General features: G+C 59.7%; 114 protein-coding genes and 1 pseudogene (2 of these 115 only partly in view). 67 read left to right on the forward strand and 48 right to left on the reverse strand.

The window, feature by feature from the left end:
* Together D1224_RS13305 and D1224_RS13310 are read right to left on the reverse strand one after the other, a co-directional pair.
* Positions 1-229: the start of an SDR family oxidoreductase gene (locus tag D1224_RS13305; protein ID WP_119380445.1), read on the reverse strand. The gene continues 557 nt to the left of window position 1, outside the view; 229 of the gene's 786 nt are visible here — the first part of the coding sequence; the start codon lies at positions 227-229; its stop codon lies beyond the left edge, outside the window.
* 75 nt (positions 230-304) lie between these two features.
* Positions 305-1,048, reverse strand: a complete 744-nt coding sequence (locus D1224_RS13310) for a VUT family protein (RefSeq protein WP_119380446.1) — start codon at positions 1,046-1,048, stop codon at positions 305-307.
* Between the two features lie 83 nt (positions 1,049-1,131).
* On the opposite strand from D1224_RS13310, the gene D1224_RS13315 reads away from it, so the two are divergent.
* The gene (locus D1224_RS13315; RefSeq protein ID WP_182482298.1) at positions 1,132-1,683 is read left to right on the forward strand and encodes a dihydrofolate reductase; all 552 of its coding nucleotides are present in this window, start codon (positions 1,132-1,134) and stop codon (positions 1,681-1,683) included.
* A gap of 103 nt (positions 1,684-1,786) precedes the next feature.
* Positions 1,787-2,695: an SMP-30/gluconolactonase/LRE family protein gene (locus tag D1224_RS13320; protein ID WP_119380447.1), complete on the forward strand. Its 909-nt coding sequence runs from the start codon at positions 1,787-1,789 to the stop codon at positions 2,693-2,695.
* Positions 2,696-2,698: 3 nt separating this feature from the next.
* On the opposite strand, the gene D1224_RS13325 is transcribed toward D1224_RS13320, so the two are convergent.
* A complete protein-coding gene (locus D1224_RS13325; protein ID WP_119380596.1) occupies positions 2,699-3,043 on the reverse strand; it encodes a DUF3088 domain-containing protein in 345 nt (114 codons plus the stop codon).
* Between the two features lie 5 nt (positions 3,044-3,048).
* Entirely contained in the window at positions 3,049-4,242 is a 1,194-nt protein-coding gene (locus tag D1224_RS13330) for an Mrp/NBP35 family ATP-binding protein (RefSeq protein ID WP_119380448.1), read from the reverse strand.
* A 90-nt stretch (positions 4,243-4,332) separates the two neighbouring features.
* On the opposite strand from D1224_RS13330, the gene hflK reads away from it, so the two are divergent.
* The 6 genes from hflK (at position 4,333) to D1224_RS13360 (ending at position 9,507) form a co-directional block, all read left to right on the forward strand.
* Complete coding sequence (hflK, locus tag D1224_RS13335) at positions 4,333-5,475, forward strand: FtsH protease activity modulator HflK (RefSeq protein ID WP_119380449.1); 1,143 nt, start codon at positions 4,333-4,335, stop codon at positions 5,473-5,475.
* Positions 5,476-5,478: 3 nt separating this feature from the next.
* Positions 5,479-6,375, forward strand: a complete 897-nt coding sequence (hflC, locus tag D1224_RS13340; RefSeq protein ID WP_119380450.1) for a protease modulator HflC — start codon at positions 5,479-5,481, stop codon at positions 6,373-6,375.
* Between the two features lie 39 nt (positions 6,376-6,414).
* Positions 6,415-6,612, forward strand: coding sequence for a DUF2065 domain-containing protein (locus tag D1224_RS13345; protein ID WP_119380451.1), 198 nt, complete (start codon positions 6,415-6,417; stop codon positions 6,610-6,612).
* Positions 6,613-6,684: 72 nt separating this feature from the next.
* Entirely contained in the window at positions 6,685-8,151 is a 1,467-nt protein-coding gene (locus D1224_RS13350) for a Do family serine endopeptidase (protein WP_233350553.1), read from the forward strand.
* Between the two features lie 101 nt (positions 8,152-8,252).
* The gene (locus D1224_RS13355; RefSeq protein ID WP_119380453.1) at positions 8,253-8,642 is read left to right on the forward strand and encodes a MarR family winged helix-turn-helix transcriptional regulator; all 390 of its coding nucleotides are present in this window, start codon (positions 8,253-8,255) and stop codon (positions 8,640-8,642) included.
* A 13-nt stretch (positions 8,643-8,655) separates the two neighbouring features.
* Positions 8,656-9,507 (forward strand): C40 family peptidase, encoded by an 852-nt coding sequence (locus D1224_RS13360; protein WP_119380454.1) that lies wholly within the window; start codon positions 8,656-8,658, stop codon positions 9,505-9,507.
* Between the two features lie 10 nt (positions 9,508-9,517).
* Here D1224_RS13360 and D1224_RS13365 read toward each other — a convergent pair whose 3' ends face one another.
* Positions 9,518-10,324 (reverse strand): c-type cytochrome, encoded by an 807-nt coding sequence (locus tag D1224_RS13365; protein WP_182482299.1) that lies wholly within the window; start codon positions 10,322-10,324, stop codon positions 9,518-9,520.
* 244 nt (positions 10,325-10,568) lie between these two features.
* Between D1224_RS13365 and D1224_RS13370 the strand changes: the two genes are divergently transcribed.
* A complete protein-coding gene (locus tag D1224_RS13370; protein ID WP_407647468.1) occupies positions 10,569-11,414 on the forward strand; it encodes a prephenate dehydratase in 846 nt (281 codons plus the stop codon).
* A 15-nt stretch (positions 11,415-11,429) separates the two neighbouring features.
* Here D1224_RS13370 and serB read toward each other — a convergent pair whose 3' ends face one another.
* The gene (gene serB / locus D1224_RS13375) at positions 11,430-12,359 is read right to left on the reverse strand and encodes a phosphoserine phosphatase SerB (RefSeq protein ID WP_119380457.1); all 930 of its coding nucleotides are present in this window, start codon (positions 12,357-12,359) and stop codon (positions 11,430-11,432) included.
* A 51-nt stretch (positions 12,360-12,410) separates the two neighbouring features.
* On the opposite strand from serB, the gene miaA reads away from it, so the two are divergent.
* From miaA to eda, 11 genes are all read left to right on the forward strand, one after another.
* Positions 12,411-13,340, forward strand: coding sequence for a tRNA (adenosine(37)-N6)-dimethylallyltransferase MiaA (gene miaA / locus D1224_RS13380; protein WP_119380458.1), 930 nt, complete (start codon positions 12,411-12,413; stop codon positions 13,338-13,340).
* A gap of 213 nt (positions 13,341-13,553) precedes the next feature.
* Entirely contained in the window at positions 13,554-15,341 is a 1,788-nt protein-coding gene (locus D1224_RS13385; RefSeq protein ID WP_119380459.1) for an acetolactate synthase 3 large subunit, read from the forward strand.
* A gap of 6 nt (positions 15,342-15,347) precedes the next feature.
* Positions 15,348-15,899 (forward strand): acetolactate synthase small subunit, encoded by a 552-nt coding sequence (gene ilvN, locus D1224_RS13390; protein WP_119380460.1) that lies wholly within the window; start codon positions 15,348-15,350, stop codon positions 15,897-15,899.
* Positions 15,896-16,708: a polysaccharide deacetylase family protein gene (locus D1224_RS13395; protein ID WP_147372397.1), complete on the forward strand. Its 813-nt coding sequence runs from the start codon at positions 15,896-15,898 to the stop codon at positions 16,706-16,708. Before ilvN ends, D1224_RS13395 begins: the two co-directional genes overlap by 4 nt.
* A gap of 6 nt (positions 16,709-16,714) precedes the next feature.
* Positions 16,715-17,734, forward strand: a complete 1,020-nt coding sequence (gene ilvC / locus D1224_RS13400; RefSeq protein WP_119380462.1) for a ketol-acid reductoisomerase — start codon at positions 16,715-16,717, stop codon at positions 17,732-17,734.
* 2 nt (positions 17,735-17,736) lie between these two features.
* Positions 17,737-18,006 carry a hypothetical protein gene (locus tag D1224_RS13405; RefSeq protein WP_119380463.1) on the forward strand — a complete coding sequence of 90 codons (270 nt, stop codon included), beginning with the start codon at positions 17,737-17,739 and terminating at the stop codon, positions 18,004-18,006.
* A gap of 88 nt (positions 18,007-18,094) precedes the next feature.
* A complete protein-coding gene (locus D1224_RS13410; protein WP_119380464.1) occupies positions 18,095-18,517 on the forward strand; it encodes a DUF3617 domain-containing protein in 423 nt (140 codons plus the stop codon).
* A 129-nt stretch (positions 18,518-18,646) separates the two neighbouring features.
* A complete protein-coding gene (zwf, locus tag D1224_RS13415; protein ID WP_119380465.1) occupies positions 18,647-20,116 on the forward strand; it encodes a glucose-6-phosphate dehydrogenase in 1,470 nt (489 codons plus the stop codon).
* A complete protein-coding gene (edd, locus tag D1224_RS13420) occupies positions 20,113-21,957 on the forward strand; it encodes a phosphogluconate dehydratase (RefSeq protein WP_119380466.1) in 1,845 nt (614 codons plus the stop codon). Before zwf ends, edd begins: the two co-directional genes overlap by 4 nt.
* A complete protein-coding gene (locus tag D1224_RS13425; protein WP_182482300.1) occupies positions 21,950-22,930 on the forward strand; it encodes a glucokinase in 981 nt (326 codons plus the stop codon). Before edd ends, D1224_RS13425 begins: the two co-directional genes overlap by 8 nt.
* Positions 22,927-23,568 carry a bifunctional 4-hydroxy-2-oxoglutarate aldolase/2-dehydro-3-deoxy-phosphogluconate aldolase gene (gene eda, locus D1224_RS13430; protein WP_119380468.1) on the forward strand — a complete coding sequence of 214 codons (642 nt, stop codon included), beginning with the start codon at positions 22,927-22,929 and terminating at the stop codon, positions 23,566-23,568. Before D1224_RS13425 ends, eda begins: the two co-directional genes overlap by 4 nt.
* On the opposite strand, the gene D1224_RS13435 is transcribed toward eda, so the two are convergent.
* The 4 genes from D1224_RS13435 to D1224_RS13450 form a co-directional block, all read right to left on the reverse strand.
* Positions 23,569-24,489 (reverse strand): DMT family transporter, encoded by a 921-nt coding sequence (locus D1224_RS13435; protein ID WP_119380469.1) that lies wholly within the window; start codon positions 24,487-24,489, stop codon positions 23,569-23,571.
* Positions 24,490-24,544: 55 nt separating this feature from the next.
* The gene (locus D1224_RS13440; protein WP_119380470.1) at positions 24,545-25,555 is read right to left on the reverse strand and encodes an LLM class flavin-dependent oxidoreductase; all 1,011 of its coding nucleotides are present in this window, start codon (positions 25,553-25,555) and stop codon (positions 24,545-24,547) included.
* Positions 25,556-25,620: 65 nt separating this feature from the next.
* Entirely contained in the window at positions 25,621-26,397 is a 777-nt protein-coding gene (locus D1224_RS13445) for a GGDEF domain-containing protein (protein WP_119380471.1), read from the reverse strand.
* A 93-nt stretch (positions 26,398-26,490) separates the two neighbouring features.
* A complete protein-coding gene (locus D1224_RS13450; protein WP_119380472.1) occupies positions 26,491-27,090 on the reverse strand; it encodes a tetratricopeptide repeat protein in 600 nt (199 codons plus the stop codon).
* Between the two features lie 176 nt (positions 27,091-27,266).
* Here D1224_RS13450 and D1224_RS13455 point away from each other — a divergent pair, with 176 nt between their 5' ends.
* The 9 genes from D1224_RS13455 to D1224_RS13495 all read left to right on the forward strand — a co-directional run bounded on the left by D1224_RS13455 (position 27,267) and on the right by D1224_RS13495 (position 38,187).
* On the forward strand, positions 27,267-28,088 hold the full coding sequence (locus D1224_RS13455) for a class I SAM-dependent methyltransferase (RefSeq protein ID WP_182482301.1): 822 nt from the start codon (positions 27,267-27,269) through the stop codon (positions 28,086-28,088).
* 65 nt (positions 28,089-28,153) lie between these two features.
* Entirely contained in the window at positions 28,154-28,897 is a 744-nt protein-coding gene (locus tag D1224_RS13460) for a TVP38/TMEM64 family protein (protein WP_119380474.1), read from the forward strand.
* A gap of 160 nt (positions 28,898-29,057) precedes the next feature.
* The gene (locus tag D1224_RS13465) at positions 29,058-30,593 is read left to right on the forward strand and encodes a 2-isopropylmalate synthase (protein WP_119380475.1); all 1,536 of its coding nucleotides are present in this window, start codon (positions 29,058-29,060) and stop codon (positions 30,591-30,593) included.
* A gap of 279 nt (positions 30,594-30,872) precedes the next feature.
* Entirely contained in the window at positions 30,873-31,913 is a 1,041-nt protein-coding gene (locus D1224_RS13470; protein ID WP_119380476.1) for a rod shape-determining protein, read from the forward strand.
* Positions 31,914-32,025: 112 nt separating this feature from the next.
* Complete coding sequence (gene mreC / locus D1224_RS13475; RefSeq protein WP_119380477.1) at positions 32,026-32,967, forward strand: rod shape-determining protein MreC; 942 nt, start codon at positions 32,026-32,028, stop codon at positions 32,965-32,967.
* Positions 32,968-32,969: 2 nt separating this feature from the next.
* Positions 32,970-33,530, forward strand: coding sequence for a hypothetical protein (locus D1224_RS13480; protein WP_119380478.1), 561 nt, complete (start codon positions 32,970-32,972; stop codon positions 33,528-33,530).
* Positions 33,527-35,446 (forward strand): penicillin-binding protein 2, encoded by a 1,920-nt coding sequence (gene mrdA, locus D1224_RS13485; RefSeq protein WP_119380479.1) that lies wholly within the window; start codon positions 33,527-33,529, stop codon positions 35,444-35,446. The genes D1224_RS13480 and mrdA overlap by 4 nt, the downstream gene beginning before the upstream one ends.
* Positions 35,446-36,618, forward strand: a complete 1,173-nt coding sequence (rodA, locus tag D1224_RS13490) for a rod shape-determining protein RodA (protein WP_119380480.1) — start codon at positions 35,446-35,448, stop codon at positions 36,616-36,618. The genes mrdA and rodA overlap by 1 nt, the downstream gene beginning before the upstream one ends.
* An 81-nt stretch (positions 36,619-36,699) precedes the next feature.
* A complete protein-coding gene (locus D1224_RS13495) occupies positions 36,700-38,187 on the forward strand; it encodes a sodium-dependent transporter (RefSeq protein WP_119380481.1) in 1,488 nt (495 codons plus the stop codon).
* A gap of 89 nt (positions 38,188-38,276) precedes the next feature.
* Here D1224_RS13495 and pip read toward each other — a convergent pair whose 3' ends face one another.
* A complete protein-coding gene (pip, locus tag D1224_RS13500; protein WP_119380482.1) occupies positions 38,277-39,233 on the reverse strand; it encodes a prolyl aminopeptidase in 957 nt (318 codons plus the stop codon).
* A gap of 129 nt (positions 39,234-39,362) precedes the next feature.
* On the opposite strand from pip, the gene D1224_RS13505 reads away from it, so the two are divergent.
* On the forward strand, positions 39,363-39,980 hold the full coding sequence (locus tag D1224_RS13505) for a hypothetical protein (protein WP_147372398.1): 618 nt from the start codon (positions 39,363-39,365) through the stop codon (positions 39,978-39,980).
* A gap of 24 nt (positions 39,981-40,004) precedes the next feature.
* Here the strand turns inward: D1224_RS13505 and D1224_RS13510 are convergent, their stop codons facing one another.
* Complete coding sequence (locus D1224_RS13510) at positions 40,005-41,666, reverse strand: DUF262 domain-containing protein (RefSeq protein ID WP_119380484.1); 1,662 nt, start codon at positions 41,664-41,666, stop codon at positions 40,005-40,007.
* A 119-nt stretch (positions 41,667-41,785) separates the two neighbouring features.
* Here D1224_RS13510 and D1224_RS13515 point away from each other — a divergent pair, with 119 nt between their 5' ends.
* The 15 genes from D1224_RS13515 (at position 41,786) to D1224_RS13585 (ending at position 59,393) form a co-directional block, all read left to right on the forward strand.
* The gene (locus D1224_RS13515) at positions 41,786-42,640 is read left to right on the forward strand and encodes a fumarylacetoacetate hydrolase family protein (RefSeq protein ID WP_119380485.1); all 855 of its coding nucleotides are present in this window, start codon (positions 41,786-41,788) and stop codon (positions 42,638-42,640) included.
* 6 nt (positions 42,641-42,646) lie between these two features.
* Positions 42,647-43,423: a hypothetical protein gene (locus D1224_RS13520; RefSeq protein WP_119380486.1), complete on the forward strand. Its 777-nt coding sequence runs from the start codon at positions 42,647-42,649 to the stop codon at positions 43,421-43,423.
* Positions 43,424-43,725: 302 nt separating this feature from the next.
* A complete protein-coding gene (locus D1224_RS13525) occupies positions 43,726-44,952 on the forward strand; it encodes an EAL domain-containing protein (protein ID WP_119380487.1) in 1,227 nt (408 codons plus the stop codon).
* A 53-nt stretch (positions 44,953-45,005) separates the two neighbouring features.
* The gene (locus tag D1224_RS13530; RefSeq protein ID WP_119380488.1) at positions 45,006-45,860 is read left to right on the forward strand and encodes a TIGR01459 family HAD-type hydrolase; all 855 of its coding nucleotides are present in this window, start codon (positions 45,006-45,008) and stop codon (positions 45,858-45,860) included.
* 54 nt (positions 45,861-45,914) lie between these two features.
* The gene (locus tag D1224_RS13535; protein WP_119380489.1) at positions 45,915-46,346 is read left to right on the forward strand and encodes a MaoC family dehydratase; all 432 of its coding nucleotides are present in this window, start codon (positions 45,915-45,917) and stop codon (positions 46,344-46,346) included.
* A 9-nt stretch (positions 46,347-46,355) separates the two neighbouring features.
* Positions 46,356-47,282: a riboflavin biosynthesis protein RibF gene (gene ribF / locus D1224_RS13540; RefSeq protein ID WP_119380490.1), complete on the forward strand. Its 927-nt coding sequence runs from the start codon at positions 46,356-46,358 to the stop codon at positions 47,280-47,282.
* Positions 47,283-47,348: 66 nt separating this feature from the next.
* Positions 47,349-47,807, forward strand: coding sequence for a YbjN domain-containing protein (locus tag D1224_RS13545; RefSeq protein ID WP_119380491.1), 459 nt, complete (start codon positions 47,349-47,351; stop codon positions 47,805-47,807).
* A 202-nt stretch (positions 47,808-48,009) separates the two neighbouring features.
* On the forward strand, positions 48,010-50,949 hold the full coding sequence (ileS, locus tag D1224_RS13550; RefSeq protein ID WP_119380492.1) for an isoleucine--tRNA ligase: 2,940 nt from the start codon (positions 48,010-48,012) through the stop codon (positions 50,947-50,949).
* Complete coding sequence (gene lspA / locus D1224_RS13555; RefSeq protein WP_119380493.1) at positions 50,949-51,506, forward strand: signal peptidase II; 558 nt, start codon at positions 50,949-50,951, stop codon at positions 51,504-51,506. The genes ileS and lspA overlap by 1 nt, the downstream gene beginning before the upstream one ends.
* A 21-nt stretch (positions 51,507-51,527) precedes the next feature.
* A complete protein-coding gene (locus tag D1224_RS13560; RefSeq protein ID WP_119380597.1) occupies positions 51,528-52,022 on the forward strand; it encodes a DUF3035 domain-containing protein in 495 nt (164 codons plus the stop codon).
* 45 nt (positions 52,023-52,067) lie between these two features.
* Complete coding sequence (locus tag D1224_RS13565) at positions 52,068-53,459, forward strand: M16 family metallopeptidase (protein WP_233350554.1); 1,392 nt, start codon at positions 52,068-52,070, stop codon at positions 53,457-53,459.
* A complete protein-coding gene (locus D1224_RS13570; RefSeq protein ID WP_119380494.1) occupies positions 53,452-54,945 on the forward strand; it encodes a M16 family metallopeptidase in 1,494 nt (497 codons plus the stop codon). Before D1224_RS13565 ends, D1224_RS13570 begins: the two co-directional genes overlap by 8 nt.
* A gap of 202 nt (positions 54,946-55,147) precedes the next feature.
* On the forward strand, positions 55,148-57,058 hold the full coding sequence (gene mutL, locus D1224_RS13575; RefSeq protein ID WP_119380495.1) for a DNA mismatch repair endonuclease MutL: 1,911 nt from the start codon (positions 55,148-55,150) through the stop codon (positions 57,056-57,058).
* Positions 57,059-57,718, forward strand: coding sequence for an HAD family hydrolase (locus tag D1224_RS13580; protein WP_119380496.1), 660 nt, complete (start codon positions 57,059-57,061; stop codon positions 57,716-57,718).
* 187 nt (positions 57,719-57,905) lie between these two features.
* Positions 57,906-59,393: a hypothetical protein gene (locus tag D1224_RS13585; RefSeq protein WP_119380497.1), complete on the forward strand. Its 1,488-nt coding sequence runs from the start codon at positions 57,906-57,908 to the stop codon at positions 59,391-59,393.
* A 77-nt stretch (positions 59,394-59,470) separates the two neighbouring features.
* On the opposite strand, the gene D1224_RS16535 is transcribed toward D1224_RS13585, so the two are convergent.
* On the reverse strand, positions 59,471-59,635 hold the full coding sequence (locus D1224_RS16535) for a hypothetical protein (protein ID WP_182482302.1): 165 nt from the start codon (positions 59,633-59,635) through the stop codon (positions 59,471-59,473).
* A 155-nt stretch (positions 59,636-59,790) separates the two neighbouring features.
* Between D1224_RS16535 and D1224_RS13590 the strand changes: the two genes are divergently transcribed.
* Both D1224_RS13590 and D1224_RS13595 read left to right on the forward strand, forming a co-directional pair.
* Entirely contained in the window at positions 59,791-60,948 is a 1,158-nt protein-coding gene (locus D1224_RS13590; protein WP_119380498.1) for an alpha-hydroxy acid oxidase, read from the forward strand.
* 24 nt (positions 60,949-60,972) lie between these two features.
* Positions 60,973-61,611, forward strand: a complete 639-nt coding sequence (locus D1224_RS13595) for a class I SAM-dependent methyltransferase (RefSeq protein ID WP_119380499.1) — start codon at positions 60,973-60,975, stop codon at positions 61,609-61,611.
* Here the strand turns inward: D1224_RS13595 and D1224_RS13600 are convergent.
* From D1224_RS13600 to D1224_RS13625, 7 genes are all read right to left on the reverse strand, one after another.
* Positions 61,608-62,066, reverse strand: a complete 459-nt coding sequence (locus D1224_RS13600; protein ID WP_119380500.1) for a YaiI/YqxD family protein — start codon at positions 62,064-62,066, stop codon at positions 61,608-61,610. The genes D1224_RS13595 and D1224_RS13600 overlap by 4 nt on opposite strands.
* Complete coding sequence (locus tag D1224_RS13605; RefSeq protein ID WP_119380501.1) at positions 62,063-64,156, reverse strand: amidohydrolase family protein; 2,094 nt, start codon at positions 64,154-64,156, stop codon at positions 62,063-62,065. The genes D1224_RS13600 and D1224_RS13605 overlap by 4 nt, the downstream gene beginning before the upstream one ends.
* Positions 64,157-64,507: 351 nt before the next feature.
* Entirely contained in the window at positions 64,508-64,864 is a 357-nt protein-coding gene (locus tag D1224_RS13610) for a hypothetical protein (protein WP_119380502.1), read from the reverse strand.
* Between the two features lie 178 nt (positions 64,865-65,042).
* Entirely contained in the window at positions 65,043-65,195 is a 153-nt protein-coding gene (locus D1224_RS16540; RefSeq protein WP_182482303.1) for a hypothetical protein, read from the reverse strand.
* Positions 65,182-65,700, reverse strand: coding sequence for a type II toxin-antitoxin system VapC family toxin (locus tag D1224_RS13615; protein ID WP_182482304.1), 519 nt, complete (start codon positions 65,698-65,700; stop codon positions 65,182-65,184). Before D1224_RS13615 ends, D1224_RS16540 begins: the two co-directional genes overlap by 14 nt.
* Before the next feature lie 31 nt (positions 65,701-65,731).
* The gene (locus D1224_RS13620) at positions 65,732-66,559 is read right to left on the reverse strand and encodes a hypothetical protein (protein WP_119380504.1); all 828 of its coding nucleotides are present in this window, start codon (positions 66,557-66,559) and stop codon (positions 65,732-65,734) included.
* A gap of 65 nt (positions 66,560-66,624) precedes the next feature.
* Complete coding sequence (locus tag D1224_RS13625) at positions 66,625-67,602, reverse strand: IS1595 family transposase (protein ID WP_119380505.1); 978 nt, start codon at positions 67,600-67,602, stop codon at positions 66,625-66,627.
* A 133-nt stretch (positions 67,603-67,735) separates the two neighbouring features.
* On the opposite strand from D1224_RS13625, the gene D1224_RS13630 reads away from it, so the two are divergent.
* From D1224_RS13630 to D1224_RS13650, 5 genes are all read left to right on the forward strand, one after another.
* Entirely contained in the window at positions 67,736-68,155 is a 420-nt protein-coding gene (locus tag D1224_RS13630) for a hypothetical protein (protein ID WP_119380506.1), read from the forward strand.
* A 32-nt stretch (positions 68,156-68,187) separates the two neighbouring features.
* Positions 68,188-68,610 (forward strand): hypothetical protein, encoded by a 423-nt coding sequence (locus D1224_RS13635; RefSeq protein ID WP_119380507.1) that lies wholly within the window; start codon positions 68,188-68,190, stop codon positions 68,608-68,610.
* A 4-nt stretch (positions 68,611-68,614) separates the two neighbouring features.
* Complete coding sequence (locus tag D1224_RS13640; protein ID WP_119380508.1) at positions 68,615-68,833, forward strand: helix-turn-helix transcriptional regulator; 219 nt, start codon at positions 68,615-68,617, stop codon at positions 68,831-68,833.
* Between the two features lie 52 nt (positions 68,834-68,885).
* Complete coding sequence (locus D1224_RS13645; protein WP_182482305.1) at positions 68,886-69,422, forward strand: tetratricopeptide repeat protein; 537 nt, start codon at positions 68,886-68,888, stop codon at positions 69,420-69,422.
* Positions 69,423-69,560: 138 nt separating this feature from the next.
* Entirely contained in the window at positions 69,561-70,271 is a 711-nt protein-coding gene (locus D1224_RS13650; protein ID WP_119380510.1) for a hypothetical protein, read from the forward strand.
* A gap of 18 nt (positions 70,272-70,289) precedes the next feature.
* On the opposite strand, the gene ttcA is transcribed toward D1224_RS13650, so the two are convergent.
* The 4 genes from ttcA to rnhB all read right to left on the reverse strand — a co-directional run bounded on the left by ttcA (position 70,290) and on the right by rnhB (position 74,220).
* Positions 70,290-71,168: a tRNA 2-thiocytidine(32) synthetase TtcA gene (gene ttcA / locus D1224_RS13655; protein ID WP_119380511.1), complete on the reverse strand. Its 879-nt coding sequence runs from the start codon at positions 71,166-71,168 to the stop codon at positions 70,290-70,292.
* Positions 71,169-71,256: 88 nt separating this feature from the next.
* Positions 71,257-71,583, reverse strand: coding sequence for a hypothetical protein (locus D1224_RS13660; RefSeq protein ID WP_147372399.1), 327 nt, complete (start codon positions 71,581-71,583; stop codon positions 71,257-71,259).
* A 326-nt stretch (positions 71,584-71,909) separates the two neighbouring features.
* Positions 71,910-73,541 (reverse strand): acyl-CoA synthetase, encoded by a 1,632-nt coding sequence (locus tag D1224_RS13665; protein ID WP_119380513.1) that lies wholly within the window; start codon positions 73,539-73,541, stop codon positions 71,910-71,912.
* A gap of 97 nt (positions 73,542-73,638) precedes the next feature.
* Entirely contained in the window at positions 73,639-74,220 is a 582-nt protein-coding gene (gene rnhB / locus D1224_RS13670) for a ribonuclease HII (protein WP_233350556.1), read from the reverse strand.
* Between the two features lie 37 nt (positions 74,221-74,257).
* Here rnhB and D1224_RS13675 point away from each other — a divergent pair, with 37 nt between their 5' ends.
* Positions 74,258-75,229, forward strand: a complete 972-nt coding sequence (locus D1224_RS13675) for a quinone oxidoreductase family protein (protein WP_119380599.1) — start codon at positions 74,258-74,260, stop codon at positions 75,227-75,229.
* A 32-nt stretch (positions 75,230-75,261) separates the two neighbouring features.
* On the forward strand, positions 75,262-76,641 hold the full coding sequence (locus D1224_RS13680) for an amidase family protein (protein ID WP_119380600.1): 1,380 nt from the start codon (positions 75,262-75,264) through the stop codon (positions 76,639-76,641).
* A gap of 111 nt (positions 76,642-76,752) precedes the next feature.
* Here D1224_RS13680 and D1224_RS13685 read toward each other — a convergent pair whose 3' ends face one another.
* The 5 genes from D1224_RS13685 to D1224_RS13705 form a co-directional block, all read right to left on the reverse strand.
* Positions 76,753-76,971 (reverse strand): dodecin, encoded by a 219-nt coding sequence (locus tag D1224_RS13685; protein ID WP_119380515.1) that lies wholly within the window; start codon positions 76,969-76,971, stop codon positions 76,753-76,755.
* A gap of 81 nt (positions 76,972-77,052) precedes the next feature.
* Complete coding sequence (locus tag D1224_RS13690) at positions 77,053-77,913, reverse strand: SDR family oxidoreductase (RefSeq protein ID WP_182482306.1); 861 nt, start codon at positions 77,911-77,913, stop codon at positions 77,053-77,055.
* A gap of 10 nt (positions 77,914-77,923) precedes the next feature.
* Complete coding sequence (locus D1224_RS13695) at positions 77,924-78,811, reverse strand: M23 family metallopeptidase (protein WP_119380517.1); 888 nt, start codon at positions 78,809-78,811, stop codon at positions 77,924-77,926.
* Positions 78,808-79,026, reverse strand: a complete 219-nt coding sequence (locus D1224_RS13700; protein WP_119380518.1) for a DUF2093 domain-containing protein — start codon at positions 79,024-79,026, stop codon at positions 78,808-78,810. Before D1224_RS13700 ends, D1224_RS13695 begins: the two co-directional genes overlap by 4 nt.
* Before the next feature lie 70 nt (positions 79,027-79,096).
* Positions 79,097-79,912 (reverse strand): hypothetical protein, encoded by an 816-nt coding sequence (locus D1224_RS13705; RefSeq protein WP_119380519.1) that lies wholly within the window; start codon positions 79,910-79,912, stop codon positions 79,097-79,099.
* Between the two features lie 182 nt (positions 79,913-80,094).
* On the opposite strand from D1224_RS13705, the gene recA reads away from it, so the two are divergent.
* Both recA and alaS read left to right on the forward strand, forming a co-directional pair.
* Complete coding sequence (gene recA, locus D1224_RS13710; RefSeq protein ID WP_119380520.1) at positions 80,095-81,201, forward strand: recombinase RecA; 1,107 nt, start codon at positions 80,095-80,097, stop codon at positions 81,199-81,201.
* Between the two features lie 163 nt (positions 81,202-81,364).
* The gene (gene alaS, locus D1224_RS13715) at positions 81,365-84,016 is read left to right on the forward strand and encodes an alanine--tRNA ligase (RefSeq protein WP_119380521.1); all 2,652 of its coding nucleotides are present in this window, start codon (positions 81,365-81,367) and stop codon (positions 84,014-84,016) included.
* 127 nt (positions 84,017-84,143) lie between these two features.
* Here alaS and D1224_RS13720 read toward each other — a convergent pair whose 3' ends face one another.
* From D1224_RS13720 to D1224_RS13730, 3 genes are all read right to left on the reverse strand, one after another.
* The gene (locus D1224_RS13720; RefSeq protein WP_119380522.1) at positions 84,144-84,803 is read right to left on the reverse strand and encodes a glutathione S-transferase; all 660 of its coding nucleotides are present in this window, start codon (positions 84,801-84,803) and stop codon (positions 84,144-84,146) included.
* Positions 84,800-85,750: an oxygen-dependent tRNA uridine(34) hydroxylase TrhO gene (gene trhO / locus D1224_RS13725; protein WP_119380523.1), complete on the reverse strand. Its 951-nt coding sequence runs from the start codon at positions 85,748-85,750 to the stop codon at positions 84,800-84,802. Before trhO ends, D1224_RS13720 begins: the two co-directional genes overlap by 4 nt.
* An 87-nt stretch (positions 85,751-85,837) precedes the next feature.
* Positions 85,838-85,984 carry an entericidin A/B family lipoprotein gene (locus D1224_RS13730; RefSeq protein ID WP_119380524.1) on the reverse strand — a complete coding sequence of 49 codons (147 nt, stop codon included), beginning with the start codon at positions 85,982-85,984 and terminating at the stop codon, positions 85,838-85,840.
* 124 nt (positions 85,985-86,108) lie between these two features.
* Here D1224_RS13730 and purQ point away from each other — a divergent pair, with 124 nt between their 5' ends.
* Together purQ and D1224_RS13740 are read left to right on the forward strand one after the other, a co-directional pair.
* The gene (gene purQ, locus D1224_RS13735; RefSeq protein ID WP_119380525.1) at positions 86,109-86,771 is read left to right on the forward strand and encodes a phosphoribosylformylglycinamidine synthase subunit PurQ; all 663 of its coding nucleotides are present in this window, start codon (positions 86,109-86,111) and stop codon (positions 86,769-86,771) included.
* 56 nt (positions 86,772-86,827) lie between these two features.
* Positions 86,828-88,015 carry a DUF418 domain-containing protein gene (locus D1224_RS13740; protein ID WP_119380526.1) on the forward strand — a complete coding sequence of 396 codons (1,188 nt, stop codon included), beginning with the start codon at positions 86,828-86,830 and terminating at the stop codon, positions 88,013-88,015.
* On the opposite strand, the gene D1224_RS13745 is transcribed toward D1224_RS13740, so the two are convergent.
* Complete coding sequence (locus D1224_RS13745; protein WP_147372400.1) at positions 87,997-89,115, reverse strand: GNAT family protein; 1,119 nt, start codon at positions 89,113-89,115, stop codon at positions 87,997-87,999. The genes D1224_RS13740 and D1224_RS13745 overlap by 19 nt on opposite strands.
* A 149-nt stretch (positions 89,116-89,264) precedes the next feature.
* On the opposite strand from D1224_RS13745, the gene D1224_RS13750 reads away from it, so the two are divergent.
* Positions 89,265-90,491 carry a DUF3089 domain-containing protein gene (locus D1224_RS13750; RefSeq protein ID WP_119380528.1) on the forward strand — a complete coding sequence of 409 codons (1,227 nt, stop codon included), beginning with the start codon at positions 89,265-89,267 and terminating at the stop codon, positions 90,489-90,491.
* 19 nt (positions 90,492-90,510) lie between these two features.
* On the opposite strand, the gene D1224_RS13755 is transcribed toward D1224_RS13750, so the two are convergent.
* Entirely contained in the window at positions 90,511-91,638 is a 1,128-nt protein-coding gene (locus D1224_RS13755; protein ID WP_119380529.1) for an FAD-dependent oxidoreductase, read from the reverse strand.
* Between the two features lie 149 nt (positions 91,639-91,787).
* Here D1224_RS13755 and D1224_RS13760 point away from each other — a divergent pair, with 149 nt between their 5' ends.
* Positions 91,788-92,012 carry a hypervirulence associated TUDOR domain-containing protein gene (locus D1224_RS13760; RefSeq protein WP_119380601.1) on the forward strand — a complete coding sequence of 75 codons (225 nt, stop codon included), beginning with the start codon at positions 91,788-91,790 and terminating at the stop codon, positions 92,010-92,012.
* Positions 92,009-92,353, forward strand: coding sequence for a hypothetical protein (locus D1224_RS13765; protein ID WP_119380530.1), 345 nt, complete (start codon positions 92,009-92,011; stop codon positions 92,351-92,353). Before D1224_RS13760 ends, D1224_RS13765 begins: the two co-directional genes overlap by 4 nt.
* A gap of 80 nt (positions 92,354-92,433) precedes the next feature.
* Here D1224_RS13765 and D1224_RS13770 read toward each other — a convergent pair whose 3' ends face one another.
* On the reverse strand, positions 92,434-93,051 hold the full coding sequence (locus tag D1224_RS13770) for a hypothetical protein (RefSeq protein ID WP_119380531.1): 618 nt from the start codon (positions 93,049-93,051) through the stop codon (positions 92,434-92,436).
* Positions 93,052-93,188: 137 nt separating this feature from the next.
* On the opposite strand from D1224_RS13770, the gene D1224_RS13775 reads away from it, so the two are divergent.
* The 3 genes from D1224_RS13775 (at position 93,189) to D1224_RS13785 (ending at position 97,957) form a co-directional block, all read left to right on the forward strand.
* On the forward strand, positions 93,189-93,509 hold the full coding sequence (locus D1224_RS13775; RefSeq protein WP_119380532.1) for a hypothetical protein: 321 nt from the start codon (positions 93,189-93,191) through the stop codon (positions 93,507-93,509).
* A complete protein-coding gene (gene purL / locus D1224_RS13780) occupies positions 93,506-95,800 on the forward strand; it encodes a phosphoribosylformylglycinamidine synthase subunit PurL (protein WP_119380533.1) in 2,295 nt (764 codons plus the stop codon). Before D1224_RS13775 ends, purL begins: the two co-directional genes overlap by 4 nt.
* 282 nt (positions 95,801-96,082) lie before the next feature.
* Entirely contained in the window at positions 96,083-97,957 is a 1,875-nt protein-coding gene (locus tag D1224_RS13785) for a M2 family metallopeptidase (RefSeq protein ID WP_119380534.1), read from the forward strand.
* A 77-nt stretch (positions 97,958-98,034) separates the two neighbouring features.
* Here D1224_RS13785 and D1224_RS13790 read toward each other — a convergent pair whose 3' ends face one another.
* Positions 98,035-99,006 carry a M20/M25/M40 family metallo-hydrolase gene (locus D1224_RS13790; RefSeq protein WP_182482307.1) on the reverse strand — a complete coding sequence of 324 codons (972 nt, stop codon included), beginning with the start codon at positions 99,004-99,006 and terminating at the stop codon, positions 98,035-98,037.
* Positions 99,007-99,085: 79 nt separating this feature from the next.
* Between D1224_RS13790 and D1224_RS13795 the strand changes: the two genes are divergently transcribed.
* On the forward strand, positions 99,086-99,319 hold the full coding sequence (locus D1224_RS13795; RefSeq protein ID WP_119380536.1) for a BolA family protein: 234 nt from the start codon (positions 99,086-99,088) through the stop codon (positions 99,317-99,319).
* 6 nt (positions 99,320-99,325) lie between these two features.
* Here D1224_RS13795 and D1224_RS16645 read toward each other — a convergent pair whose 3' ends face one another.
* The gene (locus D1224_RS16645) at positions 99,326-99,538 is read right to left on the reverse strand and encodes a hypothetical protein (RefSeq protein ID WP_147372401.1); all 213 of its coding nucleotides are present in this window, start codon (positions 99,536-99,538) and stop codon (positions 99,326-99,328) included.
* Between the two features lie 136 nt (positions 99,539-99,674).
* Here D1224_RS16645 and D1224_RS16650 point away from each other — a divergent pair, with 136 nt between their 5' ends.
* Positions 99,675-100,064, forward strand: coding sequence for a hypothetical protein (locus tag D1224_RS16650; RefSeq protein WP_119380538.1), 390 nt, complete (start codon positions 99,675-99,677; stop codon positions 100,062-100,064).
* 230 nt (positions 100,065-100,294) lie between these two features.
* Here the strand turns inward: D1224_RS16650 and D1224_RS16880 are convergent.
* From D1224_RS16880 to D1224_RS13815, 3 genes and pseudogenes are all read right to left on the reverse strand, one after another.
* Positions 100,295-100,540, reverse strand: a pseudogene (locus tag D1224_RS16880) (PAN domain-containing protein); the annotation flags it as partial.
* 36 nt (positions 100,541-100,576) lie between these two features.
* Entirely contained in the window at positions 100,577-102,406 is a 1,830-nt protein-coding gene (locus tag D1224_RS16800; RefSeq protein ID WP_119380539.1) for an ABC-F family ATP-binding cassette domain-containing protein, read from the reverse strand.
* 47 nt (positions 102,407-102,453) lie between these two features.
* Entirely contained in the window at positions 102,454-103,293 is an 840-nt protein-coding gene (locus D1224_RS13815; RefSeq protein ID WP_119380540.1) for an ABC transporter permease, read from the reverse strand.
* A gap of 230 nt (positions 103,294-103,523) precedes the next feature.
* Between D1224_RS13815 and D1224_RS13820 the strand changes: the two genes are divergently transcribed.
* A complete protein-coding gene (locus tag D1224_RS13820; RefSeq protein WP_119380541.1) occupies positions 103,524-104,051 on the forward strand; it encodes a GcrA family cell cycle regulator in 528 nt (175 codons plus the stop codon).
* 99 nt (positions 104,052-104,150) lie between these two features.
* Here D1224_RS13820 and D1224_RS13825 read toward each other — a convergent pair whose 3' ends face one another.
* The 8 genes from D1224_RS13825 to D1224_RS13860 all read right to left on the reverse strand — a co-directional run.
* Entirely contained in the window at positions 104,151-105,899 is a 1,749-nt protein-coding gene (locus D1224_RS13825) for a cation:proton antiporter domain-containing protein (RefSeq protein ID WP_182482309.1), read from the reverse strand.
* A 140-nt stretch (positions 105,900-106,039) separates the two neighbouring features.
* On the reverse strand, positions 106,040-106,720 hold the full coding sequence (locus D1224_RS13830) for a TorF family putative porin (protein WP_119380543.1): 681 nt from the start codon (positions 106,718-106,720) through the stop codon (positions 106,040-106,042).
* A 160-nt stretch (positions 106,721-106,880) separates the two neighbouring features.
* Positions 106,881-107,693, reverse strand: a complete 813-nt coding sequence (locus D1224_RS13835; protein ID WP_119380544.1) for an SDR family NAD(P)-dependent oxidoreductase — start codon at positions 107,691-107,693, stop codon at positions 106,881-106,883.
* Between the two features lie 68 nt (positions 107,694-107,761).
* Positions 107,762-108,226 carry a 23S rRNA (pseudouridine(1915)-N(3))-methyltransferase RlmH gene (locus tag D1224_RS13840; RefSeq protein ID WP_119380545.1) on the reverse strand — a complete coding sequence of 155 codons (465 nt, stop codon included), beginning with the start codon at positions 108,224-108,226 and terminating at the stop codon, positions 107,762-107,764.
* A 16-nt stretch (positions 108,227-108,242) separates the two neighbouring features.
* Positions 108,243-108,608 carry a ribosome silencing factor gene (rsfS, locus tag D1224_RS13845; protein WP_119380546.1) on the reverse strand — a complete coding sequence of 122 codons (366 nt, stop codon included), beginning with the start codon at positions 108,606-108,608 and terminating at the stop codon, positions 108,243-108,245.
* An 81-nt stretch (positions 108,609-108,689) separates the two neighbouring features.
* Positions 108,690-109,265, reverse strand: a complete 576-nt coding sequence (nadD, locus tag D1224_RS13850) for a nicotinate (nicotinamide) nucleotide adenylyltransferase (RefSeq protein ID WP_119380602.1) — start codon at positions 109,263-109,265, stop codon at positions 108,690-108,692.
* A 70-nt stretch (positions 109,266-109,335) separates the two neighbouring features.
* A complete protein-coding gene (locus tag D1224_RS13855; protein WP_119380547.1) occupies positions 109,336-110,622 on the reverse strand; it encodes a glutamate-5-semialdehyde dehydrogenase in 1,287 nt (428 codons plus the stop codon).
* Between the two features lie 83 nt (positions 110,623-110,705).
* Positions 110,706-111,675, reverse strand: partial view of a TrkH family potassium uptake protein gene (locus D1224_RS13860; RefSeq protein ID WP_233350557.1) — the 3' portion only. 485 nt of this gene lie beyond the right edge of the window; only the last 970 of its 1,455 coding nucleotides appear in the window; its start codon lies off the right edge, out of view; its stop codon occupies positions 110,706-110,708.

Consider the following 111,675-nt stretch of genomic DNA (forward strand, 5'->3'; position numbering starts at 1 on the left):
CATGCGCGTCGCGTGCCTTCGCAAAGCCGGCCTCGCAGGAAGCTTCGTCCAGAATGTTCACATTGCAGAAGACGCCGCCAATAGCTTTGGTGACTTCCTCGCCTTTCTCTTCCTGAATATCGAAAATGGCGACCTTCACGCCTTGCGCGGCCAGCGCTTCTGCAGTTGCGCGCCCCAGGCCAGATGCGCCGCCGGTCACGACAGCGGGTGTGTTGCTACCAAGTTTCATGAGGACCTCCCTTTGGTCTGACTGTTCTGGTCAAACCATAGCGAAGCAGGAGGCGGTGAAAACACTGTCGTGAGGTCAGGCGTTTGCCGGTTTGTTTTCGGGGGTGAAGCCGTCATCGTCATAAGGGTCTATCAGACCCTGCTTTTCGCGCTGTCGGATATAGTAGGAGATGACAGCAGCACCTGACATCTTTCCGACGATAAAGACGACCCAGTTCGCGAGATGAAGCATGTTTCCCGGCTCATCGCCCAGCTGCATCTGGCGGGCAAGATCAGCGCCATAAAGAAAGATCGTCGTGTCGACGGGGGCCGCGACCGCGCTCGAAAGAAGGATGCGCGTCGACAGGCGGTATTTGGTGAGCGTGAATATGAGCCAGTCTGTGATTTCCGAAATCGCGAAGGCGATACCAGACGCGAGTGCAATCACCGGCCAGGCATAGAAGAATGACCATGCGATCGCGAAGGCCATCACGATCAGGACTTTATGCCCCATTCGCCTTTGCACAAAGTCACGGAATACGAAGACCAGACCGGTGACAACGGTCAGCGGATGAAGCTCGATGCCGCGATCGAAGGCATCTGAAGGTGCCATCAGGGAAATGCTGTCGATGACGCCGAATGACCAGTTCAGGAAAGGGATGGTGGCGAAATAGACAAAGGCCCAGAAGCGCCCGTTTGCGAGCCAGATGATGACAGATGTCACAACGAGGCCGACAAAAACCGGAAATAGTAATGATGGTTGCTGATTGGTCAGCGCGGCAACGATACCGTTCCAGAAAGTCATGATGAAAAACAGCAGTTCCTTAAGCAGGGCCAGCATTGAAGGTTTAAGGAGTCCGCGTAATGACGGCCCGCCGGTACGCAGAGGCGTGGAAAGACCCGCCAGCTTTTGAGAGGTAATCTATGCCCATCTCACAGAATGTGAAGCTTGCCCTTATCGTTGCGCGCGACCGCAATGGTGCCATAGGCAAGGATGGGACGCTCCCCTGGTCGCTTCCAGATGATCTTAAGCTCTTCAAGCAGATAACGCTTGGCAAGCCGATCATCATGGGGCGCAAGACGTGGGAAAGCCTGCCGCGCAAGCCGTTGCCTGGCCGCCAGAACATCGTGCTGACCCGGCACTGGAGCTACGCCGCATGCGGAGCTCGGGTCTATTCAAACATGAACGCGGCTATCGCAGCTGCACGAGCCATGGCGCAGAAGGCCGATATGGACGAGATCTTCGTGATTGGCGGCCAAAGCCTGTTCGAGCGGGCCATGCCGCTTGCCGACCGCCTCTACATCACTGACGTCGATGCTGACGTTGATGGCGATGTCTTCTTTTCGAGCGGAGATTTCGACAGGTTCAAAGAAGTAAGCAGCGCGAGCTATCCGGCTGATGACCGGAACGAATATGCCTTTACCCACCGCGTCTATGAGCGTGTAGCGGATGAAGTGCTCCGGCCGGGCGAATAGCCCGAAACGCTTCCAAATTCAGAACTTCCGCGACGAGTCATCTTGATGCGCCTTGCGCTGCGCGACACTGTCTTCCGCAAAGATAAAATGCGGGAGAAACATCATGGACTATGAAGTGATTGCAGAGGGCCTTCGGTTCCCGGAAGGCCCGGTCGTCATGTCGGACGGCTCGGTTGTCGTCGTGGAGATCGAGAGTAAGCTGATCACGCGTTGTTGGCCGGATGGAAAGCGCGAGACCGTGGCAGAGCCGGGCGGTGGACCGAACGGTCTGGCCATTGGTCCTGACGGAAAGCTCTGGTGCACCAATAATGGCGGCTTCACCTACCATGAACGCGACGGCCTGCTGATCCCCGGCCATTGCCCGCCGGACTATTCAGGCGGGAGGATTGAGCGCATTGATCTAGAGACCGGAAAGGTTGAGGTCGTTGCCGCCGAGTGCGGTGGGCGCCCGTTGAAAGGGCCAAATGATCTCGTCTTCGACAAGGCGGGTAATCTCTATTTCACCGATCTGGGAAAATCCTATCCGACCCATCGCGACACGGGCGGCGTCTATTTCCTGGCGGCGGGGTCCGACAAGGTTCAGGAACTCGACTACAATCACATTTCGCCGAACGGCATCGGCCTCTCACCCGACGAGAAAACGGTCTATTTTGCCGACACGATGACAGCACGCGTCTGGGCCTACGACCTGGAAGGCCCCGGCGTGGCGAAACAGGCTTCACCATTTGCGAAAGGTCGCGTCGTCGCGGGCATGCCAGACCTTCGCTACTTCGACAGCCTTGCAATTTCAGCAGCGGGCAATGTTTGCGTTGCGACCATCCTGCAGGGGGGCATCACAACGGTAGAGCCCGACGGCAATCACGCCCACACCGCCTTACCGGACCCGTTCGTCACCAATATCGCCTTTGGCGGCGAAGACATGAAGGATGCCTACATTACGCTCTCGGGCACCGGGCAGCTCATCAAGTGCCGTTGGCCGGAGGCAGGGCTCAAGCTGAATTTCAACGCCTGACGCTTATGGGTGCGGTTTCGGGAATCCGTGACGTTCAGAAAGCGCTGCGAGGATGTCATCGCGATCATTGATGAATGCGCGTCCCTGATGAGTGCCGGTCTGGTGTTGCGAGGAGGTGCCCTCTTCCAGCAACAGCATGGGAAGTGACTGGTTCTCCTCGCCGACCACAGCAACAACGTCCCTGCGTGGGCGAGGCCAGTCGACCCGGCGCACGTCCAGCTTTGCGGCGAGCTCCGGAAACGAAGCGAGCACACCTTCGACCATTGCACATGGCGGGCAGTAAAACGTCTCGCCCGGATAGGCCGGGTCTTCGCCCGGCGTGAGCAGGTACAGGATATCCTTCGGCATGTTGGTCAATCTTCGAAAATGATGCGGGGAGGGGCCTTGGTTTGCAGGCTATCCAGATTCAGCGCGACCGATCTGGAAAGCTCATGAAACAGCTTTGCCGAAGGTCCGTCGCCGAGGGCGGCTGGTCTGCCCATATCGCCGCCTTCGCGAATTTCGTTGAGGATAGGCAATTCAGCCAGCAGCGGCAGGCCAAGGGCTTCGGCTATGGTTTTACCGCCGCCCTGACCCATAAGGTGGTGGCGGTTGCCGGCAGGGTCTTCGAACCAGCTCATTGTTTCCACGACGCCCAATACAGGCACGGCGGTCTTGGCGAACATGGCTGCGCCGCGGCGCACGTCTGCGAGTGCAACCTCCTGCGGCGTGGTTACCAGGACCGCAGCTGTCACTGGCACTTTCTGCGCGATGGCAAGCTGGGCGTCGCCTGTGCCGGGCGGGGTATCAATGATGAGCAGGTCCAACGGATCTTCAGGTGTGCCCCAGGCCGCATCGTTCAGCATCTGGGTAATCGCCGACATTACAATCGGGCCGCGCCAGATCATCGGGGCGTCCGGGTCTGACAGGTAGCCGATAGACAGTGACCGAATGCCATGAGCTTCGACGGGGATGAGTTTGCCGGCGGCATCCGTCTCAGGCGAAGCATCACCTGTGCCGAGCATGGTCGGCGCGCTGGGACCATAGATGTCTGCGTCGAGGAGGCCGGTCTTCAGGCCGAGCTTTGCGAAAGCAGCGGCAAGGTTTACCGCAACAGTGGACTTGCCCACACCACCCTTGGCGCTCGCCACGACGAGGATGCGTGAAATGCCGGGAATGCGATCGGTCGTCGGTTGGCCGGGCTGGCCCTGGGTGATCGCGTCGTCAGACAGGCGTGCCCCTTTGGAGACCCGGCGGTGCCCAGGCTTTGGCTCGCCGGTCGACGAAGCGGTATGCGTGTGCGCATTTGATTGCGGCGTACTGCCGGCGGCGCGTTCAGCCGTCAGCATGGCACGTACCTCGGTGACGCCCGCGACATTCATGACACGGGCTTCAGCCTCAATGCGGCGCGCCTCAGAGGCCTCAAGGTCTTCGGGGTCGCCATCAAGGATGAGCGTGACACGTTCGTTATCCTGCACGCGGACGCCCTGAAGCCAGTCCGGATTGCCAAGCGCAGCCCGAATTCGGTCTTCGAGACTGCCAGATTGTCGCTGTTTACGCCGAAACATGCGGGCCACTCCTTGATGCACGCGGTCTGGGGTGCACATATTCGTTCAGTGCCTATATGGCCATAGACGGACAGTCGTGAAGGAGGGGCAATGCCCTGGAATGATAATAAGGACGGAGAGGGTTCGTCCAAAGGCAGCAGCCCATGGGGATCCCAGGGCAAGAAGTCTGATTCGCCCTGGTCCCGCCCGGGCGGTTCTGGCGGTGGCAACGGGTCTGGCGGCGGCGGTGGAAACAACCGTCCCGATCTTGAAGAACAGATGCGCCGCATGCAGGAACGCTTTCGTCGTGGTCGCGGTGGAAGTGGCGGCGGCGGACGCGGCGGCGGTGGCCAGAACTTCGGTCCGTTCGGCTTCATCGTCCTCGGTTTCGTAGCGCTGCTCGCCTGGCTTTTCTCCGGCGTGGTCGTCGTTGACGAAGGTGAAACGGCAGCGGTGTTCCGCTTTGGTCAGTGGCAGAAGAATTTCGGCCCGGGCCTGCATGTTCACTTGCCGACGCCGATCGAAACGCATGAGATCATGCCGTCGCAGCAGCAACAGGTCACCCAGATCGGTGCCAATGAAGAAGAGCGCCTTATGCTGACGGGCGACGAGAACATCGTCGACGTTCAGTACCGCGTCTTTTGGTACTATGATCAGGAAGATCCTGAGAACTTCATTCTCAACGTCGAAGATGGCGAAGACCTGGTGAAGGCGGCTGCGGAAAGCGTCATGCGCGAAGTGGTCGGCAAGTCGAACCTCGACGATGTCATCACGACAGGCCGTAACGAACTGCAGAACCAGGTTCGCGAACAGCTTCAGGCCCTTCTCCAGGATTATCGTGCGGGTGCGCAGATCCTGAACGTGGAGATACAGGAAGCACAGGCCCCGGCTGAGGTTCGTGCGGCGTTTATCGACGTGGTCAATGCCGGTCAGGATGCGGAGCGCGCCGTGCAGGTCGCCAACCGTTACGCCAACGACATCATCCCACGTGCACGTGGTGAGGCGCAGCAGATCCTTCAGGATGCAGAAGCTTACCGCGAACAGGTGATCGCCGACGCATCTGGTCAGGCCAATCGCTTCACGCAGATCCTGACGGAGTATCAGCGGGCGCCCCAGGTTACCCGTGAGCGCATGTATCTTGAAACGATGGAGCGTGTCCTCAATCGCAGCGACAAGCTCATCCTCGATAATGACGCCGGCGCAGTACCTTACCTGCCGCTCGACAGCGTCAGTCGCAGAAACTCGGAGAACTAGGTCATGAAATCGATCGGTATTCTCGGGATCGTCGCAGCCGTTCTGGTCGCTATCGTCCTGTTCAACTCGTTCTTCATCGTCGATCAGCGTAAGCAGGCGCTTCTCCTGCAGGTTGGCCGCGCCGTTGAAGCCTATAATGAGCCGGGTTCGGACGAGGCCGGCCTGAAGCTGAAGATCCCGCTACTGCAAAACGTAGTCATGTATGACCGCCGCAATCTCGGTCTTAACGTGCCGGGCATCGAGGCATACGCCTCGAACCAGGAGCAGCTGATTGTAGACGCGTTTGTTCGCTGGCAGATTTCCGACCCTCTTGCCTTCTATCAGCGTCTCAACAATGAGCGCGATGCGCGCAGCCAGCTTCGCAACTTTACGGATGCGGCCATCCGTAACGCGCTCGCCTCACGCCTGCCGGAAGATATCATTTCGGGTCAACGCTCGGAACTGATGGACGAGATCCGCACCAACCTTGCAGGCAATATTGCAGGACGCGGTATCGAAATCATCGATGTTCGTATCCGCCGCGCCGACCTTCCGGATGACGTGTCGGAGCGCGTGTTCCAGCGTATGGAAGCTACGCGTGAACAAGAGGCTGAGGAAATCCGTGCTGAGGGCGACGAGCGCGCACAGCTTGTTCGTGCGACGGCGGAACGCGAGCGTACGGTTCTGCTGGCTGAAGCCCGGCAGCAGTCGGAAGAAATTCGCGGTGAGGGCGACGCCCGCCGGAACGAAATCTATGCCGAAGCCTATGAGCAGGATGCGGAATTCTTCCGCTTCTATCGCTCGCTCATTGCCTGTGAAGAAGCCTTCACTGAAGGCACGCGTATTGTTGTCGGACCAAACCAGCTTGGACTTTGCAATGACTTCATCGACCAGGCCCGCCAAAGCGGTTCGCGCCGTTAAGTCGGTACGCCGCCACAATGCTACCAATCTGGACCTGCCATGAGCTGGCAGGTCCTTATTGCTGCCGTCGGGTTATGGTTTGCCCTTGAGGGCATCCTCTATGCCGCCGCGCCCGAGACAATGCGCCGTATGGCGGCGTGGCTGGCCGCTTTGCCGCTCGACGCCGTGCGTAGTGGCGGCATCTGGTCAGCGATACTGGGACTGATCCTGTTCTATTGCGCCGTCCGGTTTGGTTGACGCGTTGCGTTCTGCCTGCGAACCGCCATAGTTCAAAATTAACAAGTATGCGTGTGTGATGGAGTACGGAGTATGAGACGTTTTGCGATGTCGGCCCTGGCCGGGCTTGCTGGCGCTGCTTTGCTGGCCGCTCCGGCGGGCGCGCAGCGATCGCAGGGCGAAACTCGCGGCTCTCTCTCCGATACGACAAGTGTCATCAATCAGCAGCGTGCGCCAGACTCTTTCTCTGAGCTTGCGCGTCGGCTCATGCCGTCAGTGGTCAATATCACGACAAGCCAGACCGTAGCACCGAATGGTATGCCGGAATTTCCTGACGGTTCTCCGCTTGAGCGTTTCAACGAATTCTTTGGTCGCGACCCGGAGGGCTTCCGCCGTGAGGGATCGCTGGGGTCTGGCTTTGTCGTGTCCGCCGATGGCGTGATCATTACCAATAACCACGTCATCGAGAATGCAGACGAGATCAACGTGATCTTTTCGTCCGGCCGGACGCTCCAGGCCGAGCTGATCGGAACCGATGTCGAGACCGATATTGCCGTGCTGAAGGTCGAAAGCGAAACGCCGCTGCCCTTCGTCGAATTTGCCGATAGTGATGCCGCAGAGGTTGGCGACTGGGTTATGGCCATTGGTAACCCGTTTGGCTTCGGTGGCTCGGTGTCTGCGGGTATTATCTCGGCGCGCAATCGTGACATTCAGTCTGGTCGCTATGATGACTTCATTCAGACCGATGCGGCGATCAACCGGGGCAATTCGGGCGGCCCGCTTTTCAATCTGAACGGCGAAGTCGTGGGCGTGAATACGGCCATTATCTCGCCGACAGGTGGGTCGGTCGGTCTTGGTTTTTCCATTCCGGCAAACCTGGTCGAGCAGGTGTCGGCGCAGATCATCGAATACGGCAAGCCGCGCCGTGGCTGGTTTGGTGTAAACGTTCAAGGGATCGATGAAGGCCTTGCGGGCGCCTATGGCCTCGATAGCACCGATGGTGTCATCATCACCAATATCGACGGTGAAGGGCCAGCGGCGGGTGCCGATTTCGAAGTCGGCGATCTGCTTCTGACCTTTGACGGCAAGATGATCGAGAATGTTCGCGGGTTGACCCGCATTGTTGCCGAAACCGAAATCGGGAAACGTGTGCGCGTGGACCTTATTCGCGACAGGAAACGCCGTACCGTGACATTCGAGGTCGGCGAGCTTGCCTCCAACAATGAGTCCGAGACGCGCGAACCATTGCCGGATAATGCACTGGCACAAAATCCGCTTGGGGCCGAGCTCAAGAATGTCGATGACGATGCCCGTCGCCGTTATGGCATTGCGCGCAGCGTAGATGGGGTGCTCGTAAACTCCGTCGCCGCGAATGGTCCAAGTTTCGGAAAGTTGCGTAAAGGCGACGTCATCACGGAGATGGGCTTCAAGCGCGTGGCGGATCTTGAAGATGCATATGATGCGCTTTCGCCGACGAATGCCCCACCGGGTGCACCGCTACTCCTGCGAGTGAGCCGTTCGGGGCAGAACATGTTCTTTACTATCGAAACCAAGCGGTAAGAACGCGCAAGTCTGATCGGCAAGCCGTTGCTTTACGGCGTCCGCAAATCACAGTTCTATGAATTGTGGGAGGGTGCCCGGTCGATCAGGAGCGTGAATGTATGGCGATGAACGAAAGAGCAGCCCTCAATCTGTGGCGCCGTGCCCTGGCATCCTATGTGCGCACATCGGATGGCGACCTCACTGCGCGCCAGCAGGCGATCCTGATGACAGTGGCTCTTTCAGCCGGGCCCCATACAGTCCGGGGACTTGCGACAGATCTTGATCTGGCAAAGCCTGCTGTCACGCGAGCTGTTGATGCGCTGGAGAAGCTTGGCTTTGTCCGCCGTCGCCGTGATGAGCATGACCTGCGCAGCGTCATTATCGAGCGCACAGTTGAGGGCATGACCTGGCTACGAGAATTCGCCGAACTCATTATTGCTGCGGAGGCTGGCGAAGAGCGCAAGTCAATTGCGGACGCCAAACCACTGGACAAGAATGTCGCGGCCTGATTGAGGTGGCGGCGTGCCTGATTTCTTCGATCAACGACTGACGCCGCCTCGTCGCGGGCAGGGCATGCGGATGCAGGTGTCTGCGGGCATTGCGGCGCTGCGAGATGCCCCGCGCCCAGACGCTGAAATGGTGACCCAGGCACTACACGGTGAGACCGTTACTCTATTTAGCGAAGCTGGCGAGTTTGGTCTGGTTCAGATGGAGCGTGATCGCTATGTCGGCTGGACGCTCATGGACGCGCTCTCTGCTCCGGTTTCAGAGCCCACCCACTGGGTGAGCGCCCTGCGGACGTATGCTTATTCGCGACCGCACCTGAAATCTGCCCCTTATGGACTGATCTCCATGGGAAGCGCGGTTACTGTAACGGGCGAGGAGAACGGCTTTTTCCAGACAACCCGAGGCGGATGGCTGACATCGGGTCACGTGCAGCCGATCGATACCCGCTTTGATGATCCTGCCGATGTCGCGCTTCGTTTCCTGCATGCGCCATATCTCTGGGGTGGTTGCGAGAGCCTCGGTCTTGATTGTACCGGGCTGACGCGGGCGGCATTCCTTTCCTGCGGTGTCGTCCTGCCGCGGGACAGCGATATGCAATTTGCCTGGAGCGGTGAGGCCGTGGATGACTGGAATGCGCCGGGCGCGCTAAAGCGAAATGATCTGGTCTTCTGGAAAGGGCATGTCGGCATCATGCTGGATGATAAAATGCTGCTTCACGCGAATGGTCATCATATGGCCGTTGCGAAAGAGCCGCTGCTCATGGCGATTCCGCGCATTGCAAAAGAATACGGCGAGCCCATAGGGGCCCGCCGTATTGATATCTCGAAAGAAAGAGAGCGAACGCCAGGCTGGCTCGCGCCCCGGTAGATCACAAAGCCTACTCTTCGGACTCGTTTTCTGCTTGGTCTTCAGCTTCCGGTGTCATTTCGACTTCGCTGACATTGCCTTCGGCTTCTGAGTCCTGGTCGTTTACAACATCCTGGGTCTCGATCTCGCCGGTCGCCAGTGTCGGTGCGTCTTCAACGGTCTCAGCATCCAGTGTTGCGTCAACGGCGTCACCATCAGTCGCGTCACCCTCTGCGCCTTCTTCCTCCTCGGGAAGCGGCTCTGGGAACGCCGGTGCGTCCGGGGTGTACTGTGCGAGGTACGCAATCACGTCTGCACGCTCATCGTCACGGCGAAGGCCGGCGAAGGCCATGGAAGTGCCGCGAATATAGGAGGAAGGATTCTCGAGCCACTGGTCCATGCTTTCATAGGTCCAGCTTTCGCTCGACGTAGCCTGCATGGCTGAAGAGTAGCCAAAGCTTGGATCGTGAGCATGGCTGTCGCCGATAATGGCGTGGAGGTTCGGGCCGGTGCCATTGCTGCCGCCTTGTTCGATCGTATGGCAGGTTGAGCATTTCGCCTTGAAGGCGCGCTCGCCCGATGTCGGGTCAGCAGCGGCAAGAAGGGCGCCCAAGTCGTACACTTCTTCTTCAACGGCGCCAGCGCCGCCGGTCTCTGCGATCTCGGTGTAATATGAGAAACGGCCTTGCGCCCATTCATTGAGGCTGTGAGCCTCCTCACCATGGTGGCCGCCGTCGCCGGACGAGAAGACCATGCCTGACAGCGTCTGCAGGCCCATAACGACCAGCACAACAGCCAAAATCGCACCAAATACCTTGTTCCAGAAGAGATCGCCCATCGGGATCATCCTTGTATCTTTATCAGTCTTTGCGCGCCTTCTGGCACGCTATCGAGTCGGTGGCAATATAAGCGAATGTGTTGCGGTCTGCGTGGGTATTTACAGCGGCGAATGGGCGCAGGCTTTGTCCTGACCTGTCTGGCCGGACGAGGGTGTGGGGCTTGCAAATTGCCTGCACCTCCCGCATGGCAGGCCGCGCTTTGATACAAGAGTTCGGAATCTCGACGAGGAACAGGCAATGGACATGCGGCAAGGGCGAATAGCCTATCAGGGCGAACCGGGCGCAAACTCCCATATCGCCTGCAAGGAAACCTATCCCGGTATGGAGCCGGTTGCCTGCAAGACGTTCGAGGACGTGCTTTCCCTGGTCGAGCGCGGTGAGGCTGACCTCGCGATGATCCCTGTGGAGAATACGATCGCCGGGCGCGTTGGCGACATCCATCACCTTCTTCCGGGCACCACGCTCAATATTATCGGCGAGCATTTCATGCCGATCCGCTTTCAGCTCATGGCGTTGCCGGGTGTCGAGCTTTCACAGGTGAAACAGGCCCATTCCCACATCATGGCGCTGGGCCAGTGTCGCGCTTTCATGCGCGAGCATGGGATCGAGCCCATCGTCGCTGCGGATACGGCAGGTGCAGCGCGGATCGTGAAAGAACTGGGTGAGCAAACGACGGCGGCCATCGCGCCTGAACTCGCAGCCGAGGTTTATGGCCTCAATATCCTTGCCCGCGATATAGAAGATGCCGAACATAACACCACCCGTTTCGTCATCATGGCGCCGGACCCTCTGGAGCACGAGGATGTGGGCGAAGATGCGGTCACGTCTTTCCTGTTCCAGGTCCGCAACATTCCCGCCGCGCTTTACAAGGCGATGGGCGGGTTCGCGACCAATGGCGTGAACATGACCAAACTCGAAAGTTACCAGATCGATGGATCCTTCACCGCGACCCAATTCTATGCCGAGATTGAAGGCCATCCCGATGAGCGGCGCGTGCAGCTCGCCCTGGAGGAGCTTGGCTTCTTCTCCAATTCGCTGAAGATCATGGGCGTGTTTCCCGCCAGCGCTGCGCGCTACGCAAACCGCTAGCGCTGCCTCCGGGGCCTAGTGCTTCCAGACGATTTCAGTATCGGTATAGCCCTGGAAGTAAAGCGGGGCGGTCAGGTCGGTAACGTTGATCGCGCAATCGGAGGCGGCCGCGACGACGGGTTTGGCCCGATAGGCAACGCCAAGTCCGGCGGCTTCGATCATCGCAAGGTCATTGGCGCCGTCGCCCATGGCGAGGGCGTCCGTGTTCGAAAGCCCCAGAGCCGCCACCTGTTCTTCGAGCGCGGCCAGTTTCGCCTTTCGCCCGAGAATGGGTTCTGCAACCTTGCCTGTCAGTGCATTGCCATCATCAAGCAGCGTATTGCCCCGATGGATATCGAATCCTGCTGCCTCGCCGATGCGCGACGTGAAAAAGGTGAAGCCTCCAGAAACGAGCATGGCATGCGCGCCTTGGGCTTTCATGGTCGAGACCAGCGTCCTGGCGCCCGGCATCAGCGTGATGCGCTCACGGTAGCATTGGTCCAGTCGAGCCAGATCAAGTCCGGCGAGCTTGCCGACGCGCTCGCGCAGGGCCGGTTCAAATTCCAGCTCACCGCGCATGGCCCGCTCGGTAATTTCTGAAATTTCGGCCTTGAGGCCCGCGAAGTCCGCGAGCTCATCGAGGCACTCTTGCTGAATGATTGTCGAATCCATGTCGCAGATCAGGAGCTTCTTGCGGCGGTCAGAAGTCGTGGACACGCAGATATCGGCGTCGCCTTCAAAGGCTTCTTCGAGCGCTTTGCGGGCTGCCTGAGGATCGATGAAATTTCCTGCCTGCTCAATTGCTGTGAACTCGCGCTCGCCGCTCAGTAGACGAACGGGGGCCTTTTCGCCCGGATCGGCCGCTGCCAGCGCCTTTTCCAGCCTGTCGCCGATAAGCTGCAAGCTCTTGTCGGCACGGGCGACGACAACCGCGACATGACTAAAATCCGTGGTTTTTCTGTCCATAGGCGCGGTCCTTACTTAACGTTCACGTCCAAAGTCCTTACGTCTAAACGCATGAAACCCGCTATCTTGATCCATGGACCGACTGCAAGTGGAAAAACGGCACTCTCGATCGCCGTTGCCCGCAAGTTCGATGGCGAAATCGTCAACGCCGATTCGATGCAGGTCTATGATCGTCTGAATGTGATTTCGGCGCGTCCGTCAGAAGAAGAAATGGATGGTGTTCCACATCATCTGTTCGGCCATGTGCCCGTGGCAACCCGTTTTTCGACCGGCGAGTGGCTGGAGCAGGCGCGCACGGTCATTGAGGACATACAGAAGCGGGAGAAGACTGCCGTGGTGGTCGGAGGCACAGGGCTTTACCTCATGTCGCTGATTGAAGGGCTGTCTGACATTCCGCCCGTCCCTGAAGACGTGCGCCACGAAGTGCTGGAAATTGCCAAGGCTGACGGGTTACGGGGGCTCAAGATCCGGTTGCAGGTCGTTGATCCGGATGCAGCCGCGCGCATTGATGACAATGACCGGCAGCGCCTGACGCGGGCCTATGAAGTCTGGCTGGCCACGGGCCGCTCGCTCACCAGCTTCCAGAACAACAAGACCAATGCCGTGCTGAACCCGGATGAATGGCTGGGCGTCGCGCTGACGCCGCCGCGGTCAAAGCTCTACGCACGGATCGACCGGCGTTTCGAAGGCATGCTTATGGAAGGCGCGATGGAAGAGGCGCGGGCGCTGGATCGCCTCGGTCTCGACCCTGAGCTACCAGCTATGAAAGCGCATGGTATGCCGTGGCTGACCGCATTCATTCGGGGCGAGCTTGATGCGGCGACGGCCGCCGAGAATGCCAAGCGCGATACGCGGCGCTATGCCAAGCGCCAGTTCACCTGGATCGGCCGGCAGTTTCCGTTCTGGCCGCGCATACCGTCCACCGAAATCGCGACACGCATCAGGGTGATTTCTGCCCTATATAGAGAGGTTGACCGCTAGGCGGAGGCACGTTATTGCGGCATTATCAGTTTAAGGAAACAGTTTTGCGCAATCAGGACGTCGTCGTACTTATCAGCCCGTGACCGGCATCATCAGATGTCGGCGCGGGTGCGCATGGAAGGGTCTCCAAGGAGGCCCTTTTCTTTTGCGCACGGTGCAGAGCAGGTAGGATCGACCAACTGGAGCAGAGGTCAGGCAGACAGGAACAGGTAAATGGACACGCACACACTCAGCGACCAAGCCCAGTCTTCCCTTGATGGGGCGCGTATGACGGGCGCCGAAATGGTGATTAACGCGCTCAGGGAGCAGGGCGTCGACACCATGTTCGGCTATCCGGGCGGCGCGGTCCTGCCGATCTATGATGCGCTCTATTCCGAACCATCCATCCAGCATATCCTGGTGCGCCATGAGCAGGGTGCGGGCCATGCCGCCGAAGGCTATGCGCGCTCTACCGGCAAATGCGGCGTCGCGCTGGCAACGTCCGGCCCGGGTGCAACGAATATGGTCACGCCGATTGCCGATGCGATGATGGACTCCATTCCTATGGTCGTCATCACGGGCCAGGTGCCGACGCATCTTATCGGCACCGACGCCTTTCAGGAATGCGATACGGTCGGCATCACCCGCTGCTGCGCCAAGCACAATTATCTCGTCACCGATGTGAATGACCTTGCCCGGACGCTGCACGAAGCTTTCCTGATCGCGACGTCAGGCCGGCCAGGTCCCGTCGTGATTGACATCCCCAAGGACGTACAGTTCGCGACCGGCACCTATATCGGCAAGCAGGGCGTTAACAAGCCGACCTACCAGCCAAAGACCGAACCGTCCGAGCACGCCATTCGCGACGCTCTCGATATGATGGCGACGGCGCGCCGGCCCGTCTTCTATACGGGCGGCGGCGTGATCAATTCAGGCACGGAGGCGTCAAAGCTGCTGCGAGAGCTTCAGGCGGCAACCGGCTTTCCGGTCACCTCCACGCTGATGGGCCTCGGTGCCTTCCCGGCGAGCCATGAGGACTGGCTTGGCATGGTCGGCATGCATGGCGCTTATGAGGCCAACAACGCCATGCACGACTGCGATTTGATGATCTGCGTCGGGGCGCGTTTTGATGACCGGGTGACGGGCAAGATCTCGGCCTTCTCGCCGGGGTCGCGCAAAATCCACATCGATATCGATCCGTCTTCGATCAACAAGATCATCCGCGTGGACGTGCCGATCATTGCTGACTGCAAGGCGGCCCTTCAGGCGCTGCTGGATGGCTGGAAGGCGCGCCGCCTGCCGGCGCCGGACCTGTCCGACTGGAAAGCGCAGATCGCAAAGTGGCGCGCGGTGGACTGCTTTGCCTATCCGGAAAACGACGGCGCGATCCGCCCGCAATATGCGGTCGAGCGCCTCTATGAGCTGACCAAGGACCGCGACACCTATATCTCGACCGAGGTGGGCCAGCACCAGATGTGGGCGGCCCAGCATTATCATTTCGAAGAGCCGAACCGCTGGATGACGAGCGGTGGCCTCGGCACGATGGGCTATGGCCTGCCAGCGGCCGTCGGCATTCAGGCCGCGCACCGCGATAGCGTCGTGATCGACATTGCAGGCGAAGCCTCGGTCCAGATGGTGATGCAGGAAGTCTCGACCGCTGTTCAGCACAAGCTGCCGATCAAGGTCTTCATCCTCAACAATGAGTGGATGGGCATGGTGCGCCAGTGGCAGGAGCTGTTGCACGGTGAGCGCTATTCGCACTCATACTCCGAAAGCCTGCCGGACTTTGTGAAACTGGCCGAAGCTTACGGTGCCCATGGCATTCGCTGCGATGACCCGGCAGAACTTGATGCGAAGATCATGGAGATGATCGACCATGACGGTCCGGTGATCTTTGACTGCATGGTGGAAAAGGCCGAAAACTGCCTGCCTATGATCCCGTCAGGTGCGCCGCACAACCAGATGATTCTCGGCAGGATCGCTGGCGATGAGATTGACGAAGCCGGCCGGAAGATGGTGTGAGCTGACATGACCCGCGAACCAATTCCCGCCAGCGCCTATGATATGGACCATGCCGAAGAGGTCGAAGAGCGCCGCACGCTTGCCGTCCTCGTCGATAACGAACCGGGCGTCCTGGGCCGTGTCGTCGGGCTGTTCTCTGCGCGCGGTTACAACATTGAAAGCCTGACCGTCGCCGAAGTTGACCGCGGCAAGCACCGCTCCCGCATCACCATCGTGACAACGGGCACGGCCCATATGCTGGAGCAGATCGAGGCGCAGCTCTTGCGGCTCGTGCCGGTGGCGGCCGTCATCGACATCACCAAGTCCAAGCGCGGTGTTGAGCGTGAGCTGGCGCTCGTCAAAGTGGCAGGGCAGGGCGACCCGCGCGTCGAGGCGCTGCGCATCGCTGAAATCTTCCGCGCGCGCGTCATCGATACGACCAATGAGAGCTTCATTTTCGAGATCACCGGCGCATCGGAAAAGATCGATCAATTCTGCGAACTGATGGAGCCGCTCGGCCTCGTCGAAGTGAGCCGTACAGGCGTGCTCTCCATCCGCCGCGGCAAGGATGCGGGATGATAGCTGGTTATGCCTTCGGAGCTATGGTGTTGGGTGCAGTGGTCTGCGCAAACAATGCCTATGCCGATGATGATCAAAGCATTTCACCGTACGATCAGGCGCGGTTGATAGAACTTGAGCTCCGATCGCTGAGCGCGGATCGCATAGCTGAATATCTGCTGCCTGAGAGGGATGCGGACAAGCTCGCGGTTGAACTGATTTTTGATAGGCACGAACACTACAACACGAGAAAGCCAGCCACCGCTTTCCGGTTCGAGCGTGATGGAACCGGACTTTGGAAGGGCTGGCGTGTCGACGGTCGGATTCCGATAGGCAGTTCGGCCTATTGGGCGTTCGACCTGGAGCAGGAAGATAAGGGCTATATTTGCAAAGCTCTGGCGATAGAGATTTCGAGCGATGTCGCTCAATCCCTTCACGCTTTGGCCGCAGTAGATTGGAAACACGCACCGACCTTCTCTGAACGTGATAGCAGTCATCCGACAATGGTTGGCATTCGGGTGATTGATGATGATCGGCGCGAAGAGAGATACTTCGCGTATCTTCAATCTCCGGCAGATCCGATGTTCGATTACCCACCCGAGCTCGCAGAGCAGTTTGAGCGGGAATACGAAAAGTTCGAGCGTTATGTTGTCGAGCTTGCGCAGGAAGTTGATTTCGGTCGAACCGACTGCTCTCCGTCCAACGCCACGCTTGAAGTGCCTCGCAAGCCTTCGCTTGATGAGCGGCACCAGCATGAGTTTGCGCAAATTCGCGCCCGAATGAACATTGCCTATGCGGCGATCCAAGAAGCTATAGAATCCAAGGAGTAACCTACAGTGAAAGTCTATTACGAGCAGGACGCCGATCTCGGCCTCATCACCAAGAAGAAAGTCGCCGTCATTGGTTATGGCAGCCAGGGCCACGCCCATGCGCTGAACGCGCGCGATAGCGGCGTCGCTGACATCGTCGTCGGTCTTCAGGAAGGCTCCGCCAGCCGCACGAAGGCTGAAGCTGAGGGCCTGAAAGTGATGACCCCGGCAGAGGCAACCAAATGGGCCGATGTCGTGATGATCCTCATCCCGGATGAGAAGCAGGCCGTGCTCTGGGCAAACGAGATCGAGCCGCACGTCCGCGACGGCCAGCACATCATGTTCGGCCACGGCTTCAACATTCACTACAACCTCATCCGCCCGTCCGCGAATGTCGACATCTCGCTGTCTGCGCCGAAAGGCCCTGGCCACACGCTGCGTGACCAGTATCAGCGTGGCTTTGGCCTGCCGGGCCTGATTGCGATCCATCAGGACGCGACCGGCACCGCAAAGGACGTTGCGCTCTCCTATTCCAAGGCCATCGGTAACACCCGCGCCGGCGTCATCGAGACCAGCTTCCGCGAAGAGACCGAGACCGATCTCTTCGGTGAGCAAGCGGTGCTCTGCGGCGGTATTGTCGAGCTGATCAAGGCAGGCTTTGAAACCCTCGTCGAGGCAGGCTACGCGCCGGAAATGGCCTACTTTGAGTGCCTTCATGAGACGAAGCTGATCGTCGATCTCATCTATGAGGGCGGCATCGCCAACATGAACTACTCGATCTCCAACACTGCTGAATATGGCGAGTATGTGTCTGGCCCACGTGTCGTGAATTCTGAGACGAAGGCGGAGATGAAGAAGATCCTGACCGACATCCAGGACGGCACATTCGCGCGTAACTGGGTGCTCGAGAACCAGGCTGGCGCGCCTGGCTTCCACGCCAAACGCGCCCGCATGAACGACCACCTCATTGAGGAAGTCGGCGAGAAACTGCGCGGTATGATGCACTGGGCGCAGAATGACCGGCTGGTCGACAAGTCGCGCAACTAGGTTTGAGTGAGCAATTCCTGACCGCCCTCGCAAAACTGCCCACTGGTTATAGCCGTGGCAGTTATTGTGGGGGCAGTTGGGGCGTTACGGTCGAGCGGTCCGGCGATGGCCGACGGGCGAAACTCTACGGCGAAGCGCTTGGCAGTGATGACCATGTTAGCTTCAACCTCTATTGCGTCGCTGGCGAGCCCCGGCTGAAGCCGTGTGAGACGCCCGCCGCAAAAGTCATCGACTTTGTTTTCGGCTTCGAGCCAGCCCTGAATGATGGCTGAACACTAGATTAAATCACTTTATCTTGCCGCCCGGCACGGGCAGGCGCATCTTCAGCGCGTACAAATCTGACGCTGCTGAAAGGCTTTCATGGCAATTCGCATCTCTCTCCTGGCACTTGCTTCATTCACTACTGTGGCGAGCGGCCCTGCATTTGCCCAGTCAAATGTGGCCGAAGGCCTCTGGTCCTATCAGGCGCGTTACATGATTGGGCCTATCCCGGCAGGCGACCGCGGACAGTATTGCGTCGGGCCTGACATGTCTCAAAGTTCGTTCGACCAGCTCTTCAATGATATCAATTCTCGTTGCCGCGTTACCGACAGCGAAACGACGGCTGACGGTTATGATTTCAAGCTGCAGTGTTCCGGCGGACCGGATGGCGAGCTTGACGGCAGGCTGCAGGTCGGCGGGGATACCGCCATTCTGAACGCCACCGGATGGACCGGCACTGCCAGCGAGAATGTCCCCGTGATGCTGACGGCAACGGCCGAACGCGTCTCCACCACCTGTTAGTTCTGCCGATGCAGGATTGGGCGCCTCTGCGTGCAATCTGGCCTAAGGATACCCTTGGGGAAAGATTATTGAACTTTCTCGCTCGTCTACCTTTGACAGCGTCGCTTGCCCGCCTAGAACGTGTCGAAGATGGCCAAATTTATTCCTGTCGGAACGTTCGATCTCGTCATTTTCGGCGGCACGGGCGACCTTAGCCAGCGCAAGCTTCTGCCGGCGCTCTATCACCGCTATGCCGATGGGCAGATCCCCGAGGATTCGCGGATTGTCGGCGTCTCGCGCACCGACATGACGGACGAAGCGTTTCGCGCTTTCGCCTTCGAAGCCTGCGAAGCCCATACAAAGGACAGCATCGAAAAGGATTGCTGGGCGAAGTTCGAGAAGCTGCTCTCCTTCGCAACAATGGACGCGACCGACCCCGACGCGGACTGGTCAGGCCTGAAAGAGCGCCTGGGCGGCGATGACAGGCCCGCCATTTTCTATCTCGCCGTGACGCCAAAAATCTACGTGCCGATCTGTGAAGCGATCGGGGCTGCGGGTCTTGCGGGGGGCGATGCGCGCGTCGTTCTGGAAAAGCCGATCGGGACAGATCTCAATTCTGCGAAAGCGATCAATAGCGGTGTCGGGGCGGTGTTTGCCGAGGACCATATCTACCGCATTGACCACTATCTCGGAAAAGAGACGGTGCAGAATCTTCTGGTCCTGCGTTTCGGAAATACCCTGTTCGAACCACTCTGGAACCGGACCGCCATCGATCATATCCAGATCACCGTTTCCGAAAGCGTGGGTGTCGGCGACCGAGCAGGCTATTATGATAGCGCAGGCGCCGTGCGCGACATGTTGCAGAACCATTTGCTGCAGCTTCTCTGCCTCATCGCAATGGAGCCGCCCAATTCCATTGAGGCAGACGAGATTCGGACCGAGAAGATCAAGGTGCTGAACGCGCTAAGGCCGATCGAGTCCAAATATGTCGGTGCAGACACGGTGCGTGCGCAGTACGAGGCCGGTACAGTCGATGGCGAGCAGGTAAAGGGCTACCTCGAAGAGCTTGAAGGTGATGAAAGCGACACCGAAACTTTCGTGGCCATTAAGGCGTGGGTCGATAACTGGCGCTGGGCGCGGGTGCCGTTCTACCTGCGTACAGGCAAGCGGATGCGCACGCGCCACTCCGAAATCGTGGTCCAGTTTCGTGAGGCGCCGCACGCCATGTTCGGCGAGGATCAGGCCCAATCCAACCGGCTGATCATCCGCCTGCAGCCCGATGAAGGCGTGCAGCTATACGTTCAGATCAAGGAGCCGGGCCCCGGCGGCCTTCGCGTGCAGTCATTGCCGCTGAACCTCTCTTATGCGGAATCGTTTCAGTTGCGGTACCCGGATGCCTATGAGCGCCTGCTCATGGATGTGGTGCGCGGCAATCTCGCTCTATTCATGCGGCGCGAGGAGGTCGAAGAGGCCTGGGAGTGGGTCGATGGTCTGCTCGAAGGTTGGGCAGCTGCGAATACACCTGTCCATACCTACGCAGCCGGGCTGGAAGATGGCCCCGTGGAGGCGCGCATGCTGTTGCGTCAGGACGGGCGAGACTGGTGGAGTAATGGCAAATGACGACCCTGCACCCTAGAATTCAGGAAGTGACAGAGCGGATCGAAAAGCGCTCGGCTGAAACGCGCGCCACCTATCTGGAACTGATCCGTGGCCGCAAGCCTGACGGGTTCGCTCGCCAGAAGCTCGCCGATGGCAATCTGGCGCACGCGTCGGCTGGCTGCGCGGTCATGGACAAGACCCAGCTGCTAGGCGCGAACTGGCCCAATATCGGCGTCATCACTGCCTATAACGACATGCTGTCGGCCCATGCGCCGTATGAGGACTACCCGCAAATCATCCGCGACGCGGCCCGCAAGGTGAATGCCACGGCGCAAGTTGCCGGCGGCGTACCGGCCATGTGCGACGGCGTCACCCAGGGCCAGCAAGGCATGGAGTTGTCGCTCTTTTCGCGCGACGTCATCGCGCTCGCCTCTGCGGTCTCGCTCAGCCACGATATGTTCGATGGCGCGCTGCATCTTGGGATCTGCGACAAGATCGTGCCCGGGCTTATGATTGCGGCGCTGCGGTTTGGCTGGCTGCCGCATATATTCGTGCCGGGCGGGCCGATGCCGTCTGGCCTCCCAAACCCTGAAAAACAGCGCATCCGGCAGGAATATGCCCTTGGCAATGTCGACCGCGACGCGCTGCTGAAGGCCGAAGCTGAAAGCTATCACAGCCCCGGAACCTGCACCTTCTATGGCACCGCCAATTCCAACCAGATGCTGATGGAGGTGATGGGGCTTCACATCCCGGGCGCCGCTTTCGAAAACCCCGGCACGCCGCTTCGCGAAGCCCTGACCCGGGCTGCTGTCAGCCGAGTCGTGGAGCTGACGGTGAAGCGCGACTACACGCCAATGGGCGAGATGATCGATGCGCGTAGCTGGGTGAACGCAATGGTTGGCTTGATGGCGACCGGTGGGTCGACCAATCACGCACTGCATATCCCGGCCATGGCGGCGGCGAGCGGCTACCAGGTCGAGCTTGAGGATTTCGCCGATGTAAGCGAGATCACGCCGCTTCTCTGCCGCATCTATCCAAACGGCCCGGCCGATGTGAACCACTTCCAGGCCGCTGGCGGCATGAGCTTCGTCATGCGTGAGCTGCTGCAGGCGGGCCTCCTGAATGGTGAGGCGCGCGGCATCATGGGATCGATCACAGACCATGCGAAGGAGCCGTGGTTGAACGATGGTGAAGTTGCCTTCAGGGACGCAGCCGAGACCAGCGGCGATACCGACATCGTGCGCCCGGCGAGCGACCCCTTCCAGAAGGAAGGCGGCCTGCGCATGTTGAATGGGCCGCTTGGCCGAGGCGTTATCAAGGTCTCATCCGTGAAGGAAGACCGGCGCATTATTGAAGCGCCCGCACGCGTCTTCGATGATCAGGAAGCGCTCAAGGATGCGTTCAAGGCAGGCGAACTCGACAAGGATTTTGTGGCGGTCGTCCGCTTTCAGGGGCCAGCCGCCAATGGCATGCCGGAGCTACATGCACTCTCGCCAGCGCTTGGCGCGCTGCAGGACAAGGGCTTCAGAGTGGCGCTCGTCACCGATGGGCGCATGTCCGGCGCGAGCGGCAAGATTCCGGCTGCAATCCATGTGAGCCCAGAAGCCGCGCGCGGCGGCCCGCTCGCCTGCGTGCAGGATGGCGACATGATCCGGCTCAACGCTGAAACCGGCGAGCTCGACATCGACTGTGATCCCTCTGTATTCGAGGCGAGAGAGCCAGCGCAATACCGCCCGAACATTCAGGGGCAGGGCCTTGGCCGCGAATTGTTCGGCGCCTTCCGTAGCAATGCCAGTCGCCCGGACACGGGCGGCAGCCTGTTCGAATTCTTCCTGCCCCTGCCGGGAAGCGAACATGGCTGATCCAGTTCTGGTAGGCGATATTGGCGGCACCAATGTCAGGTTTGCGGTCGCCAGTCAGGGCTTTGCCGGTAAGCCGCTCATCTCTGATATCTCGGTCATGCCCGGCGACGATTTCGCTGAGTTCGATGACGCGCTCAGCGCCTATCTGAACAAGTTGGGCAAGAACGCGCCGCGACGGGCGCTCATTGCGCTGGCAGGGCCGGTCCAGAAGGGCAGGGTCAAACTCACCAATCGCGACTGGATCGTCGATACACAGCGTCTGCAGGAGAACTGCGGCCTCGCTTCGGTGCGGCTCGTGAATGACTATGCCGCCATGGCCCGGGCTATACCCGAGCTTCCTGAAGATGCCTTCCGCCTTGTCAGAGAGGGTAGGCCGGACCATTCGGTGCGCCACCCAATTCTCGTTTCAGGTCCGGGCACGGGCCTCGGTATGGCAACGCTTATACCTGTCGGTGCAACAGGTTGGCGTGTTCTGACCGGCGAGGGCGGGCATGCTGCGTTTGCCCCGTCGACACCGCGTGAATGGGCACTGGCGGAGAAGTTGCGCGAGACCCATTCTTACGTATCGCGAGAGCTTGTCCTGTCAGGCTCGGGCTTCGATGCGGTTCACAAGGCGCTTTGCGACATCGACGGTGTCGTATGGGAGAAGACCCACCCTGCGAAGGTTGAAGATCTGGCCCGGCAGGGTGATCCGATCTGCCGGGACATCTGTGAGATCAAGGCGCGAGGAACACTGTACGCGCTGGGCGATGCGGCGCTGATGAACGGCGCCCGGGGCGGCGTGGTCGTGACCGGTGGTGTGGCAGAAGAGCTCGCGGACTGGATTGCTGCGCCAGAGGCCATTGACCGATTTTTGCAACGCGGGCCAATGAGCGATTATATGCAACCCATTCCCATCCGCATCCTGATGGCGGGTGAGGCTGCACTCATCGGTGCGGCTGCATTGGAATATGACAAGGTGCCCGTGCGATGAAAACCATGACCGCCTTTCGCGCCGCCATAGACAAGGCTCCGATCGTTCCGGTGCTCACCGTGCATGAGGCTGATCATGCAGAGCCTCTTGCAGAGGCGCTTCTGCGCGGCGGTCTGTCCTCGGTCGAAGTAACACTTCGCACGCCTGCCGCTCTGGACGTCATTCGGCGTATGTCGCAGGTCGACGACAAGCTGCTCGTAGGAGCTGGCACGATCATCTCTGAGGGCGATGTCGATGCTTCGCTGAAGGCCGGCGCAGATTTTCTTGTGACGCCCGGCACATCGCCGCTGCTGCTTGAGGCGCTCTCAAGTCATGATGGTGTCATCCTGCCCGGCGTATCGACGGCGAGCGAGGCTATGGCCCGCTTTGATGAAGGCTATGGAGTTGTCAAATTCTTTCCGGCAGAGGCCGCAGGCGGAGCAAAGTTCCTGAAGGCACTGTCTGCGCCATTGCCTCATGTGGACTTCATGCCGACCGGCGGTGTGACGCCGGAGAACGCTGCTGATTATCTCGCTTTGCCTAATGTAATCGCCGTCGGCGGATCGTGGATCGCTACCGCAGAGGAAATGGCGGCGGGCGACTGGCAGGCCATCGCCGACAAGTCTGCGGCCGCTGTAAAGCTTGGCCGTCGCGGCTGATTATTCGGGAAGATCGCTGGCTGGCATCCTCGCGGCCCGGCGCGTCCGGAAGCGGCTTTCGAAGGCGACCAGAAGACAGCTGGCGATGATGATGACCGCGCCCAACCAGAGCGCGGGGCCCGGCCATTCATCAAAGAAGAAAAGCCCGAGCAGGGCACTCCAGACGAGGGCCGTGTACTCCAGTGGCGCAAGAACCTGTGCCTCTGCCTGAGCATAAGCGAGCGTCATCAGGTACCAGACGGAATAGCCAAGCAGGCCGAGCAACAGGAAAAACGGGATGTCAGAGAGCGATGGCCAGCCGAATAGTCCCAGCGTGACCGGAAGGAGCGCAATTGCAGGCACGATATTGGTAAAGAGGGCGATTGTGGTCGCATCTTCGTGGCGGGCTCTCATGCGAAGAAAAACGAGAACGAACGCGTAGCCGATGGTGGAGCTGAAAAGCGCTACATAGCCGAGGGTGCGCTCACCGGGGGAGGCGCTGCCATCAGGACTGGAGCCGAAAACGGCGAGGGCCACGCCGCCAAACCCGATCAGCGCGGCCAGTACGGCGACGGCACTCAGTCGCTCGCCAATTACTATGCGGGCAACCGGCGCAACCATGAGCGCTGCGGTAAAGCCAAGCGCGGTTGCTTCGGCGAGCCGCAATTGCGTCAGGGCATAGAAGAAAGTGAAGGCGCAGAACAACTGCAACAGTCCGCGCATGGTATGGAAGCGTATCGCCTCGTTCGAAGGGCGGGGGCGTTTCTTCGCGAGAAATACGGCGCCAGCGATCATGCCGCCAAAAAAAAAGCGCCAGGCCAGCAGGTGATGCAGGCCAGCGCCAGGCGCAACGCCTTTAACCAGAGCGTCGATGACCGCGCCCATCGCAATTGCGAAGACGGCAATCAGCACAGGCATGGCAAGAAGGCGGGACTTGAGCATGGGCGCGCGGTCTAACGCGCCAGCGCTTTTCCCGCCAGTGAATCTTTAGCGAACCCTATTCGGCGGCTTCCGGTTTTCTGAGGCTTTCACGAACCTCGGCGGCGATCTCGTATGAGCGAAGCCGCGCTTGCTCATCGAAGATATGCGCCGACAGGATCAGCTCATCTGCACCCGTATCGGCCAGGAACGCTTCGACCTTTTCACTGATAGTCTTCGGCGAACCGATCGCCGTGCAGGCGAGCGTAGCCTCCAGCATGGTTCGTTCATGCGGTTGGATTTCGGCATCGAACGATGGGTCGGGTGGGGCCAGGCGCGTTGGCGTACCACGGCGAAGATTAACGAATGTCCGGCGCAGCGATGAGGCCAGCCGGTCGGCCTCTTCATCACTGTCAGCTGCGATCATGTTGTAGCCCAGCATGACGTAGGGCTTCTTCAGCTGTGCTGAAGGCTGGAAGGTCTCGCGATAGATGGAGACGGCCTGTTTCATCTGCTGCGGCGCAAAGTGAGAGGCGAAAGCATAAGGCAGGCCCAGATAGGCCGCCAGCTGCGCGCCAAAGGTCGAAGAGCCGAGAATCCAGAGCGGAATGTTCGTGTTGCCACCCGGAACGGCCTGGACGCGCTGGCCATCCTGAACGGGGCCAAGGAATGCCTGCAGTTCCATGACTTCCTTTGGGAAGCGGTCTTCTCCGCCAACCATGGTCCGGCGCAAGGCCTGGGAAACAAGCTGGTCGCCGCCCGGCGCGCGGCCAAGCCCAAGATCGATGCGGCCGGGATAGATCGCCTCAAGGGTCCCGAACTGTTCGGCCACCATGATCGGCGCGTGGTTTGGCAGCATGATACCACCTGCGCCAAGGCGGATGTTCTGCGTGTCCTGACCAGCATGGGCGATCATCACAGCCGTCGCCGCGCTCGCAATACCGGGCATGTTGTGATGTTCGGCCAGCCAGTAGCGATTATAGCCAAGGCGGTCCGCATGGGTAGCAAGCCGTCGGGCGCGAGCAAGGGCGTCCTGCGGATTGCTGCCTTCAACGATCGGGGCGAGGTCGAGAACTGAAAATGGTATCATCGCCACTCAATGTATGAGCCGGCAGGACGCTTCTCAATAGGTGGAAGGGGCAAGTAGCGCCTGCTTTAGGCGGCGCTTCGAATCCGGGGCTCGCTGCGTACGCAATTGCGTCCGCCATTCTTGGCTTCGTAAAGATAGCTGTCGGCTTTCTCGATACAGGCGGCCAGGCCATCTTCGGGGCGTAGCTTGGCAAGGCCGAAGCTTGCCGAGACGCGCGTCGTCTTTCCGCTGATGCTGAGTTCGGTGCCAGCGATACGCTTGCGCAGGCGTTCGCACACCGCTTCAGCCTGCTGCTGGTTCACTTCGCTGAGGAGAATGATGAATTCCTCGCCGCCCCAGCGCCCCAGTCGGTCAAACGGACCGCGCAGGGCCGCGTGGCTGAGATTGGCAATGGAAACGAGGACACGATCCCCGAACGCGTGGCCATACGTGTCGTTGACGCGCTTGAAGTGATCGAGGTCGAAGAGAGCGACATAGACACTGTTCCTGGTACGCTCCATGCGCGCCAGCTCTTCTTCGGCAAGCGTCTTGAAGGAGCGGCGATTAAGAAGGCCGGTCAGCGGGTCCGTCGAGGCCATGGCTTCCAGCGTCGTCTGGTAACGGTCAACGCGGTACTGGTTTTGTGCCGCAAGGCCTGCCATGGGGCTCGCAACGCAGGCGGCGATGACGACTGTCATCAACATGAAGTCATAATTTCCAGCCGGGACCCCAAAGAAATTGATCACGAGGACAGCAAAGAGAACTGACAGCGACAGCGCGGCGGCAATCACGAACCCGAAGAAAATCAGTGCTCGTGTAACAGCGCCATTATCGGCTTCAAGGAGTCGGTAGCCTTGTGTCATGCCGGCTTAAATAGCAGCCGAAAGAAAACATTGCTGTAATCGCAAGTTTCAAATTTTATCTATCCTTGGGTTGAGGACGATTTGTCGGGCGTATTAAAGACCGCGCCGGTCCGGGAACCCATAACCGCGTGCCCGCTCGCAAGACCAGGTATCGCCAGTTTCGCAGGCACGCTGGATGTAATCCTTGCCTTCGTCGCGGTTCATCATCCCGCCTTGGCCGCGATAGACCATCGAACCATAACCCCCGCAGCCTGTCTGATTGCCGAGGTCGCAGGCACGCTTATAGAGACGGCGCGCATACTCATAGTCCTGATTCCCGTCATTGCCGGTGAAGCTGACATGCGCCTGTTCGAGGCAGCTATCGGCGTCACGCCCATCAAAACAGGACGTGTCGTAGAGTTCGCGTGCGCGTTCGTAATCCTGTTCGATGCCGAGACCGCGGCGGTAGATATGGCCGGCCTTCCGGCAATTTCGAGACCAGACTTCGCGCTGCTGGCTCTTGTCCGCGCAGGCTTCGGAATAGCGCTCCAAGGCGTCGTCATACCAGCCTTTCTGCATGGCGCGGTCCGCATAAAGCTCATCGGCATCCGGCTTCGCGATGCGCTCCGGCCCAAATTGCGCTGAAGCTGAGGGCGCAATCGTCAATGCGGAAACGCTGACCAGTCCGGCGAAAAACAGACTTGTGGCTTTCATCTTGGGGACCTCGCAGAAAATTTCTAATCCTGTCACCTTCTCACATCACGCGAGGAATGTGGCGGTTTCCTGTCGGCGACTGCAACTGGCAAGGATTCGGTTTTTCATTGTCTGGGACTCGCGAACCGCTTATTCCGGTCGTGAAGGTGTATCGCCTTGCGAGGGAGGACTCGAGTATGATCAAGCGTCTGACAGGACTGAGCGCACTTCTTTTGGCAAGCGCCTGCGCAACACAGGGCGGTGATGATCTGCCGCCTGCTGAAGCGCCGCTTCCGCCAATGATGACATCGCCGGGTGTAGATGAAGCGCGACTTCAAAACGCAATTGCAAGCAGCGAACGGCCGGAAACCGACGTTGAACGCGACGAGTTACGCCGTCCGGCCGGTGTCATCGAGTTTGCGGGTCTCCTTCCGAATGAGACGGTTCTCGAACTTGAAGCGGGTGGTGGCTATTTTACCGAAATCCTGTCGCGATACCTGAACGAAGAGACGACGCTCTACATGCAGAATCCTGCCGCGTTCGATGGCTTTCTCGGTGATGCGGCAGAGATCCGAATGGATGGCCTTGATAATGTCGAATATCTGCGCACTGATTTCGACAGTTTCCCGCTGGAGGATGAGAGCATCGACGTGGTGACCTGGTTCCAGGGGCCGCATGAGCTATGGTATACGCCGGAAAATGGCGAGCCACTCGTCTCTAATCCCGACGACTCGTTTCCCGAAATCTTTCGCGTCCTGAAGCCGGGTGGCAGTTTTGTCGTGCTTGATCATACCGGGCCGGACGGTGCGCCAGCGACAATCGGCGGCGAAACCCATCGTATCGATCCGCAGATTGTTCGCGACCTCGGGCGGGAAGCAGGCTTCGTGCTCGTTGCTGAAAGCGACCTGCTCGACAATCCGGGTGACGACCTGACTGCGAACGTTTTCGATGAGTCCGTGCGGGGCCGTACTGATCAGTTCCTCATGAAGTTCGAAAAGCCGATGGGCGCGCCGCAATAAGGCTGCAGACCGTTCTGCGAGGATCGCTTGACCGCAGCTAGCCGCTGAAGGACAGGGAGGCGGTTATGACGACCCCGAGCGACCGTATTCCCGCTGCGCGTTCGCGCAAGGCTCTTTGGCTCGGCCTCGGGCTGGGGGCCACCGTTATCACCCTTTTCCTGCTTGGGAAGACGGGTGTGCTTGGCTCGCTTGAAGCTTTCATCGCCCAAATGCAGGAAATGGCCGATACGCCATGGGCACTACCGGCGGTTATCGTGCTCTTCACCGGCGCTGCCTTTGTAGGGCTGCCGCAGTTCGGATTGATCGGGGCGGCCGTTGTCGCCTTCGGTCCCGTAAATGGCGCGTTCTATTCCTGGGTAGCGACAATGGTTTCCGGTACGGTGACTTTCTGGCTTGGCCGGTTCAGTGGAGAGGCGGCCGTGGCGCGCTTCTCCGGTCGCCGTGCTGCCCGCTTCACCGAGTTTGTGAGCCGCAATGCGTTCGCAGCGAGCATGATCGTACGTAACGTTCCGACGGGGCCGTTCCTGATCGTCAACATGGCGTTCGGCGCACTCCGCGCAAACTATCTCGCATTCCTGGGCGGCATGGCGATTGGCTCACTCCCAAAAATCTTGCTTGTGACCTTCGCAGGACAGAGCCTGATATCAGCCATCACCGGTTCGCCGGTCATCGCTGTGACCTTGGCGGTTCTGGCGGCCATCATTTTCGGTGGCCTCTGGCTCTATGTCCGTCACCGGCAGGGGTCGGGCAAGATCATTTCGCCAATGCCTATCAGGCCGGTTGACAGGGCAAGCGAAAAGCCGGATTAGGTCACTCATGCGCAAGAATTTGCCTCTTGAGGGACTAACGGGCCTCCTACTTAGCAGCCCCTGGCTGGTGGCCGCTGGACTCTGATGGTTCTGCGCCTGGTCAGGGGATCGACTTAAACGCCCTTTCGCTGACACTTCTTAGAGATCCTCAGGCCTGACCATGACTTCCGAAAAAGACCGCATTCTGATTTTTGATACGACCATGCGTGATGGTGAGCAGTCGCCCGGCGCATCCATGACGCACAATGAGAAGCTGGAGCTTGCCGACCTTCTTGAGACGATGGGGGTGGATATCATCGAGGCGGGTTTCCCCGCCTCCTCCCAAGGTGACTTCGAGGCAGTGCGGGACATTGCGCGGCGGTCAAAGTCGTCGGTCATAACCGGGCTGTCGCGCTCGAAGCTGGAAGATATTGACCGCTGCGGTGAGGCCGTGCGACACGCCGCTCGCCCGCGCATTCACACTTTCATCTCAACCAGCCCTGTTCACATGAAGCATAAGCTGCAGATGGGGCCGAACGCGGTGCTCGAGGCTGTTGGTCGTTCCGTCGCCCATGCTCGAAATCTGGTCGAAGACGTTGAGTGGTCAGCTGAGGACGCGACCCGCACAGAGTTTGAGTTCCTCTGCAAATGTATTGATGTGGCCATTGCTTCAGGGGCAACGACCATCAACGTGCCCGACACGGTGGGCTATACCCATCCTGACGAGTATGGCGGCCTGATCCGTGCCCTTCGCGAGACGATCCCGAATTCGGACAAGGTCATCTGGTCCACGCATTGTCATAATGATCTCGGTCTCGCTGTCGCAAATTCGATTGCTGGCGCGCAGAACGGTGCACGACAGATTGAATGCACGATCAACGGGCTTGGCGAACGGGCAGGCAATGCCGCGCTGGAAGAGATTGTCATGGCGTTCAAGGTGCGCGGCGATACGCTGCCCTATGACACGGGCATCGACACCACCCGGCTGGCGCGAGCAAGCCAGATGGTAAGCCGGATCACTGGCTTCCCGGTGCAGTACAATAAGGCGATCGTCGGCAAGAATGCCTTCGCGCACGAAAGTGGCATCCACCAGGATGGCATGCTGAAGAATACTGAAACCTACGAGATCATGAAGCCGGAGGATGTTGGTGTGTCCAAGTCATCTCTGGTGATGGGCAAGCTATCGGGACGCAACGCCTTCCGGGACAAGCTCGCCTCTCTCGGCTATGAGCTAGATGCGGATTCCTTGAACGAGGCGTTTCGCAGGTTCAAGGATCTCGCTGACCGCAAGAAGCATGTCTTCGATGATGACATACTGGCGCTAGTCGACGACCAGCTGTCGGCTATGGGCGAACGGGTCGGCTTTGACAGCCTTCGCGTCATTGCCGGATCGGTCGGCCCTCAGAAAGCTGATCTTTCACTGCGCGTGGATGGGCAGCTCATGGAAGCGAGCTGTACTGGCAATGGTCCCGTCGATGCCGTGTTCAACACGATTCGCAAGATCGTAAGCCACGAAGCCAAGCTCGACCTCTATCAGGTTCATGCGGTGACGGGCGGAACGGATGCCCAGGCCGAAGTGAGCGTGAGGCTGAATGGCGAAGGCATCATGGCCGTCGGGCGTGCGTCAGATCCGGACACGCTGGTCGCAAGCGCGAAGGCTTACATCCACGCGCTGAACAAGCTCGAAGCGCGACGCTTGAAGCGGCGGGCTGCCTGACTGCACATGAAGGACCGTGGGGGTGTGCCGCAGGCGCTCATTGCGGACGACAAGTGTACGAAGCGTACACGAACTTCTCCGTAATGTTTCAGCCGCTTACAGGCCTGTAACGTTCAGGAGTCTGGCAGGTCAGGGCGTGTACGAGGCGTACCTGTTTCGGGCAGCCTCTCACTTGCTTTCCGTGGAATAACGCTGCATGGGGAATACGGGCTGGCAAAGAAATTCTCGCACGACTGCAGCTAATCTGGTTGTGCCAATAGTAAAGAAGCGACCTTACTCATGATCGGTAGCCTTCTCGGCATGCTCTCCACAGATATGGCGATTGACCTCGGGACAGCGAATACGCTCGTCTACGTAAAGGGTCAGGGCATCAAGCTCGATGAACCCTCCGTCGTTGCCTATATGAACCAGGGCGGCCGCAAGGTCGTGTACGCGGTAGGTAATCAGGCCAAGCAGATGCTTGGCAAGACACCGCTCAACATGGAAGCCATCCGCCCGATGCGGGATGGCGTCATCGCCGACTTCGAAGTCGCCGAAGAAATGATCAAGCACTTCATTCGTAAAGTGCATAATCGCCGGGCCTTCGTTTCTCCGCTGATCATTATCTGCGTGCCAAGCTCTGCAACCAATGTTGAGCGCCGCGCCATTCACCAGTCTGCGCTGGCCGCTGGTGCTCGCGAAGTCCAGCTTATCGAAGAGCCGATGGCAGCCGCGATCGGCGCCGGCCTTCCGATTGAGGAGCCAGCCGGCTCCATGGTGGTGGATATTGGCGGCGGCACGACTGAGGTCGCGGTGCTTTCTCTGGGCGGTATCGTCTATTCGCGTTCTGTGCGCGTTGGCGGCGACAAGATGGATCATGCCATCATGTCCTATCTGCGCAAGAACCAGCAGATCATGATCGGCGAGATGTCGTCCGAGCGGATTAAGAAAGAAATTGCTTCGGCAAAGGCGCCAGAGAGTGGTGACGGCCTGACTGTCACGGTTCGTGGCCGCGGCACGATCGACGGCGTCCCGAATGAGGTCGAAGTGAACGAGGCCATGATGGCCGAAGCGCTCGCCGACCCGGTCAATGAAATCGTCGACGCCATTCGTCTGGCGCTTGAAGCCATGGCGCCAGAGCTGGCTGCTGACATCGTTGATCGCGGCATCGTGCTGACCGGCGGCGGCGCGCTCCTGCGCAATCTTGACGTCGTGATCCGTGAGCAGGCCAAGCTGCCTGTGATGATTGCCGACGATCCGCTGAAATGCGTCGCTCAGGGGTGTGGTTACGTGCTCGAAAATCTCGTGCGTATGCGCAACGTCCTGTCGCCGGAAGTCTAGGACAGTTCACGGCCTGCGCGCGATCTCGTCCGCGACGCTGAAATCCCGGTTGCGCACGGCTGCGCTTCACTTCAGGATCAGCCCTGCCGTGGGGAGGCAATAAGGGACGACCATGGCCCGTTTGCGTGGAAAAAGACTGAAAGCCCGGCCCGTACGCCGCTACGCCCTCATTGTGGCTCTCGTCATGCTGTTCGCCGTGCTTCTGGCACAGACTTCCCCGCGCCTTCGCGCCTGGATTGATCCGGCGCGCACTGTTGCCGCTGACCAGCTTGCCAGTTCTGCGCGACCCGGCCTCTGGGACCGTATTTCCGGAAAAGCTGCCCGCGACGAGCGCATCCGCGAACTTGAAGCAGAAGTTCGCGAACTGACACGCTACCGCTCGGTTGCGATCTCGATGGCGGCGCGTCTGGAAGCCTATGAAGACATGCTGAACGTGATGGGCGAACCGCCCGTTCGCGGCGTCACGGCGCGCATCACATCTGAAACGAACGGGCCTTTCCGCGAAGCCATTCTGGTCAACGCCGGCACGCTTCAGGGTGTGCAAGCTGGCGCCTATGCGGAAAACGAAGGTGGGCTGGTCGGGCGTGTCGTTCAGATTGGCGAGCGGTCTTCCCGCGTGCTGCTCGTCGCAGACTTCAATTCGCGCGTTCCTGTCATGGGTGAGGCAAGCGGCATGCGCGCCATCCTGTTCGGCGACCGCGACGATCTTGGTACGCTGACTGACCTGCCGGAGCGCGGCAGCTTCATTCTTGGTGAGAGAGTCCTGACGTCTGGTGAGGGCGGCATCTTTCCGCGCGGCATTGTTGTTGGCGAAGTCGTTGAGCGCGGCGGCGCGCTACGGGTTGAATTCGGGATGAACCGGGGCCGGGGCGGCTTTGTCCGCCTGATGCCCAGCATGCAGATCCCGCCGCCGGAAGAGTATCCAGCGCCTGACGCGACAGACGCTGAGGACGACACTGGAATTGAGGCCGGAGATGGCGCGCCTGTCGACGAGACTGCTGAGACGGCTACGTCAGAAGCGCTACCTGACGCAGGTGCGCCGGGAGGCGGATAATAATGGCAAGACGCCGCAAGTCTGAACGTCTCTCTGCTGTCGCGGGCATCTGGGCTGAGACCGGGCCGACCAGCCGCTTTCTGATCGGTACGCTCATCGTTGCTGCGATCGGCCTGATCGGTCTGACCCCGAAGACGCTTTTCGATACTGAACTGGTTTGGCCGTATGCGTCGCTGGTCGCTGCCATTGGCTGGGGGCGCAGCGGGCTCGGCTTTCGGCCCATGGTGGTCTTGATCCTGTTCGGCCTTGCCCAGGATGTCATTGTCTACGCGCCGCTTGGCTGCTTCGGCTTCATCAATCTGGCGGCCTTTGGCGCAAGCTCACTGATAGCTCGCAGCTTTGATCGGGAGCGTAATCCCCTCATCAGCACCGTCGCACCCGTGGTGCTGTATGCGGTTTCATTCGTGCTGGTCTGGCTGTTCGCCAGCTTCTCCGGCAACCATCTCGTTCAGCTGTCCCCACTGGTGAATGTGTTTGTAGTCACATATATTCTCCATATCCTTACAGCACCCGTTTTTGATCTTGGCCGTAGGGTCGGCCCACTCACGGGGAGCATGTCATGAGCAGCGAACTCGACTTCGAATCCAGGCTCAATCGGCGCACCATCATCACAGGTGCGGCTGGCGGCGTCCTGTTCTCTGGCCTCGTTGCCCGCCTCGTCCAGCTGCAGCTCTTTGAGGGCGAGCGCTACAAGGAGATCGCGAATGAGAACGGGGTCAAACTTGATCTCGCTCCGCCGATCCGTGGTGCGATCTACGACCGGTTCGGCGTTCCGCTTGCCTCGCACCGTCAGGCAGGTCGTGTCTCCATCGTCCGCGAGCAGACGCCGGACATGGACGCCACACTGGCGGAAATTGCACGCCATATCGATCTGCCGATGGATGAACGCGAGCGGGTGATCCAGCAGGCCCGTAGTCAGGCCTCCTTCCAGTCGACGATCGTCAAGAGCGAGCTCACCTATGAAGAGTTTGCGCGCATGACGCTGCTGGCAGCTGACATGCCGGGCGTGCGCGCTGACATGGCGGCGACGCGCTCCTATCCACGTGGGCGCGATTTCGCTCACGTGCTTGGCTATGTTGCCAAGGCGAGCTCTGATGATCTGTCGCGTCTGACTGAAAATGCCTCTCCAGAGGAGTCATCCCTGCTGGCCCGTCTGTTTCGGCACCCGGATATGCGAACGGGTCGTTCCGGCATTGAACGCGCCGCAGAACCCTGGTTGCGCGGTGAGCCGGGCTTCCGCCGCCTTGAGACGAACGCCGCAGGCCGCGTCATTCGTGAGCTTGAAAGCGATGACCTCGCGCCGACGCCGGGACGGGACATTGGTCTGACCGTCGATGCGGAGCTTCAGCGCGCGGCAATCGACCGTTTCGGAGACGAGAGCGGTGCGGCGGTGGTTCTTGATATCGAGACGGGCGCAATTCTCGCCTTCGTATCGACGCCAGCCTTTGATCCGAATGATTTCGTCAACGGCATATCCTATGCCGACTATAACGCGCTGCGCGAAAATGATCGCTCGCCGCTTTATCACAAGGCGTATGACGGCACCTATCCGCCTGGTTCCACATTCAAGATGGTCGTTGCGACTGCAGCGCTGGAAGCCGGTATCAACCCGGACCAGCGAGTTTACTGCAATGGCTACTACCGATTCGGTAACCGCACCTGGCATTGCTGGAAGCGCGGCGGCCACGGCAATGTGGACATGCACTGGGCAATGAAGGGCAGCTGCGACGTCTACTTCTATGATATTGCGCGCAAGATTGGTGTTGAACATCTCGCCGACGTTTCGCGCCGCTTTGGTTTCGGACAGGTCTGGGACCTTGGCCTTACGGGTGGACGCGGTGGTACAGTGCCAGACGATGCCTGGAAGCGCGCGGCACTGGGCGAACCTTGGTATGAGGGCGAGACCCTCAACTACGGCATCGGTCAGGGGTATCTGTCGGCGTCGCCACTCCAGCTGGCGCTCATGTCTGCACGCATTGCCGCCAAGGGCCGGTTGATTGAGCCATATATCATCGGCGAAGGTCCGCGCCCTGATAAACCGATCCCCTATGCTGAGCCGCTAGACCCTGACCATATGCAACGCATGATGGATGGAATGTATGGCGTCACCTCAGAAGCCGGTGGTACTGCATGGCGCTCAGGCGACCTCGGTCTTGGCGGTCCACGCCTTGCGGGCAAGACGGGTACCGCGCAAGTGCGTCGCATCTCTGAAGCCGAGCGCCGTTCGGGCGTGCTGAAGGGCGACGAGATTGACCGTCGTCTTCGCGACCATGCACTCTTCGTTGCCTACGCGCCTGCCGATGACCCGAAATACGCGATTTCGGTTGTCGTTGAGCATGGTGAGGGCGGTTCCAGTACCGCCGCTCCCGTCGCCCGAGATATTCTGGCCACGGCGATCCGCCGCGACTCGCGCGCCGCTGCCCGCTGGCAGCAGACTGCCTCGGCATCGGGCAGCGGAAATGGCGGGGGCAACCCCTGATGGCTCGGGCTGCACGCGCCTCGGCTATCAGATTTGAAGACCGCACCCTTGCAGGGACGCTGGGCGAGCTGCCTTGGGGGTTGGTCCTGATGCTGATCACCGTCGCCTGTATTGGCACGGCGGCGCTCTATTCCTCGACCTTCACGAACCCGGAGGAGGCTGGCCTGCCAGCCCGGCACGCGGTTCGCTTCGCCATCTCGCTCGGCATTATGTTTGTCATCGCGCTTGTGCCGATTGGTATCTGGCTGCGGGCTGCCTGGCCCGCTTACTTCGTGACCCTTGCCATGCTTGTCGGCGTGGAGTTGTTCGGCTTGACGCGAGGCGGTGCCACAAGGTGGCTGCAGCTTGGTCCCATTGGCGTACAGCCGTCTGAGTTCATGAAGCTCGCGCTGACACTGGCGCTGGCGCGGTACTATCATAATAATCTGACATTCCAGTCAGGCCGGTTCTTCATCCATCTCCCCGCCCTGTTCATTATCATCGTCCCGGCGGCATTGATCTTCAAACAGCCCGACTTCGGCACAACACTGGCGCTCATCGCCTCAGGCGCGGTACTCATCTTTCTGGCCGGGCTCTATTACCGGATCATCGCGGCGGTTTTCCTGGCGGGTATTGCCAGTGCGTGGCCGATCTACATGTTCGTGCTTCAGGATTATCAGCGCGAACGGGTGAATACCTTCCTTGCGCAGCTCACGGGCCAGGCAGTGAACACTCTCGATGATGGCTACCAGATCGAACAGGCCAAGATCGCCATCGGGTCGGGCGGCTGGCAGGGCAGGGGCTTCATGGAAGGCACGCAGGCCCAGCTCGACTATATCCCCGAACAGCACACCGACTTCATCCTGACCGTAATTGCGGAAGAGTTCGGCTTCCTCGGCGCGACGGGCCTTCTTGCTCTCTGGGCGGCGATCCTTGGTTGGGGGCTCGTGATTGCCGGTCGATCAGCCTCGCTTTTCGGACGCTTCGCGGCGGTAGGTTGCGTCGCAACGGTGGCCTTCTTCATCCTGTTCAATGTCGCGATGGTGCTGGGTCTTGTCCCTGTTGTTGGCGTGCCGCTGCCGCTCGTCTCTTATGGTGGTACCGTGATGTTCACCACCATGGCTTGCTTCGGCATTCTCCTCTCCGTGCACATTGGCCGCGACGAGCGCCTGAGCACTCAGGGGATGATTTGACCTCAAGGTGGGCAGGTGCGTTGACCTTTGTCCCGCTAAAGCTAGTGTCCGGCAAAATTCTTTTCACGAGGGGAGCAGATAATGGAAATTGGCCGCAAGACTGAGACATGGGGGTCGAAATTCGGCTTCATCATGGCCGCCGTCGGCTCATCGGTAGGTCTCGGCAATTTCTGGCGGTTTCCATACACCGCAGGCGAAAATGGAGGCGGTGCCTTCATTATAATCTACCTGCTCTGCGTGGCATTTGTCGGTCTTCCGCTGCTGATGGCGGAATACTCGATGGGCCGGAAATCCGGCATGTCGGCAATTGAAGGCGTTCAGTCGCTCGCCCGGGCCGAATCAAAATCCTTGAACTGGGGTATTGTCGGCTGGGTGGGTACAATCACCGCGACCTTCATCCTCAGCTTCTATATCGTGATTTCTGCCTGGCTCATGGCCTTCACGCTACAGGCCCTCGGCGGCAATTTTAACGGGATGGATGCGGCAAGCTCCGGCGCAAACTTCAATAATACCATCGGTCAGGGTGAACACCCGCTCGTTTCCAAATGGTATATGCTTCTCCTGCTCGCCATCTTCCTGATCGCCAATATCGTGGTCGTCGGCCGCGGCGTAAAAGGCGGTATTGAGCGGGCAGCAACCATTCTGATGCCGGCTTTCTTCGTCATGCTCGTAGTTGTTGTCGGCTTCGGTCTGGCGACCGGTGACGCAGCCCGCGCAGCGGAGTTCCTGCTCACGCCGAAGTGGGATCAGGTTGGCTTCAACACCTTCCTTGAGGCGATCGGCCAGGCCTTCTTCTCAATTGGTATCGGCGTCGGCCTCATGATCACTTATGGCGCATATCTTTCGCGCTCGACGAACATCCCACGTTCGTCCGGCCTGATTGCAGGCTCTGATACGCTGGTCGCGCTGATCGCGGGCTTTGCAATCTTCCCGGTCGTCTTTGCAGCAGGTCTCGATCCGGCCGGCGGCCCAAGCCTCTTCTTCGTCTCCATGCCAGTGGCCTTTGGCTCCATTCCTGGCGGCCCGATCATTGCGGTGATATTCTTTGCGCTCGCGCTCTTTGCGGCCTTCACCTCATCCATCTCCCTGCTTGAGGTCTCGGTCTCCTGGCTTGAGGAACGCCAGGGCGTGACCCGCCTTGGCGCGGCGATGGGGATGGGCTTCATCCTGTTCGTCGTCGGTGCAGCCTATGTCTTCTCGCTTGAGTATCTCGACTTTGTGGACTTCGTGACGGGCAACATTCTTCTGCCGCTCGGCGGTCTTCTTGCGGTTATCTTCGCAGGCTGGATCCTCTCGCGTGACATGATGATGAGTGAGATCGGCGAAGGCCTTGTCATGAATGTCTGGCGCTTCCTGATGCGCTGGTTCGTTCCGGCCTTCCTCGGCTTCGTCCTGTTCTTCGGCTTCTTCGACAAGATCCAGCAGCAATACAACGTCCAGCTGCCTGGCTTCATGACCCAGCTGCTCGGTCCGAACAATGAGCTTGCTCCTGTTGAGGAGCTCGATGTTCAGCCACCAGCAGAAGAAACCGAAACTGATCCGGGTGCGGGTTCAGAAACCCCATCCTGACCGGACGCTTTCATCCACAGCACACCGCACGAAACAAAAAAGGGCGCTCCTAATCGGGAGCGCCCTTTCTTTTTGCGTGGCTCGTGGACCTAACCAAATTTCTTGGCGAAAGCCCGCGTCGCAGTGATCAGCTGATCCACTATGCCGGGGTCGAGACTTGAATGGCCTGCATCCGGAACGATGTGCAACTTGGCATCAGGCCATGCTTTGGTCAGCTGCCATGCTGTCCCGATTGGGGTCACGACGTCATAGCGACCGTGGACGATGATGCCCGGCACGCCGCCGAGCTTTTCTTCGGCCTGCTTCAGCAGCCAGCCGTCTTCCGCAAAGAAGCCCTTATTCACGAAGTAGTGGCACTCGATGCGTGCAAAGGCGTCTGCGAAGCTGTCTTCCTCAAACTTGGCGGGACGGGAATCCGGCCCCTTGATCGAGATGGTCTCGCCTTCCCAGCAGGCCCAGGCTTTGGCGGCCGCGATACGGGCACGCCGGTCGCTGCCTGTCAGCCGCTTATGGAACGCGTGAAGCAGGTCGCCGCGCTCGTCTTCCGGGATCGGGGCAACATAACGGTCAAAGGCATCGGGGAAAATGCGGCTTGCGCCATCCTGGTAGAACCACTGGATCTCGGCTTCGGTAATCAGGAAGATGCCACGCAGAATGAGGCCGAGCACGCGCTCGGTATGGGTTACCGCATAAGAGAGCGAGAGGGTCGAGCCCCAGGAACCGCCGAACACCACCCATTTGTCGACACCCAATGCTTCGCGAATGCGCTCCATGTCGCTGACCAGCGCCCATGTGTCGTTCTCTTCCAGCTCGGAATGAGGTGTGGAGCGACCGCAACCACGCTGATCAAACAGGATGATGCGATAGAGTTTCGGATCGAAGAAGCGACGCATCTCAGGGCTTGAGCCGCCGCCAGGGCCACCATGAACACCGATGACCGGGATACCGTCAGGATTGCCCGACTCTTCCCAATAAATCTCGTGCAGGTCTGAAACCCTGAGGCGACCTGTCCTGTTAGTGTCAATAGGTGGGTAAAGTTTGAGCATCTATAAACCTTGTCTGAACGCTAACCACAGTATGTGAACCACTTTGGCATAAGGGTCTGGACGTCAAAACTCCAACCTGTATGTGTAAACGCAGTTAAAGTATTAAGACCGCACGGGTCGTACCAGTATATGAAACCGCTTCTCTTTTGTCTTGCAACTCTCGCGCTGACTGGCTGCACCACAGTTTCAATGGTGTCCAAACAGGCAGTCGTTGAGACAGAACTGACGGACCAGCAATCTGAAGTCCGCGAGCGGGCGCAGGCATTCGAAACCATGGCGGCGGACGAAGGCTGGGTAAGGCAGGCGGGTGGTCTGTCCGGTCTTGCGGACATGCTGTTCGGTGCAGAGCACCCCGCCAGCGACGTATCCTCGCTCAGCTATGCGCAGACTATAGCAGCTTCGGCGGAAGAACCGGCTGCAATCTATGCAACCGTTGAGGCCGATGCATCGGCTGCTGCACGCAGTCTTCAGGAGCTCGACCTCATCGCTACGGCGCTGCTGCAGTCGGGTGACGTTCAACGTGCCGACCTCATCAGTTTCGAAAGCGCGCTTGTCACCGCGCAGAAATGCTATCGCAGCTTCGCCGAAGCAACCGGTGTCGTTGAAGGCGCGGCTAGTCGTGAGCGCCGCGAGACTGAAGCGGCCCTGCGCCTCCTGGCGAGCGTGATTGACGGCGCGCGTGCATCCGCTGACCAGATGGCTACAGTCTATTCGGGCAGTGAAACTGCGGACAAGACGCTCAGCTGATCGTCGTGCATTTTGCCGAGCTCGCTAGCGCTGCGGATCGGGAAACCAGACCCCCATCAGAATGTCGATGAGCTGCTCGGTGCGCGCGCGTACATCGTCTGGCGTCCATGTCTCTCTGCCGCGCAGGTCTTCAGTCAGCGCGAATACCCTGACGCCATCAGCAAAATAAAGTTTCTTCTTTTCGCGAAACTCCAGCCGGTCGGCGATCCTGTTCACATGGCGCGGCACAATCACGAAATTGCCTGCCGTTTCAGCCAGCTCTCTCTGCACCGCTGCGCTTGGCCAGATCCTGTTCCAGTGGCTGTCTTCCGGCACGATCCGTGGCAGCACATGTTCGACGCTTGCATCCTCTTCCGAGGAGATTTGTTCGCCATTCTCGAGCGCTGCATTGAGGCGAAGGGCAACCGCTCTTCGTTGCATGAAATTGACAAATCTGCCGGTTAGCCGCTCGCGGATCCGGCGCTTGTCCTCGCGGGAAAAATTGAGCGGCCCGTTACGGTGAAAGAGCGGCTTTCCGTCCAGTATGGCCTTGGTCAGGCGCGCATACTGTTTTCGCCGTGCGTCGCTATTGGTCACGTAGAGCATCATGACGAAGCCGAACCGCTCCAGTAGCCTGAAGAACTCTGCGGCTTCGGCGCCATTCTCGCGCTGGCGGTAGAGATAGGCCAGCGCCGGCACGCGCCAGAGATGGTGGTCCAGAAGGCGCAGATGATTGATAGGGCCGCGTACCGCATCGGTGTAGGCGCCGTAATCGGGCTCACCGCGCAGGATCGCACTGTATGTGCTGACATAGTCTGGTAGGTGCTCGTCCAGAAAGGTCCGTGCATCCACCTTTGAGAGGACGGCTCTGGAGAATTCGGCCGCGACCTTGCCCTTGGAACTTCGCGAATAAAGCTGGCGGATATAGTTGAGCAGATCATCCAGTCCGTTCGCGCCCAGCCTTGACTCATGGTCGAGCCAGCGTCGGGCATGGGCGTTCGCTTCTTCTTCGGAGAAATCGCCGCGCTGCAGGATTTCGGTCTTGATGATGTCGTGCGTATTGGGCGCCTTCCCGCGCGTATTCAGCACGCGAAACACGTCATAGCCGCCGTCCCAGTCAGGCACGACGACGCGCACCAGCATGATCCGGTCACGGATTGTCTCGAAAAGCTGCCGGCGCTGAGTGCCAGTTAGCCGGGTCAGATAGCTTTCAATCAGGTCGAGATTTGTCGACATACGCCCGTGATTGGTGGCCTGACCGGCCTCGGCGTCCCTCTGGCGCGTGGCGCCCTCGGTTTGTACGGCTTCGCGGAAATAGGGCGTGTCGATATGGTTGAGCGTCAGGCGCCAGGCATTGTCGTCGCCCTGGCTGGCCCTGTCGGGGTCACCGATCATCGTATGGGCAAGGGCCTTGTAATGTGGGTCGGTCTCCAGATCACGCAGGACGGCGAGGATCATGGAGAGTGTGGTTAGGCGCTGCTGGCCATCCACAACAAGAAAGCTGCGCTCATCCATCTCGACCAGAACGATCGCGCCTATGAAATGATGCTTTCGCCGGCTCGCCGCCCGCCACAAATCGCTCAGCAGTTCGCCCACTTCATCACCCTGCCAGGCATAGCTGCGCTGATATGGCGGCATCCGGAGGAGGATACCCGGAGCGAGAATAGCCGAGAGGCTGCATTCGCGTGCCCTAATTCCGGATTCCATTGCACTCCCGGCAATTCATACTAGACCTGAAGGCTATCGATAGAGGTGTATCCGCCGGGTAGAAACCTGCTACTCGCGCAAGACATCCGATTTCCATTGAAGGGAGGCAGATAAGCCACATGAGATGGGCAAATTTTGATCACGAAGGCGAAGTCTGGTGCGGGCTTGTAGAGGGCGACGCGGTCCTCGTTGCAGCTAAAGGCTGCCTCAGCCAGCACCTCGGTGACCTGCAGTCGCTTGAATCTGCTGCCCGCGATGGCACAAAACTCATGCTCACAGACGCGAAGCTGCGCCAGCCCGTTATCAGGCCCGGCAAGATACTCGCCATCGGTCTTAACTACGCCGCCCATGTTGCCGAGAGCGTCAGCTTCATCTCGAACGACAAGCCTGAGGTGCAGAAGTGGTTCAACAAGCAGTCGACCGCTGCGAACGGGCCAGGTTCGCCGATCCACGTGCCCAAAGTCTCGCAACAGCTCGATTATGAAGCTGAACTCGTTGTGGTTATCGGCAAGCATGGCCGGCACGTGCCGAGGGAGAAAGCGTTCGACATCGTCGCGGGCGTCAGCTGCGGCTGCGATTGCTCGGTGCGAGACTGGCAGAAGGCAAGCCCGACCATGATCATGGGCAAGGGCTTCGACACGCATGCCCCATTCGGTCCACATCTCGTCACTCTGGACGAAGTGGGAGAGCTCGGCTCTCAAGCGATCCGTTGCTACGTCAATAACGAGTTACGCCAGGAGGCGAAGCTCTCTGACATGATCCACTCGATTGCAGACCAGATTGCGCACCTCACTGCCGCCTTCACGCTGGAGCCGGGCGACGTCATCTTCACCGGCACCCCTGCAGGCGTCGGCGCAGGCCTCAGTCCCCCAACATGGCTGCAACCCGGTGATCAGGTTCGCGTCGAGATTGAAGATGTCGGCACACTCGAAAACCCGGTCATCGCCGAACCGGACACGACGCGGATCGGTTAATCGCTCATGCGCGCGCCTCTTGTCCTTTCGGTTTCAGTTCTCCTTGTTGCGGCCTGCGATGTTCGCGGGCCTGAATTGCCGGGCCGCAAGGACGCCGTCGAAGACGTCAAAGCGACGCAACGCGAAGTACGTCCAGCCGATTTCGCGATAGAGCCATGCAGCAGGTCAGACACGTCCATCTGCCTGTTCGCGCGGGCGGGAGGCAAACGGCTCCTGTTCGGGGCGCCGGCCGGCGTCGGCAACCAGATCGACAGCAGGGAGCTGGCGCGGCTCGACGGTCTGTTTCTCTACTCGCTTCGTTCCGAAGATATCGAAGGGCTGGATGAGGTCCGCAATATCAGCTGGCAGGCGGGCAGGCCGGGGCCTCTCTCGGTCAGCGGTCCGGCGGGGCTCAGCTCGGTCATCGACGGACTGAACCGCGCCTATGAGGTCTCCGACGCACTGATCTTCGTTGAAGACGACGCACCATCTGGTGGTTTCGATGCCGCCCTGCTGGAGACCGGACATGAAGTTATGGAGGATACGGTTGTCTTCTATACGGGTGACCTGAAGGTCGAGGCGACGACCGGCATGAATGACCGCCTCAGTTATCGGGTCGATTATCGCAGCGTCGATGAAAACTGGCACACCTTGGTCATCCAGCCTTGCGGCGCGCCGGATATCGCGCGCAATGACATTACCGTCGATGAAGTTTCGCGCGTCGAAATTGCCTGTGTAGATGGTGAATTTGGTGAGAACTGGCCGTTCACAGGCACGCGTTTTCTGCACATGAATGGTGACTAGAAAAAGCATCGGGGTCCTGCTGGTGCAGGACCCCGGTCTCCCCCGAGACGCCCCCGTCCGGCCAAACTGGCCGCGGACATTCAGGCTTCGGTATACGAAATTTAACTAAAGGGGATGGACACCCGTCGAAAGCGAATTCTGTGGCGCGGGCTGTCAATTATGAAAGCTGTGTCATGTTTGTCACGGAGCTTGTCGCCATCTCGCGCATTGGCAAGTCACGCAAATCAGTTCCTATACTACCAATTCGTTAACATTTTGAGGCTTATTATTAAGCTTCATCGACGACGGGGCACATTACCAGTATGACCGGAATACTCTTCATCCTGTACATCGCACTCGGCAGCGCGCTCGGTTTCGGGCTCGTCTCCTATGCAGGTTTGAGCATTCCCGTCGCGATTGCGCTTGGCGCGGTGACGACGGCGCTGCTGGGCCAGTTTCATCTGCTTTTCTCTCACGTTATCGCCACGGCCGAAGGCTCGGACCGAATAGAAGCGCTTGAGCTTTCCTATGAGGAAAACGACAAGCGCATGACGCAGATCGAAACGCGCAGCCAGGAAGTTGAAGCCTCCCTCAAAAGTGAGCTCTCAGAGCGCCGCGACGCCCTCGTCACAGAGATGCGCCAGCTCGAAGGCCTCATCGACCGTCTCGCCAAAAGCTTCGAAACCAAGCTGTCGCGCGAAACAAGCGAGCCGATTGCCCCGCAGGATGACGCGCTGCTGCGTACCGTAAAGGCTGCCCTTCAGGATGGCCGCGTCGACCTTCACCTTCAGCCAATTGTGTCGCTGCCCCAGCGCCGCGTCGCTTTCTATGAGGGCTTTACCCGCCTTCGTGAGGCTGATGGCTCGATCCTGCTGCCAGCTGATTTCCTCGAAGCCGCTCGCCGTGCCCGGCTGCTCGGTGTGCTGGACAATATGCTCCTGTTTCGCTGCGTGCAGATCGTTCGCCGCCTGGCAGAGCGCGACCGCCGCGTTGGTGTCTTCTGCAATATCTCGCCGAACTCGCTCACAGACCCGCAATTCTTCCCGCACTTTCTTGAATTCATGAAAGAGAACCGGGACCTTGCCGGCGCGCTGATCTTCGAGATTCCGGCAGACCGTTTCGAGAACCGCTCACGCCAGATGCGTGAAGGCATGGATAAGCTGATCCAGCTTGGCTTCCGTTTCTCTATCGATCACGCCAGCAATCTCACTCTCGACCTGCCGCGCCTTCAGGAGTCGGGTGTTCGTTTTGTAAAGGTGAATGGCGACACGCTGATCGAGCAGCTACGCGATCCTGCAGGCTCGCGGCCTGTTTCGAACATCAACCGCCGACTGGCTGGTGAGGAAGTTGCGGCGGTCTGCTCACGCTATGGTGTGACGCTGATTGCAGAAAAGATGGAAGAGGAAGTCGGTGTTGTCGAAATCCTCGAATACGACATCCCGTTCGGTCAGGGGCATGTCTTCGGCGCGCCAAAGCCGATCAAGTCGTCCCTGATGCAGGAAACGGCACCGCCACAGGAATTCATCGACCGCCTGTCGGCCTTTGGCTGATCCTGCGCACTTCCAGTTTGACCGGACATGTCGCGGCAACTAACTGACCCGCCATGACGAAACCTCAGCATATTTCCGGTCTCGGCGAGATTGCCGAAGAATACGATACGATCCTCTGCGATGTGTGGGGCGTGATCCATAATGGTCGCAAGGCCTTCGATCCGGCTTGCGAGGCGCTGGTGAAGTTCCGTGAAGGCGGTGGCACCGTAGTTCTCATCACGAACGCACCCGTGCCCAAGCAGCAGGTGATTTCTTACTTCCGTCCAATGGGCGTGCCGGATGCGGTTTTCGATGACTGCGTGTCGTCAGGCGATGCGACGCGCGATGAGCTCTCTCGTCGCCGCGATGAGAAGATCTGGCGCCTCGGTGTCGATAGCGGCTGGGAACGTGACAAGTTTCTCTATGAGGGGCTCGACCTTGATTTCGCAGAACCAGAAGACGCCGAGACGGTTCTTTGCGTCGGTCTGGAAGACGAGAAGAAGGACGATCCGGAAGCCTACCGTGAAGAGCTGAAACTTGGCGCAAAGCGCGGCCTGCCGATGATCTGCGCCAATCCGGACATAAAGGTGCGTGTGGGCGACCAGCTCATCTGGTGCGCAGGTGCGCTTGCCGCGATCTATGAGGAAGAAGGCGGCAAGGTCATCTATCCGGGAAAGCCGCACGACCCGATATACCGGCTGTCTCTGGCGCGGGCGGCAGAGATTAGCGGGAAGGCGCCTGAAAGCGTGCTTTGCATCGGCGACAGCCCGGCCACAGACATGCGCGGCGCCGCCGATCAGGGCTTTGACGCGCTCTATGTCGGCACGGGCCTCGCAGAGCATGGCAGCGACTTTGAAAGCGAACTTGAAACCCTTCTGGCCGAATACGACGCTGAAGCCCGCTGGGCCATGCCCGCTCTAAAGTGGTGACGAAACGTCCTTCCCATTGTAACAGACCGGAAAAATAGCTTCGGAGATACCCGCATGAGCGCGAAGGATGGATACAAGTTTGAGGAACTCAGCGTCGGCATGGCGCATGAGACCGTCCATACGATTACCGCCGAGGACATCGACCTCTTCGCCAAGGTGTCGGGTGACTACAACCCCATCCACATGGACGAGGAATACGCAAAGAAGACCCCGTTCGGTCAGCGTATTGCCCACGGCGCCCTGACGGCATCCTATATTTCCGGCATCCTCGGTAATGACCTGCCTGGCCCGGGCGCGATCTTCACGCATCTGGAAATGCGTTTCCGCCGCCCTGTCTTCATCGGTGACACCGTGACCGCCCGCGCAGAAATCACCGAGATGTTCGAGCGCGGCAACCGCGTGACGCTCAAGATTACCTGCCTCGTCAACAACAAGGCAGTCGTGGCCGGTGAGGCCAAGGTCATGGTCCCGGCCAGGGAGGCGTAGGGCGCGCTGATGGCGGTTCATGCCGACTATAGAAATCTGCCGGACTCGGCGCGCGGCTATTCGGTTGCGCTTGGCAATTTCGACGGTGTCCATCCGGGCCACCGCGCGGTCATAGACGCCGCGCGTGTTGAGGGTCCTTCGCTTGGCATTGCAACCTTTGAGCCCCCGCCACGTGCCTATTTCCGTCCCAACGACCCGCCATTCCGCCTCTATCGCCCAGCCCGCCGCAACGAGCGCCTGATGGAGCTTGGCGCGAAGGCGGTGTTCGAGCTTCCGTTCAACGGGCAGATGGCCTCGATGACCGACGAGGAATTCTGCCGCCACGTCCTGCATGAAGGCCTCGGCGTCAGTCATGTCGCTGTCGGCTTCGACTTCCGTTTCGGACGCGGGCGCATGGGCGACGCTGATAGGCTTTCTTCCCTCGGCCGGTCCTTTGGCTTCGACGTGACGGTTGTCGAGAAAGTCGAAGGCCCGGAGGCTATCAAGGCCTCCTCTACTGCAATCCGTGAAGCGCTGATCGCAGGCGACCCTCAACGTGCCGCAGAAATGCTTGGCCATGACTGGATAGCTGACGGCCATGTCGAAAAGGGGGAGCAGCGCGGTCGCACGATCGGCTTTCCGACAGCGAACATCCGTCTTGGGCCGCTCATCCATCCACGCCACGGCGTTTATGCCGTGCGCGTGCGTATCGCGGGGACTGGGGACTGGCTGGATGGCGTCGCCAATTTCGGCCGTACGCCGACAACCGGACTCCGCGACCCACTGCTGGAAACATACATCTTCGACTTCGACCGCGACATTTACGGCCAGTACATCGAGGTCGCGCTTGTCCGCTTCCAGCGCGCGGAAGCGCATTTCCCTTCGCTGGACGACATGGTCGAGCAGATGCACCGCGACAAGGATGAGGCTCGCCGGCTTCTGTCCGCAGCCCAGTAGCAACTCCTGACTTTCTGTACCGTTCGTGTAGTTAATTCAGGACGCACATTCGAAGGGACGCCCAAAATGAAACCAGTCTATGCGATCGCCGCAACGCTCGCCTTTGCCGGCGCTGCCAGTGCGCAGGCAACAGTCCAATCCGTCTCGTTGGATGATCTTGAACGCTTTGCGACTGACGCGGGGCACGAAGTTGTTGCCTTCGGCGAGACGACTGAAAACTCCCTTCGTGCTGAAACGCCGAACGGCCTGAGCTATTACATGGAAGGCACGGCCTGCGATGAAGGCGCCTGCCGCGGCATAATCATGAGCTCGCGTTTTGAGGCCACGGACGCGGTTACTCTGGACAAGGTGAACAAGGCCAATCTGGAACGCGCCGCCGTTAGTGTCTGGCGCCTTCAGGATTCGGTCGGTGTCTCGCGCTATGTCATCCTCGATGGCGGCATGAGCGAAGCCAACATCAAGATCAATCTCGACAATTTCCTCGCCATCGTGCCCGGCGTGGCAGACGACTTCTTCGGACAATAGGTGCGCCGCGCCTTTCGCGGGTGACACATTGCGGGCTGCCTGCTAGACGCTTCGCCCATGTTATACGGCGATCCCGCTTTCATAATTCGAATTAGCCGCCCGGCGGCGTGCTGATCTGCCCTTCGGCAGGTGAAGCGCGGTGCCGGGGCCTTGCTATTTCCGCTTGCAACCGACCTGCTAATTCGAGACTGACTTACCTGCTATGACCGACGACACCAAGACAAACGCGAACGACTATCGCGACACGCTATTCCTGCCGAAAACCGAATTCCCGATGCGCGGCGGCCTGCCCAAGGCAGAGCCGAAATGGATCGAGCGCTGGGATGAGATGCGCCTCTATGATCGCATGCGTGAAGAGGCGAAGGCGCGCGGCGCAAAGCCCTTCATCCTGCATGACGGCCCGCCCTATGCGAACGGTCCGATCCACCTTGGCACCGCCATGAACAAGATCCTCAAGGACCTTGTCGTGCGCGGCCACCAGATGCTCGGCTATGATGCCTCCTACATCCCGGGCTGGGACTGCCACGGCCTGCCGATCGAATGGAAAGTGGAAGAGGAGTTCCGCTCCAAGGGGCGAGGCAAGGATGATGTGCCGGGCGACGAGTTTCGAGCCGCCTGCCGCGCTTATGCCGCCAAGTGGATCGAGGTTCAGAAACAGGGCTTCCGCCGCTGCGGTGTAGAGGGCGACTGGGACAACCCATACCTCACCATGAACTTTGAGTCCGAAGCCGCCACAGTTCGCGAGTTCCTTTCGGTCGCCATGTCTGGCCGTCTTGTGCGAGGCTCCAAGCCGATCATGTGGTCACCCGTAGAGCGCACCGCGCTCGCCGAAGCCGAAGTCGAATATCACGACCGCAAGGTGCCGGTGATCTGGGTGAAATTCCCTGTTCAGGGCGAAGATTTCTCGGTTGTCATCTGGACGACGACCCCGTGGACGATCCCGGCCAACCAGGCTGTCAGCTTCAACCCGAATATCTCCTACGGCCTCTATGAGGTCGAAGCCGTGATGAGCGAGGAAGAGCTCGGCTTTGCGCCTTTTGCCGCCCCAGGTGACAAGTACGTGCTGGCAGATGCTCTCGCTGAGGCCGTCATGGACAGCGCGAAAGTCTCCGGTTTCAAGCGCGTCAGCGATGCGGACCCGCAAGACTGGACGCTTTCTCACCCGCTGAACGAACTGTCCGACTTCTACAAGCACGACGTGCCGATGCTCGCCGGCGACCATGTCACCGACGATGCCGGTACAGGCTTCGTGCACACAGCGCCAGCCCATGGTGAGGACGACTTCCTCGTCTGGATCGCGAATGGCCACACGGCCAGCGATATCCGCGACATCGTCAATGAGGACGGCGTTTATGAGCATCCGGAGCTGCCGGAGGCGCTGCAGGGGCTCGATATCATCCGCACGTCCGGCAAGAAGCGCGGCGAGCAGGGCAAGGCCAATCAGGAGGTCATGCGCCTCCTGACCGAGGCGGGTAACCTCCTCTCGCGCGGCGTGACCGTGATCCGTGATGCGCACTCCTGGCGCTCCAAGGCGCCGGTGATCCGCCGGGCGACCCCGCAATGGTTCATCGCCATGGACAAGCCTGGTACGAATGGAACGGCGCCGCTGCGCGATCTGGCGCTGAAGGCGCTGGAAGACACCGGCTTTGTACCGCCGCAGCTGCGCAACCGCATCACCTCGATGGTCGCCGACCGTCCCGACTGGCTCATCTCGCGGCAACGTAACTGGGGCGTGCCGATCACGCTTCTGGTCAGCCCCGACGGTGAGCCGCACACCTACGCCCTGCCTGAAGACAAGGCGCTTGAGGTCAACAAGCGCATCCTCGATGCCATCGCCGCTGAAGGCGTTGAGGCCTGGTTCTCGGCTGAGCCTGCCAAATTCCTCGATGGCATTGCCGATCCGGCAGGCTGGGAGAAGGTCACCGACGTGCTCGACGTCTGGTTCGATAGTGGCACCACTCACGCCTTCACGCTGCGCGACCGTGGCATCATCGACGAGAAGACCGGTCAGGCAGACGTCTATCTCGAAGGCTCTGACCAGCATCGCGGCTGGTTCCAGTCCTCGCTTCTTGAGAACTGCGCAACGCGCGGCATGGCGCCTTACAAACAGGTCGTCACCCACGGTTTCATCGTCGATTCCGAGGGCAAGAAGATGTCGAAATCCCTCGGCAATACGGTTGAGCCGCAAAAGGTCGCGGACCAGTTCGGCATCGAGATCCTGCGCCTCTGGACGGCGAGCTCCGATTTCACCGAAGACCTGCGTATCTCCGACGATATCCTGAAGACGAACGCCGAATCCTATCGCCGACTGCGCAATACGCTTCGCTACCTGCTCGGCGCGCTGGAAGGCTATGATGAAGCCGAAGCGGTCGACGCCAAGGACATGCCGGGGCTTGAGCGCTGGGTCCTGCATCGCCTCGCTGAAAGCGACGCGCTGGTGCGCAAGTCTTATGCGGCCTTCGACTTCAAGCGCGTTATGTCTGCGATGCTCAACTTCTGCGGCGTGGACCTTTCGGCGATCTATTTCGATATCCGCAAGGACAGCCTCTACTGCGATGCGCCGTCCGATATCCGCCGCCGCTCGACCCGCACGGTCATGGCGCTGGTGCTGGAACGTCTTCTGGCGTGGCTTGCCCCGATCATGCCGTTCACGACCGAAGAAGCCTTCCTGATGAGCCATATCGCAGGCAAGGCTGACAGCGTGCATCTGCTGACATTCCCTGAGACGCCGGAAAGCTGGCTCGACGCTGCCCATGCCGCGCGCTGGGAAAAGATCTTCAAGGTCCGCCGGGTCGTCACCGGCGCTCTGGAGGTCGAACGCCGCGAGAAACGCATCGGCGCTTCTCTTGAGGCGGCCCCTGAAGTCTACATTCAGGACAAGTCGCTGATCGAAGCCTTTGAGGGTGAAAGCCCTGCCGATATCTTCATCACCTCCGGCGCCAAACTGATTGACGGTGCAGGCACGCTCGCAGCCTATCATCTAGATGACACCCCCGGTGTTGCCGTGCTTCCGAAGAAAGCTGACGGCGTCAAATGCGCCCGCAGCTGGAAGTATTTCGATCCGAAAACCGCTGATCCGGCCTATCCGGACATCACACCGCGAGACGCAGAAGCCGTCCGCGAAATCAGGGAAGCTAGCTGATGAATGCTGCCGGGCATGTCTGGAGATGGGCGGCGCTGATCGCTCTGGTGATCATTGCCGACCAGCTGACGAAATGGGCGGTGCTTGAAACGCCTGCTTTCAACGCACTCGCCTGTCTCGACCCTTCCATTCGCTGCGGCCGGATCGAACTGTCCTCGGTCTTCGACCTCACCATGCTGTGGAATCGCGGCATCAGCTTTGGCACCTTTCAGTCTTCGGGAATCATGCGGTGGATCCTGGTGCTCGTGACCACCGGCATTGCGATCGGGTTCGCCTACTGGCTTATGCGGGCGGAGCGTTGGTTTACGGCGCTTTCGCTCTCGCTCGTAATCGGCGGCGCAGTTGGCAACCTCATTGACCGTGTGCGCTTTGGCGCCGTTGTGGACTTCCTCGATTTCTCAGGACCATGGTTCGGCACCTATATTGGCGGTGTCGCGGTTGGCTTTCCGTGGGTATTCAATATTGCCGACGCGGCAATTACTGTCGGCGCGCTCTTGCTGTTTCTCGATCAGTTTTTAATGTCGCGCTCGAAACCGGATGAACGCAATCCCGCTTGAATGGAGTGGTTAGACATGAAGATGGCGCCTAAACAATCGATCCTGACCGCGGCCGCGATGAGCATGCTGCTCGCCGCCGGTGGCTGCTCCATCCTTCCAGGTGGTGGTGGCAGCTCCAGCAATGCGGGCCCGGATGAGTTCCGCGTTGTGACGAAAGCGCCGCTTTCGGTTCCGCCGGAATACAATCTTCGCCCGCCCCGCGCCGGTACGACTGTTCCGGTCGAAGCAGACGCGTCCCGCGACACCACGGTCGCCGCATTCGGCACCCAGCTTGGCGCCGATGCCAGCGCATCAGAACGCGCCCTGGTAACGGCCGCGGGCGCAAACGCGGTCAACCCGCGTATCCGCTCCATCGTCGACTATGAAGAAGGCGGACTTGTGCGCAAGACGCCGGAAGATGCCGACCAGATCATCTCCTATACAGGCGACGGCACGGTCTCTGACAGCGCGACGGGCGACCAGCCTGTTTCAATTCAGCGCGGCGGCGGGGAGCGTATCAAACTTCCAGGCACGTAAGCCGCGATCTTATCTGCCAAGTACCAGACAGCTTTACGGAGGAATATGATGAAAGCTTTTCTTGCGGGGGGTCTGGCAGCAGCAAGTCTTGGCGCCGGCCTCGCCTTTGCCGATACGTCGGAGGCGGAATGGGCGCCAACGACGTTTGAACTCGACAACGGAATGGACGTCGTCGTCCTTCCAGATAATCGCGCGCCGGTTGTCACGCACATGGTCTGGTACAAGGTTGGCGCGGTCGATGAAGATCCCGGCAAATCGGGTATCGCCCACCTCTTTGAGCATGTCATGTTCAAGGAAACGGATGATATCGGCCCCGAAGAGTTTACCACCATCGTCCAGCGCAATGGCGGCCAGCTCAACGCTTTCACCTCCTGGGACTACACCGCCTATTACGAGCGTGTAGAGAAAAGCCAGCTTGAGCGCATGATGGAGCTCGAAGCTGAGCGGATGACCGACCTGATCATCAATGATGATCCAGAAGGCCCGTTCATCTCAGAGCGCGACGTCGTCAAGGAAGAGCGTCGCCAGCGCATCGACAATAATCCGGGCGTCATCCTGCAGGAGCAGGTAATGACCGCGCTCTATCAGGACCACCCGTACAACATCACTGTCATCGGCAAGATGGAAGAGGTCGGGGCGCTGACCCCGCAGGATGGTCTCGACTTCTACAACAAGTGGTACACGCCATCGGAAACGATCCTGATCGTCGCAGGTGACGTTACCCCTGAAGACGTCCGTACACTGGCCGAGCGCACCTATGGCCAGATCGAGTCGGCAAATACCGAGCCACCACAACGTGGCTGGCAGGATGTTCAGCCGCTGGCTGAAACCCAGCTGATTACCCATAGCGACCCGAAGGTTCGTCAGCCTGAATGGGAACGCTGGTATCTCTCGACCTCCTTCGTGCAGGACCGCGACTTCGCCTATGCGCTGAACGTCGCTCTGGACGTGCTCGGCGGTGGCCGCACAAGCCGTCTCTACCAGGCGCTGGTCGAAGACCAGAAGATCGCCAACAATGCATCGGCTGGCGCATGGCTGTCCCTGCATGACACCGCTCCGGCTGTCCTGTCTGCGTCACCAAGCGACGGCGTTGAACTGGAAGCGCTTGAAGAAGCTTACATGGCGGTCGTGAACGACGTGCTGGCCAATGGTTTCACCGAGGAAGAGGTTGAGCGTTCGCGCAACTCACTCGCCGCTTCTGCCATCTATCAGCGCGACAGCCAGGCTGGCATGGCCAACCTTTACGGTCGCACGCTTGCTGTTGGCGGCACGGTCGAGGACGTCATGAACTATCCAGACGATATCCGCCGCGTCACCGCCGACGATGCCATCGCCGCGCTCCGCCGCGTCCTCGGCGAGGACAAGAATTATATTGAGGCCCACCTGCTTCCTGAAGAAGAAGCGCAGGCCGCAGAGGAGAGCCAGACCGATGAATAAGCTCAAACTAGCAGCAGGCAGCGCACTGGCTGCCGTTCTTCTCGCGTCCGCCCCATTCGCCTCTGCGCAGGCGCAGGCTGCCGCAGAAGTTGCAACCGGTATCGATGTAACCGTGCACGAAGGCGACTTCGCTACCATCCAGCAATTCACCACGCCGGGCGGTATTTCCGTCTGGCTGGTCGAAGAGCAGTCCATTCCGATCATGGCGCTGCGCATGGCTTGGGAAACCGGCTCTGCGACAGATCCGGAAGGCATGGAGGGTCTCACCGACGCGGTCACCTACCTCATGAATGAGGGCGCAGGTGAAATGGACTCGCTTGCCTTCGCGACCCGTATGGAAGAGCTCAATATGGGCTTTAGCTGCGGCGCCGGTAGCGAGACGACCTATTGCTCGGCCAACATGCTGACCGACAATGCGAACGAAGCGATGGAAATGATCGCGCTTGCACTGAACGAGCCGCGCTTCGATCAGGAGCCGTTCGAGCGCTTCCAGCGTGAAGAGCTGATCGGCATCCGTACGCGTGTAACAAATGCCCGTTTTCTTGCAGGTCAGGCGCGCGCGCAGGCACTGATGCCGGATCACCCCTTCTCGCGCATCAAGACCACGGACAGCATCAATGCGCTCACCACTGAAATGGTGGCAGAGCGCAAGGACGCGATCATGGCGGGCGACCGCCTCTATGTAACTGCTGTCGGCGCGATGACACCTGAAGAACTTGCACCGCTTCTCGACAAAGCGCTGGCAGGTCTTCCGGCAACATCCGATGTTGAGGGTATCGAAGACGTAGCGCTCAATGATCCGCTGAACGCACCCGTCGTCGTGGACTTGCCTCAGCCGCAGAGCCTCGTGACCTTCACCGCGCCTGCCATGTCACGTGACGATGACGACTTCTTCCCCGCCTATGTGCTGAACTACACCTTCGGCGGAGGTGGCTTCGAAAGCCGTCTCATGAAGGATCTGCGCGTCGAGAAGGGCCTCACCTACGGAATTTATACCGGCCTCTCGACCAGCGATCACCTCAACCTCTGGACGGGCGGCGGCCAGACCAAGAATGAAAGCGCTGCCGACTTCATCGCAGGGATCACTGCCCAGATGGAATCGATCGTTGCCGATGGTATCACCGAGCAGGAGCTGTCGGACGCAAAAGCCTATCTCACCGGCTCATACCCGCTTTCCTTCGACAGCAATGCGAAGATCGCGTCCGGCTTGATGAGCGCGCGTCTCGAAGACCTCGGCGTCGACTATTTCGACCGTCGCAACGCCATGGTCGAAGCCGTCACGCTCGAAGATGTGAACCGCATCGCCGCTGAATACCTTCAGCCATCGAACTTCACCTTCATCGTTGTCGGGGAGCCGGAAGGCATCGAAGAAACGGCTGATCTGCCGCTGCCAGTGCTTGGTCAGATCGATGTCGACGAAGCCGGCGATATGGAAGAAAACAATATCGACGAAGCCCCGGACGCCGTCCGCGATCCGAACCGCTAGGGCTCGTCCCGGCGAAAGATCGATGAGGGCGGTCCCCCGGGGCCGCCCTTTTTTCCGTTCAGGTCTTCCACACCGGTAGGCTCATCCTGAGCGAAGTCGAAGGACGAGCCGGGAATACTGCGCTGTCCGAACTTACCATCCACAGCCTCCCAGTGCATCGCCCCTGCAGCCCGCCATCAAAGCCTGATACACTGTCCGGCTCATGCCTGATTCTGCACGCCTCACCCCCCGGCCAACGATCCGCCAGCTTCCCCCAGATGCGGTGAACCGTATCGCGGCCGGTGAAGTCGTCGAACGCCCCGCCGCAGCGGTGAAAGAGCTTGTCGAAAACGCACTCGATGCAGGCGCGCGCGCCATCTCTGTTACGATCGAAGGCGGCGGCCTCAAGCGGATGATCATTGAAGATGATGGCTGCGGTATGAGCGGGGCCGAAATTCTCATGGCACTGGAAAGGCACGCGACCTCAAAGCTCGCGCCCGGCGAGGATGGGCGGATCGATCTTCTCAACATCCACACAATGGGTTTTCGCGGTGAGGCGCTACCCTCCATCGCCAGCGTGTCGCGCATGACGCTGACTTCCAAGGCTGAGGGCGAAGACGCGTCCGAAGTCTTCGTCGAGGCAGGCCGCATTGAAGGGCCGAAGCCCGCCGCCTGGACGGGCAGGGGCGAGACCGGCACACGTATCGAGGTCCGCGACCTCTTCCACGCCACCCCGGCGCGCCTGAAGTTCATGAAGTCGGAACGCGCTGAGACGATGGCCGTTACGGACGCGGTCAAACGCCTAGCCATGGCCAATGCTGACGTGTCCATCTCGCTCGAAAGCAATGGCCGCAACGTCTTTCGCTATGCCGCTCATCAAGCCACACCTGAGGGCGACCTCGAACGTCTCGGCTCCATCATGGGCCGCGAGTTCCGTGAGAATGCCCTCGCCATTGAGGCAGAGCGCGAGGGCGTCACCCTTTCCGGCTTTGCAGGCCTGCCGACGCTCAATCGCGGCAACGCGCAATACCAGTTCCTCTTCGTGAATGGCCGTCCCGTAAAGGACCGTATGTTGACCGGCGTCATCCGCGCCGCATATCAGGATTTCCTCGCCCGCGATCGCCACCCCATGGCTGCGCTCTTCGTCGATTGCGACCCGGAACTGGTCGATGTGAACGTCCACCCGGCCAAGACCGAAGTGCGTTTCCGTGACGCCGGCAATGTCCGCGGCCTGATCATCGGCACGCTCCGCCACACGCTCGCTGCCGCGGGGCACCGCGCCAGCACGACGGTCGCAGGCTACGCCCTCGGCAAGATGCAGGGCGAGGACCGCCTCAAGGACCAGCCCCTGCCGCAACCGTCGGTCTGGGATCGCTCCAGCCTGTTCCGCGATAGCTATGGCAGTCCGCCGCCGCGTCCGCAGGCACCGTCCCAGCCCATGCCGGTCTGGGCCGCACCGCAAGCGCCCGCTTCCGGTTTTTCAGAAGACAGTGCCCGCTACGATGCTCCGTCCGCCCGGTTCGAGCCTCAGCCTGAACCGTCACAACACGACTTCCCGCTCGGCGTCGCCCGCGCCCAGCTGCATGAAACCTATGTCGTCGCCCAGACGCGCGACGGTATCGTCATCGTTGACCAGCATGCGGCCCACGAACGCCTCGTCTATGAACAGATGAAGGCGCAGATGGCCGCCGACGGCGTCAAACGCCAGGCGCTCCTCATCCCCGAAGTGGTCGAACTCACCGAAGACGAAGCCGCCCGCGTGATCGACCGCGCCGATGAGCTTGCCGAGATGGGCCTTGAGATTGAGGCGTTCGGGGCAGGGGCCGTCTGCGTCCGCGCGACGCCCGCCCTCTTTGGAAACATGGACGCGGCAGGCCTCATCAAGGACCTTGCAGACGACTTTGCCGAATATGAAGAAGGCCTCGCTCTGAAGGAACGGTTTGAGGACATCATGGGAAACATGGCCTGCAAGGGCGGCGCCGTTCGTGCCGGTCGCCGCCTTAACGCCGATGAGATGAATGCCCTGCTGCGCCAGATGGAAGCGACGCCCTATTCAGGCCAGTGCAATCATGGCCGTCCGACCTATGTCGAGCTCAAACTCGCCGACATCGAAAAACTGTTCGGGCGGCGCTAGGTGACAAGACCAGAGGCCATCATCTTCGATTGCGATGGCGTACTGGTCGATTCCGAGGTCATCGCCATCGCAGTAGAGCGCGAGCACCTCTCCGGATGGGGCCTTGTCTATGACAATGAGACTTACCTCTCCCGTTTTGTCGGCCTGCATAACCGCGACTATCACGCCGCCCTTCATCAGGACGCAGAAGATCAGCGCATAGACCTGCCTGATAACTTCCCGGTAATCATACAGGCCGCTATCTGGTCGCGTTTCGAGGCGGAGCTTTCGGCGATAGAAGGCGCACTCGACCTCGCGAGCAATTTCGGCGGCCCCGTGGCCGTCGCCTCTTCCTCAGAGCAGGACAAGCTTCATCGCAAGCTGGAGCTGACTGGGCTGGCATCGGCGTTTGGGCCCCATGTCTATTCCGCCGATCTTGTGGAAAACGGAAAACCCGCGCCGGACCTCTTCCTGCTCGCCGCAGAAAAACTTGGCGTCCCGGCCTCAAACTGCCTCGTCATAGAGGACAGTGAAAACGGCGTTCGGGCCGGCTGCGCGGCGGGGATGATGGTCTGCGGATTTACCGGCGGTGCGCATGCAGACCCCGGGCTTGCCGCGCGGCTCAAGAGCGCAGGCGCGCATATGCTGGCGCGCTCATTCGCCGAGATCGATCGACCCTGAGATTAGGCGCTGATCGACACTGGAAAACCAGAATACCGAATTTTCTCCAATACTTATTGAGGCGGCGGTTCTCAGCTCGTTTGGCTTGTGCCAAGAGGTCGGGCAAGCATGACGCCCTGATTCGTTGATGGGCATACAAGGGAACGCGGACTGTGAGGGCAGTGCGCGCACAAAGGGGACGAAATTTATGAAACTGGCTACTTCGCTCTGTGGCGGCGTGGCGATTGCCGCTATGGCATCGCTCGCGCCTGCAGCTCACGCAGACTCGCCAAGCAATGAAGAACTACTTGCGCGGATCGAAAACCTCGAAGCGCAGAACGCTGCCCTGATGGCCCGCCTCGATGGCATGATAGAGGACCGCCAGATCGAGCGCGTGCCAGCAGGTGACGGTCCAGAGGTTGCAACCGAAACGCTCGCCAACCGCACCGGCTTTGTCAGCGCGGACGCGGCCTATGGCTTTGACGTTCTCGACGCTGCGGAGCATGTGAACAAGAAGCCGATCATACAGTTGAAGGCGCGCGCAGAAGACCGGCTCGCTACACCGCTTACGATCAGCGGCTCGATCATCGGCATCGCGAACTATCAGGACAGCAATCGCGACTCCAAGTTCGGCTATTTGATGCGGAACCCGACATCGGCCAATCAGATCGGTGATCACGTCTCCGAGGCGCTCATCCACTCGGCACAGCTTGGCTTTACCGCGAACTTCTCCGACTGGCTGACCGGCTATGCTGAGATCCTGTACAATCCGCAGCAGAATTTTGGTCCGGGCACGATCACGGGCCGCGACCGAAACCAGCTCCTCATGCAGCGCGCCTATCTCATGATTGGTGACCTGGAGCGGTTACCTGTCTATGGCGTTGTCGGCAAGGTCGATATTCCGTTTGGCCTGAACGACACGGTGAGCCCGTTCACGAACTCGACCAGCTGGCACTCCTTTGCCGGTCTCGCCTATGGCGCACAGCTTGGCTATGTCGACGAGAATTTGATGATCCGGGCCATGGCGATCCAGGGCGGCGCGCAATTCCGCGCAGCAAATGCGCCTGTCGAAGGCACGGTCGTCCCGTCCCGCGTCAATAATTTCGCGGTGGATGCCAACTACACTTTCAACTTGAATGAAGCAGACTGGATGATGCTGGGCGCCAGCTACCAGCATGGCTCTGCCTACTGTCAGAACTACCCGATCTTCCACTTCAACCCGTGCGACGACAACAATCCGGCCTGGGCAGCCTATGCCGAGGCTTCGGTCGGAAACTTCGAGCTTCTCGGTGAATTCGCGGAGACGACGGATGTGTGGCCAGGCTCTGCCGTTCCGATCCCGACCAATCCGCTCAGCGTCTTCGATGCCCAGAAGACGCGCTCATGGACTGTTGGCGGCCGCTACGGCTTTGGCGACATGCTACTCTCGGGCAAACGTGACCACTACGTCTCGCTGGAGTTCAGCAAGTTCCGCGCAGGCGAGGAAGGCGCGCCATGGGAACGCCAGAACCAGTTCGTGCTTGGCTATTCGCGCTATCTGATCGATAATGTGAATATCTTCGCAGAGGCCATTCACGTCGATGGTTTTGCGCCGCTCAACTTCCTGAGCGGTGGCAATTTCCCGGATGGAAGCACCTGGTCCGACAATGACGCGAAGACCGAAGTGATCCTGGTGGGCGCGCACACGGCGTTCTAGTCCTCGCCCGTCTTAAAACAAAAGCGCCCGCATGCCATGATGGCGTGCGGGCGCTTCTCTTTTCAGCGGGGCGCTTCCTAATAGTTGGCGGGTGGATCGCTTGCCGGGAATGTCTCATCCAGCTCCTCATCCACAGTATCCCAGTCTTTCGGCGGATTCTTCTGTGACTCCTTGCCGGCCGGGCGGATCTTCTGGTCTTTCAGGCCCTCAGAAGCCTCTTCTTCTATTTCCTTGTCTGTCATGGCGATCTCCAACGTGGACGGATTATTATGCCGGAAAAACGCCGTTCTATTGTCAGGCGTTCCCGCCCCGGCCAAGATAGACGCAGTGTGATCGCGAGCGGTATCGATCTTTCCCGGCCCGCCGACCAGCACGACACAGAGAGTGCAGACCTGAAATGAAGCTCGATCGCGCCGTAAATATTGATGACCTGCGCGCCATGGCGAAGGCGCGCCTGCCGCGCATGGTCTTTGATTATATTGATGGCGGGGCTGAGGATGAGGTCACGCTGAAACACTCGGTGAGCCGCTTTGATGACTATCAACTGACATGGCGCACCCTTCGAGACGTTTCCAAGATCGACTGTTCAACGACGATCATGGGACAGAAGACACGTCTTCCCTTTTTCATTTCGCCCACAGCATCGACGCGCCTGTTCCACCCGGCACAGGGTGAGCTTGCCATGGCGGGCGCTGCCAATGCGAAGAAAGTCATTTACGCTTGCTCGACGCTCGCCTCCCACACGCTGGAGGCGATTGCAGAGGCCAATCCTGGTCCAAAATGGGTCCAGCTCTATGTCTGGCACGACCGGGAGATCGTGAAAACTTTCCTGAAACGGGCAAAGACGGCTGGCTTCACAGGCTGTATTCTGACTGTGGACATGCCGGTCGCAGGCAACCGCGAGCGCGACCCGCGCAACCATTTTTCCATCCCGCCAAGCCCGAACCTGAAAGTCGCCAGCCAGGTGCTCGCCCGGCCAGGCTGGCTTTGGGACCTGGTGCGCACGCCGCGCATAACGCCCGCAAACTTCACGCACTTGCGCGGCGGCAATGCAGGCGAAACGGGGGGCGTGATCGGCTTTGTGAATGAGCAGTTCTCGCGCTCAACCACATGGGATGATGTCAGCTGGATGCGCGACGCATGGAATGGAGGCTTTGCCATCAAGGGCATTTCGCGCGGCGAGGATGCAAGGCGCGCCATTGAGATTGGCGCGGATGCGATCTGGGTCTCCAATCATGGCGGTCGCCAGCTAGATACGGCCGTACCGGTTATCGACCTGCTGCCTGAAATCGTGGAGGCTGTTGCCGGGCGCGCAGACATTATTGCCGATGGCGGCGTGCGGCGCGGCGCGCATATCGCGAAACTCCTCATGCGCGGTGCAACGGGTGTCGCGCTTGGCCGGGCCTCGCTCTATGGCCTCGGGGCCGGCGGCGAACGTGGCGTCGAGAAGGCACTTACAATTCTGGAAGATGAATTTCGGCGCATCATGGCGCTTCTTGGTGCCACGCACCTCGAAGAACTTGACCCGGGCCTTATGCGGGCGCCTAAAGCGTAAAACCGGGCTTTGGGGGCAGGGGACATGAAAACAGCATCGAAGAGCGATCAGCGCTTCTGGGACAGGCTGGCTGCGAAATATGCCAGCCAGCCCATCTCGGATCAGGAAACCTATGAGCAGAAGCTCGCGATCACGCGCAAATATCTGACGCCGAAAAGTAGCGTTTTCGAGTTTGGCTGCGGGACTGGCTCAACCGCGCTCCTGCACGCGCCTTACGTCGACTACATTCTGGCAACTGATCTTGCCCAGAACATGCTTGATGTGGGGCGGGTAAAGGCGGCTGAAGCTGATATCCAGAACGTTGATTTCCAGCGTATCGGCATTGAAGAGTTTGACCCGGACGGCCACAGCTTCGACGTCGTCCTTGGGCTCAATATTCTTCACCTCTGCCGCGACCCGGAGGCCGTCACGAAAAAGGTCCACGCGCTCCTGAAGCCGGGCGGCTACTTCATTCAGAGTACCGTGTGCCTCAAGGATGGCTTTTCGTTGCTACGGTTTCTCATTCCCGCGATGAAGCTTGCCGGAAAGGCGCCGCACGTCACTTTCCTATCGAAAACGGACCTCGACCGCCTGTTAGACGAGGCCGGGTTTGAGCAGGTCGAGAGCTTCTATCCCGACAAGAAGGGCATCACGGCCCACTTCATCGTTGCCAGAAAGCGCTAACGTGCGCGCTTCAGCTTCTGGATCTCCACTTCCAGCGCTGACAGGAAGTTTGACCGGTCAGCCGGCTTGAAGGCGGCCGGTCCGCTTGTCTGCTCACCCATACCGCGCAGGTCTTCCATGATCGCCCGCGTCGCGACCGCCTGACCGATGGAGTTCGCCGTGAACGCCTTGCCTTTCGGCGAGAGCACCCGCGCACCCACCTTGAGGCAGCGCTCTGCCAGCAGAATGTCTGACGTGATCACAATCGTATGCGGGCCGGCCCGCTCAGCGATCCAGTCATCTGCGATGTCCGGTCCTTCAGGCACCGTCACGCGCGTGAAGAGGCGATGTTGCGGCACGCGCATGAAGCTGTTGGCCACAATGTTGACCGGCAGCTCATGGCGTACCGCCACCTTGTAGACCTCATCCTTTACCGGGCAGGCGTCCGCATCGACGTGGATGACAATGCCTGTCACTCGGCCTCGGCCGCATCAGGTGCCACCACTTCAGGCGCGTCCACGAATGGCTCGATGCCGAAGGCCGGATAGATCTCGCTCGGGAAGTAGGCGGTGCCATCCTTCATGACGAGTTGCACGGTCTTGATCGCCGCAAGGTCATCCAGCGGATTGCCCGGCACCAGGAAGAAGTCCGCCTTCTTGCCAGCCTCGATGGAGCCGATCTCGTCGCCCATTCCCAGATAGTCGGCCGCTTCCTGCGTGGAGCGCGTCAGGATTTCGCCGGCCGTAAAGCCAACGTCCTGGTAGAGCTCCATTTCGCGGTGCTGATTGAACGCCCCGCCCATATCGGTACCGAACCAGATCGTGATACCGGCTTCGCGCATTCTCGACAGCGTCTCCACGATCTGGTCGAACGCGCCAGCATAGGCCGCATCATCTTCCGGTGTCTCGATATTCGACCAGGCCTGTTTTGCACCGCGCTGCACACCGACTGGCATATGATCGATATAATCGGCGACACCAGCCCGCGTCTCGCCATTGCGCGAGAGAAGCAGGGCTTCGTGGATCGCCAGCGTCGGGTCGATGGAGACGTCATTCTCCACCATCAAATCGATGGTTTCCTGAACCTGCGGGCTATCGAGATCGACATCCGGCAGGCGCGAAAGGGCGGTCAGGCGAAGGAGCGTCCGCGTGTCTTCTTCTTCTTCGAGCACCCAGCCCAGCATCACCTGGTTGATATGGGTCAGCTCATCATAACCGGCTTCCACCATTGCATTCGCGCGAGAGAAAGCCGGGACGTGCCCTGCAACCTTCAACCCGCACTCATGCGCGATATCGACCATTTCTGGCACCCATTCACCCTTCATGGAGTTGTAGATCTTGATCATGAAGAAGTGCCCGGCCTCGCAGGAGGTACGGACGGCCTCATTGGCTTCTTCCTGACTGGTGACGATGATGCCGTTATTGGAATTGTAGGGACTTTTGCCTTCGATGAAGCTGGAGCGGACGATACGCGGACCAGCCAGCGTGCCGTTCTCGATCTTGTTGATCAGCTCACCGAGCACCTCATTGTCATTGCCCATATCGCGCACGAAAGTGACGCCAGCCAGCACGTTCAGAAGCGCTGAATTCTGGCCCATATGGCCGTGCATGTCGGACAGGCCCGCGATGAGTGTGCCGCCATTGCCGTCGATGACATATTCGCCTTCGCCGCTAGCATCGGCGGCCTCGATGGCCGTGATCTGGTCATCCTCGACGAGGACAGAAGATGGCTCGCCAAGCGTCATGGTCTCGGGGTCATAGATGCGCACATTGGACACGCGGACGGGCGCATCGAAATTGCGTGCATGCTCGGCCTGCAGCGCCTCGAACCGTTCGGTCGAGTACTGGACCGCCCGCTCACGCAGCATGACATCGTCGCCTTCCAGGCCTTCGTGGATGATCAGGAATTCCGGCGTGATGAGGCCTAGATAGTCCTGGCTTTCAGCGTCCATCAGGAAATAAGTCGGGTCGAGCTCCGGTCCGATCAGACCATAGACTGTGGCATCGACCGTTTCTTCGCCTGCCGTGAGCTGCACCCGGTCGAGCTCTTCAAGGCTGAGAGAACCCGCAGGCAGGGCGGGCATGGAAAGGTCATCATCGGACAGAAGCGCGCCAGCATAGACGGCCAGCGCATAGGGCGTCCCCGACTGGGCGATATAGACCGATGGCTCACTTACATCTGCTTCGCCGGTCCCGGTCGAGTCGGTCCAGCGGGCCGCGCCGTCTTCCAGGCTGAAGCTCTCATCCACCGCATTGCCGAAAGTCGTATTGCCGGTCACCGTCCAGGAGACGGGCACACCGTCCTCGTCCAGCGTGATCGTTTCGGCCATGGTCGGGCCACGGCCATTATTGCGGTACTCGTAATCAACCGTGATCTCATCGCCCGCCCGGTCAACGACCATGTCGCCAATCTTCGTGCCGCTGACCATGATCGTATAGACGCTCTGGCTAACTTCTGCGGCTTCGCCAGCGGTCTCGTTGGCAGCGTTTGGCGCCTCGTCGCCTGACGGGTTCGAACACGCGCCGAGCGCCAGAAGGCCCATCGCAGCCATCCATCTATAAGTCATCGTAATTACTCCCTCAGCCCGAACTCTGGTTTTCGCTATCAAAGCAGACCCGCGGCCTGAAAGCGAGAGCCGAGAACCCCTTCAGTGTCCACAAGGCAGAACTGGATTTGTAAGAAATATTGGACATTGTGTATTTGATAAACCCGGTCGCGCGCGCCCCTTTTAACCGCTTGGCAGGAACCAAGCTCCATAGTGCAGGTTGAATTATGATGAAGATTGACGAGCATCTTGCCGCCAGCATCGACTGGGCAGAAGAAAGGCTCCGCTCGGGAGCGGAGCCTCCTTGGACGTATTATCGGCTCATGCAGCTGAAAGAGGCCGCGTTAGAGCTGATGGCAGGGCTTCAGTCCGTTAGCCCCACGGATCATTCACCGCGATCGGAAGCGCCAGAGGATGACGCTCGCCTTCATGGGGCGAATATCGATCGAATAGATGTCGCTCGACGCCGTCGCGATACTGAGAAGCCACTTCTGCCCACGTAACGAATAAGTGGCCGCGTTGCTTCCAGCGGAGAATATCGGGATTTTTGCGATGCGCGGCTATACGCTGCCTCACGTCACCTTGCCCGACGCGCACGACATGCGGCGTTTGCCCGCCATGCCAGATGACGTAAACGCCGTGCTCGTGGATGGTTTCTAGAACAGCGTTTTCGAGGCTGATCCAGTGTTCGCCAAATAGGCCGCCTTTGTGCCAAATCAGGTTTGCCATATTGTCAGATTCCTTCTGATGAAGGACTTGACGCTCCGTGCGTTCCAGTTCAATTCTACTAGGGTGCGCACATCAAGCCCTCCGGGGTTTACAGATACGAGCCTGCCCTGAGTCCGAATCAGCGGCAGGCTCAACTGTAAGTGGGACTCAATTCGTGCGCGGAGTCCAGATGTTCTCGCTATGTCTGGTCGTCTTCGCCTGTGGAAGACTTCTCTGGCTTAGACTTCGCCACCTTTTTCAACGCTTCTTCAAACGCCGTTTCATCCGTGTCGCACTCGGCTTCACGGGCCGCCTCTTTGAACTTTTCGAGTTGCGACTTATCGCTTTCCATTTTGGCCATCGGCTACATCCAGCAAGTTTGTTTGATCGTCTTCAGGACAGACAATCTTCAAGTCATACTGCCCCATCAATCGACTTTCTCCGCTCCATTGATAGAGGCTTACAAGCGGAACTTTAGAGCCCTTACTGTCATCATCGCGTGTATGAAATTCATCAACGCCTGCGATGACGGCCGTTGCAAGATGTATGGCATCGCCCGCATCCATCATCTTGAATGACTGACCAGGTGACGCTGGCCTGTAGTAGAAGTTCCGAATTTCGCGGGCGAGACGGACGACATTCGGATCCATGTTGTACTCGATGATGTGCTCGTCATCGAAGTTGCTGAAATAGAAGCGCTCTTTATCTAGCGGCAGCTTATCCGGCAGCACCTCAAGGTGCGTGATAGTTGAGGTAATAATTTGGTTGTGGCCTACCTCATTCTCTTGGAGAATGCGGTTCAGCGCTCGCTTGCGATGTGGACTTGACGGCTCCTCTTTGAGCCATTCGTAGAACATGCACGCGTCCCAATAGAATACGTCGGGACGTTTACTCATGCAGGATACCAAACAACTTGCTGTCGGGCCTGTCGTAGTCTTTTAGCAATCCGGCCATGGAGCGATAATGCGGCTTCTCGCCTGTATTTATCGGCTCAACACGTCGAACGTCGATAGTGCTCGGGTGCGGGCTGTCTCTATGATAGTGAATACGCCCATGAATGCGAACCTTGCGGAAGAGATTGTTCCGCAAAATATCCTTCATGTCATCGGTGAACTGGCATTCTACGCGTTCAGGCCCGACCTCTGGAGTGATAGCAAACGTTTGATGTCCTGCTGTACCGTCCACAAACAATAGCTTGCCGACAAGTGTGCCCATACTGGTGCCCTCGAACCACTCAAAAGGCCGTTCAATCAGAACGCGTTTTGCAGCCAAAGCGCGAGCCTTCGCTTCGTACACTTCATCAAAGTGAACGGGGTCAGCATACCCATTCACCCAAAATTTCTGATACGCTTGCGGCTCAGGCTTCGCTAATTCCGCAATCAAAGAAGCGGTTCGGGCATCCACTTCGGGATCGACAGGCTTATCCGTGCCGATATTTTCCAACTGCTGCATTGCCCATTTGAACACGGGAAGGGGGTCGTACCCTTGCTGCTTTGTGGTGGGACGCAATTCGACTACGAACTCACTAGGGTGCTTGAGGTCGATCAACGCGTAGTCTGTTTTGCGCGCATCGGTGTGAATCTTTTCCCGCTCCATGCGGGCAAGCACTCCTAGCAACTTACTTATTTTTGTAGACCAAACGCGTCCGTCGGGGCCACCGCCGACGCGGTTCCCTTCCATCATTATGGCAATGTACGGTTCTTTATCCGTCGCCATCGTCCTTGTCCTCTCCGAAGGATTCTACGGGACGTTTCCTTACCTGTATACTACTAGGCGCCCGATTATTGTGTGTTAGCTGACCGATACGTGAGGCGCTTGCCCTTCACGCCGCGCAGGGCAAGCACAGCACGTTCTCCATCTTCAACGCCGTTCGCGGAACGGTGGTTATAGCGGAAGTCGAACTCTGCCAGATAGCGGTGCAGGTGGTGTTTGGCACAGTGCTGATAGGTGCCTTTCATGCCACGCTTGAACACGCTGTAGTAGTTCTCCACGGTCTGAGTGTGGACCTCGGGGTTCTTGAAGCTGACGTATTCGCCTTTGCCGTGGTTCACGCGATCATGCTTCTGGCCGGACAGGTAGAAGGACAGGCTCTGATACTGGCGCGCTTCGTCCGTTAGAATGTATGCCTCTTTGGAGAGGTTCGCGTTCAGGATCGGCACGATTTCTTCGCGGCGCGTGCTGTTGATCACCATAGAGCGGGCCTGCTTGGTGTTGCGGTCCACGAGGGTCAGTACCTTCATCTTGTCATGCAGGCTACGTGCGCGCTTGCGACGGCCAGCGGTGCTGTGCGGCTCTTTGCCGAAGAAGGTTTCATCGACCTCAACGCCGCCACCACCATTACCGAACACGTCGAACGCGCCCTCACGCATGGCTTCGCGGATACGGTGAGCAAGGAACCAAGCGGTCTTATACTGGACCTCCAGAACACGGTGCAGCTGATGGGCGCTGATGCCCTTCTTGCTGGACACCATGAGGTAGATGGCTTGCAGCCACTTCGTCAGCGGCAGGTGGCTCTCTTCAAAGATGGTGCCCTTGCGCACGGTGAATTGCTTGCGGCAGTGACCGCACTTCCAGAGGCCGTGACGCTCCTTGCCTTCCGGGTTTTTGCGACTCGGCTTAGTGCGCACGCCTTCCAGCTTGTAGGCGCGCTCCAGTCCACCGCAGTGCGGACACTCCGGGCCGTCAGCCCACAGGATGGACTCAACGTATTCGAACGCTGCTTTCTCATCGTGGAAGTATGGCTTGGACAGAATGGACATGGGTTTCTCCTATGCCCTTTACATAGCCTCATGCGATGGGTTTGTCAAATACATAATGTCCGAAATATTTGACAAGTCAAAAATCTTTGACTATCTGTCGTGTCAGATATTTTTTACATGAAGGAATCTTCCCATGTCATTCAGGGAAAAGTTCAACTGGATCATCATTGTCGCGACGACGCTGACACTGGGTGCTCTCGGCTACTGGTATGTCCGCCAGATGGGGGCCGGTTCGCTCACCGACTCTGCCGGGCCAGTTATCGTCGCCTACATCGGCTGGGTCGTCCTGATGACCATCGGCGCCATCGTGATCGCCGCGCGCGATCCAAAGGATGCCGAAGCGCCGGGTGATGAGCGCGACCGCATCGTCAATATGAAGGCGGCCCTGCCGACCATGCATTTCTATGGGTTCGCGCTGACCGGCCTCATCCTGCTGGTCTTTGTCTTCGATTTCAGCAAATGGGACGCGCTCTACGCCATCGTGGCCATTCAGCTTGCTGCGACGCTGATCGAGGCCGCTGCCAGGATCCGCTTCTATCAGATGGCCGTCTGAACCGCGCCGTCTTCCAAAAAGGAACCCGAATAATGTCTTTCCACGAAAAATCCGCCTGGGTCATGGGACTTATCATGATCGCCGGCATGGTCTTCTACTTCAGAACCGTCGCCGCCATGTCGGAAGGCCTGGAGCAGCTCGCCCCGCCTGTCCTGCCGCTCGTCATCGTCTACATCGTCGTAATCGTCATCCTGTCGGTCCTCGGCCACATCCTGATTGCCATAAGCAAACCGTCAGAAGCCGATGACATGATGGATGAACGCGACAAGCTCGTTGCTGCCCGCGCGGGCAATATAGCCGGCCTCGTGCTCGGCGTCGGCCTGATCAGTGCGCTTGGCGGCTACCTCTTCAATTATGACGGCAATCAGCTCTTCCACGCTGCCTTCGGCGCGCTGATGGTTTCGCAGATCGCAGAATACGCTGCCCGCATCGTCTATTACCGGGCCGGGGTCTGAGCCGATGGCGAAACGTCCCCCCATCACAAACCGGGTCAAGGAGTTGCGCGAAGCCCACGGGGCCATGTCGCAGGCGGCGCTCGGCGAGGCGATCGGCGTCACCCGACAGACCATCATCGCAATAGAGCAGGGGCGTTATTCCCCCTCGCTCGAAAGCGCCTTCCGGATCTCGCGGGTGTTCGGTGTCGGGCTGGAGGATGTGTTCGGCTGGGCGGGCGACTAGCACTCTGCTTTCGGTCGCCAGATCTGTGGAAATCTGCTATGTTGGGAGGATCATGAAACATGATTTCCGGCAGTTGATAGACCGGGTCTATATCGCCCGGCGGGACGCCAGCCCCGACGACGCTCATGAGCTGGCGACCGACGCGCTGGAACTCGCCCGCGGCCAGACTGACCCGGAACTTCTTGTGCGGGCGCTGATGGCCAAGGGGCAAATCTATCGCGACGAGCACGAATTTCAGCGGGCCGAGCGCCTCTATGTTGAAGCTGCCAATCTGTGTCGTCGCGAAGATGTCGGTCCTTTGGTGACAGCCCATGTTACTCGTCATCTCGGTGACGTAACGGTTGAACTGGGTCGCTTCGGACTTGCCAAGACCCATTACGAGGACGCCCTCGACCTCTATCGTTCAATAGAGGACATTCCACCTGACACGCTCGCCAATGGGATCCGCGCGCTTGCCCGGATCTACGACTGGCTGGATGATCATAATGAGGCGGTCGACTACTGGCGTGAAGCGCGCGACCTTTATGCGTCTGCCCGGAATGCCAACCGCGTCGAAGAATGCGAACGGCGCCTTAACGGTGCCGGATAGGCTCAGAAAGGCACGTTCGGATCGTCCTCGCCGGCTGCATAGCCAAGTCGACCAGTCGAAGGGCGGATGACGCTTTAGATCGCCCTTGCCTGTAAACTGTTACAGGGCCAGTCTGCACCTTCAGATAGAAGGTGCAGCATGAAACTTGTCATCCTTTCGGCGCTGGCTGGCCTGGCCCTCACAGTTCCGGTCGCTCACGCGCAAGAGGCCCGCCAGCAGACCGTAACAGTCACCGCGTCGCAGATTGATGTTGATGACTTACGGTCAGCTCCTGCGATCTACAGCGTCATACCGGCTGACTTCGTGCTGGTTGAAGTAAACTTTCAAAGTGGCTCCCGTGATGCCGAAGAGCGCGAGCAGGAGCTTAAAGCCTCGTACGACCGCCTCATTGCCAAGGCGGCTGCCACGAATGGGTTCGAATTAAGCGGCGGCGATATCGGCGAAACCTCCGCGCCAATCGAGTCGGTGAAGTTCACCGATGTCTTTTCGCTCTACGGCAATAGGGCGAGTTTTACGCTAACGCTCAGTGTCGATGTGGCGGCCGGCGAGACGTTTGACGACGTCATGGCTCGCGCCAATGACTTTCTCGACAGCGTGAGGCCAGAGGGCCGCGCTGAAGCTTATCTGGGAAGCGAGCAATTCATCGGGGCTCGTAATATGGGAACGCGGCGCGACGCGCTGCTCGCCAACATCATCGCCTCGGTCGAACAGCTTCAGAGTCAGATGGGCGCAGGCAAGGTCACGGTATCGGGGCTGGAGTCGCGTGTGATCACCCAGCCATCAGGGCCTCTGGTATTAGAGATATTCATTCCATACGAGATGAGCGCTGAATGGACCGCGGCCAATTAAGGCCGACGAGAGGGCCGACTAAAATGGCACGTTCGGATCGTCCTCGCCTGTGCCGCCCAAGGCAAGGCCCGCAAAGTCGAAGACGCGCGGATCGTGTAGATGGCTCGGCCGTACGGTCGCCAGCGCATGCGCCATAACTTGCCTGACGCCCGGCTTCTTACGCTCCCACTCGTCCAGCATGGCCTTCATGGCCTGACGCTGTAGGCCATCCTGTGATCCGCAGAGATTGCAGGGGATAATCGGAAATTCCATCGCCTCGGCGAACTTTGCAAGGTCATCCTCGGCGCAGGTGATCAGCGGGCGCAGCACGAAAAGATCGCCTGCATCATTGAGCAGCTTTGGTGGCATCGCTGCCATACGGCCCCCATGGATGAGGTTCATCATGAAGGTCTCAAGCGCATCGTCGCGGTGATGACCGAGCACGATGGCCTCGCAGCCTTCCTCACGCGCAACGCGGTAGAGAATGCCCCGGCGAAGGCGCGAACACATCGAACAGAAGGTCCGGTTCTCCGGCACTTTTTCGGTCACGATGGAATAGGTGTCTTCGGTCTCGATCCGATATTTGACGCCAACCTTGTCCAGCCATCCCGGCAGGACGTGTTTGGGGAAACCGGGCTGGCCTTGATCGAGGTTGCAGGCAATCAGCTCCACCGGCAGCGCGCCCTGCCATTTGAGGTCGATCAGCGCGGCCAGCAGCCCATAGCTGTCCTTGCCACCCGACAGGCAGACCAGCCATTTCGGCGGCTCGCCCGTGCGGGCGCGGTCGACCATGCCATACTGGTCCACCGCCTGCAGCGCGCTGCGCACAATACGCTTGCGCAATTTCTTGAAGGACACGCTTTTCGGCACATCGGCAAAGAGCGGCGGGACAAGCCCTGTCATCTGATCGTCAGCCATGGGGGCGTCTATGCCACAGAGCCGCAGGCCCGTCATCCGACGGCGTCAGGCCCCCTCCGCCTGCCGGGACCTTCCCCGCAGGTGGGGCTTAGAAAACGTCCTCACTGCCGCTGACCGTGACCGGCCGTACCCGCCGGTAGAGCCAGATACCGGCTGTCATTGCTGCAGCGGCGATGACCCCTTGAATGGCGATGATGATTGGGAAAAAGATGAGCGCGGGCAACATCGCCATCATGTCTCCCACGCCCGAATAGGCCTCGCCATTGATTGTCGCTGTGCCGCCGCCTGCGGTCATGACCACCATGATCAAAAGAAAGGGGATGAACAGCAGGGTCCAGCCGCAGACCCAGCCGACAAAGAAGAGTTTGTAAGCGCTGCCATAGCTGAGTTGCCCGCGTCTCTGCCTGATCTGCATTCTCTTGGCCCTCTTTCTCGCCGTATGGTTTGTTGCAAGCGACACCGTCAACGGATTCGCGCCGGGCGGAATACCGGTCTGATCGAAGTCTGCCACAAGCGAGCGCGCCGTCTGATACTCCCGCAAGGTTTGCAGACAGAGTCGGACTGAAGCTCGGGAAAGCGGGCAAATGGTCCGCGACCAGCCCCACCGCGCGGCTCAGGTGTGCCGATCGCTGCACCGGCATAAACACCGCCAGTACACCATCACTGCACCATGAAAACACGCGACTATCCGACCGGATGAAAAGTGCCCATCCGGTCGGATAGTTCACGTGTCTCGAGACCTCAGGCCGAAACGCCGAGGCTGTCCATCGCGTACGATTTGATCGACTTGTAGTCCGCCTTGCCATTTGGCGCGCGGCCAAGGCCGTCCTTGAACAGGATACGCTTGGGTGCCTTGTAGCGGGCAAGCTGTGTCTGGACGAAAGCGCGCAGCGTGTCTTCGTCGACAGACGCGCCGTCATTGAGCTCGACCACGGCCGTCACCGCCTGGCCCCACTTTTCATCGGCAAGGCCCACGACCAACGCATCGCGCACAGCATCATGATTCTTGAGGGCTTCTTCGACCTCTTCAGGGTAGATCTTCTCACCCGCCGAGTTGATACAGTTGGACCCGCGCCCAAGCAGCGTGATCGTGCCGTCCTCCTCGACCGTGCACCAGTCGCCTGGCACCGCATAGCGTACGCCATCGACCTCCCAGAAGGTCGATTTGGTCTTCTCGGCATCCTTATAATAGCCGAGCGGAACGGCGCCGCCGCGGGCGATAAAGCCGGGCTCGCCAGAGCCGGCTTTCACTTCGCGCCGGTCTTCGGTGAAGACCTTGCAACTGTCGCCGATCTCGAATCGGGCCGTCTTCTGCGTGCCTTCAGCCGTCGTCACCGACATGCCGAAACCAACCGCTTCGGACGCGCCAAAGCTGTCCATCAGGGCGACCTGTGGCATGTGTTCGATGAGGCCGCGCTTGACCTCCATCGACCACATTACGCCAGAGCTGGTGATGGTCTGAACCGATGAAAGGTCATATTTTCCAGGGTTCTCGTTCAGCACGCGGAGCATGGGCTTTGCAAAGGCATCGCCCACAATCGCCATTGCCGTCACGCCGCGCCGGTCGACTGTCGACCAGAGCTCTTCAGGGTCGAACGTCTTGGTGTTCTCCAGCGTCACGATACACCCACCAGCGATGATGGAGCCCATGGCGGTGAACAGGCCGGTGCCATGCATAAGGGGGCAGGCAGGCAGCTGGCGCGAGTGCTTTCCGGCTTCATGGGTCCAGGCAATGTGCTCTTCCATGGTCTCCGGTGCAGAGCCATAGATCTTGACCATCGACTCGCGAGAGCTCTCGCGCCAGATCTTGTGGCTCCACATCACGCCCTTGGGCATGCCGGTGGTGCCGCCGGTATAGAGGAAGATGAGATCATCGTCGGAGCGTTCGATGCCGAGCGGGGCGCCGTCACCCTTCGCCGCAAGGGTCTCATAATCGACCGCGAATTCAGGCGTGTCAGAGCCATCGCCGCCAATCTCGACCCAGACTTTCACTTTCGGCAGGCGCTCACGGACCCGTTCGACATGCTCACGGAACTCGCGGTCAAAAAAGACGATGGCGGAGTCCGAATTGTCAAAAATATAGGTCAGCTCATCGTCGAGATAACGATAATTGACGTTCACATGGGTGAAGCGGCCTTTGAAGCAGGCGACCAGGGCTTCCATGTATTCGGGCTGGTTGCGCAGATAGAAGCCGGCCTTGTCGCCCGTCTCGACGCCCATTGCGCGCAGTTCGCGCGCAAGATTGTTCGAGCGCTTCGTCATTTCCGGCCAGCTTATGACCCGGTCGCCATGAATGAGGGCAGGGTGTTCCTCACCAAGCTCTGCCCCGACAGCGTCAAGCATGTCCCCGAGATTGTAGATGCTATCGCCCATGATGTGCCGTTCCTCCGCAAGCTCTTTTCTGTTTCGCTCAGTGTAGAGCGAAATCAGCGGTCTCACGAGGGGTTACGTGGCGTCGGGGGAGGGGTGTTCAGGCCGCTCTGAGGGCGCGGGCGACGGGCGCGAAGCTCCGACGGTGACAGGCACAGGGGCCTAGCGTTTCAAGCGCCTCGGCATGGGCGGCGGTGCCATAGCCCTTATGCTGGCTGAAGCCATAGCCAGGATAGCGATGACAGAGCTCCGCCATCGCGCGGTCACGGGCCACCTTGGCGAGGATGGAGGCAGCTGAGATCGAAGGTTCTGTCAGGTCACCTTTCACGATGGCGCGGGCCGGACAGGGCAGCTCCTTCGGCATGCAATTGCCATCGATGATGAGCTCGCCGGGGACCAGCCCCATAATGGCGATCGCGCGGGTCATGGCGAGGAAGGTCGCTTCGCGGATATTGAGCTGGTCGACCTCTGCCGGGCTCGCCCAGCCAATGCCAAACGTTACCGCCTTGGCCTTGATCTCAGGGTAGAGCGCTTCGCGCGCCACCTCGGTCATCTTCTTGGAATCGGTCAGCCCCTCAATGGGTTGGCTGTCGTCGAGAATGACCGCGCCAGCCGTCACCGGACCGGCCCATGGTCCGCGCCCGGCCTCGTCAACGCCGCAGATCATCGCTATGTCCCTCATCACGAAAACAGAACCACGATTCCTGAAGGATTTCCTTATGAGCGGCGCATATTGCATTCAGATGAGTGAACTTGGCGGCCCGGACGTGTTGAAAAAGACACAAATGGAGCCGCGTGAGCCAGGCCCCGGCGAAGTTCTGGTGCGCCAGTCTGCGGCGGGTCTCAACTTCATCGACACCTACTTCCGCACCGGCCTTTATCCGGCGAAGCTGCCTTTCACGCCAGGTCAGGAAGGCGCCGGCGTCGTCGAAACGGTCGGTGAGGGCGTTGAGACGCTGAAGGTCGGTGACCGCGTTACCTATCTCGGTCAGGGCACCTACGCGACCCACTTTACGGGCCCGGCCTCCCGCATGCTGAAACTGCCGGAGGGTATCAGCGAGGAGGAAGGCGCAGCCGTCGTCCTGAAAGGACTGACCGCGTGGATGCTGCTCTTCGAAGTCTACCGTCCGCAGCCCGGCGAAACGGCGCTCGTCTGGGCACCTGTTGGCGGGGTGGGGTCTCTGCTTGTGCCATGGGCGACCTCCATGGGTGTGCGCGTTATCGCGGTGACCTCAAACGATGAAAAGGCCGAGCTGGCGAAGAAGTCGGGCGCGGCAGACGTCATCATGTCGAGCGATGATGTCGCGAGCCGTGTACGTGCCCTGACAGATGGCAAAGGCGTCGATGTTGCCTATGACAGCGTCGGCAAGGACTCTGCCAAGGCATCGCTGGACAGCCTGAAGAGCCGCGGCTGGTTCGTGACTTATGGCAATGCCTCGGGGGCGGTCGAGCCGCTGGCCCCTGGCGAGCTTAACCGGCGCGGATCGCTTGTCATGACACGGCCTGGCCTCTTCCACTTTGTTGCGGATGAGGCAGGCCTCAAGCGGGGCGCAGCCGCGCTTTTCGGCGCCATGCGGGCCGGCACGCTGAAGGCGCAGATCGGCCAGACATTCGATCTTGCCGATGCGCCAGATGCGCACCGGGCCATTGAAAGTGGAAAGACGATCGGTGCTACGTTATTGAAGCCCTGAACGGGCTTATAATGGACAGGTGGGGGACCTGCATGACCAATATATCCGAACTCGGTACAGCTACGGCGCTGCAGACAGCAGATCTTGTTAGACGCGGGGAAGTGTCCGCGCTTGAGGTTTGCGACGCAGCCATCGACCGGATCGAAAGCCGCGATGGCCCGATCAATGCGGTGGTCGTGAGGGATTTCGAACGTGCGCGCGCTTCAGCGAGATCAATAGACACCTCGCGGACCAAAGAAGATGAACGACCGCTGCTCGGCGTCGCCATGACGGTAAAGGAATCGAACGACGTCTGCGGATTGCCGACGACGTGGGGCTTTACCGAGTTTGCTGATTACACGCCCGAACAAGATGCGGTTGCTGTCGAGCGTTTGAAAGCTGCCGGTGCGGTGATTTTGGGCAAGACCAATGCTCCCGTGGCGCTCGCTGACTGGCAGACGGTCAACCCCGTCTACGGCCGGACCGTCAATCCGCATGACCATGCGCGGTCTCCGGGTGGGTCATCTGGAGGCGCGGGTGCGGCCCTGGCGGCTGGAATGGTACCTCTGGAGCTGGGGTCCGACATTGGCGGTTCTATTCGAATTCCGGCGAATTTCTGCGGCGTCTACGGCCATAAACCAACCTATGGCGTGATCCCTTTGCAAGGGCATGGGTTCCCGGGAACGGACGGGGTCGATGTCCCTCTCGCGGTTGTCGGTCCTCTCGCCAGGTCTGCGAAAGATCTGACGACCGCCCTTTCGGTGATGAGCGGTAGCGCCGTGCCCGGCTGGAAGCTCGACATGAAGCCTCCCCGGCATCGGGAATTGGAAGAGTACAGGGTTCTGGTTCTACCGGGCGATGGCCTGCCGCCCGTCGCGGACGATGTGGCGACCGCGATTAATGAGTTCGTGAAGTCACTCGACGACGCAGGCGTCGACATCGCGATGCATGCCGATGGGCTGCCCGACTTCTCCGTCGCTCAGGCCAATTATGTTGCGATGCTCACAGCCATAACGACGCGCGGTACACCCGGTGCTGAGCCAATCGATGCTCATGCTTGGATGGACCTTGTCGACGCGCAGATGCGCCTGCAGCGACAGTGGAATGAAGTTTTCCGGGATTTCGATATTGTGCTGGCGCCAACGGCGAGTTCTACAGCCTTTCCTCATATGGACGAGCCAGACTGGCATGACCGGCCCTACACTGTGAACGGCGAAAGGGTAAATTACGGCGTCCAGGTCTTTTGGGCTGGGCTGGCGACCTATCCCGGCCTGCCGTCCACAGCGATGCCACTATCGACAAGTGCTGAGGGATTGCCGACAGGGCTCCAGGCGCTGGGGGGGCAATTCGAAGATCTGACGACTCTCAAATTCGCGGAGCTTGTTGAGCAAGCGGGCCTGACGCTAGACCCTGCGGCCAGCATTTCGCGGTAACTGGCGCTTGAGCGTCAAGCCCGGTAGTCCTCAGCGAGGTCTGGCCAACTTTCCCGTCCAGTAAAGGATGTCAGGAACCATAGGAAAAGTCTGGCCAGAGCTTGATGATTATCAGGACGGCTTTTCTTCGTATTTGAAGCCGATCTCGATGCAGACCTGATAGTAGGCGACCTGGCCATTTTCGATATAACCGCGGGTCTCGGTCACGTGGAACCAGTCCATGTTGCGGATCGTCTTGCTCGCGCTTTTCAGCGCGCCATTGATCGCTTCCTCGATGCTGGTTTTCGACGTGCCGACGACTTTGGTCATTGCGAACGTGTCAGTGGACATAAGTATTCCTTTCTCGATCTGTGACCCAAGCAACTAGTCCACCCGGCTCGTGTTCCGCCCGGCCCGCAAAAAAACTTCTCCTTAACGCGGCGGCGGGTCTTCAGATTCGATTTGCTTCTTCAGCTCTGTGACCTTGTAGTTGGCGTCATCAGAGCCGGGGGGAGCCTGACGCTTGAGCGCATCCTCAATCTCGTCCCATCTTTCTTTCGCGCCTTCGCGGGCCACAGCATGGGTCATGATCAGCCACTCACCCATGATTGCGCCTTCAACGGCAGCACCTGCAGCCTTGGAGGCCGGCATGCCTCTCGCCATAAGTTTCTCGCCTGTGCGCAGGGCTTCACCGTCCTCTTCCAGCCCGGCCTTTTCCCGGCTGGCATAGAAGCCTGTGTTAACGAGGCCCGGACAAAAGACGCTAATGGCGACGCTTTCCGGCATTTCCCGGCGCATGACATCGGCGAGGCCCAGAATGGCGTGCTTGGTGCCCGTATAGAGACCCGCGCCATCGTGCTGGAAACCCAGGCTGTGTTCAGAGCCTGTAAAACAGATCCGGCCCTGTTCGCCGCGATCAATCCAGCGCCGGGCGAAGGCCCGGGCCGTCATCCAGCTTCCCTTCACATTGGTGCCGTATTGCAGGTCGAACTCCTGCGGCGTCGCCTCAAGGAGAGGTGCGTCGAATTGCAAACCGGCATTCGCAAAGACCAGATCGACCCTGCCAAGCTGTTCAAAGGCTTCGTCGGCCATCGCCTCAACATCGGACTCCACGGAAACGTCAGTCTCAACAGGAAACGCATTCTCACCAAGTTCGCTTGCGGCGAGCTTCAGGGCATCCCTGTCCATGTCAACGATCACGGCCTTGCCGCCTCGCTGAACGATGTGCCGCGCCATCTCCAGTCCCATGCCGGAGGCACCGCCTGTCACGACGGCATTCTTCGACTGTGCCATTTGGATTCTCCTACTGAGGCTCCAGCGCCAGTAGAAGCGCCGGGTCAATGTAGAAATCCTCATCCCGGTTCAGGGTTGCCTGATTTCTCCATTTTACTGCCCAGTGGAGGTGGGGGCCGGTTGTGCGGCCAGTATTGCCGGAAAGACCGATCTGCTCGCCGGCTTCAACTTCGTCGCCGGCGGTCACGTCGACTTTCGACATGTGCATGAAGACAGAGACCAGTCCTTGTCCGTGATTGAGGAAGACCGCGCCGCCCTCATAATAGAGGTCGGGGTCGCCAAGGATCACCGTGCCGGGCGCTGGCGCTATGATCGGCGTGCCGATCGGGGTCGCAATGTCATAGCCCTGGTGAACCGAGACCTTCTCACAGGTTTCACCATCCGCGCCCGTGCCGGTATATTTGCGTTCGGGGCCGAACGGCGAAGAGGCGCGTCCTTCGGCGGGACGCCTGAAGCCGAGACTTGCGCCGGGACCATCATTAAAGGTTTCGAACGCGTCTCTCTTCTTCAGCCAGCTTTCCTCGACCTCGGCGAGCTGCTGCGGCGTTCGGGCATCGACCTTGTCGCAATCGAGACCACGCAGGAGACGGAAATCATCGCTGCGAGTAGCAATCTCGACAGATATCGGTTCGCCAGTTGTGGGCGTCAGGACGAGAGGGCTGGCTTCGTGGCGCGTGAGGCCGACAGTGACGATCCCGTCAGCATCGGTACGCACGTCGCGTGCGCCGGTGCCGTCTTTGCCTGCAACGCGGATCGATGTGTCTGCCGGGCCGGTACAGACGAGAAGACCGCCCTGTTTGGCAGCACCTGAGCACGATAGCGATGCGGTGTCAGCGCTGGCTGGAAGGGCGAAAAGCCCCGCCGAAACGATCAGTCCAAGGCAGGCTACCCGCTTCATTTGGCGCCTTCGCCTTTCACCATGCGGGAGGCTGCAGCAGCCGCATCGATATAGGCTTCCTGATGATCGACGCTCCAGTAGCGTAGAGCGGCCATCGGTATCTTCCGGCCGGTCACCGCGCAGGTTACGTAATCGCCGGGCTCGATAACTTCGATATCGCCGTCGAGATAGTGAAGCCTGGCTTCACCGCCTGAATGTCCATTTCGCGTCAGCATGGGCGCTATAATGGGATGAAGCCTCAGGCTTGAAAAGGGCGCGTCGTCAGCTTTTTGAAGCGCAGTCAGCCTACTCCATGTCGTCCAGGTCTGACGATGCGTCTTCAGGCGGTGGGGGCGCGTCCGGATTAGGCGTGCGCAGGATCAGCGACAGGGTGCGTATATAGTCATCGGGCCACTGGCCCAGCTTGTTTCGCTGCTGCGCGCGGACGACCATCTCCACCCTGACGTCAGGATGGCTGAACACCTGGTCGGAGGTCAGCGCGCCGTTGCGCTCCCCCGATGTGTCGACAAGCTCTGCCTGCCATTCGGCCACGGCCGGACAGGCGGCAATTCTGTCTTTGAGGTCGTCGCGGCGCTGGCGCATCGCTTCAAGGCTCGCTTCATCTGACTGGTCGATGAGGAGCGTGCAGGTCACCTGATTATAGGGCGAGGCGGCGCTGAAGGGCGCAGCGCCGGGGATGGCCACGGCGCACTCGCCCGCCCCGATTTCCCGGAGAGCATCGCCGACGGGGAAGCTGCCAATGGCGAACCCGGCAGCAGTCGATTGGCTCAGGCCGGCAAACCTTGACGCACTAACGCCTTCACGGATGTAAGGACCGATCTCATAGCAGAGGGGGTCGCCTGGTGGTGGAGCTGGCTCGGCCTGAACAGTCCGTTGTGGCGCGGCGCGTGTGGAGGTCTGCGGCGCGCGGCTTGGTTGATTTCGCGGTTGGGCAGGCGGCTTATAGCCGGGCGGCGCGGACGGAACTGTCGGCTCAAACGGCAGCGTTGTCGGCGGGGCGCTCCTGTCTTGCTGCGCATGTGCCGCCATGGGCAGACCGGAGGTGGTAAGCACGGCGAGGCTGAGGAGAAGCCCGCGACGAGGATGTCGAATCGATATCATATGCGTGGCAATGCTGCTCTGCTTGTTCAGGTCCAGACACTAGGCGGGTTGCCCCGTCTTCGGCAAGCGTCTGGATGAGCTCCGAAGTTTTTGTTTTGTTCTCGTGAACAGGTGTGGTACAGACTGCGCCCTGACAGGAACGCCGGCCTTGCAAAGCCGGGCCATATATGAGGAGACTGAACATGGCCAAACGCGGCAATCTGCAACTCGTGGACAAGGAATCCGGCGTGGACAAGCAAAAGGCACTTGAGACAGCTCTCTCCAATATTGAGCGCTCTTTCGGCAAGGGCTCGGTCATGCGGCTGGGCGATCAGAAGTCGCTCGACATCGAAGCGGTGTCGACCGGTTCGCTCGGCCTCGATATCGCTCTCGGCATTGGTGGTCTGCCAAAGGGCCGTATCATTGAAATCTACGGCCCTGAAAGCTCCGGCAAGACGACGCTCTCGCTGCACGCGATTGCTGAGGCCCAGAAGGATGGCGGTGTCTGCGCCTTCGTTGACGCAGAACACGCCCTGGACCCGAGCTATGCGGCCAAGCTGGGCGTTGATCTCGATGACCTGCTGGTCTCCCAGCCGGACACCGGTGAGCAGGCGCTTGAGATTGCCGACACGCTGGTGCGTTCGGGCGCTGTCGACCTTCTGGTCATCGACTCTGTGGCGGCCCTGACGCCGCGTGCCGAGATCGAGGGCGAGATGGGCGATTCGCTGCCAGGTCTTCAGGCCCGCCTGATGAGCCAGGCGCTGCGCAAGTTGACCGCCTCGATCTCCAAGTCGAAGTGCATGGTCATCTTCATCAACCAGATCCGTATGAAGATCGGTGTGATGTTTGGCAGCCCTGAAACGACCAGCGGTGGCAACGCTCTCAAATTCTACGCCTCTGTGCGTCTCGACATCCGCCGCATCGGAGCGATCAAGGACCGCGAGGAAACGATCGGCAACCAGACCCGCGTCAAGGTGGTGAAGAACAAGGTGGCACCGCCCTTCCGGCAGGTCGAGTTCGATATCCTTTATGGCGAAGGCATCTCCAAGACCGGGGAGCTCATTGACCTTGGCGTCAAATGCGAAGTCGTTGAGAAGGCGGGTTCCTGGTACTCCTACAAGGAAGACCGTATCGGACAGGGTCGTGAGAAAACGCGCCAGTTCCTGAAGGACAATCCCGATATTGCTGACGAGATCGAGCACGAAATTCGTCGCCAGTCGGGTCTGCTTTCGGACGTCATGCTGTCGGCTGAAGAAGAGGCGGAAGCCAAGAAGAAAACAGAGGACGGCGACGAAGCGAAGGCCGGCTAGGGTGTCCAATTCGGAAGGCGCGCTGCAGTGAACTGAGACTGCGGCGTGGCTGCTTCTTGGCGGGCCCCGTTCAAGCCTTTATATCAAAACCAGAAAGCGCCCGGCTGACATTCGGCCGGGCGCTTGAATTTGGGCAAGCGGCAAGGACGGGCCAGACGACAAGATGACGAGCGTCAACGAGCTTCGAGAATCATTCCTCTCCTATTTCGAGCGGCAGGGTCACACCCGCAAGCCATCCGCGCCACTGGTGCCGGACAATGATCCGACCCTTTTGTTCGTGAATGCCGGCATGGTGCCATTCAAGAACATCTTCACCGGCGCAGAGACACCGTTTGCACCGCGCGCCGCGACATCGCAGAAATGCGTCCGCGCGGGCGGCAAGCACAACGATCTTGACAATGTCGGCTATACCGCCCGCCACCACACCTTCTTTGAGATGCTCGGCAACTTCTCGTTCGGCGACTATTTCAAAGACGATGCCATCGCATTCGCGTGGGAGCTGGTGACCAAGGAACTCGGCCTTTCCAAAGACCGGCTGCTCGTCACGGTGTACTCCGAGGACAAGGAAGCCGCACAGATATGGAAGAAGGTTGCTGGCCTGTCCGATGACCGGATCATCCCGATCTCGACGTCAGACAATTTCTGGTCGATGGGCGACACCGGCCCGTGCGGTCCGTGTTCGGAAATCTTCTTTGATCATGGCGACAAGATACCAGGCGGCCCTCCGGGTTCCCCCGACGAAGACGGCGACCGGTTCATCGAGATCTGGAACCTGGTCTTCATGCAGTATGAACAGCAGGCCAATGGCGCCCGGATAGACCTGCCAAAACCATCGATCGACACCGGCATGGGCCTTGAGCGTATGGCCGCCGTTCTGCAAGGCGTTCACAACAATTACGAGATCGACCTTTTCCGCGCCCTCATCGGGGCCGAGGAAGACGTTTATAATGCCAAGGCCACCGGCGATGCGCTCGCCTCGTTCCGCGTTATTGCAGACCACCTTCGTACATCCGCCTTTCTCATCGCCGATGGCGTAACGCCGTCGAATGAAGGGCGGGGCTATGTGCTTCGCCGGATCATGCGCCGCGCGATGCGCCACGGGCATCTTCTCGGTGCGCGCGAGCCAATGATGCACAGACTTGTCGGCGCCCTGACGTCCGAGATGGGTGACGCCTATCCAGAGCTTGGCCGCGCACAACCCGCCATCGAAGCGGCGCTTGAGCAAGAAGAAGCCCGTTTCCAGCGAACACTGGGTCGCGGCCTGGCTCTGCTCGACGATGCAACCGACGGTCTCGACGAAGGCGCTGTGCTTTCGGGCGAAACCGCATTTCGCCTTTACGACACCTACGGCTTCCCGATCGACCTCACCGCGGATATCCTTCGGGGCCGCGGCATGAGTGTCGATCAGGCGGGCTTCGATTCTGCCATGGCCGAGCAGAAGAAGGCAGCCCGCGAAGCCTGGTCAGGCTCGGGCGATATGGCGTCGCAAGCCGTCTGGTTCCGCGTGCGCGACAAGATTGGGGCAACAAGTTTCCTTGGCTATGCCGGGACCAAGGACGAAGGCAGCCTGAAAGCTATCATTGCTGGCGGTGAAATGCGCGAAGAGGTGGCCCCCGGTGACTGCGAACTCGTTTTCGATCGCACGCCTTTCTACGCGGAAAGCGGCGGGCAGGCCGGCGATCATGGCGAGATCCATTTTGCATCCGGCGCGCGCTTCATCGTGCGCGACGTGCAAAAGCGGGCAGGCGACCTGCACGTTCATGTCGGTGAGCTGACCGGCGGATCAGTGAAGATCGGCGACAGGGCTGAGCTGGTTGCCAATGCGGCGCGCCGCCAGCGTATCCGCGCGAATCATTCAGCCACACACCTTCTTCATTCGGCGCTTCGCAACGTGCTGGGCCCGCATGTCACACAGAAGGGCTCCCTCGTCGAGGAAGACCGGCTGCGCTTTGACTTTTCGCATGGCGGGGCACTGAGCGCCGCCGAAATCGAAGCAATCGAGGATGAGGTCAACGCTGTTATTCGCCAGAATGATGAGGCCCGCATTCAGACCATGGCGCCCGACAAGGCCATCGAGGCCGGCGCCCTTGCGCTGTTTGGTGAAAAGTATGGCGACGAAGTGCGCGTACTATCGATGGGCCAGCCCCTCACCGACGAAAAGCGGCCATATTCAGTTGAACTTTGCGGTGGCACCCACGTGGCGCGTACAGGCGACATCGCAGCTTTCGTCATCACGTCCGAGGGCGGTGTTTCTGCCGGTGTGCGCCGTATCGAAGCGGCTACGGGCGCAGAAGCATTGGCGTTCCTGAAGGGCCGCGCGCAGGTGGCGCTCGATCTCTCCGATACGCTCAAAGTGCCGCTCAAGGATGTCAGCCGTAAGGTCGGCAGCCTGATGGAAGAGCGCCGCAATCTTGAGCGTGAGCTTGCAGAGACGAAACGGAAGCTCGCCATGGGCGGAGGCGGCGGTGCCGCGCCGTCAGGACCAGAAGAAATTGGTGGTTTCAAGCTGATTGCGCGCGTTGCTGAAGGCGTCGGCGGCAAGGATCTTCGCGGTCTTGTCGATGAAGCCAAGAGCCAGCTCGGCTCTGGTGTCGCTGTCTTTATCGGCGTGAATGAAGGCAAAGCGGCAGTTGCTGTCGGCGTAACCGGTGACTTGGTCGACAAGGTCTCTGCAGTCGATCTGGTCCGCGTTGCGGCGGCTGAAGTTGGCGGCAAGGGCGGCGGCGGACGCGCAGACATGGCGCAAGCTGGCGGTCCGGATGGCGACAAGGCGGAAGCCGCTCTGGACGCTGTGCGTAAGTCGCTAGCGGGCTAGTTCTACACTTGCAATCTATTTGCCGTCTCCCCACCGAAAGGTGGGGTCTATGGCGGCTGGGAGGTTCGCTCTCAACCGCCATGGGTCCCAGCTTTCGCTGGGAAGGCGGAAAACCGGGCTGTTTGGTTTATGTGGCTGAAGGAAAAACGGGTTCTTCGTCGCCGGTCTTCCACTGGTCGAATTTCGGCATGATTGATTTGAAGCGTTCGCTCTTCAGGTGCGCGGCGAGCCAGGCTTTCAAGGCTGGGTAGGGCGCTGCGTCGAACCAGACCCGGTCCGTATTGGCGAACTGGCGGATGAACGGCATCACGGCCATGTCGGCGAGCGATACGCGTTCGCCAAACAGCTGCGCCCGCGAAGACAGCCGGGAGTTCAACGTTTCCAGAAAGGCTGAGCCGGCCTTGCGGTGATCTTCTGAGACAGCGCCTTCATCTTCATAGCGATTGGCGTATTTGTAGCGATCCAGATGATGCTTGAACGGACCGTCGCAAGCCGCGATCAGGTCCAGCATTTCGTTCCGGCTGCCTTCTTCCGGCGCGAGCCAGCTTTCCGGATCGTTTTGCCCCAGCGCATAAAGCATGACGTCAAGACTTTCATCGACGACGCTGCTGTCTTCCAGAACCAGCACGGGCACCGTTCCTTTCGGGGAGGCATCAAGCATTTGCTGCGGCTTGTCGCGCAGGACGACCTCACGCAAGCGGCATTGAAGACCAGCGGACTGAATCGCGAGCCGGGCCCGCATCGCATAAGGGCAGCGGCGAAACGAATAGAGGACCGGCAGCGTCATGACGCTTCGGTTTTGTTCAGGTTTGGTTCCTTGCGCCCGATATGTGCTTCGCCGCGCTTTTTCGCCAGTTCGACCTGTCTCTGGCGTTCAGCAAAACGGGCGCGCTGCTCATCGGTGACCGTGTCGTGGCAGGCCGGGCAGCAGATGCCCTCTTCGAAGCGGGCATCACGTCGCTCATCTTCGCTGACCGGGCGTTTGCAGCCATGGCAAAGCGCATAGTTTCCGATCTCAAGCCCATGGCCGACAGAGACGCGCTGGTCGAAGACAAAGCAGTCGCCCTGCCATTTGCTTTCGGCCTGCGGTACGGTTTCGAGATATTTCAGAATTCCGCCCTTGAGGTGAAAAACTTCATCGAGACCTTCAGACTTTACGAAGCTAGTGGCCTTCTCGCATCGGATGCCGCCTGTGCAGAACATGGCGACTTTCGGCTTGCGGCCTTCGGCTTCCAGCTTCTGGCGGAAGTCACGAAACCAGTCCGGAAATTCGCGGAAGGTGGCGGTGTTCGGATCAATGGCGCCTTCGAATGTGCCGATGCCGTATTCGTAGTCGTTGCGCGTATCGATCAGCACAGTGTCTGGATCGTTGATCAAATCGTTCCAGTCTTCCGGGGCCACATAGGTACCCACAAGATCGTTCGGGTCTGTGCCGGGCACGCCCATGGTAACGATTTCCCGCTTCAGGCGAACTTTCAGCCGCCAGAAGGGCATAGAGTCGGCGTGGCTTTCCTTGTGCTCAAGATCGCCGCAACCCGGAAGTGCGCGCAGGAAGGCCATTGCTTCGTCCAGGGCGCCGCCTTCAGCGGCAATCGTACCATTCAGGCCTTCACCTGCGACAAGGACGGTGCCGCGAATGCCGAGCGCCTCGAACCGCGCCGCGACGTCGGCTCGAATCGTTTCGGGATTGGCGAAGGGGACGAATTTGTAGAAGGCAGATACGCGAAAGCTCATGACCTGCCCCTTATGCCAGAGCCGGCCATGAGCTTCCAGACAGGCGCGTCAGCAGTCGTGCTGCAGACGCGCTCTGAACCAGATCGATCAGGTTTCGCTTTCAGCGCCCTGTGCAGCGCCGCTTACAGCTTCGCCGGTTGCTTCGACGTCTTCGCCAACGCCTTCAACCGTATTGCAGGCAGCCAGGGTGCCCAGCGTCATCAGGGCAGCGAGAGAAAGTGCGATCTTTTTCATGTTCGATTTCCTTTTTCGGATAATCCGCTAACAGCCGGGCCGGACCTCCCGACCAGACTGGCTAATTAAGTCGCACCGACATCTTTGGTTCCCAACAACGTCGCAATCCTGCTAAAGGGGCGCCATGAAAAGCGCTGTGATTGTCTTTCCCGGATCGAATTGTGACCGCGACGCCCAGACGGCCCTGACTGAGATCATGGGCACGCCGCCAGCGATGGTGTGGCATAAGGATGGAGAGCTGCCTGAAGATGTCGACCTGGTGGTCGTGCCGGGCGGGTTTTCCTATGGCGATTATCTGCGCTGCGGCGCCATGGCGGCGAACTCTCCGGTCATCGAAGGCCTGCGGCGTCACGCAGACCGGGGCGGCTATGTGCTTGGCGTCTGTAATGGCTTCCAGGTGCTCACTGAAACCCAGCTTCTGCCGGGCGCGCTTTTGCGCAATTCGGGGCTGGACTTCGTCTGTCGTCCGCAAGCGCTTCGTATTGAGTCAAGTAATTCTGCCTTCACGAGCGCCTATGGTGACCGCAAGGAGATTACGATCCCGGTTGCGCACCATGATGGCAATTATGTCGCCGATGAAGACACGCTTGACCGCCTCGAAGGTGAGGGGCGCGTTGTCTTCCGCTATAGCGGAAACCCGAACGGATCTGCACGCGATATAGCTGGCGTCGTGTCGGAGAACGGCCGCGTGCTGGGTATGATGCCACATCCGGAGCGCGCAATTGGCGGGCATGAAGGCGGCGATGATGGCCGCGGAACGTTCGAAAGCCTGCTTTCGGCGATCTAGTCTGGCCTTTTTCAAGCGCTAGGGCATACTTCGCTTCGCTCTGGGGAGGGTGAAGCATGACTTATCTGGAAGAAACCAAAGCGGCTGGGCGGGAAATATTCCCTGACCTGGCGCGCGCCTTCGCGTTGATCGGTATTGCGCTGGTCAATGTGGCCATTTTTTCCCATCCGATGACGACGGGGTATGCGAACCTTCAAGGGGCCGACCAGTGGGCTTCATTTGGGGTGAATTCCTTCTTCCTGCTAAAATCGTACACGCTCTTCTCATTCATGTTCGGCGTCGGCTTCGCCTATCAGATGATGGCGGCAGAGCGCCGAAGTGTAGGCTTTGCCGGACGATACTGGCGCCGGATTCTCGGGCTTTTGATACTCGGCCTGCTTCACGTCGCTCTGGCGTTCCAGGGCGATATCCTCGTCATCTACGCGATACTCGGATGCTTCCTTTTCCTTTTCCGAAAGGCCAGTGCAAAGACGCTCGTGAAGTGGGGAATTGGCCTTTATGCGCTGCAATTCGTCGTCATGCTTTCGGCTTTCAGTCTTTTCTGGCTGGGCGCAACTTTCGCGCCGGAACAGATGGCTGCAGAGCTTGAGCTCAACGCTGCCTCGGCGGACACCGCGCGACAGGCATTCGGCGAGGGAGGCTTTGCTGACGCCTTGGTTCAGCGATTTGCGGACTGGTCGATGGTGTTGGTGGGCGGCCTCTTCATGCAAGGCATCGGCGCCATGGCCTTCTTCGTGTTTGGCCTGGCTGCTGTGCGCTACGAGGCGATATCCGATCCGCGCAAGCCGGTCTGGAAGATGTTCAGGCGTTATTTCCTGCCCATCGGTGTCGCCGGAAGCATGTGGGGCGGATGGTTGATGGCCTCGTCCGGCAGCGGCGAGATGAGTATAGATCTGCTGGCCGGTATGACGGTCATTACCCTGTTCAGCCCGTTTTCGACCGCAGGCTATCTAGGACTGATCGCGAAGTGGGCCGAAGTGCCGGAGGGCCGCGTCAAGGTGTTCCTCGCGCGGGGCGGGACGGCATCGCTGACAGCCTATATCCTGCAAAGCGTCGTGTTCTCGCTTGTCTTCAACAATTATGGGCTTGGTCTTTACGGTCAGGTCGGGGCGTTGGGGTGCACGGCCATCGCGCTTGTTGTCGGATTTGGATCCGTCTCGTTGATGAGCTTGTGGCGCAAGCGCTTCTCGCGTGGGCCGCTTGAAGTGATTTTGCGCGGCTGGACCTATCTGGGCGCGCGTTGAGGCGCCACGCGCAGGGCAAAGTGGAAATCACCCTCATAGCCCGTCGGTATCCAGGATTCGGCAAGCTTGCCATTCTCATCGGCGAACAGGGCGTGGGCCGGGTCGTAGGAAAAGCGGCGGTGCAGGCGTAGGCCGCTGCCTTTCAGTTCGGCCGTTGCAAAACGATCTGAGAAGATAAGGCGAAGCCGTGCGACGCCGCTAGCCCGGGCAATCTTGCGGGCGGAGCGCATGAGACGGCCAATCGTAGCTGCGCGCGGCGCGCCGGGGGCGACCTCCAGATCGACAATATCGAGACCGGCAGGCTCATAGGCGTTCGGCTTGCTCAGGATAGCCAGCATCAGCCCGGAGATTTTCGATCCGTTTCGGGTGGTGAGTACCACGCTGCGGCCAGGCGCGTCGGGGTCAGACAGCTGATAGGCATAGAAGAGCGCGCTACGGACAGGGACGGCCTGCCGCGTACTGCGCAACTCGAAGTCGAAGTCCGCGACCGCGTGTGCATGATCAGGGTTGGCCGGGTCGAGCCAGTCACCGCCTTGCAGGTTCTGTCTTGCATGATCGGCAAGCGGCGTATGTCTTACTTTGAACCATTCGCGGGCCGACAGTGCATCGTACATGCGATCAGAGCGGGCAAGCCGCGAGAAGGCGACGCCAACACCCATCGAGAGAGGCCTGACCGGCCATTCAAGGCGGCTTCGGGCAGTCTCGCCTCTCCATGCTTTCATTCCCAGTTTCTTGTAGAGACCGGCAGAGCTGGCATTGTTGTTGAGAGAGTAGACGGCCGCGAGCCCGGGATAGGTCAAGGCACGCCGGGCAAGTCTGGGGCCGCTGCCACGGCCTTCTTGTCCGGCGATGAATGTGTGGCCTGTGGCGGCCTTGACGGGCGTCCCGTCCAGAATGAAGTCGCGCGCCTGAAGGCCCACCATGGCCACGACACGGCCATCGCGCTCAGCTACGAAGCCGGCCGGTATGTCGCCCTGCTGCGGGTTTTCGAACAGTGCCCAGTGCCAGCCCGCCTGGCTGCGCCATGGGAAATCAACCTTCTCGACGAGCTCCATGACGCTTGGCAGGTCGTCTGGGGTGATTGTCCTGATCTTTATCAAGGGATGGCCTCGGGTCTCTTCCTGCGACGTCTGCAGGGTGCCCACACCTATTCGAGATAGTTTGAGAAAGAATTTGCCTGATTTGAACTGTTCGAAATGTCCGGTCAGGGTTACTCAAAAGAAAAACCGGCAAGAGGGAGAGCTGTTCGATGAGAATGCAGACGAGTATCGTTGCGCTGTTGGGGCTCGCTCTGGCGGCCTGTGGGGGCGCAGAGGAAAGTACATCGCGGGAACAATCGGACGGTGTTGTAACCGAGACGAGCGGGAATGAAGTCGATGCGTTCGAGGGGGCTACCGAGGCGGGCGAGGCCGATTATGCTGATATGGCGAACTGGCTATGCCATCCCGGTATGGGAGACGATGCATGTTCAGCTAATCTCGATCATACGGTGGTGAACGCTGACGGCACGCTGGAAGAAGTGAGTTTTCAGGCTGCTGACGCGCCGCCTGTCGATTGCTTTTACGTCTACCCGACGATCTCTTTCGACTCGACGCCGAACAGCGATCTGAACGCGGGCCCCGAAGAAGCGCGTGTCGCGGCCTTGCAGCTTGGAGCGTTTGGCGAGACCTGCCGTCTCTTCGCGCCGGTTTACCGTCAGATCACGCTGACCCATTTGCAGAGTCTGATGGGCGGCGCTGAGTTCACGGCTGACGCGGAGCTCGGCTTCAATGACGTTGTCGACGCCTGGAATGCCTATCTCGAAACGGAGAATGCTGGGCGCGGCGTTTTCCTGCTGGGACATTCCCAGGGGGCACGTATGGTCGAGCGGCTTATGCGCGAGACAATTAGCGGGTCTGACAGTGAGGACCTGATCGTCTCAGCCATGCCGATTGGCTATACGATGTATGCCGATGTGGACACGGGCAATGTAGGCGCCTTTCCGATCTGCCAAACCGGCGACCAGATTGGCTGTGTCATCGCCTATGTGACCTTTCGGTCCGACTTTCCGCCGCCGGAAGATAGCCGTTTCGGGGACACGAATGCCGATGGGCAGCGGGCCATCTGCGTAAACCCGGCTGAGTTGTCAGGTGATAACGGTTCCCTTGACGCACGTCTCGCGCGGACTGGCTTCTTCGGTATCGAGAATGCGCGTTTTGTTGAGGGACAGCGTATTTCAACACCCTATGCGTCGATGCCCGGCATGTTGTCCGCGGAATGCGTCGAAACCGACAGGCATACCTATCTGGCCGTTGAGGTTACCGGGGACCCCAGCGATCCGCGGGCCGATGATATCCTCGGCGATGTCGTTGTTGGCACGGATGTGCTGCGCGATTGGGGCTTGCACACGATCGATATCAATGTCGCGATGGGCAACCTCGTTGCCATCGTGGAAACGCAAGCCGCTGCCTGGGCCACGGCCAGCACTGAGGAATAAGCCGCGGGTGAAGCCCGGTTCAGGCGTTTGCGCTGAGCCGGGCTGCCAGTTCTGCATGGCCTTCGACCATGCGGGTGATCTGCGCCGGGTCCGGCTCCAGAGTGTCATCACCTTCATCATGCGTGCCGCCGAGTACGATGCCGGTCTTGCGCGGAAACATGTAGAGGACGCCGTTCGAGGTGGGCGCGACGTAGGAATAGGTCACGTCCGGTTGGGGCAGGAGATGGCTGAGCTGGCCTTTGACCGGCACCAGCGTCTCGTCACCGAACAGGCCTGCAGCGCCGAGGCCGGTACAGTTCACGATTGTCTGTTCTGGTAGCTCCATCACATCGTCTATGGAGGCCAGCCGCACGCGAACGGTGCGCGCACCGGCCAGCTGCGCGTCCTGCAGGATGGCGTCGAGATAATAGTCCGGGTCGATGATCATCGCCTTGAAGCGCTCTTCATAGGCATATCCGAACAGGGTGTTTTCGGTCGATGTGCGAAGAGCCGGATAGATGTCGTCGCCGCCTGGTAGCTCATAGCGCGGCGAGGGAATGCGGCGGCCCAGCTGGTGATGGTCGGCCCAGTAGACGCCATATCCCGGCCGGTTCACATAAGGCAGGAAACCATAATAAGCGAGGCGGACAAGCTTGCGGTTCATGGCGAGCCATTCCTGGGTGACGGCCGAGCGGTCGAAATACCCCGTTGGCATCCAGAGAACGCCCGCCACGTTGGACGTGGTGTGCGGCGGCAACTGTTCGGCGTAGATCGTTACCTTATGGCCGCGCCGGGCGAGAATGAGCGCAGCGGTCAGGCCCTGAACGCCGCATCCAAGGATGGCAATATCGCGTGCGCCAGTGGCTGTCGCTTCGTCTGCGGCAACCGATGCGGTTCCCCACGACATGGTTACGCCGCAGCCGCCATGGCCGTAATTGTGGATGACGGTTTTGTCGCCGAGCCGTTCCGCCTCAAGCCGATAACCTGTAGGGCGATAAGGGCGATGGCCAACAACGGTACGCGTGACGCGCGACAGGCTCGACTGAACGGGGACGTAGTTATTGTAAGGGCCGGTGACGGCTGGCGTGATTGTGTCCGCTGCCGGCCGTGTGGCGCAGGCACCCAGCGTGGCAAGACCCACTCCGCTCACAAAATCGCGTCGCCGCATTCAAGTCACCTCATCCCAATCTGCTGTCCACCCCGATAGAGGACACTGCCCGCACCTTCTTGCGAGGGCAAGGCATTCGCGCGCAGGGCCGGAACCGGACTGCCCGTGCCCTGTTCATCAATCACCAAAGCAAATGAATGGAGCAGCAAATGTCCAAGGGAAACGGATATAATGAAGGCGACAAGGTTGAGTGGGACTGGGGCGATGGCACCGGGTCCGGCAAGATCAAATCAGTCTACACGCAAAAGCGGACGGTAAAGATCAAAGGCGAAGAAATCACGCGCGATGCCAGCGAAGATGAACCAGCCTATCTGATCGAGCATGAGGATTCTGAAGTCCTGAAGAGCCACTCGGAAGTTCGCAAGGCATCATGAGTACGCCTAAGAAATACGACGACATTGATTTCCAGCCACCCAGGAAAGTTGCGGATGAGGCTGAGAAAGGTCTCAAGCTTCGTGACGAGTTTGAGCGGGGCGGCACCGATGTCGGGATCGCACGCGCGCGAGACTTAAAGAACCGCAAGTCCGTATCACCCGACACAATCGAGCGGATGGTCAGCTACTTCGCGCGCCATGAAGTCGATAAGAAGGCTGACAATTTCGGCAATGATGACGACCCGTCGGCCGGGTATATCGCCTGGCTCCTATGGGGCGGTGATGCCGGCAAGGACTGGTGCGAGCGTGTGAAGTCTCAGATGGAGAAGGCGGACGAATAGCCCGCCCAATCGGAATGCACTTTCAAAAAAGGCCGACGCGATGATCACGCCGGCCTTCTCATTTTATCAGGTGCTTCGAACTATTCTTCCGTTTCCATGTCCGCGTCTACTTCACCTTCAGCTTCTTCTTCGTCAGCCTCAGGGCGTTCCGGACGGCAATCGCTGACGAGATTTTGCATCTCCTCACCAGCAGGAACGACGATCTCGTCCTGACCGGAGCGTACGCGGATTGCATCATTCGCATTGACGAGCGTTGCGACACCGTTGGTGGCAGGGTCAACCGAACCACCAATCATCGGCGTGTCCATTTCCAGAGCGACAGCATCGATACTGACATTGCCAGCGGAGGTGAGGAAGTCGATGGACTCGCCGCCTTCGCCCTCGCTGATCGCGCGCTGAACGACGAGCATTTTGCCTTCGCCTTCGACCTGTTCGGCACGGCAGATCAGCGTCAGTAGCGTTTCATCACCAGACGTGAAGCTGACGGCCGGATCGCCGCGATCGGTCGATGCGGCCCAGCTACCTTCCATCGGTGTCGGCATTTCACTGGAGACGCCAGCATTTGATTGCGCTTCAGACGCGGCTTCTTCCATAGAAGGGCCGGGCGTCGGCATTGTGCCGTCGGGGCTGTCATAGCCGCCTTCATTGCCACATGCGGCGAGCGCAGCGGGCAGGAGTGCTAACAGGATCAGTCTCATGGAAGGTATCCTTTCGATTCAGACATTCGGATGCCATAACGCGGGCACTTCGGTCAGAGTTGCTCAAGATTCAAAAATGATTGGCTGAACCGACAATGTTTCTGGCGACTCGTGGCTGGCGAGGGTAAGGAGCGGGCATGACTGAACGGCGCCCTAATCTGCGCGAGCGCATCATGCATGTCGAGCTGAAGTCGGGCTTCGCCGATAATGGTCCGGCATGGATCGACCGTGTCCGTTTCTCAAAGTCGGGCCGCTCTGCCTATTTTCAGGGGCGAGAACTTCTGAACATTGGCGGTAGTGGCATACGTGGCAATTACAGGGACGTTGAGACCCGAGAGGAATTCTGGGTTTCCGGCGTCAAGAAAAACCGGGCAGATCGCCATTGGGCAGGCGGCGGCCCCGTTGAAATAAACCCGGCCATTCGGGTTGAATACGAAAGACTCATTGAGGCGAAATGACCGATACATCTGCCATTCTCGAGCATCTCAAAGCTGAGCAGTCCGAAACCGACGCTGCCGGCCACGGCATCAATGCGGAGGAGTGGGACCGGCTTTTCACGAGGCTGGGTCGTAGTCCGAACCTTGTCGAGCTTGGCATCTATTCGGTGATGTGGTCGGAGCACTGCTCCTACAAGTCTTCGCGCCGCCACCTGTCGAAATTCCCGACCAAGAATGACCGGGTCATCCAGGGGCCGGGCGAGAATGCGGGCGTCATCGATATTGGCGACGGTCAGGCGGCGATCTTCAAGATGGAGTCGCATAACCACCCGTCCTACATCGAGCCCTATCAAGGCGCGGCGACCGGCGTTGGCGGCATCCTGCGCGACGTGTTCACCATGGGGGCGCGGCCGATTGCGCTGGTCAATGCGCTGCGCTTTGGCGACCCGAGCCATCCGAAGACGCGCTCACTCGTGGCTGGCGTGGTCGCTGGGATCGGTGGTTACGGCAATTGCGTTGGCGTGCCGACGGTTGCGGGCGAGACGCAGTTCGATGAAGGCTATAATGGCAACATCCTCGTCAATGCGATGGCCGTTGGCCTCGCGGATCAGGACAAGATTTTCTATGCGCGCGGTGCAACGCCCGGAAACCAGATCTTCTATGTCGGCTCCAAGACGGGCCGCGACGGCATACATGGCGCGACCATGGCCTCGGCCGAATTTTCTGAAGGCGATGAAGAGAAGCGCCCGACCGTGCAGGTGGGTGACCCCTTCACCGAGAAGCTGCTGATCGAGGCCTGCCTTGAGCTGATGGCAACCGATGCCATTCAGGCCATTCAGGATATGGGCGCGGCAGGTCTGACCTCCTCGTCGGTCGAGATGGCTGACAAGGGCGGCATCGGTATCGAGATGGACCTCGACAAGGTGCCTCAGCGTGAAACCGGTATGACCGCCTATGAGATCATGCTGTCGGAAAGCCAGGAGCGGATGCTCATGGTGCTGAAGCCGGGCAAGGAAGATCTCGCCAAGGCGATCTTCGAGAAATACGACCTAGACGCCGAAGTCATCGGCATGACGACCGATACCGGTCACATGGTGCTGAAGCAATTTGGCGAAGTGGTCTGCGATATCCCTGTCGCGCCGCTGGCAGAAGATGCGCCGAACTATGACCGCCCATGGGTAGAGCCAAAGGCGCGCGCGCCGCTCGATATCTCGAAGTATCCGGAGCCTGAGGATTACGGCGAAGTGCTGCTGAAGCTCATGTCCTCGCCAGACATGGCGTCGAAACGCTGGATCTGGGAGCAGTATGACCGCCACGTGATGGGCGATACCGTCGACAGCTCGCAGTCCATGGGCGACGCCGCCATTGTGCGCATTCACGGCACGAACAAGGCGTTGGCCATCTGTTCGGACTGCAACCCGCACTATGTCGCCGCTGACCCGTTCGAGGGTGGCAAGGCGGTGGTGGCCGAGGCCTATCGCAACCTGTCCAGCGTTGGAGCGACACCGATCGCGATCACCGACAATCTCAATTTTGGCAATCCGGAAAAGCCCGCCACGATGGGCTATATCGTGAAGTCGATCGAAGGCATGGCCGAGGCCTGCCGCGTGCTCGACTTCCCGGTCGTCTCCGGAAATGTCAGCCTCTACAATGAGACCGACGGCAAGGCGATCCCGCCGACGCCTGTGGTCGGCGGTGTCGGCCTGATCGAGGATGTTTCCAAGGTCGCAACGCTGAAAGGCGCGCAGCCGGGTGACGTGCTCGTCCTCATCGGCGAGACGAAGGGGCATCTCGGCGCGTCGCTCTATGCGCGTGAGTGGCTGGGCCTCAAAGGCGAGGAGCTCGGCCCGCCGCCGCCAGTTGATCTTGAAATTGAGATGAAGAACGCGGCTTTCGTGCGCAAGTTGATTGAAGGGGGGCTGGTCAACGCAGTGCACGACGTCAGCGACGGGGGTCTAGCGTGTGCTGTTGCAGAGATGGCTATGGCCAGTGGAATGGGTTTGTATTTAGATCCATACACCGTTTTTGCTTGGTCCCCTTCAGATCAAGTCAGCCCGCTGAGTGTCATGTTTTCCGAAGATACTGGGCGCTATTTGGTTGCACTTCCTAAAGACAAAGCAGGTCTTATAACCCGCTTGGCAGGCGCGGCTGGTGTAGCCCATGTTAATTTGGAAAGTAGTTCCGGATTTCGTGAGGAAAGCGAGACCATCAGCTTCGTATTCGATGAATACGGAATTCACGATGTCGAATTCAGCACGCTCCGTGAAGCTCATGAAGGCTGGCTGCCGAGCTATATGAAGGGCGAGAACTAGTCCGCTAGAGCGCACGCGCTGAGCGTAGATGTATAAAAATTCACTGTTTTTTGATCCAACTTGCTTTACGCAACGTATGCGTGTGCGAGAGGAAAACCGTCGATGGTGGCCTCGTGCCTCTTTCTCTCGCGCGCGCGCCAGTGTCCTTGCGGATGCTGGCGCGCCAAATATTTCAGGCCTTCTGATTTCGTGGTTTCGGCGCACGGGTTGAACTTCCCTCCGCTCTGGCATTGACCTTTCATGCGGCTGGCGCTTCGGTGCTGCCATAATGGAGGTTCCCCAATGAAAACCAGTCTGATTTCCACCAGTGTGCTCGCGCTAAGCGCGGCACTGCTTGTGTCCTGTACGAACAATACCGCAGAAGTGCCGCCAGCCGAAGTGCCGGTGCCGCCAATGGCAGGCGACCCGGTCGAGGCAGAGAGCACTGAAGTTGCAGAAGCCCGCGCCTTCCTGGAGCGCGCTGACGCAGAGTTTGGACAGATGTCCAAGGAGATCGGTCCGATCTTCTGGGAGCAGGCGACCAACATTACTGACGAGACGAATGCCGCCGCTGCAGAGGCGGGTGCCCGCGCAACGACAATGGCTGTCTCGCTCGCCAATGAGTCCAAGCGGTTCAATGATGTCGACCTGCCAGCAGATCTCGCGCGCAAGATGCAGCGGCTTCAGTCCGCCGTCACCATTCCAGCCCCGTCGACCGAAGGCGCAGCCGAAGAGCTGTCGCAGATCATGACTGGTCTCGAAGCGACGTATGGCACCGGCACTTTTAATTATAAGGGCGAGGATCTGAACCTCGACCAGCTGTCGACCATCATCGAGACGAGCCGCGACCCGGAAGAGCTGCAGGCCGTCTGGGAAGGCTGGCGCACCGTGTCGCCGCCGATGAAGGATGACTATGCCCGCATGGTCGAGATCGCCAATGAAGGCGCGACCGAGCTTGGCTATGACAATCTAAAAACGATGTGGCTGTCGAAATACGACATGCCGCCGGAAGAAATGGCGACTGAAGTCGACCGCCTATGGAGCCAGGTGTCACCGCTCTATGAAGAGCTGCACTGCTATGTGCGCGCAGAGCTCAACGAAGAGTATGGCGACGATGTCCAGCCCGCCACGGGCCCGATCCGCGCTGACCTTCTCGGCAATATGTGGTCGCAGCAATGGTCGAGCATCTATCCGCTGGTCGAGCCGGAAGGCCTGCCAGGGCAGGGCTACAATTTGACCGACGAACTGGTCGCGGCTGACTATGATGCCATCAAGATGGTCGAGACGGCAGAGGCATTCTTCGTGTCTCTTGGCCTTGACCCGCTGCCCGAAACCTTCTGGGAGCGGTCCATGATCGTGCGTCCGGAAGGCCGCGAAGTGGTCTGCCATGCTTCCGCCTGGGACCTTGATGACGAGGAAGACGTGCGCATCAAGATGTGTACCGAGGTGAATGCCGAGGACTTCTATACCGTCCACCACGAGCTGGGTCACAATTACTACCAGCGCGCCTATAAGGACGTCGGCTACCTCTACAAGGACGGCGCCCATGACGGCTTCCACGAGGCGATTGGTGATTTCATCTCGCTCTCGATCACCCCGTCCTATCTGGTCGATATTGGTCTCATCACCGAGGATCAGGTGCCGGGCGAAGAAGCTGACATCTCGCTTCTGATGAACACCGCGCTCGACAAGATCGCCTTCCTGCCATTTGCGATTACTGTCGATAGCTGGCGCTGGGATGTGCTGGACGGCACAACGCAGCCTGCTGACTACAACGACGCATGGTGGGCAAAGCGCACGCAGTATCAGGGCATCGTCCCGCCGGGGCCACGTCCGGCGGACGCGTTCGATCCGGGAGCGAAGTACCACATTCCGGGTAATACGCCGTATCTGCGTTACTTCCTGTCCTACATCATGCAGTTCCAGTTCCATAAGGCTGCCTGTGAGCAGGCCGGCTGGGATGGCCCACTGCATCGCTGCTCGATCTACGGAAACGAGGAAGTCGGTGCCCGCTTCAATGCGATGATGGAGATGGGCGCTTCCGAGCCATGGCCGGACGTGCTGGAGACCTTCACTGGCACGCGTGAAATGGATGGCTCTGCGATCATCGAGTATTTCGATCCTTTGATTGACCATCTCGAAGAGCAGAATGAAGGCCGCAGCTGCGGCTGGGAATAGGGGCGTCTCCCACTAGAAACTGAAAAGCCCCGGGCGAGCGATCGTCCGGGGCTTTTTATTGGCTGCGAGCCGCCCGCCTATTCGGTTTCGCTGGCAACGTGCTCATCAATGGCTTCGGCGACCATCAACACGGTGTCGACGGCCCGCGCAAACGTATCCGGATCGACCCTGTCGAACGTGTCTGTGACCTTGTGATAGTCGGCATGGTCCTCGACGCCGAGATAGATGATCGGGATACCCGCGCGCAGGAAGGGCGCATGATCTGATAGGGTCGACCAGTCCTGATTGCCCCATTCAGGGCTGTCATGCCCCTTGCTGAGGGTCAGCGGCGTTTCAGCGGCGACCGCGTCGATAACCGGGACCAGCTCAGGATAGTGATAGGTGCCAACAGCAAAGATCTCGCCCTTGTCCGCGCGTGAGACCATGTCGAGATTGAGATTGAAGGCGAGCCGGTCTTCAATCTGTTCAGGCAGGTCGTGTACGAAGGCAGCTGAGCCAGATATCCCCATTTCTTCGGCGTCGAAGAAAGCGAATACGAGCGTTGTCTCGGGCGCGTTTTGCTGAAACCAGCTAATCGCTTCCAAAAGCGCCGCCACGCCGGACGCATTGTCATCGGCACCATTATAGATGCCGTTCTCGCCCATGCCGACATGATCGTAATGGGCTGACATGACGATAACGGGCGCGCCCGGCTGATCATTGATGACGGCGAGAAGGTTGGTGCCGCTGACGCCGCCCTTCATCTCGGAAAAGCTTGCCGTGTCGAAAGGGGCTTCATATCCACCTGGAAGCAGAGGCGTGACACCGCGTGCGTCGAGCTGGTCGATAATCCACGCGCGCGCCCTTGCATTGCCCGGCTCTCCGGTCAGACGGCCTCCAAATTCGTCCGAAGAAAGTGTCTCCAGCGCGGCAAGGGCTCGCGTGCTGTCATGGAACTGTACGGTATAGGGAGAAGCGCTAAAACCTGTTTCAGGTTGGGCAGGGTCGGTCGCAGATGGGCTGGAGCAGGCGGCGGCCAAAAGGCCCGCTGCGAGAAAGGGTCTGATCATCAGGGCTGAGAACTCCATGGCAAGTTGTCTTGACCATAGGTCCATTGGCCGCCATGTGCGAGCGACAAAGGAGACTGTCATGGCAATGGACCGCGAGACCCTCGAGACCTTTCTGAAGGACGCCTTTCCGGAGGCGGAGATTACGCTGACGGATCTTGCCGGGGATAATGACCATTGGCAGGCTGAAATCGTCTCGCCGCAATTCAAGGGCGTTCCGCGCGTGCGCCAGCACCAGATGGTTTATGCGGCTCTCAAGGGGGAAATGGGCGGCGAGTTGCATGCGCTTGCGCTCAAGACGCGCGCGCCTGACTAGGCGGGCCTAGTCCTCGTCCAAAACAGTGCTGCCAATCGGGCCGCCGAGCGGATCGGGATATTCAGGATATCCTTCCGGCCAGCTGGCATCTTCGTCGCTGCCATTCTCATCATCTGAAGAACGCTCACGCTCGCGATTGTTGCGGGCAATTGGCTCTACGCGGGCATTGGCTGGCAAGCCGTTGACATAACCTGCGGCGGCCTCAGCGTCGCCCGGCATGTTGCCCATGCGCTGAACGGAATAAGCCGTGCCATTGCGCTGCAGCGGGGTTGGCAGGGTCGGCAGCCGGCTGGGGCGGGGCAGGGGCGGGCGCGTATCTACTGCTGAGGTCGTCGCGGGGGCGGTTGGACGCTGCGTGCTGGTTGAGGCGGCGCGCGAGACATTCGAACGTGCCGCTGCGGACGCAGCGGCCTGTGACTGGGTTGCTGTTGGCGCAGGCATTGAGGACGAGACAGTCCGGCGCGTCACCGTGCGGGTCGGCGTGGATGAAGTTGCCGGGCGCTGCGCTGCGACCGCGGTGGCTGCGGGCCGCTGGACAGGACGGGTCGTTACGCGGCTGGTGATCGTAGGTGTCGATGCGCTTGGCTGGCGGCTTGCCTGCTGTGTGCGTGCCCGTGAGGCGACAGAGGTCGTCGCCGGACGGGTGGTCGTATTGCTGGCAAGTTGCGTCCGCGTCGTCGGCTGTACCTGGCGGCGTACAGGCGCCCGCTGCGCAGATGGCGATACCGGGGTGGGCAGCATATGACTTGTTGCAGCACCATCGGGAGACGGCGGCATAGATGTGCGGTTGGCGGCTGTCTGGCGAGATTGCGCATATCCGCCCGCCAGCACGTCTGACCTTGCGGCCCGCGTTTGGGGAGCAGTGACAGATTGGGTAGGAGCCCGGCTTATCTGCGGTGCGGCGCCGACGCCTCTAAGGCCCGACGTGTAGCCAGGGCGCGCCTGGCTTTGCCCGGCACTGCTCTTCAGCTCGCAGCGCGGGCCAACGCGAAAAGTTGGTGGTGTCAGTGACCAGGCCACGCAACGCTGATCCTCGGCGCAGGATTGGGCGCAAGCCTGTAAACCGCGCGCGCGTTCCGACGAGTAGGTTTGGCCGACCCGGTAACTGTCTGTCTCAACGGCCCTGTCGGCCAGGGCTGGAGCTGCCAGGCCGACTGTCAGGATGGCAAGTGCTGTTAGGCGGCCCCGGAGATCGGGTGCGGCAGAGAGTGACATCTTCATGGATGCCAGAATAAACCGGCAGGGATTAAGAGGTGGTTAGGCTTGGGCACCCTTCTCAAGCTCTTCTTTAAGGGCCTCGATTTCCAGCCAGACCATTTCTGCTTCTTCAAGCTCAGAGCGTGCAGCCGCGAGGCGGTCGCTGACTTTCTGGAAGCGGCCCGCGTCCTTGTTGAAGAGGTCCGGATCGGAAAGCTCGCTTTCCAGCTTTTCGATCTCCGCGCCCAGGCGAGGCATGGCAGCCTCGGCTTCCTTCAGGCGGTGCTTGTCCTTGAAGGAGAGCTTGGCTTCACGCTTTGAGCCACCAGAGGCGGGCGTGGCGGCCTGCTTCTTCTGTGTCTTGTCGGCTGGTTTTGCGGCTCTGCGTGTCGTGAGCGACGGGACTTGCCGAGCCGCATCGCTCCAGCCGCCAGAGGTTTCCACCCAACGTCCACCGCCCATCGGCACCAGACAACTCGTCACAATGGCATCAAGGAAGGCCCTGTCGTGGCTGACGAGGATCAGCGTGCCGTCATAGTCGCTCAGCATCTCCTCAAGCAGGTCGAGCGTCTGCATGTCGAGGTCGTTGGTCGGCTCGTCGAGGACGAGAACGTCGGCAGGCTGGGCGAGGGCGATCGCCATGGTTAGCCGGTTGCGTTCACCGCCTGATAGAGCCGACACGGGCTGGCGCAGCTGTTCGGGCGAGAAAAGGAAGTCCTTGGCATATCCGGCGACATGCTTTGGCTGGCCCTGGACCATGATGGAGTCACCACCTGCCGGCGTTAGTGCTTCCCAAAGCGTTTCGTCGGGCTTCAGCGTGTCGCGCGTCTGGTCGAGATAGGTGACGTTCAGCGTCTGACCGATCTTTACAGAGCCCTTGTCCGGCGCAAGCTCTCCCAGCAGGATCTTGAGAAGCGTCGTCTTGCCGACCCCGTTCGGGCCCACGATGCCGATCCGGTCACCCTTGAGGATACGAAGCGACAGGTCGTTCGCGATGACCGTGTCGTCGAAGCTCTTCGAGATACCGAACGCCTCGAGCACCTTGCGGCTCTGGCTGTCGCCGCTTTCGGCACTGAGGCCAGCGGTAGACTTTGCGTCATTGACCAGGGATTTCTGCTTGGCATGCTCGGCGCGCAATTCGTGTAGGCGAGACAGGCGCCCCATGTTCCGCTTGCGGCGCGCCGTGACACCGCGGGCGAGCCAGTGCTGCTCTTCCTTCAGATGGGTCTTCATCCGCTGAAGCTGTTTTTCCTCTTCAGCCTCGATGCCGGCGGCCCACTCATCAAACTCGGCATAGCCCTTGGGCGACTTCCAGACCTTGCCCTGACGCAGCCAGAGCGTCGTCGTCGTCACGTTTTCCAGGAAGCGGCGGTCGTGGCTGACGAGAAGCACAGCGCCGGGGAAAGATTTCAGGCGCGTTTCCAGTGTCTCGATCATGGGTACGTCGAGGTGGTTCGTCGGCTCATCCAGAAGCAAAATATCCGGGTCGCAGGCGAAGGCGCGGGCGAGGGCGGCACGCCGAATCTGACCCCCTGATAGCGTTTTAGGGTCAGCTTCGGGATCGATACCGAACAGGCCCAGCTCGGCCTCGGCCATCCAGATCGCTTCGAGGCCTTCTGCAGCGTAATCGAGAACTGTTTCGAAGGCCGAAAGGTCCGGCTCCTGCTCCACGGTCGCGGCTTCTACACCTGGCTGGCGCCAGAGATCGCCCGCATCAGGCGCATGTATACCTGTCACCAGCTTCATCAGGGTGGATTTTCCTGCCCCGTTGCGCCCGACCAGCGCTGCGCGTTCACCGCGTGCAAGGGTGAAGGTCACACCTGTAAAAATCGGTGTGCCACCAAAGGTCAGCTCGACATCTGCGAGCCGGAGGATGGGAAGGTCTGCCATGGCGTGTGAGGTGCGGCCTGCGGGCAGGTCCCGTCAAGCCAGCTTCATCAGGACTTCAGCTTGTAGCCTGTCCGGAACAGCCACCAGACCCAGAGGCACGCTGCGAAGGTAAAGGCCGCCGAAGCTATGACACCCGTCATGAGCGAAGAGTTGGAGACCCCGATGAATCCGGCCCGGAAACCATCGATCAGATAGAAGATCGGGTCGAAATGAGCGGCGGTCTGGAAAGGTTCAACCAGCACCTTGATGTCGTAGAACGTGCCCGACAGAAAGGTGAGGGGGACGATCACGAAATTGGTGATAGCAGCAAGGTGGTCGAATTTCTCAGCCCAGATACCAGCAATGGCACCAAGGGCAGCAAGGAAAATCGTCGCCATGAGGCTGAACCAGATGATCGGCCAGATCATTGAGATGTTTAGGTCCGCAAGGCCGGAGAAGTGAATGGCGAGGCCGCCGATCACGCCGACCATCAGGCCGCGCGTCACAGCGCCGAAGATGAAGCCCAGCGTCAGTTCCAGCGGTGAAAGGGGCGGCATCAGAAAGTCGACCTGGCTGCCTTGTACCTTCGCAATTGTCAGCGATGACGAGGTGTTCTGGAAGGCATTCTGAAGCATCGACATGATGATGAGGCCAGGGGCCAGAAAGGCATTATAGTCGAGACCGGCAAAGTCGCCTGTCAGCTCACCGCGGTTTCCGAAGGCGAGCTTGAACACTGTCATGAACAGAAGCGTCGTGATGACGGGCGCGAAGAGGGTCTGCATCCAGACCTTCAGAAAGCGGCCAACCTCACGCTGATAAAGGGTCCAGAGCCCGATCCAGTTGATCGCACCATAGTTGCGCGGCGGGGCGGGAAGCGGGCGGGCATCTGCAGAAATCTGATCGCTCATGGGCGCTATTTAGGGGCTCAGCTGGGCAATGACGATAGCTAAAAACTTCTCGCAGAACGATTTTTCGATTCTATCCACAAGGCCATACTACATATAGAAAGGTTGTGGAGAACTCTGATCATCATGTTGTGTTTCGTTTCGCCTCAGATACGATATGTAGGTGTTAAGCACGACGGCCAAAACGGGCCGTCACTATATCTAGGGTCGCACAACGCCAGGAGGCCATCCAAATGTCTTGGACCGAAGATCGAGTCGACGTTCTGAAGAAACTGTGGGCAGAAGGTCACTCAGCCAGCCAGATCGCAAAGCAACTTGGGGGTGTGACCCGCAATGCTGTGATCGGCAAGGTTCACCGTCTCGGCCTGTCAGGCCGCGCCACCCCGTCACGTCCAGTAAAACGCCCGCCGCGCCTGGCGCGGCCGAAGCCGCAGATCCAGAACACGGGTACGGTCGAGGTTCAAACGCCAACGACATCGCCAGAAGAAAGCCGGATTCGTCGCTCCGATCAGCACGCAATCCTGTCAGCTCTGACACCGGCGCCCGTCGCGGATGGCGAAGCAGCGACGATCCTCACCCTGCGAGACTCCATGTGCAAATGGCCAATTGGTGATCCGGCTGATCCGCAATTTGCCTTCTGTGGTCGCAAGTCGGACTGTGGTCCGTACTGCACGGAGCATGCGAAAGTGGCCTTTCAGCCGCAGCGCAAGCGCGAACGCAAGGGCGTTGAGGACAAGGCGGCCCGCAAGATCGCTGGCTAGGCACTCGACCAAACGAACTTAAGAAAGCCGGGTGCAAAAGCGCCCGGCTTTTTTTGTGCATGATAGAGGAGACGAGCCAGTTCAGGCGCATCCAGCGGGTCAGGCCGCCTCAGTCTCGACCGGTTCACCGAGATTCTTTGGGCCATCGACTTCGAAACGATCAGCCTCACGCGACACCCAGTCGGCGACTTTCTCTTCGTCCACGCCCAGCTGGCGCAGGATGTCTGCTGCCATTTCGATACCTTTAGGCTCACCCATGGACAGCCAGGCGCGCATGCCGAGATTGGCGAACCTTTGCCGGTCGGCCTCGTTGTCGACTGAAACAAAGCGCGGCGTATCTGGAAATTCGCGCTGCGCCGCAGGGGTCAGATCGCGCGAAACTTCATAGCGCGGCGCACCGATGATGACGGCGCGCGGGCTCGGCCCAGCGACGGCTTCAACGAGACGGAGATTTGCGGCATTGCCGAAAGCGACCTTATAGCCGTCAGCGATCGCGGAAACGAAACGCTCCGGTTCTGCGTCCAGGCAGACATGAGGGATGTCGTGATCGAAAAGCGCGTCGGCTGCGAGGCGGCCGGCCTGGGTCATGCCAAAGATGATGACGGGGCGATCGGGGCCGATCGGTGTAATCTCGTTGATCGGTCTGGTCTGGCCTTTCAGCATGTTTGCGACTTTGCGCGAGAGCCGCATGCCGCCGGCAGCCCAGAACGGGGCGGCGGCGAGTGAAAGCGCGATGGAGGCGACCGCAATGGTGTCGAGTGCCGGGGGAACGGCATCGGTTGTCATCACGAGAATGGACAACACAACAAGCGTGAACTCAGACCCCTGCGCCAGCAGGAAGGAAAGCTGCACGCTTCCCGGATTGCTCCACTTATTGAGGCGTGCGGCTGCGAAGCCGGTGAGTGTTTTAACCAACAAGATTGCGGCCGTGACACCGAGCACGACGGGCCAACGGCTGATAAGCACGCCAAGGTCTACCGAAAGCCCCACCGACATGAAGAAGAATGAAAGAAGGAGGCCGCGAAACGGGCCGGTTTCCATCTGTACCTGATGTCGGAAAGCCGTCCCTGAAACTGCCAGACCGGCCAGGAATGCGCCCAGCGTTAGTGAGAGGCCAAGGAACGCCGTTGCAGAGGCTGCACCTAGAACGAGTAACAGGGTGACAGCGGTGAAGGCTTCCTGGTTTCGGGTCTGTGCCAGTCCCTTGAAGATCGGGCCCATGAGATAGCGACCGGCCGCAAAGGCTACGATGAAGGCGAGCACGGCGAGGCCGGCTGCTTTCGCAAGGTTGAGCGCCAGCTGCATGCCATCGCCGCCCGCTCCGAGAGAGTTTGCGAAGATGAGCAGGAAAATGGCGACGATGTCCTGAAAGATCAGAACGTGCGTCGTGGACCTGCCAAGCGGGCAGGAGCCGAGGCCGCGTTCCACCATGACACGTGAGACGACCGCCGTTGATGAGAGTCCGAATGATATGCCAAGTGCGAGGGCGATTGGCCAGTCGAGCCCGAACAGGGTGAGCGCAATCGTGAACGGCACGCTTGTCAGCACAAGGTGTGCAGGCGCGAGACCCATCAGGTCGCGCTGGCTTTCTTTCAACTCGCGCAGGGAAACGTGCAGGCCTATGTCGAACAGCAGGAAAACCACGCCCAACTCTGCCAGGAGGTGCGTTGTAGAGCTTTCCTCCATGAGGCCGAAAACGTGCGGTCCCATAAGGATACCAACGGCGAGATAGCCGACAATCGGTGAAAGTTTGAGGGCTTTGGAAACCAGTGCTGCGGCGCCGCCCGCCGCAAGCAACGTCATGGCCGGAATAAGTGCGTCAACTGGTGTTGTTGCGGGGTCCGCCATGCCAATCCTCCTCTGGCCACTATATTGGACCATTGTATGACTAAAGAAAGACCGCCGCTTCGATTGAAGCGGCGGTCTCTTGTTAGACGGGAAGACGAATTCTTCAGTGCTTACCGTGTGGTGCGGAGCTCAAATCGTTCCTAGAGCGAGCGACCAATGGAAACGACGAAGTACTCATCCAGCGAGTCATCGTCGGTAGCGATGAAGCGGAAGTCGAGGTCAAAGCCTTCGAACGACGTCGTCAGGCCGAGCGAATAGTCGGTATAGTCGCCGCCAGCGTCCACGAAGTCGGAATAGCCGACCGTCGCATCAACCGAGAAGACGTCATTGATGGGAAGCGCAACGCTACCGGCGTAGTAGAAGGCGTCGCCGATCTCATAGTAGAATTCAGGCGAGTAAGCGATTGATGCGCCAACTTCGAGCGTATCGCCAAGCGTGGTGCTCGCACCGGCATAGGCTTCGAAGAAGTTCTGCTCTGGATTATCTGGTGCATCCGGATACCAGTAATAGATGACGCCGAGATCAAGGTCGAATGCGCCGACTGTCGGCGTCCAGCCTGCGTACAGGTCGATCTCGGTGGACGTTCCATCGCCGAAATCAACGCCAGACGCCCAGGTGCCGACATAGAAGCTGTCGCTCGCCCAGTCGAAGCCGCCCTGAACCATCGGAGCTTCGTCGGTCTGCGTAATACCGCGGAAGACATAGTTCGATGTGAGCGTAACGTTGCCGCTCCATTCGCCCTCTTCCTGCGCGAGGGCAGGTGTTGCCATGACCACTGTTGCAGCGGCGAGCGCCCCGAGACGTGTGAATGATTTGAACATTGTTACTACCTCCTTTGCATCCTCATCACGAGGTGCAGACTGGAGGGGTGCTCAAAAGTCAGCCATGACGAAGTAATCGCGTTCGCAAAATTTTGCGCCGCAGCACGAAAATCAGGCACAAGACGCAAAAATCGCCTGCTTAAGGTGCTGATCGGGGCGATTATCTCGCAGCTAGAGGGGCGTAACCGAGGTGAGTCCCTGCATCCACAAGCAAAGTTTCGCCAGTTACGTGGCGTGACGCGTCGGTGAGGAAGAACATGGCCGAGTCCGCGATATCGTCCGGCCCGCTGGCAGCGTTGAGCGGTGTGGAGCGGGCAACGCTCGCCTCAAGCCGCTCATATTGGTCGGCGCCCATTTCGTCCTTAAACCAACGCGTGCCGATGAAACCGGGGCATACTGCATTCACGCGGATCGCAGGCGCGAGTGCGCGAGCAAGTGAAAGGGTCATGGTATTGAGCGCACCCTTGGTTGCTGCATACGCCACCGAAGAGCCGATCCCGGTCACCCCCGCAATTGACGAAATGTTGAGAACGGTCGACGCACGGCCTGTCTGCTCAAACGCATTTACCATGAGTGGCTTGCAGGCCTGCATGACCAGAAACGGTCCGGCGACGTTGACGGCATAGGTGTCGAGAAAGTCTTCGCGGCTGAGGGCGTCGAGGTCGGAATGGTCGCGGGCATGGCGGGTGATGCCTGCATTGTTGACGAGAATATCAAGGCGGCCCCAGGCGGAGGCCGCGTCGGCAAGCTTGCGTGCGCCTTCCTCGGTGGAGACGTCTGCCGCCACAAGCTGGGCCTGTGCGCCAGCTTCATTGCAGGCGGCTACTGTCGCTTCACCATCGGCTATGCTGCGCGTACAGTTGATAATCACATCGGCGCCGCGCTCGGCGAGACGCAGCGCAATGGAGCGGCCAAGCCCTGTTGCCGAGCCCGTTACGATTGCCTTGCGCCCTGCCAGATCCGTGTCAGCCATGCCTGTTTCCTTCCCGGTTGCTTTTGCGCCACTTGGCCCGGAGAGGCCTGCGGCGTCAATCGGACGGCTTAGGCTTTATGATAGGGAAGTCCTGCTTCGAGGCTTGCGGACCTGTAAAGCTGTTCGGCCAGCATCACGCGCACGAAACGGTGCGGCCAGGTCTGGACGCCAAATGCCATCGTTTGTGGAACAGCCTCGCGAACCGCTGCGCCATAGCCTTCGGCCCCGCCGATCAGGAAGCAGATGTCTGTCAGGCCCTTATCGCGCTCCTGCGACAGGAAGGATGAAAATGCGGTGGAGGTGAACTGCTCGCCAAACTCATCCAACCGGACAGTTCTGGCGCCGGTGGGGATTTTCCCGAGAAGCCGGTCAGCCTCTGCGTCGAGGCCGCCGGATGAATCGACTTCTATCAGGTCAGCACTTCGAAAGCCGAGCTGACGCCCGGCTTTTCTGAAACGGTCAATATAGTCGTCGAAGAGCTCGCGTTCGGGGCCTTTCTTGACGCGGCCCACCGCGATTATCGAGATACGCACGTCTCAGGACCGCCGATCAGGCGTGTCCGTGCGCGCTGTCGTCTGCCCAGATCTTCTCCAGATTGTAGAAGCTGCGCACTTCCGGGCGGAAGAGATGTACAATGATGTCACCAATATCGAGAAGCACCCAATCGGCATTCGGCAGGCCCTCGACCTTAACAGGACGGCCCGTGATTTCCTTCATGCTCTGGGAAAGATGATCGGCGATGGAAGCGACGTGACGTGCTGAGCGGCCGGATGCGATGATCATCATATCTGCCAGGGAAGACTTTCCCTGTAGGTCGATCGAAATGATGTCTTCGGCCTTATCATCTTCAAGATTGTTGATGACGGAGTCGGCAAGCGCGCGAATGTCATCAGCACTGGCTTTGGCGGCCTTCAATGGCTGCGGGCTGGAAGAGGGCAGGGCTTATTCCTTTTTTCTCAATACAACACCCTTCATAACATGCGCGGCCTAGCGGCTCTAGCCTTTTTGCGCGTGGGCCCGCAGTTGCGTCGAAGAGGTAGCGTCGAACGGCGCTTTCAGGAACACCCAGGCTGGCGGCGCTGTGTGTGGAAGCAGCGCCGCATCTCTTTCGGGCAGGCGTGCGTGAGCATACCGGCGGGCGAAAGGGGAGCTGAGCGCGCGTGGACCTGCGTCAGGGCGTGAAACGATGCAGAGCGGCAGCATCGAGGCAACTGATTCCCAGTTCTTCCAGTCGTGAAAATTCTGAAGGCTGTCTGCGCCCATGAGCCAGACGAAATTCGCGCCGTGGCAATTGGCCGTGAACGCTCGTACGACGTCGGCCGTGTATCGTAGCCCCGCCCAATGCTCGAAATCGCTGACGAACATCTTCGGGTGGTTGCCGACAAGCTCACGCACGGCGTGGAGCCTGTCATAGAAATCTGCAGGCTTGGATTTTAGCGGGTTGCCGCTGGCTGGCAGCCAGTAGATCCAGTCAAGATTCAACCGTTTCATCGCTGTCTTGGCGACATGCAGGTGGCCAGAATGGGGTGGGTCGAATGAGCCGCCAAACAGGCCGATACGCTGGGTCGTCATTGCCGGTGGCAGCGTGCGCACAGGGGACAGGTAGGGGGAGGGTAAGGTCAGTGTGATGTCTTCTGTCTGCTCAGGGCCGGGTCTGGCCGGTTCCGCGCACGACATATTTGAAAGTGGTCAGCTGTTCCGCGCCGACCGGGCCGCGGGCATGAATGCGACCGGTCGCAATTCCGATCTCTGCGCCCATGCCGAACTCTCCGCCATCAGCAAACTGCGTCGAGGCGTTGTGAAGCGCGATGGCGGCATCGACCTCGTTCAGGAAACGGTCTGCTGTCGAGGTGTTCTCTGTGACGATGGCTTCGGTGTGACCGGTGCCATAGCGCGCGATGTGGGCAAGCGCGCCATCAAGGTTCTTCACCACCTTGATGGAAAGGATCGGCGCGAGATACTCGGTACGCCAGTCCTCTTCAGTGGCTAAAATCATGTCGGGCAACAACTCTTTTGCCAGTGTGTCGCCGCGCAGTTCGCACCCTGCCTCACGAAGTGGCGCCGCGATAGCCGGAAGAAGGCGCGGCGCAATGGCTTCGTTGATCAGCAGTGTTTCCATCGCCCCGCAGACACCGGTTCGCCGCATCTTGGCGTTGAAGGCGATGTCGACGGCTTTCTGCGGGTCGGCGTCCGCGTCGATATAGATATGACAAAGGCCTTCCAGGTGGCCAATGACAGGAACGCGCGCATCCTTCTGGACGCGCTCGACCAGCCCCTTGCCGCCGCGTGGGACAACGACATCAAGGTTACCATCCAGTCCGGTCAACATATGCCCGACCGCCTCGCGTTCCGGCGTGCCGACGAGTTGGAGCGCGTCAGCGGGCAGGCCGGCGCCATCAAGTCCTGAGCGTAGGGCGGTTGCGATGGCAAGCGCGGAGTTAAGGCTCTCGCTGCCTGCCCGAAGGATTGCCGCATTTCCGGAGCGAAGGCAGAGCGCAGAGGCATCAGCCGTTACATTGGGGCGGGATTCATAGATGATGCCGATCACGCCCAGCGGTGTCCGCACGCGTGAAATGTCGAGACCTGAAGGTACCGTCCAGTTGGCGATGGTCTGGCCGACTGGGTCTTCGAGGCCCGCGATCATGCGGACAGCGTCCGCCATGGCGCGCATGCGTTCCGGGGTCAGCAGAAGGCGGTCCAGCATGGCGTCCGACAGCTGCTTCTGTTTTGCCTGCTGCATGTCGAGTGCGTTGGATTTCAGGATCTCGCCTTGCGATGTTTCCAGCGCATCCGCCATAGCGAGCAGGCCGCGGCTGCGGTCCTTCGCTGTCAGGTGGGACAGACGTTGGGAAGCGGCTCTCGCGCGCTTCCCCATGTCGAGCATGAGGTCAGTAAGGCTTGTTTCAGATGTCTGCATAATCCGGCTCATTGTGAGAAGTATGTGCAGGAAAGCCGATGGGCGTGCAAGTCAGTGAGCGAAGCCTGCGATACCTGCCGTAGCGCAAGGCCTGCCTAGCCGCGCCAGAACCGGGAGGTCATCAGTGTAAAGACGGCAACGAACTCAAGCCGTCCGAGCAACATGGTCGTGAGGCAGATCCACTTGGCCGCGGTTGGTATGTTCTGGAATGTGGAGGAGGGGCCAATTTCAGGGCCAAGACCCGGGCCGACATTGGATACGCTGGTCGCCGCGCCGGAAATTGCCGAGAGGGGGTCCATGCCTGTGAGCGAGAGGAGGACGGCCGCGACGACGAAAGTCGCGAGGTACAGGAACACGAAGACCATGACCGACTGAAGTGTGTCGGAGGACACGACGCGCCCGGCATAGCGTACGCGCACGATCCGGTTCGGACGGACGATTTGCGCGGCGTATGCGGCAACCGCCTTGAAGCTGATTTCCAGCCTGAACATCTTGATGCCGCAGGCTGCGGACCCGGCGCAGCCGCCAAGAAATGTCGCGGCCAGAAAGATGACTGTTACAGGGCTGCCCCAGGTGTCATAGGGAGCCGAGGCGTATCCGGTGCCTGTCATTATCGAGATGATGTTGAACAGCGCCTGCCTGAAGCCGTGGAAGACATGATCGAATATCGGCGGGTCAACGACGGCTTCATGCCAGATTACGATGACTAGCGCGAACAGAATTGCGAGCCAGAAATAGAGCCTTGGCTGGGGGTCCGACGCAAAGGGGCGCCAGCGCCCATGCAGGATGAGCAGGGTGAGCAGGCTGAATGGCAAGCCTGCGACGAACATGAAAAAGGTCGCTGCATAGGCGGCAGGCGTGTCACTGAAATAGCCGAATGAGGCATCGTGGGTGGAATACCCGCCTGCCGACATTGTCGTCATGGAGTGGGCGATGGCATCAAACGCGCTCATGCCGCAGGCGGCGTATGCGATCGCGCAGATTGCGGAGATGAGCAGGTAGACAATACCCGTTTGGGCGGTGATTTCGGTGATACGGGGCAGGAATTTGCCTGACACATCCGAG

Origin of the sequence: Henriciella barbarensis, from assembly GCF_003576345.1 — a bacterium.
Taxonomy (GTDB): domain Bacteria; phylum Pseudomonadota; class Alphaproteobacteria; order Caulobacterales; family Hyphomonadaceae; genus Henriciella; species Henriciella barbarensis.

Coding starts and splice junctions, on each gene's coding strand:
- D1224_RS13310 (WP_119380446.1), bottom strand. CDS start 1,048: ATGCTGGCCCTGCTTAAGGAACTGCTGTTTTTCATCATGACTTTCTGG.
- D1224_RS13315 (WP_182482298.1), top strand. CDS start 1,132: ATGCCCATCTCACAGAATGTGAAGCTTGCCCTTATCGTTGCGCGCGAC.
- D1224_RS13320 (WP_119380447.1), top strand. CDS start 1,787: ATGGACTATGAAGTGATTGCAGAGGGCCTTCGGTTCCCGGAAGGCCCG.
- D1224_RS13325 (WP_119380596.1), bottom strand. CDS start 3,043: ATGCCGAAGGATATCCTGTACCTGCTCACGCCGGGCGAAGACCCGGCC.
- D1224_RS13330 (WP_119380448.1), bottom strand. CDS start 4,242: ATGTTTCGGCGTAAACAGCGACAATCTGGCAGTCTCGAAGACCGAATT.
- hflK (WP_119380449.1), top strand. CDS start 4,333: ATGCCCTGGAATGATAATAAGGACGGAGAGGGTTCGTCCAAAGGCAGC.
- hflC (WP_119380450.1), top strand. CDS start 5,479: ATGAAATCGATCGGTATTCTCGGGATCGTCGCAGCCGTTCTGGTCGCT.
- D1224_RS13345 (WP_119380451.1), top strand. CDS start 6,415: ATGAGCTGGCAGGTCCTTATTGCTGCCGTCGGGTTATGGTTTGCCCTT.
- D1224_RS13350 (WP_233350553.1), top strand. CDS start 6,685: ATGAGACGTTTTGCGATGTCGGCCCTGGCCGGGCTTGCTGGCGCTGCT.
- D1224_RS13355 (WP_119380453.1), top strand. CDS start 8,253: ATGGCGATGAACGAAAGAGCAGCCCTCAATCTGTGGCGCCGTGCCCTG.
- D1224_RS13365 (WP_182482299.1), bottom strand. CDS start 10,324: ATGGGCGATCTCTTCTGGAACAAGGTATTTGGTGCGATTTTGGCTGTT.
- D1224_RS13370 (WP_407647468.1), top strand. CDS start 10,569: ATGCGGCAAGGGCGAATAGCCTATCAGGGCGAACCGGGCGCAAACTCC.
- serB (WP_119380457.1), bottom strand. CDS start 12,359: ATGGACAGAAAAACCACGGATTTTAGTCATGTCGCGGTTGTCGTCGCC.
- miaA (WP_119380458.1), top strand. CDS start 12,411: ATGAAACCCGCTATCTTGATCCATGGACCGACTGCAAGTGGAAAAACG.
- D1224_RS13385 (WP_119380459.1), top strand. CDS start 13,554: ATGGACACGCACACACTCAGCGACCAAGCCCAGTCTTCCCTTGATGGG.
- ilvN (WP_119380460.1), top strand. CDS start 15,348: ATGACCCGCGAACCAATTCCCGCCAGCGCCTATGATATGGACCATGCC.
- D1224_RS13395 (WP_147372397.1), top strand. CDS start 15,896: ATGATAGCTGGTTATGCCTTCGGAGCTATGGTGTTGGGTGCAGTGGTC.
- D1224_RS13410 (WP_119380464.1), top strand. CDS start 18,095: ATGGCAATTCGCATCTCTCTCCTGGCACTTGCTTCATTCACTACTGTG.
- zwf (WP_119380465.1), top strand. CDS start 18,647: ATGGCCAAATTTATTCCTGTCGGAACGTTCGATCTCGTCATTTTCGGC.
- edd (WP_119380466.1), top strand. CDS start 20,113: ATGACGACCCTGCACCCTAGAATTCAGGAAGTGACAGAGCGGATCGAA.
- D1224_RS13425 (WP_182482300.1), top strand. CDS start 21,950: ATGGCTGATCCAGTTCTGGTAGGCGATATTGGCGGCACCAATGTCAGG.
- eda (WP_119380468.1), top strand. CDS start 22,927: ATGAAAACCATGACCGCCTTTCGCGCCGCCATAGACAAGGCTCCGATC.
- D1224_RS13435 (WP_119380469.1), bottom strand. CDS start 24,489: ATGCTCAAGTCCCGCCTTCTTGCCATGCCTGTGCTGATTGCCGTCTTC.
- D1224_RS13440 (WP_119380470.1), bottom strand. CDS start 25,555: ATGATACCATTTTCAGTTCTCGACCTCGCCCCGATCGTTGAAGGCAGC.
- D1224_RS13445 (WP_119380471.1), bottom strand. CDS start 26,397: ATGACACAAGGCTACCGACTCCTTGAAGCCGATAATGGCGCTGTTACA.
- D1224_RS13450 (WP_119380472.1), bottom strand. CDS start 27,090: ATGAAAGCCACAAGTCTGTTTTTCGCCGGACTGGTCAGCGTTTCCGCA.
- D1224_RS13455 (WP_182482301.1), top strand. CDS start 27,267: ATGATCAAGCGTCTGACAGGACTGAGCGCACTTCTTTTGGCAAGCGCC.
- D1224_RS13460 (WP_119380474.1), top strand. CDS start 28,154: ATGACGACCCCGAGCGACCGTATTCCCGCTGCGCGTTCGCGCAAGGCT.
- D1224_RS13465 (WP_119380475.1), top strand. CDS start 29,058: ATGACTTCCGAAAAAGACCGCATTCTGATTTTTGATACGACCATGCGT.
- D1224_RS13470 (WP_119380476.1), top strand. CDS start 30,873: ATGATCGGTAGCCTTCTCGGCATGCTCTCCACAGATATGGCGATTGAC.
- mreC (WP_119380477.1), top strand. CDS start 32,026: ATGGCCCGTTTGCGTGGAAAAAGACTGAAAGCCCGGCCCGTACGCCGC.
- D1224_RS13480 (WP_119380478.1), top strand. CDS start 32,970: ATGGCAAGACGCCGCAAGTCTGAACGTCTCTCTGCTGTCGCGGGCATC.
- mrdA (WP_119380479.1), top strand. CDS start 33,527: ATGAGCAGCGAACTCGACTTCGAATCCAGGCTCAATCGGCGCACCATC.
- rodA (WP_119380480.1), top strand. CDS start 35,446: ATGGCTCGGGCTGCACGCGCCTCGGCTATCAGATTTGAAGACCGCACC.
- D1224_RS13495 (WP_119380481.1), top strand. CDS start 36,700: ATGGAAATTGGCCGCAAGACTGAGACATGGGGGTCGAAATTCGGCTTC.
- pip (WP_119380482.1), bottom strand. CDS start 39,233: ATGCTCAAACTTTACCCACCTATTGACACTAACAGGACAGGTCGCCTC.
- D1224_RS13505 (WP_147372398.1), top strand. CDS start 39,363: ATGAAACCGCTTCTCTTTTGTCTTGCAACTCTCGCGCTGACTGGCTGC.
- D1224_RS13510 (WP_119380484.1), bottom strand. CDS start 41,666: ATGGAATCCGGAATTAGGGCACGCGAATGCAGCCTCTCGGCTATTCTC.
- D1224_RS13515 (WP_119380485.1), top strand. CDS start 41,786: ATGAGATGGGCAAATTTTGATCACGAAGGCGAAGTCTGGTGCGGGCTT.
- D1224_RS13520 (WP_119380486.1), top strand. CDS start 42,647: ATGCGCGCGCCTCTTGTCCTTTCGGTTTCAGTTCTCCTTGTTGCGGCC.
- D1224_RS13525 (WP_119380487.1), top strand. CDS start 43,726: ATGACCGGAATACTCTTCATCCTGTACATCGCACTCGGCAGCGCGCTC.
- D1224_RS13530 (WP_119380488.1), top strand. CDS start 45,006: ATGACGAAACCTCAGCATATTTCCGGTCTCGGCGAGATTGCCGAAGAA.
- D1224_RS13535 (WP_119380489.1), top strand. CDS start 45,915: ATGAGCGCGAAGGATGGATACAAGTTTGAGGAACTCAGCGTCGGCATG.
- ribF (WP_119380490.1), top strand. CDS start 46,356: ATGGCGGTTCATGCCGACTATAGAAATCTGCCGGACTCGGCGCGCGGC.
- D1224_RS13545 (WP_119380491.1), top strand. CDS start 47,349: ATGAAACCAGTCTATGCGATCGCCGCAACGCTCGCCTTTGCCGGCGCT.
- ileS (WP_119380492.1), top strand. CDS start 48,010: ATGACCGACGACACCAAGACAAACGCGAACGACTATCGCGACACGCTA.
- lspA (WP_119380493.1), top strand. CDS start 50,949: ATGAATGCTGCCGGGCATGTCTGGAGATGGGCGGCGCTGATCGCTCTG.
- D1224_RS13560 (WP_119380597.1), top strand. CDS start 51,528: ATGGCGCCTAAACAATCGATCCTGACCGCGGCCGCGATGAGCATGCTG.
- D1224_RS13565 (WP_233350554.1), top strand. CDS start 52,068: ATGATGAAAGCTTTTCTTGCGGGGGGTCTGGCAGCAGCAAGTCTTGGC.
- D1224_RS13570 (WP_119380494.1), top strand. CDS start 53,452: ATGAATAAGCTCAAACTAGCAGCAGGCAGCGCACTGGCTGCCGTTCTT.
- mutL (WP_119380495.1), top strand. CDS start 55,148: ATGCCTGATTCTGCACGCCTCACCCCCCGGCCAACGATCCGCCAGCTT.
- D1224_RS13585 (WP_119380497.1), top strand. CDS start 57,906: ATGAAACTGGCTACTTCGCTCTGTGGCGGCGTGGCGATTGCCGCTATG.
- D1224_RS16535 (WP_182482302.1), bottom strand. CDS start 59,635: ATGACAGACAAGGAAATAGAAGAAGAGGCTTCTGAGGGCCTGAAAGAC.
- D1224_RS13590 (WP_119380498.1), top strand. CDS start 59,791: ATGAAGCTCGATCGCGCCGTAAATATTGATGACCTGCGCGCCATGGCG.
- D1224_RS13595 (WP_119380499.1), top strand. CDS start 60,973: ATGAAAACAGCATCGAAGAGCGATCAGCGCTTCTGGGACAGGCTGGCT.
- D1224_RS13605 (WP_119380501.1), bottom strand. CDS start 64,156: ATGACTTATAGATGGATGGCTGCGATGGGCCTTCTGGCGCTCGGCGCG.
- D1224_RS13610 (WP_119380502.1), bottom strand. CDS start 64,864: ATGGCAAACCTGATTTGGCACAAAGGCGGCCTATTTGGCGAACACTGG.
- D1224_RS16540 (WP_182482303.1), bottom strand. CDS start 65,195: ATGGAAAGCGATAAGTCGCAACTCGAAAAGTTCAAAGAGGCGGCCCGT.
- D1224_RS13615 (WP_182482304.1), bottom strand. CDS start 65,700: ATGTTCTACGAATGGCTCAAAGAGGAGCCGTCAAGTCCACATCGCAAG.
- D1224_RS13620 (WP_119380504.1), bottom strand. CDS start 66,559: ATGGCGACGGATAAAGAACCGTACATTGCCATAATGATGGAAGGGAAC.
- D1224_RS13625 (WP_119380505.1), bottom strand. CDS start 67,602: ATGTCCATTCTGTCCAAGCCATACTTCCACGATGAGAAAGCAGCGTTC.
- D1224_RS13630 (WP_119380506.1), top strand. CDS start 67,736: ATGTCATTCAGGGAAAAGTTCAACTGGATCATCATTGTCGCGACGACG.
- D1224_RS13635 (WP_119380507.1), top strand. CDS start 68,188: ATGTCTTTCCACGAAAAATCCGCCTGGGTCATGGGACTTATCATGATC.
- D1224_RS13640 (WP_119380508.1), top strand. CDS start 68,615: ATGGCGAAACGTCCCCCCATCACAAACCGGGTCAAGGAGTTGCGCGAA.
- D1224_RS13645 (WP_182482305.1), top strand. CDS start 68,886: ATGAAACATGATTTCCGGCAGTTGATAGACCGGGTCTATATCGCCCGG.
- D1224_RS13650 (WP_119380510.1), top strand. CDS start 69,561: ATGAAACTTGTCATCCTTTCGGCGCTGGCTGGCCTGGCCCTCACAGTT.
- ttcA (WP_119380511.1), bottom strand. CDS start 71,168: ATGGCTGACGATCAGATGACAGGGCTTGTCCCGCCGCTCTTTGCCGAT.
- D1224_RS13660 (WP_147372399.1), bottom strand. CDS start 71,583: ATGCAGATCAGGCAGAGACGCGGGCAACTCAGCTATGGCAGCGCTTAC.
- D1224_RS13665 (WP_119380513.1), bottom strand. CDS start 73,541: ATGGGCGATAGCATCTACAATCTCGGGGACATGCTTGACGCTGTCGGG.
- rnhB (WP_233350556.1), bottom strand. CDS start 74,220: ATGAGGGACATAGCGATGATCTGCGGCGTTGACGAGGCCGGGCGCGGA.
- D1224_RS13675 (WP_119380599.1), top strand. CDS start 74,258: ATGAGCGGCGCATATTGCATTCAGATGAGTGAACTTGGCGGCCCGGAC.
- D1224_RS13680 (WP_119380600.1), top strand. CDS start 75,262: ATGACCAATATATCCGAACTCGGTACAGCTACGGCGCTGCAGACAGCA.
- D1224_RS13685 (WP_119380515.1), bottom strand. CDS start 76,971: ATGTCCACTGACACGTTCGCAATGACCAAAGTCGTCGGCACGTCGAAA.
- D1224_RS13690 (WP_182482306.1), bottom strand. CDS start 77,913: ATGGCACAGTCGAAGAATGCCGTCGTGACAGGCGGTGCCTCCGGCATG.
- D1224_RS13695 (WP_119380517.1), bottom strand. CDS start 78,811: ATGAAGCGGGTAGCCTGCCTTGGACTGATCGTTTCGGCGGGGCTTTTC.
- D1224_RS13700 (WP_119380518.1), bottom strand. CDS start 79,026: ATGCTGACGCGAAATGGACATTCAGGCGGTGAAGCCAGGCTTCACTAT.
- D1224_RS13705 (WP_119380519.1), bottom strand. CDS start 79,912: ATGATATCGATTCGACATCCTCGTCGCGGGCTTCTCCTCAGCCTCGCC.
- recA (WP_119380520.1), top strand. CDS start 80,095: ATGGCCAAACGCGGCAATCTGCAACTCGTGGACAAGGAATCCGGCGTG.
- alaS (WP_119380521.1), top strand. CDS start 81,365: ATGACGAGCGTCAACGAGCTTCGAGAATCATTCCTCTCCTATTTCGAG.
- D1224_RS13720 (WP_119380522.1), bottom strand. CDS start 84,803: ATGACGCTGCCGGTCCTCTATTCGTTTCGCCGCTGCCCTTATGCGATG.
- trhO (WP_119380523.1), bottom strand. CDS start 85,750: ATGAGCTTTCGCGTATCTGCCTTCTACAAATTCGTCCCCTTCGCCAAT.
- D1224_RS13730 (WP_119380524.1), bottom strand. CDS start 85,984: ATGAAAAAGATCGCACTTTCTCTCGCTGCCCTGATGACGCTGGGCACC.
- purQ (WP_119380525.1), top strand. CDS start 86,109: ATGAAAAGCGCTGTGATTGTCTTTCCCGGATCGAATTGTGACCGCGAC.
- D1224_RS13740 (WP_119380526.1), top strand. CDS start 86,828: ATGACTTATCTGGAAGAAACCAAAGCGGCTGGGCGGGAAATATTCCCT.
- D1224_RS13750 (WP_119380528.1), top strand. CDS start 89,265: ATGAGAATGCAGACGAGTATCGTTGCGCTGTTGGGGCTCGCTCTGGCG.
- D1224_RS13755 (WP_119380529.1), bottom strand. CDS start 91,638: ATGCGGCGACGCGATTTTGTGAGCGGAGTGGGTCTTGCCACGCTGGGT.
- D1224_RS13760 (WP_119380601.1), top strand. CDS start 91,788: ATGTCCAAGGGAAACGGATATAATGAAGGCGACAAGGTTGAGTGGGAC.
- D1224_RS13765 (WP_119380530.1), top strand. CDS start 92,009: ATGAGTACGCCTAAGAAATACGACGACATTGATTTCCAGCCACCCAGG.
- D1224_RS13770 (WP_119380531.1), bottom strand. CDS start 93,051: ATGAGACTGATCCTGTTAGCACTCCTGCCCGCTGCGCTCGCCGCATGT.
- D1224_RS13775 (WP_119380532.1), top strand. CDS start 93,189: ATGACTGAACGGCGCCCTAATCTGCGCGAGCGCATCATGCATGTCGAG.
- purL (WP_119380533.1), top strand. CDS start 93,506: ATGACCGATACATCTGCCATTCTCGAGCATCTCAAAGCTGAGCAGTCC.
- D1224_RS13785 (WP_119380534.1), top strand. CDS start 96,083: ATGAAAACCAGTCTGATTTCCACCAGTGTGCTCGCGCTAAGCGCGGCA.
- D1224_RS13790 (WP_182482307.1), bottom strand. CDS start 99,006: ATGATCAGACCCTTTCTCGCAGCGGGCCTTTTGGCCGCCGCCTGCTCC.
- D1224_RS13795 (WP_119380536.1), top strand. CDS start 99,086: ATGGCAATGGACCGCGAGACCCTCGAGACCTTTCTGAAGGACGCCTTT.
- D1224_RS16645 (WP_147372401.1), bottom strand. CDS start 99,538: ATGCCGGGCGACGCTGAGGCCGCCGCAGGTTATGTCAACGGCTTGCCA.
- D1224_RS16800 (WP_119380539.1), bottom strand. CDS start 102,406: ATGGCAGACCTTCCCATCCTCCGGCTCGCAGATGTCGAGCTGACCTTT.
- D1224_RS13815 (WP_119380540.1), bottom strand. CDS start 103,293: ATGAGCGATCAGATTTCTGCAGATGCCCGCCCGCTTCCCGCCCCGCCG.
- D1224_RS13820 (WP_119380541.1), top strand. CDS start 103,524: ATGTCTTGGACCGAAGATCGAGTCGACGTTCTGAAGAAACTGTGGGCA.
- D1224_RS13825 (WP_182482309.1), bottom strand. CDS start 105,899: ATGGCGGACCCCGCAACAACACCAGTTGACGCACTTATTCCGGCCATG.
- D1224_RS13830 (WP_119380543.1), bottom strand. CDS start 106,720: ATGTTCAAATCATTCACACGTCTCGGGGCGCTCGCCGCTGCAACAGTG.
- D1224_RS13835 (WP_119380544.1), bottom strand. CDS start 107,693: ATGGCTGACACGGATCTGGCAGGGCGCAAGGCAATCGTAACGGGCTCG.
- nadD (WP_119380602.1), bottom strand. CDS start 109,265: ATGACGACCCAGCGTATCGGCCTGTTTGGCGGCTCATTCGACCCACCC.
- D1224_RS13855 (WP_119380547.1), bottom strand. CDS start 110,622: ATGAGCCGGATTATGCAGACATCTGAAACAAGCCTTACTGACCTCATG.